We start from the raw sequence: 112,379 nt of genomic DNA, 5'->3' as shown, positions 1-112,379 counted from the left end.
CCGACATTTTCGCGCACCGGCCCATCGATGGGGATCATCACCTTGGTGCCGAGCAGGACGTTGTCGCCCGTGCGTCCATCCGGCGGATAATAGATGTTGTTGCCGAGATAGTTGCGCTCGCCGATGCGCGTCCGCTCGAGCCGGAATGCCGAGGCGGATTTGTGCATGTTGATCATGAACAGGCCGTCCGACACCATGGTCTCGGTGCCGATCTCGCACAGAAGCGGGTTTTCGTGCTGCTGGTTGGAGCCGAAGTTGGAACCGGTCTGCACCACCTTGTTGAGGTTCCAGCCGATGGCGCTGATATAGTGCACGATCGCCGAGCTGTCGCCGAACAGCAGCCCCAGGACGCGGGAGTTGCTGGTGAATTCGGCGACGGTCTGCAGCCAGTAGCGGAAGCCGTAAAGCGTGTAGGTGCGGCCCGGCTTCAGAACCAGGTTTGTCAAGCGGGGCACCAGCGTCGCCACGAGAAAGGCCACGGCGATATAGCCGAAAAGTGTGACCGTGGTGCCGACCGCGACAAGGCCGATCGTCTCCTGGTAGTCGTCGCCGACGCTCTCCCAATAGCTCTGGAACAGGAATGGCAGCGGGGTGACGATGGCAAACAGCACCACCAACTGAACGGCCTCATAGAGGAAGCGCCGGACCTGGTAGGGATCTACATTGCGCACCTTGCAATAGTCCGCCGTGGTCGGCACGGCCGGCGACCCATGCCAGTGTTCGCCGTCCGGGATGCTTTGCCCGCGCTGCAGCGAGGACGAATGGCCAAGCTGGCCGCCGTCGCCGATGCTGGTGTCGATGTCGAGCGTGGAACCCACGCCGATGAAGGCATCGCGGCCGATGGTCAGCGGCCCGGTGTGGATATAGCCTGACTGCGCCCGATAGCCGAGGATCATCGATTCCTTGCGCAGGATGGTGTTGGCGCCGATCGAGATCAGATCCGTGCAGACCGGTACGGATTTGGATTCGATGACGGCGTTGTGCCCGAGTTTGGTGCCGAGAAGCTGCAGATAGAAGCTGTAGAGCGGGCTGCCGCGGAACAGCACGACTGGCGCGGTGCGGATCAAGGTCTTGACCACCCAGAAGCGGTAGTAGCGCAGGCCCCAGATGGGGAAGGCTTCGGCCTTCCAGCGGCCGACGAGCACCCATTTCGCCAGGACGGCAAAGCCCGTCATGCCGAAGAACACGCCGGCCGAGAGCGCCACGCACCTGATATAGAGCTGCAGCGGCTCGTCGAGCGCTTCATACATCCAGTTGAGGCCGATGTTGATCGCCCACAGGCCGACATAGCTGTAGACCCCGTAGAACAGCAACTGCGCCATTCCACAGGTCCAGTAGGCAAGATTCGACGCCTGGCGGGTGAGAACAGGCTCGTTGGCGGCGGCCGTCATCTCTTCCGAGACGCGCAGGTGCTTGGCCAGGCGCGCCACCGTCGGATGGAGATAGATGTCGCGCATGGACGTCGTTGCCCATTCCTTTCGGGTGCGCACGCGGGCGCAGAAATGCGCCATCAGCAGCGAGTTGGCGCCGAGATCGTCGAAGAAATTGTCCTCGACCGACACCGCGTCGAATTTCAGCACCGCGGCCAGCGCCTCGGCCAGGAAGCGCTCGTCGTCATTGCCGGGCGCAATCATCTCGCGGTCGGCGGAAAGCCGCACGCTTGTCGGCTTCGGCAGCTGGCGAAGGTCCACCTTGTTGGAGACCGTCATCGGGATTGCTGGCAGTTCCTCCAGATAGGAGGGCACCATGTAGTCCGGCAGGCGTCGCTTCATCGTCTGGGCGAGATCGGCGCGCGAGAGCGCCGGCTGGCCAGCCTTGGGCGCGTAATAGGCGACGAGTTCGACGCGGCCGGGCTCGATCTCCCAGGTGGTGACGGCGGCCTGCGCGATCTCGGGCTGGTCCAGCAGCACCGCCTCGATCTCGCCGAGCTCGATGCGATAGCCGCGGATCTTCACCTGGGTGTCGATACGCCCGGCATATTCGATCTCGCTATCGCCGTTGATCCGGCCAAGGTCGCCCGTGCGGTAGATGCGCTGCGAGGGGTTGTTCGGCAGGCCGATGAAATCGGCGATGAACTTCTGTTCCGTCAGGTCTTGCCTGTTGAGGTAACCGACGGCGAGCCCGATACCGGCAATGCCGATCTCGCCCAGTTCGCCAGGTTCGGCCAGTTCCGGCAGCGACGGGTCGAGAATGACGATGGAATAGGTGGGCAGCGGCGCGCCGATGGTGACGGGCTTGTCTGGCGTCAGCGCGCCCATCGTTGCCGTGACGGTCGCTTCCGTCGGGCCATAGGTGTTGAGGATCTGCCGCCCCGGCTTCGACCAGCGCACCACCAGATTGTGCGGGCAGGCCTCGCCGCCGACCAGGAGCGTGCGCAGGCTGGGCACATCCGATGTCATGGACGACAGCAGCGTCGGGCTGCAGGCCATGCAGGTGATTTCATGGAGGCGCAGGAAATCCGCCAGCTCCTCGCCGACGAGCGGCATCTGGCCGGGCGCGGGCACCACGGTCGCGCCGGCGACGAACGGCACCCAGATCTCCTCGGAGGAAAAGTCGAAGGCAATCGTCATGCCCTGGTAGACGCGATCGCCCGGCCTGTAGCCGTAGGATGCGGCGGCGACGCGAATGAAGTTGACGAAGCTCTGGTGCCGGATGGCCACGCCCTTCGGCCTGCCGGTCGTGCCAGACGTGTAGAGGATGTAGCAGATGTCTTCCGCCGGCGCCTCGTGCGGCTTCAGCGGCGCGCCGGACTGTTTGGAGATTTCGGCGGCGGCGCTGTCGATCAGCACATGGGGAACCGGCAGTTGGTCGGCCCGCGACGCATAGGTAGCGATGGTGACGATCAGGCTGACGCTGGCGTCCTCGATGATGAGCGCCATGCGCTCTTGCGGAAAGGCGGTGGCCAGCGGCACGAAGGCGGCGCCCGCCTTCACGACGGCGAGCAAGGCGACATAGGTCTCTGCCGACCGGTCGAGAATGAGCCCGACCCGGTGGCCCGGCCGCACGCCGCGCTTGATCAGCACACGGGCGAACTGGTTGGCGCGGCTATCCAGCTCCTGATACGTCCAGACGCGTCCCTCGGAGATCACCGCCGGCAAGCTGGCGAATGTCTGGGCAAGCTCTTCGAAGACCGCGTCGAGCCGCTCGTCGGGCTGGCCTGCCCGCGCGAAATCGGCGCCCAACAGGATCTGGTTGCGAGCAGCCGATGCCGAATCGTGAGCGAGCCTTGCGAGCGCGTCGACGGTTGCCAGCCCGTTTTGGGCCAGCCCAGTTCCGGCCAGGCCGGGCTCGGGTGAATTGCCCTGGCTTGCCGCGCCCTTGTCCAGGCCGACGATATCGACACCGTAATCCATTTCCATACTTTCTCGTCCTGGCCGCGTATCGCCCGGCTGTTCATGTCGCCGTTCGAGCAGGCATTTTCGGCTGTGCCGCCGCTGCAATTTGACCCTTGTCGATGGCGGACCGAAGCTTCGGAAAAGGAAGTCCACGCAGTCCCCCGCAGGATGGTTATGCCATCCGATCTTTTCGCCAGTTTTTCCGAATTGTTGAAACTTGTTTCTGAATTGTGTCTGAGCGCTCCTCCTGCCTTGCCCTTGACGGTCTTTTCCGGAGGTGATGCCGCCGCCTTTCACCAGGTTTTGCTTGGTCGCCGCCCCTCGAATCCGCCCCTTCCAAAAAAATCTCACCACCCTCGGGAATAAAGCATCGCCTTGCCGGGTCTTCCCTTCAGCGGGGCCAAACCGGCCCGCGACGCGAAGAAACGAAACAGGATTTGTCAAAATGACCAAGCTCGCTCTCAGCGTGGCCGCGATGTTGCTTGCCTCGAGTGCTGCCTTTGCCGGCAGCGACCATTTCGGCGCCGAGCCTGCCGCTTCCGTCGACACCAATGCCACCGCCTCGATCCCTTACACGGCTGACGCGGACGAACCCGGCCAGGGCATCTGGGGCCGCTGAGTTCAGGGGGCGGGACAGCCTCGAGGTCCCGACCCTGTCCGCAATCAGGACGGGGGGCCATGTGGCGTGGCCCTCCGTCGCTCCTCCCGCGATTTTTTGCCGCCACCGCAACCCACAGGAGACCACCATGTTCAGCATGACACGCCGCACAGCGCTTCAATCCGCCGCCGCCGCCGCCGCTTTCGGCCTTGCCGGCAAGCTCGAATTCACCCGCCCCGCTTTCGCCGAGACGCCCGTGGAGCCGACCGTCGGCTTCTACAAATACACGGTCGGCGACATCGAGGTCACCGCCATCTATGACGGCATCTGGAAGAAGCCGCACGACCCGGCCTTCATCAAGGATGTCTCGGTCGACGAGACCAAGGCGGCGCTCGCCAAGGCGGGGCTGACCACCGAGTTCATGCCCATCCCACTCACCGTCGTCGTGCTCAAGATGGGCGGCAAGCTGATCATGATGGATGCCGGCTCTGGCGTCGGCCAATGGCAGGCCAATGCCACGCACCTGCCGGCCAACATGGCCGCCGCCGGTATCGACTACAAGGCGATCGACACCATCATGATCTCGCATTTCCACCCGGACCATGTCTGGGGCCTGATGGAGAAGGGCACCAACACGCCGGTGTTCCCCAATGCCGAGCTGATCGTCAACGCCACCGAATACAATTGGTGGACCGACCCGAGCCGGCTGGCCAAGCTGCCTGAGGGCCGCAAGCCGGCGGGCAAGCGCATCGCCGAAAACTTCCCGAGGTGGAAGAACTGGAAGCTGGTCGAGGATGGCGCGGAAGTGGCGCCGGGCATCCAGATCGTCGCCGCGCCCGGCCACACGCCGGGACATTCGGTGTACCTCGCCAATTCCGGCAAGGAACAGCTGATGATCTCGGCCGATACCATGTATGTGCCGGCCCTGCTGGCGCCGCACCCGGAATGGCAGGGCGCCTACGACCAGGATGGGCCCACCGCGATTGCCACGCGCCACAAGATCATCGACCGGGTGATCGCGGACAATATCCGCATTTCCGGGTCGCACTTCCCGTTCCCCGGCACCGGCGTCTTCGTCAAGGACGGCAATGCCTATGGCTTCTCTCCCGTTCAAATTTGAACGGGTAAACCCCAAACCAAGCGAGTAAGACAATGAAACAGTTTCTTTTGGGCAGAAACGCCCTGTTCGGCCTGCTCGGCGCCATCGCCGTGCTGACCGTCGTTCCCGTCGCAACGATCGTGCCGGCCTACGCGGTGGATGATATAGAGGGCGCCGATGCCCCCGACCTCACCGCCGTCCAGGCCAAGATCGCCGCCAAGGACTACAAGGGCGCGCTGGCCGAACTGCGCGACCTCGCACAGGACAACCAGCAGGCCGACGTCTACAATCTGCTCGGCTTCACGCTGCGCAAGACCGGCGATTTGACCACCGCGCTGACCTACTACAACAAGGCGCTGGAGCTGAAGCCCGACCACAAGGCCGCCCGCGAATATCTGGGCGAGCTCTATGTCGAGACCGGCGACACGGCCAAGGCCAAGGAGCAACTGGCCTCGCTGCAGAAACTCTGCCCCGGCGGCTGCGAGGAGCTTTCCGACCTGCAAAAGGCCATCGACACCAAGGTGACGCAGTAAGGTCCCCCGCACCCGGATTGCCAAGACCGAATTGCGAAAGGCAATTCGGGGCAATCCGACCTCTCCCCCAGGGGAGAGGAAGGCGCCGCCTTTCTCTTCTCCCCAGTGGGGAGAAGGTGGCCGCGAAGCGGCCGGATGAGGGGGCCTGGCGCTGACTCATGCCGGTATGAAACACAGTTTGGGCGCTCGTGGCTGGCGCCCATTGCCGGAGCCGGCGCCTCTCCCTCGAGCCGGCTCCGGCCTTTTCGAACATCACAGCTGGCAGGCGCCGTTTTTCGCGAGTCGCACGGCGGGCGGCGCTTGCCTCATGCTCAAAAATTGGAGGCTGACCATGACACCGAACGAAATCGCCGCGAAGCTCACCGGCCTCGCCACGAAATACCACATCAGGGACGTGACCCTGCTTGCCGGCCGCCTGCTCATGTCCTTCATCTTCCTGCATGAGGGCGTGACGCTGGTCACCCATTTCGACGCTGCAGCCAAGGCGATGGCGGCACTTGGCGTCGGCCTGCCGCTGTTCGTCGCCACCATCGCGCTGCAACTGGGGGCAGGGCTCTCGGTGGCATCAGGCCTGCTGACGCGGCTGGGCGGCATCGGTCTCGGCCTGTTCTGCCTGGCCACCGCCTTGCTGTTCCACATCAACTTCGCCAGCCAGAACGAATTGCTGCATTTCGAAAAGGACCTGGCCATATCAGGCGGCATGTTCGTGCTGGCCGCCGTCGGCGCCGGCCGGATCTCTTTGGACTGGCTGCTGGCAGGCTATCTGCACAAGCGCCAGCGCGACAAGGACATGGCCAAGGCCTTGCTGGCCGTGGAGCACGAGTTCACGGTGCGACTGCCGGTTTGAGGGCACCAGGCCGGCTGGATGTCCTCCACCGTACCAAACGCTCGCTTGCTGGAACCAGTCCCGATGCCCCGCATTCTATTAGCAGGGGCTCAAGGAGTGTGTGATGAAAGCGGTTCTGGCACTGGTCGCGGGCTTCATCCTGACCCTTGCGGTCTTCGCCAGCGGGCTGGCTTTCGCTGCCTGGCTGATTGTCGCCAAGCCGGTGCACCAGGCCAGGCCCGCCGACAGTGTCTCGCAGCTGTGGACCAAGGACGCACAGCCCGTGGACAAGGCCGCGCCGGGCCTGGAGCGCGTGGCCGCCGCGCAGCCCACCGCACCCGACGCCGCCGCCAGGGTGCAGTCGCCCGACCCGATCAAGACCGCCGCGGTGGCGCCCGATGCGGGCGAGCAGCAGGCCAGGTTGCCGGCCGCCCATGTCGGCTGGTGCACGAACCGCTACCGCTCCTACAATCCCGACGACAACAGCTACATGTCCTACAGCGGACAGCAGCGCCCCTGCGTGTCGCCCTATCTCGACGCCGACGCCACCGCCGGCCAGACGGCGCAGCAATCCGACGAAGTCAGCTATGTCGAGGGGGGCAGCGCCCCTCTGGTTGCGACAACGGATCTTTCGGACGACCACGTCCAGTCCTGCTTCAGCCGCTACCGCTCCTACCGCCCCGAGGACAACAGCTACCAGCCATACTCCGGCGGACCCAGGCGCCATTGCGAATAGGCGCCGCTTGCCATAGAGGGGCGGGCAGCCATTCGCCGGACAGCTGAGGCAGTGACAGTGACAGCGCGATACACGGTGGCGGCGCTGCTGGCAGTGGAGAACCAGTTGCCGGAGGATGGGGAGGCTGCCGGGGCGTCCCGTAGGGCGCCAAACTCGACCGGTCCACCAGGACCAGTGATCACGCAAATTTTTTGGATCATTCGCGCAAGCCCGGCGTTCATCCCTGACACGAAGGAGGAACGACAATGGGCGACGAACGGCACGAGAAGATCCAGCAGCGCGCATACCAGATCTGGGAGCGTGAAGGCGGCGGCGATCCCGAGCATCATTGGCACCGGGCCGAGGCCGAGATCGACAGGGAAGCGGCCCTGCCGCTGACAGCCGACGACGCCTTGCCGCGCGAGATCGCCAGCACCGATGTGCTGGAGGTCGAGGAACTCGCCATGCGCACCGGCATTTCGGGCGACGAGGCGCAAGCGCTGCTCGACCGCCTGGGCACTGACCGTGCCGCGGTGGAGCAGGCAGCGCGCGGGCTGAAGGCCAAAAAGGGCACCTGACCAGGGAGAGCGAGATGATCCGCAAACTCAAGGACGGCAGATACCGGCTTTATTCACGCAACAAGGACGAGAAAACCGGGAAACGGCGGAATCTGGGGACGTTCGATAACCGCGAGGCGGCGCAAAAGCATGAGAAGGAGGTGCAGTATTTCAAGCGGCATTGAGGGGCCTGCCTTCGCGGCGTCGAGCGTGCAGCTCATCCCTTGGCCGGCTCTTCGTAGATGCCGATGATGAGGAGCCATGCGCCTGAAATCAGGAAGGCGAACAAAACGATGGTTCCAAGGGCCGCGATGTAAAGGCCCGCGCCGCGCCCGAGAATAAGGAAAATCGCGCCTGCGACTTCGGCCAGGTAACACATCGTGCCGCCCGCCAGCCGCGGCCCGGTCAACCCGATGGAACTCATCCCCGCCTTGATGGCTACGACATATCCCCTGACGAAGATGAATGTTGCTATGCCCCAGAGGAAAAGCCATTCGAACCCGAGTGCGGGAAGGTATTGACCGCCCAGAAGCGCAAGGCTGCATGCCATGAAAATCGCGCTGAAGCCCGACAGCATGTTGATTGCCCGGTTCTTGTGCGTCGTGTTGCGGACAATGCGTTCGGGATTGATCGAGATCGCGACGAAGATCAACCCGGCAAGCCCCGCCGCGCCGCCCCCCACCATGACGAAGAAATTGGTCCATTGATCCAACATGACTTGCCCCCGAGCTTCAGCCGGCTCGATGGAGGCCAGCATGGCTGCGTTCTCGAACTCCACGGGGCGAGACAGGCGATCTTGATCGAGGCCAAATCCTGATCAGGGAGAGCGAGATGATCCGCAGACTCAAGGACGGCAGATGCCGACTTTATTCACGCAAGAAGGACGAGAAGACCGGGAAGCATGAGCGGGAGGTGCAGTATTTCACGTGGCATTGAGGGGGCTGTTCGGCGCGTACCTCTGGCGACCGCGATAGCGATACGCCGCAAGCTTGCGTGACCGGTTTACTCTTGATCCCGCTAATCACAGGGCAGCTTTGCGCCTGATTCCGGTCGTTCAGTCTATGCCGGGCAGCATCCAAAAGCAGACATTCAGTTGAAGACTGTAGGCGCCTCATTTGGGCGAGAATCGGTGATCGGATGAGTTTCCCTCGATGAGCGGATGCCCGAGAGCGCTCCCAGCCCTTGTCTGCGCGCTTCTAAGCACATACGGTGCTGGTGGTCGATTGGCGCACAGCTTTGCGGGGGTGGCGGATGGCGCAGGACACGTCTGCGGGGGTTCGCGTTACAATTTGGCGCGCATTTACGCCAGACCGCACAATGACATTTCAAACGCACGAGGCCGACTCGGTTACGGTGGTCGGTCCCGATTTTCTATTCCAAAGGGAGGCCTTCACATGGCAACCAAAAGAGGACATCTGGGGCGGCTTGGCCGACGCTGACGTCCGAACGCGTCTCAGTGAACGATTGCAAGTGGAGTTCGAGCCCGCACTTCGTCCCGATGAGCGTAGCCTGGAAAAACTTGGGGCGTATCTTAAGGATGTTGAGGCAGTACTAGATGGATTGGAGTGGGCAACGAGCGGTCAGCAATTTGAGAATGATGGCGAAACACCAATGCGATTGAATCCGCTCCTTTCCTTTTACCGCCAGCTTGAATGGATTTATCAGGTGTTCCGGGACGTACCTGGCGCGTCGGTTTCGATCCGATGACGTACAAGCTAGTCGCCTGCCAGGACTCCGCGAGGCTGTTTGCTCCGTTGTTTCTGAACACGGGGTAGTGTCGTATTGAGGTGTCAGAGGACAAAGCGTTCAAGGACGCAGCATTCTTGCCTTTGGGTGAAATTGAACTCGAAGGTGATAGCACCGACTCCTCGCAAATGGTTTCGTCAGCGAAGCGTGGCAGTTTCGAGTGGGTGGTCGCCGACTTAGTCGAGACGCGGACCGCTCTCCACACGTTGATGGAGATAATCGCCCCCGACGCAAATGCAAAAGGCGCCGCTAAAGATGCACACGAGAAGACCCTTGGTAGGATTGAGCGAATCCTCGATGCTATAGCGACCGTCGCTGTTCGGTTGGGGTTGGTGCACCCGCTCCTTGACCCTCTGTTGCTCGAGGACATGCCTTTCAGACGGGCGTGTACGGTTGTTGCCGACACTTCCGGTGTCCTTCAGGGAGGAATCAACTTTGTAGCCCAATTCCTGCATCCGATGGCGAGGATAAAGGTCCCGGCAGTGGTGCACATGGAAGTCATTAACTCGGCGGATAGCTTCCTAAAGCGACGTCGGGCGACCAAGGCAAATGCGAGCGCGCTCCTCTTCGACCACATGCTCAGCCAGTCCGGTCAACGGGTGTTGCTTAGGTTGGAATTGCGTCCTGATACCGAGATAGAAAGGACCCCCCTGCTGGGCGACCCCCTGCGGAATGCATTTCAAAAGGACAGCGAGCCGGAATGGGCTGACCTCAACATCAGTGTTCCTCTTCGAAGCTACTGTGATCGACTGATCCTCGAGGCTGCTCGCCTTCACCAGGCGCATTCCAACCCGGGGCACATGGTGCGTTTGCTAACTGCCGATCAAGGGCTGGCTAGAATGGCGTTAGCTGAGGGAATCGCCCCGCTCTATTTTCGAACGATTGGGGCGGAAGCCTTCTTTGGAAGACGCCTTACCGGCGCGATGATGCACCCATTCTCGGCCGAGATCGTCAGGACGCCGCTTCAGGCAGTGCTGTGGGAGTTGGCAACTACCTTCGGCGCTGCACGTCTGGTTTCGGACGTAGGTTGGGTGGAGGTCGCGGCGATAGGAACAGACCTCACGTGGTCACCGCTGCACTCACAAAATGACCTTCTTTGGATGAGATCTTCAGGCATTGCCCCATTGGCGACTGAGGCCATCGACGAGGACAACAAGCCACCCGTGGGAAAGAAGCCCGCTGTGACTCCAAAGCCGGGAAGAAGCGCTGCCGGTGCTTTCAAAACTCAGAAGCCAAAGGCAGCAGCTGTCCCGGATGTGGTGGGCTACTATCGGTTTAACATCGAGCGAATGTTCTTGTTGATTGTGACCCTCGCAGGCGAAGGACATCTCACCGAGGCCGACGCTCTCAAAATTGTCGAAGCTGCCACTCCCGGCGAGTATATCCGCTTCTTAACAGCCGGAGATTATGTAAAGGTCGAGAACGGTCGGTGGGCACTGACTGAGCGAGGCTTCGAACTCGTTGATGCAATCGTTCGATCAGATCGTAGGCAATTGGCAGATGCCCTGTCGAATGTGACCTCATTCGCCTCATTCAGAGAAAGCTTAGGCGCAACCGCAGTTGGGAGGCCGGCCGACTTAACCTTACCCTCACGAGCGGAGTCTACCTACAAAGTATTGGGCGAGTTGACTGGCCTTGGCGCCTCTATCCCCGGCGAAGGCTATTACCCAACCCCCTCGCTCCCCAATCTGCCAACCTTTGTTGAGAAGGCGCTCAGGCGATACCAAGAACTCGACAAAGGGGATGGATATGTGTCTGTAGGCGCGTGGTTGGAGTCACTAGTCAGATCTGAGGGCGTGCACCCCGCGTTTGCACGCGAAGCGCTAGAAGAAGCCAGCGCTGCGGGGCTGATTATTCGCGCAACAGAGGGATCAACCACCGACACGCGCCACGATCAGCACGTTATTCGAGTGCTCAAGTCGCAGGGCGGCAAACCAACTGTGGAGACGGTCCACCTCTACAGGGGGGACTTTCTCATCCCTGGCAAGTCCAGCAGCAGTATTAGGCTTGGGGAGCCAAAAAAGTGAGCTTGAAAGACAAACTAGCGCAGGCTACTCAACCAGCGCAGGCGCAGGACCTTTTCGTTCGGTATGGCGTTCTGCAAAATCCGTTTCCTTCATCTAGCCAGACTGCTGACAATCCTCACCTACGCTCCCAAGTCGATGACGAAATTGAAGCTCGGATAGAGAGCTTCGTTCGCGACCGACGTTCTCAGGTGATCGTAGTTGAAGGAACCCAAGGAACAGGAAAGACCAACGTACTTAACTATTTTGAGAACGAGCTTAAAAGTGCCCTTGAATCCTTAGACGGTTTTTACGTCGTTAGATACCTCGCGGACCCAGAAGCTTCCTTCGACAGTACGCTTAGAAGGCTCTTTCAGGAACTCGGCATTGACCATCTCCGCAAGCTCGCGGAGGCGCTGCGCGGCCCTGATGGGGATGTGGCCATTGGGCTAGCGCGCAGTCACGAGGTACGCATCGCCCTTCGCAAACTGGCACAGTCGAACGGAGCAGAGGACGTAGTAAGGAGCCTGAATGAGTGGTTTCTTGGGCTTCGCCTTCTCAAGGTTCACAGGGAACTCCTGGGGGTGAACTTTAGACTTGATACGGTCGAATCGAAGACTGCGGCCCTCCGGGACCTCGTTCAGGTAAGTAGCTACGTCAAACTGCTGAACGGAATATTTCTACTCCTCGATGAACTCGAAAAGCAGGACGGCGTGCTGAGCGCTACCGCCGTTGTACGGTATCTGTCGTCGATGCGAGCAATTATCGATGCCCTTCCTGAGCACCTGTTCATGATGATTGCGGTCACTCCGGACGCGCTACGTCGTTACTCGACGGCCCTCCCTGCGTTCAGAAGCCGTTTGGAGAACCGGATTGAGCTACAACCCCTTATGGACATGGAATCGGCTGAAGCCCTGGCGCAGTTCTACACCGACGACGCGACGCGAATTGCCGTTATGAAAAGGGGAGCAACCCCGAAGGGTGTGAAACGACTGGTAACTCCTGCCCAGATTCGAGAAACGTTTGAGCAACTTACTGATCGCGCCAAGAGGCGTGGCGACGTCGGCCTGCGGCAGAGAGAGTTCTTGCACGCGCTACATGTGATAGCAGAAGAACGCTTACACGAGCCGTGACATAGCGCGAACCTGAACAGTCCTCGGCGAACCCACGATGTTATCGCTAGGGGTTGCTTGCCGGACGGCGTTCCACAATCGGACAGTCTGGAGGCGATCCCTATCCAGACAATCAGCGTGTCGCGGGCAGCGACCGCAACTGGCGTTTGGCCGACCGTCCAATTTCTCGAGGACTGCCAAGCCCCCCTCATTAACCATTCGTTAACCATTTCCTCGCTAGCGTTTACCTCTCAGTAAGGATTCGCCAGCCGTGACTTTTGCCGCTCCCCTCGAGGCCAAATCCATTCGCTTTCGTGCCCGTTCTTTCGTCGCTTTCACATTGACCCCGGAAGCGCCCATGGTGGAGTGGCTGCAGGGGCTGGATCACTGGATCGGCAACTCGCCGGGCTATTTTGCCGGGCGGCCGGTGCTGCTCGATTTGAACACGCTGAAGCCCGCGCCGAGCGAGATCGCGGCACTGGTGGCGGAGCTTTTTACGCGCGGCATCCGCATCTATGCCATCGAGCTGGAAGGGGCCACGCTCGGGCCCGACCTGCCGCCTCTGCTGGTCGGCGCCAAGGAGGCGACGACGGACGGGCTGCTGCCTGGCCGCAAAGGCGGGCACGAGGGTGCCGGCAAGCCGGACGGCAAGGCTGCCGAGGGCAGGGACCACGGCGTGGACGTGCGTGTGGACGCTGGTGCCGGCAAGGGCAAGGCTGGCGCAAGCAAGACTGACGAAAGCCAGCCGCAGGTCTCGCACTATGATTCGGGCACGCTGATGATCAAGACGCCGATCCGCTCCGGCCAGGCGATCATGCATGCGCATGGCGATGTCATCGTGCTGGGCTCGGTCGCGTCCGGTTCGGAGATCGTCGCCGCCGGCTCGATCCATGTCTATGGCACGCTGCGCGGGCGCGCTTCGGCGGGCGCGCTCGGCAACACCGCCGCGCGCATCTTCTGCCGCCGCAACGAGGCCGAGCTTCTGTCGGTCGACGGCTGGTACATCACCGCCGAGGAGATGGAAGGGGTGTCGCGCGGCAAACCGGTGCAGGCCTTCCTCGATGGCGAGGGCCTGCGCGTCGAGACTTTGAGCTGAGAAACGGTCGTCAGGGCGGCCCGGGACAACAAACTGATAACAACGGAGGCTTTTTGATGGGCAAGGTAGTGGTGGTCACTTCGGGCAAGGGGGGCGTCGGCAAGACCACCTCGACGGCGGCGCTCGGTGCCGCCGTGGCCAAGACCGGCAAGAAGGTGGCGCTGGTCGATTTCGACGTCGGCCTGCGCAACCTCGATCTGATCATGGGCGCCGAACGCCGCGTGGTGTTCGACCTCGTCAACGTCATCCAGGGCACGGCAAAGCTGTCGCAGGCGCTGATCCGCGACAAGCGCGTCGACACGCTGTTCCTGCTGCCGGCCTCGCAGACACGCGACAAGGACGCGCTGACGGAAGAGGGCGTCGGCGAAGTCATCGACAAGCTGCGCTCGGTGTTCGACTATGTCTTCTGCGACAGCCCGGCGGGCATCGAGCGCGGCGCGCAACTCGCCATGCGCTTTGCCGACGAGGCGGTCATCGTCACCAATCCGGAAGTGTCGTCGGTTCGCGATTCCGACCGCATCATCGGCCTGCTCGACGCCCGCACCATGCGCGCCGAACAGGGCGAGCAGATCGCCAAGCACGTGCTGGTCACCCGCTATGACGCGGGGCGCGCCGCGCGCGGTGAAATGCTCAGCATTGACGATGTGCTGGAAATCCTGTCGGTGCCGCTGCTCGGCATCATTCCGGAAAGCCAGGATGTGCTGCGCGCCTCCAATCTCGGGTCGCCGGTGACGCTGTCTGAGCCGCTCAACACCGCGGCCAAGGCCTATATCGACGCCGCAAGGCGGCTGGAAGGCGAGGATCTGCCTGTTGTCGTTCCCTTCGAGCGCAAGGGTTTCCTCGACCGTCTGTTGGGAAGGAGGGCGGCATGAACGTGTTCGACCTTTTCAAGCGGCGCTCCAGCGCGCCGGTGGCGCGCGAGCGGCTGCAAGTGCTGCTCGCCTATGAGCGCCGCAACCGCAGCCAGCCCGACCTCGTCTCCATCCTGCGCGAGGAGATCATGGCGGTGATCGCCAAGCATGTGCAGATCGACCAGGACTACCTGCAGGTCTCGATGGACCGCGGCGAGACCATGTCGACGCTGGAGATCGATATCCAGATCCCCAACAAGAGCGCCGTGCCGATGGCGATCGCGGGTTGATCTTTACCCTCCCCCTTGTGGGGAGGGTCGCTGCGAAGGCAGCGGGGTGGGGGCAGCGCGACGCCGCAGGCCTATACTCCGAAGGCTAGCGCCAGACGCCCCCCTCTGTCCCGCCGACGTTGCCAGCCTCCCATCCCCCGTCACGCTGCCGCGAACACGGCCATTTGCGCCAGGCGGCGGATGACCGGAACGAGGGGAGGCCGGCGCCGCATCTGGAGAGTAAGCGATGGGCACCGGCCCGGGCGGATCGACAGGTCCGCCGCGAAGGAACGGTAACGAGTCCACGCACCGCATGGCATTGGTGCGATCGCGCAGGGTGCCAGCGGCAAGTGTTAGGTCCTTGATTCGGATGGCCGAACCGCGCACCGGGAGTCGCGGCCCGGCCATGTCAGTCCTGCGGTTCATGCTGGTAGAGCTCGTCCATGGAGAGCGACGCCAGGGCGCCGAAAGGGGCCTGCTTCTTCACCCGGCCGCCGCTCAGGATCACCACGTCGTCGCAGAACGAAATGGTGCTGTGATGGTGGCTGATGACGATGGTCGTGCGCCGTCCCGCCCTCGACTTCAGGGTTTCGACGATGGCCGCCTCCGACAGCCCGTCGACCGCATTGGTGGCTTCGTCGAGGATGAGCAGATCGGGGTCGCGCACCAGCGCCCTGGCCAGGGCGATCCGCTGCCGCTGTCCCGCCGACAGGTTGACGCCCCTGTAGCCGACGAGGGTCTCGTAGCCCTGAGGCAGCCGTTCGATGAATTCATGCGCCTCGGCCAGTTTCGCGGCGCGCTCGGCGTCGCCGATTGTGGCCGCGTCCTGCCCGTAGCTTATGTTTTCGAAAATGGTGCCATCGACCAGTTCCAGCTCCTGGCTGGCCAGTGCGATGTGACGCCGCCACTGGCTGGCGTCGATCCGGTCGAGCGGCGATCCATCGACGAGGATGCTGCCGGTGTCCGGTTCGACGAAGCGGCACAGAAGATTGACGATCGTCGTCTTGCCGGCGCCGGAGCGGCCGATCAGCGCCGTCGAGCGGCCACTTTTGATGTCGAACGTCGCGGCATGCAGCACCACTTCACGCTGGTCCGTGCCGGAATAGGTGAACGTCACGTCATCGAACTTGATGCCCTGGCGCAAACCGTGGAAAGGCCCGTCGCCTTGCGGCGGCCTGGGCTTGCCGGCGGGATCCAGCATCCATGCCACCTCTTCCAGCGATCCGCTCAGGCCCTGCAACTGGCTCCATGATCCCTGCAGGGCCCGCATATGCGGCTGCAGCCTGTAAAGCAGGATGACGAAGGCGATGATCAGTGGGAAACCCACCTGCGCCAGCCAGGCGCCGATCACCACCGCCAGGAACAGCATGGCGTGGAGAACCTCGGTCAGCGGCGGCAGCGCCCCCTGGCGGACCTGCAGGACGAAGGAGGCGCGGCGAACCGCATCGGACGCGGTGTCGAATATCGCCTTCTCCCGGGCCTCCTGGCCGAAAATACGGATCAGTCGCCCGGCATGCACCAGATGCAGCATCTGCGAGGCGAGGTGGCTGTTGCGCGAGGCGACGCTGCGGCTGGGCTCCTTCAGATTGGCCGAGAGGATGGCGTGCGCGATCTGCACGAGCGCCAGTCCGAGTGTGACCAGCAGCGTCATGTGCCACGACAGCAAAAGCAGGAAGGCGAGGAGGATGATGGCGGCCGATGCACTGACGATCGCCGACAGCATGATCTGGATGGCATCGGACGCCCGCCAGGATTCGTTGGATATGATGTTGAGCAGCCGTCCAGGGCTCTGCCGCAGGAAGAAAGGGTAACCGACCCGCAGGAGTTGCTCCGACAGCGCGCTGCGGATCGAATGGCTGGCCTTGCCGGAGATGAAGGTCGTCAGCAGCGTGTTGGCGAAGCCGAAAAAATTCTTCAGGATGATCGAGCCGAGAATGGCGGCCGAGATGACGACAAGCCGGTCGCGCTCGCTGAAGCCCGATCCGACTTGCTGGAGAACAGCGGAGAAGCCGGCCATTCCCGTCGCATCGCCATGGCCCATGATGATGCCCAGCAGCGGGATGATCAGGCCGATGCCGAACCCTTCGAGGGCCGCGCCGACCAGGCCGAGGACCAGCACGGCCGGAACCAGACGCAGTTGCCGCGCCCCGAAGGCGCGGAACAGCATTGGCAGGCTAGGCGGGAGCAATGGCATCAGGCCTCCGCATTGGCTTGTTGATCCTGCCGCACCGGCTCGGCCTGCGGCCGTCGCGCCAGCAGGAGCAGCGCGTATCTGGCCGCGCCGAGCACATTCATGCCGACGATCGGCCTGTGCGACAGATCGAGTTCGCGATCGAATGTGGGTCCGCCCGCCAATTCCCGCAAAGCCCCCCTCGCGGCCCAGTAGAAATGGCGAAGCAGCCAGGGCGCGTGGCGGACATGTTTCAGGCAGAGCCCGCCATTGCCCAGGCTATAGTCGCGGTGGAGCTTTTCGATGGCTTTGCGATCGCGCCGGCCATGGTGGTGGAATATCGTCATGTCCGGCACATATTCGACCGGGATGCCGAGCAGCACCGCCCGCACGAGGTAATCGGTATCCTCCGCCGACCGCAATGGCCCGCCCGCGCCGAAGCGTTCGTCGAAATAGCCGATGCGGGCCGCGACGTCGCGGTGCATGGTCATGTTGCAGCCCAACACGAAGCCGCCGGGATGAATATCGCGCGTCAGCCGCTCGCGCACCGGCGATCGCTTGATCGTGAAAGGCAAGTCCCTGGGGTCCCCAAGCTCGACGCGGCCTCCCCGGATGAGCCCCTGTTCCCCGGAAGAATAATGCCGTTCCAGGTCGGCCAGATAGTCGCGATGCACGGCGCAATCATCATCGACGAAGACCAGCACGCGCCCCCTGGCGCGCCTCAACCCGGCATTACGGGCAGCCGCCAGTCCGGGGCGCGGTTCGCAAATGGGCGTGAATGGAATATCCGACACCGCGGCGATGCTGGCCAGGCGTTCAGCCGTGCGGTCGCTCGAGCCATTGTCGACGACCACGAGCTCGGCCGCGAAGCCGGCATGGGCACGGCACGCGGCCTGAACCGACTTGATGCAGGCCTCGAGCACGGCGATGCGGTTGCGCGTGCAGATGATGAAGCTGACTTCCGGGCCTGACCGTTCCGGTCGAGGATCGGCCGGGGCGAGCCTAAGCGCGGTCGAGCGCTCGCCCCGCAGAGGTTGGTGGACTTTGACCGTCATTCCTCTAGCCCACCTGATGAGATGCCAGAACCGCCGCGGCCGGCGCGGATTTGAAGAAGTATTCCACGGCTTCGGCTTGCTTGCCGGCCGCCAGCGAGGCGCGGCTGAGCCAGGGCGCCAAGGCGCCCGGCCGCAGCGCATATTTCTCGCGGCGCCGGATGGCGTTCCACTTGGCGGTCCGCGTCAGCAATTCATGCGTCAATGGGGGCTGCTTTTCGTCGGCGACGAGCTGGTAGAGGAAATAGAACAGGTTGAGCGCGCCGGCCTCGAAGCTCGGCCGCGTCTCGGCCGGCAGCGAGCGAATCCGCTCCTCCAGCGCGACGATGAAGTCGGCCGCACGGGTAACCGTGTCGAAGCTGGCCGCTTCGCCGATGTCGCGCAGGTCCCGCGTGGACTTCGCGAGGTCCTCGCGCTCGAGGTTCTCGGCCACGATCCGCAAATGCGTCCTGCGCATCTCCTTGCCGTGGCGGCTGGTCACGCTCGTCGGATGGATCCGATAGACGAGCAGGTTTTCGGGCATCATGGCCGCCGGGTAGCGAGCGGTCAGCCGCCTGAAGAGATCGAAATCCTCGGCGTGCCTGTAGGTCGGGTCGTAGTGGAGATCGGCGTCTTCGATGACCTTCCTGTTGTAGACGACCGTCGGGTGCATGAAGATGGTGAAGAACATCGCCAATATGGGCATGCGGCCGAACCGGAACACCGGATCGGGCTTGCCCCTGGCGATGCGGCCGCGGATCAACATGTCGACGCCCGCGCCGCAGAAGCCCAGCTCGGGCCGCTGCTCGAACAGCGCCACCTGGCGCGACAGGCGCCAGGGATAGGCGACATCGTCGGCATCCATCCGCGCGACCAGCTCGCCCCTTGCGACCGCAAGACCTTCGTTAAGCGTCGCGACGAGACCGCGGTTTTCGCGCGAGATGATCGAGACGCGGCTGTCGGCCTGCCGGTATCGCTCGAGGATCTCGAGCGAATAGTCGCTCGAGCCGTCATCGATCGCGATGACCTCCAAGCGGCCGTAGTCCTGCCGCAGGATGCTTCCAAGCGCTGCCGCGAGGTAGGGTCCGGCATTGTAGACCGGCAGCAGGACGGAAACGAGCGGCGCGGCGGTCATGGTCTTGCATCCGTTCGCGGGAGGTCGAGGGATGGCGTGCGGCCATCGGGCGATCCGCCGGGATAGGCTTGCGCCGGCCTGGCAAACCAGCCGGCATGACCGGCCTGGGCTCGCCGGATATAAGGGAAGTGGCGCTTGAGGCTGTTGAGCGGCCTTTCGAAAACCAGCCAGGAAATCGCGGCCACGACAATCGTGGCGGTGCTTGCGACCAGGAACCGTCCTGGCCCTTGCTGCGAGACATTGAGCGGAATCCAGGGCTGCGACTTGATGGCGAGCGACAGCAAGATCGGGTGATAGAGATAGACGCCGTAGCTGATACGGCCCAGCGCCAGCAGCGGCGGCAGTTCCGCAAACCTGCCAGGGATGCCGCCAAGGCCACGCGAGCCGGCGGCGACTATAGCCATCAGCGGCACCAGCGGCAGGACTTGCAGCAGCAGCCAGCGCGCCCATTCCAGCGTCGGATCCGGAGGTGCGGGGACAAACCACTCGATCATCAGGAACGCGGCCGCGAAAGCAGGCCAGCCCAGCCGCATCCATTGCGGCAGGCCGGCGCCCCTCGACCGCCAGCAGGCAAGCAGCGCGCCCGACGCCAGCGCGTCCATGGATGCCGGCGGCAGCAGGTCGCGCGCCAGCGCCGGGTTGGCGGTGACCGGCCAGTAGAAGCGATAGGCCAGCGACAGCGCGATGACGCCGATGCAGATAGACTCGAAGCGCCGGTACGGAGCCAGCAGGACGACCAATGGCCAGGCGATATAGAACTGCTCCTCGATGCTCAGGCTCCAGAAATGGCAGAGAAGCCAGGGGGTCCAGTCGTTGCGCAGCGCATACCAGAAATTCGACAGGTAAAGGGCATGCCAGACCAGAGATCCCCTGGACTGCTCCAGATCGAACAGCCAGACGAAACCCAGCACGGCAAAGTAGGGAGGAAATATCCGCAGCGCGCGCCTGATGTAGAAGGACCGCAGCGCGGGACCGGCTTCAAACACAGCGGCCGAACGCGCTTCCAGGAGCAGGCGGGTGATCAGGAAGCCGCTCAGAACGAAGAACAGCCGCACGCCCATATGGCCCCAGAACGAAGATCCTCCCGCGGCGAAGAAATGGGAATACATCACCATCGTCACGGCGATGGCCCTCAGTGCGTCCAGCTGGATGTCGCGGGCGTTTGCCATCAGCGGCCTCCAAGCGCGGCTTGATGTCCGCGATCAAGCGGGCAGCATGCCATTTCGAACGGCAAGCCAATGCGCATGAGACCCGCCGCTACGCCATCAAACCCGCGCCGTGCGAGCCTGCCTGGGTCGATCTCGCAGTCGACGGACGGCTGGCTCAAGTCGGTCAACCCGGCGGAATCCTTCACGGTATATGTCCAGTCGCAAATGAGTCCCCCGGCGGATGGTTCGGCCACGGCATTGTGCAGCGCAACACAATAAATTTAGCGACCTGAAATACTTATGTGAGCAAGGCAAAAAATGGGCAAAAAGCCGCCATTTTTTCGGTTTCTGGCGTTTCTCGATAGCATCTCAACCTTTTGGTTCGAGTTTTTCCGGCTCACTCGCTTTGGTTGATTGGAGACATTTCTGCTTCGGGAGATAGGAAGCGCTCGAATCATTGTTAAAAAGATCTTGAGATTTTAGAAATCTACATTTTACCTATTTGGATTAATTCGGGGCTATCCGGTGAATGAGCTGGAATCATTGGCTTTTGCGGTGCAGCATAATCGCCTTGTTCGTCAGCCGACCACACGGCTTGCTTCCCTTAAAGGCAGGCATTCGGCAAAGCCGCAGGGTGTTGGAAAGGCCTATCACACGGCAAAGAAACCATGGCCGGCCTCAGCCTCACATAGCCGCGAGGCGACCTCCAACTTGCGATTGTTCATATCGATTTTCAGCGTGTCTTTCGCGATGTCGAATGCGATCCGAAGGCTTCGCCGACTATTTCGGCCGGCAACCAGCGGCCGCCGGCGGCGACCCGGTGAATGCATCGAAGCAACGTACCGATCGCGGCCTCCTTCAACACGATCCCTGCGACGCCGGCCATGATCACCTCGTAGAGCTGACTTTGTGATGCGCCGGCCGTCAACATCACACAGCGCGTGGTCGGCGTCTCCTTGCCGAGTTCGACGGCAACGTCGAGGCCGCTGAATCCCGGCATGTTCAGGTCGATCACCGCTATGTCGGGCAGGTGTTGCCGAATCATGGTCAGGGCGCTCCTGCCGTCCAGGGCGGTCCCGATGACCCTGTAGCCGGAGTCGCGGGCAATCAGGTCTGCCAGGCCGCGCAGGAGCAGCGGATGGTCGTCGACAATGAATACCGTGGTGACCATCCCCGGCCGCCCTCCATCCGATCTCGGTTAATACACCCCGCGCGACAGCAGCATAGCGCTTCCGGATTAATATTAGAGATTTCTGAAATAGCGCCGGAACGCTGCCGGCCACAAGATGCCGGCGCCGGATCGGTGAAGCAATCCCCCGAAATGCCGGGTAGCCGTCGAGGTCGTTTCGGACCGTCGCCGTGAGGACCGGGCGGGGCTGCGCACGGCGTCGTGAACAAAATGTGTAACCAAAATCGGGGGTCGTCCGTTTATGATGTGACGGAGGCAATGCGATGTCCCACACCTACGATCTTGCATCCGATGTGATCCGGCGTGTCTATGAAAGGCGCATTGACGCGCCGGCAATCCTCGACACCGCCACGGAATTTCCGAACGCGGCGAAATTCACCAATGCCTGGCGCGACATCCGCGACGAAGCGCTGGGCGTGCAGTTGGGCAAGATCCCGCGTTTCCACGACATCATGCCGGAGCAGGCCGATATCTCGGCCAATGACGGCCTCGACTGGCGCATGTTCGTGCTCAAGGCCTATGACATGACTGTGCCGGAGAACCTGGCGCGGATGCCGGTTCTCAGCCGCTTGCTTGCCGAATGCCCGGAAGTCAAATCGGCGGCGATCTCGTTCCTGGCGCCGCGCAAGCATATACCCAGCCACCGAGGGCCGTTCCGCGGCATCATGCGGTTCCACCTGGGCCTGGTCATCCCACGCCAGGCCGATGGCCGCCCGGCAACCATCATGATGATCAACCATCAGGAGAGGCGGATCACCGACGGCGAAGGCATGCTGTGGGACGACACCTATCCGCACGAGGTGATGAACAACGCCGATGAAACCCGGATCGCTCTGCTCATGGATGTCTGGCGTCCGGGCATGCCCTGGGACATGGAAATGCTGTCCCGGCTGATCGTGCGCGGCGTGCAGGCAGGGATGCGCCGCCGGGGCGTGTCGTTCGGCGGCTGAATCGGGGAGGGCGCCAGCGCGCCTCGACACCTGTCCTGACCCTATCAAGCCGCCCGCGCTGCCTCACGACAGGCGGGCCGGTTCGGCCTATTTCCATGCCGCCAGGCGCTTTCCGCCCGGCAGGGAAGGACAAACCAAGTGACATCGATGCCGGTTGCCAATCGCGAAGCGGCACCATTGCCCGTCGCGGCACTGATGGGGGCCATGGTGTCGATCCAGATCGGCGCCACCTTCGCAAAAACCCTGTTCCCGCAGATCGGCGCGCAAGGCACGACGACGTTGCGGCTGGTCATCGGTGCGCTGATGCTGATCGCGGTGCTGCGGCCCTGGCAGATGCTGCCGTCGCGCGCCACCTTGCCGTGGCTGGTCGCCTATGGCGTGACGCTGTGCGCGCTCAACCTGCTGTTCTACGCGGCCCTTGCCAGGATCCCGCTCGGCGTCGCGGTGGCGCTCGAATTTTCCGGGCCGCTGCTGGTGGCGACGTTGACCTCGCGGCGCGCCAGCGACTTTGCCTGGATCGCGCTTGCGCTGGCCGGCATCATCTTGTTGTCGCCCTTCATCCACTCCTTGCAGCCGCTCGATCCGACCGGGGTGATGCTGGCGCTGGCGGCCGGCGGCTTCTGGGCGCTCTATATCGTGCTGGCGCAGAAGGCAGGTGCGGAGCTTGGCACCCGCACCACCGCCTATGGCATGGCGATCGCCGCCGTGCTGGTGCTGCCCTTCGGCGTGGCGCAGGCGGGAACGGCGCTGCTGGCGCCGTCGATCCTGGTCAGCGCGCTGCTCGTCGGCCTGTTTTCCAGCGCGCTGCCGTTCTTCCTGGAGATGGTGGCGCTGACCCGCATGCCGGCCCGCATCTACGGTACGCTGACCTGCCTGGAGCCGGGGCTGGGCGCGCTCGCCGGCTTCCTGTTCCTGCACGAAAGCCTGACGCCGCCGCAACTGGCCGGCATCGCCGCCGTCATTGTTGCTGCCGCCGGCACGGCGCTGACCTCGAAGCCGCCGGTGCCGTCGCCGGAATAGGCACCGCCTGACGACGTCATTTTGGCGCGCGCCGGCGGCCTTTTGTCGTCAGAACTTGACGCTGAGGTTGGCCTTGGCGCCGTTGTCGACGGCGCCGCCGCCGAACTGGCCGGTGTAGGACACGCCGAGCGTCGCATTGGGCGACATTTTCATGTCGATGCCGGCTTCGATGACGGCCGCGTCCCTGGCGATCGGTACGCCGGCGATGGTGAAGGCGTCGCCGCCGACGAAGGCGAAGCTCGAGGTCGGCGTGACGTCGCCAAAAGCGTGGCGCCAGCCAAGCATGCCGCGCGCGGTGGCATTGACGCCGCCAAGCGCGAAATCGGTCGAGCCGCGCAGGCCGAGCGTGGTGAAGGTGGCGTTGGTGGTCGAACCGGCGCTGGTCAAGGCCGCCGGCCCTCCGGTTTCGCTGAAGCCGTCAGTGTGCAAGCTGACATAAGCGAGATTGGCGAAGGGCTCGAACTTGAACTGCCCGGCATCTGCCTTGTAAGCGAGTTCGCCGAACACCTGCGCCGTGCCGGCGTCGTAGTCGGCCGACAGAGCATCCGTGAAGCCGTTGAAGGCAACGGAGCGCTTGGTCGAAAGACTGTTCCAGCTGTAGGCCGCACCGGCGCGGAAGGCGATGGCGCCCCAATTGGTACCGCCATAGAGGCCGAGATGGTAGCTGTTGTTCTTGCCGGAGGAATTGCGATCGTCGGCGTCGAAGGAGGAATGGCTGTAGCCGCCCAGCAGGCCGACGCGCCAGCCGCCGAGCAGCGTATCGGCGCCGGCCAGCAGGCCGCCGGTCGAGCGGTCGAAGGCGGCGGCGTTGCCGTCGCCGTCGGTATTGCCCCAGGAGCCAAAAGCCTGGCCCCAGACGGCGAAGCGATCGGTGTCGGCGGCGACCATTTCGGGGCCGCCTTCGCCATAGGCCATCACCGGAAGTGCTGCCGTGCCGCCATCGCCGAAAGCTGAAGCGATGCGGTTGCTGGCGGCGTCGCGGATGAAGCTGGAGTCCTCGAGCAGCATGCCCTTGGCCGAGGCATGGATCTCGCCCGAGAGCTGGTCGAAGGCGGCTTGCGCAACTGCTTCGGTCGGCAGGCCCATAATGGCATCAAACAGCGGATTGCCGCTGCCCAGGTTTTGAGCGCCGCCGCCGGTGGCGATCTGGTTGGGGGTTGCGCCGACATCGGCGAAGGACTTTGCCTCGACGATGTCGAGATAGACATGCGTCGCGTCGTAATTGGCGGTAAGGCCGGTGAATAGGCCCACTCCGACGACCGAGTAGGTGCCGCTGACGCCGGCATCGGCTTGCAGCACCGTGTAGTGCGTGCCCGGCACATACGGCGCCGCATCCGCCTTGACCACGTCGAGGACCGCGCCGGCGGCGATCGTCGCCATGCCCGTCGCATGTAGGAGGTCGGACTGGCCGGTCGATGTCAGTTCGACCTGGTAGATCGAGCCTGCTGCCTGGTCGATGTCGCCCGCGACATTTAGGGTGCCGATCGAATTGCCCGGCGCGATGATGCCGCCCGACTGAGCGACTATGCCGCCCGCCGTGCCGTTGCCACCCAAAATGCCGCCCGAGATCGTCACCAGTGAGCCGGCCAGCGAACCGTTCACGGCCAGCCGTCCGCCGGTCACATTGGTGGCGCCGGTGAAGCCGCTCGAATCGGCGGTCAGGTTCGTCGTGCCGGCGATCTGGTTGATCGTGCCCGCGCCGCTCATGGCCGAAGCGAAGGTGTAGCTGGCGTCGGTGTGGTTGAAGTTGATCGTACCCGCGCCCTGTCCGAACTGAATGCTAGCCGCATTGAGCGCGCCGGCGGCCGTCGCCGGCTGCCCGCCCGCCGCACCGATGTTCAGCGTGCCGATCCAGCCCGCAAGGCTGGCGATGTTGACCACACCGCCAGCCGACACAGTGCCGCCATTCGCAATCGTCAGCGTGCCTGGGCCAAAACCACCGACATACAGATTTCCGCTATTGGCCCACGTCGAGTTGGTGCCGCTGATGCTGACCATGCCGATGGACCCGGCACTGCCGCCCACAAAGCCATTCGTGTTGGCGACCTTGCCGCCATTCGAGACGATCAATGAGCCCGTACCACGTTGGCCGACAAAAAGGAGGCTGTTGCTGGTCCAGGTCGATCCCACGCCGCTGACTGTTGCCGTGCCCACGGAACCGGCATCAAAGCTCAGATAGCCGGCATCGCTGGTGACCTTGCCGCCGTTTGAGATCGCGAGCGTTCCGGTGCCGTCCGCGCCGACGATGAGGGAAGAATTGTTGGTCCAAACCGAACCGATACCGTCGACCGTGACCGAGCCGCTGGCACCCACGGCGGCGCCGACAACGCCTCCCAGGTTGGCGACGCTGCCGCCATTGCTGATCGCCAGCGTGCCCGTTCCAAGATTGCCGACGGCGAGATTGCCACTGCTGGTCCAGGTCGAGCCGCCGTCAACGAACGCCGTGCCGGTCGAGGCGGCACCATAGCCGATAGAGGCCGAGTCACTGATGACCGCGCCGCCGCTCGAGACCGACAGCGTGCCGGTGCCGAGGCCGCCGACATACAGGGCCGTGCTGGTCCAGGTCGAGCCGGTATTGGCGACCGACACCATGCCGGTCGAGCCTGCCGAATTGCCGACATAGGCCGTGGCGTTTTTGACGGCGCCGCCGTGGGTGATCACCAAGCTGCCAGCGCCGAAATCGCCAACGGCCAGGCTGGAACTGTTGGTCCAGGTCGAGCCGGCGCCGTCGACAAAGACCGTGCCGGTCGAGCCCGCGATCGCGCCCACAAGTCCCGCGTCATTGCTGACCGCGCCGCCATGGGTGATGGCAAGATTGCCCGTGCCGGAATTGCCGACATAGAGGTTGGAAGTGTTTTTCCAGGTCGAGCCGGCACCATCGACGAATACCACGCCGTTCGAGCCCGCGAAGTCGCCAACATAGCCTATGGCGTTACTGACCGCGCCGCCGCCCGAGACCGTCAGCGCACCCGTGCCCTGATCGCCAATGAACAGGTTGGAAGAGTTCTTCCAGGCCGAGCCGGCACCGTTGACCATTACCGCGCCGTTGGAACCCGCGGCATAGGCTGCATAGCCCACCGAGCTGGTGACCACGCCGCCATTCGAGATCGTCAGCACACCGGAACCGGCGTTGCCGACAGCGAGGGCCGCGTTTTTCCAGGTCGAGCCAACGCCATCGACAGTTGCCGTGCCGGCGGCGCCCGCAAGGTTGCCCAGAATACCACTCAGATTGCTGACCGCACCGCCGTTCGAGACCGTCAACGCACCTGTGCCCTGATAGCCGACGAACAGATTGGAACTGTTTGTCCAGGTCGAGCCCGCACCGTCGACCGTCACCGTGCCGTTGGAGTCCGCATACCGACCGAGCGTGCCTACGACATTGCTGACCGCGCCGCCCTTGGTGATGTTCAGCAAGCCGGTGCCGTTGTCGCCCACCGTCAGCGATCCGCTGTTGGTCCAGGTCGAGCCGGCACCATCGACCGAGACGGAGCCGTTCGAAGCGCTGCCTTTGCCAACATACCCATCGGTGTCGCTGACCGCGCCGCCTTTGGTGACGTTGAGTACGCCGGGGCCGTTCTGCCCAACCACCAAGGTTGAGCTGTTGGCCCAAGTCGAACCCGTACCGTCCACGGACATGATCCCGAGTGCGTCGGCGCCGTCGCCCAGGATGCCCCTGACATTGCTGATCAGGCCGCCTTTGAGGATGGAGACCGTTCCCGTGCCTTCCGCTCCGACATAGAAATCGTCGCTGTGCAGCCATGCCGATCCAGCTCCGTCCACGGTGACGGTGCCGGTAGCGCCCGCGAATCTGCCAACGGAGCCTTGTGAATCGCTGAGTGTCCCGCCGTTGATGATTTCCAGCGAACCGACGTCACCGGCATTCCTCCCGACGAAAACCGTGAGCCCATTGGCGCCAGCGCCACTTATCACCGTGGGGTTCGGCGAAAGCGTGTTGACGTTGACGACATTAGTGGCGTCAGGCACCGTACCCGGAGTCCAGTTGCCGGGGTCGAACCAATTGCTCGACGTTGCGCCGTTCCAGGTCACGGGGGCGGCCGCCGCCGGAAGGGCCGTTGCCACGAGGCCGGCTGCGGCAAGGATTAGCGCCAGCGAACTGACGCCGGAGCGAGGATGGCGTAGCCGGTAGCTCGTCTGCCAGCTCGAACTCAGCGTCGCGCTGCGGCTTCCAAATATGCTCTGTGGCATGCAATCCCCTGATATGTCAGTCGTTTTCACCCTGATCCGACATGGCATCGGAGCCAGGAATTGTCTTGGGCAGGACCGCACTGGAATTGGACTGGAGCGAAGTGCGGTGGCTTTTCCGGGCGCTGTGATGGTTTGGCACCATCGGCCGCCTCGGGCGCGGCCGGACGACTAACCTCCCTCTCGGAACGAAGGGGAATTACGGCGCCCGTCAGCGGAACCATCCGAATCTATCGCACGCTCGTTGGCGTGTGGCCGAAGCGGCGGCGGAAACAGCGATTGAAGTAGGACACATCGCTGAACCCGTTCATCAGCGCAATTTCGCTGACGCGCAGGGCGTCCTTGTGCCTTTGCGAGAGCATCTTGCGTGCTCCCTGCAAGCGCTGTTCGAGAACACGTTCGGAAAAGCTGACGCCTGTCTCCTGGAGCAGGTCCTGGACATAGCGCGCCGACAGCCCGAGTTCTTTGGCGACGCCTTGCGCGGAGATTTCTGGATCGGTGAAGCCGCCGCGAATTTTAGTAAGAATCGCTTGCGTCCGTACCGCACGTAGACCTCGCGCGTCGGCGTTGTCGCGCGCCGTCACAGGTGCGGCAATGGAAGCGGTGGCGGCGATCAGATCGGCAATATGATCGGCCACGAACTGCATGGTCAGTTGAGACTCGGCTTCTTTCTCATCGGCCAGAACGCCGACATAGGCACGAACAAGGGCGTTGATCATCATGGAGCTAGGCGCGACCGTCATCAGGCGATCCTCAAACCCTGCACATCGCTGACGCACGCGTTCTCGATCGGTCTGCACGGCAATCAGGCCGCACTGTCCGTTGCTCGCCCGGATGATTGAGGGAGCGCTCTGCTCGACAAGAACGGACGCGCCTGGACTCAGATCGACGCTCCTTCCCGACTGGTCGACACTGAGCGGGGAGTGTCCGGCATTGAGAAGCAACACGACATTGTTGGTGCTCTGGGCCGCAATGTCTTCAGTGGTTCTCGATATCGATTTGACAGTGCCTTGGATCGTGCCCACCGAAACGTCGCAAGTTCGAACAATCCTGAGCTCGCCTTCGAACGATCTGCCGATCGCCGGATCGGCACGCAGACGGGCGTAACCGGATGACAGCGTTGAGATCCATTGCTCTTTCTGGATTTGTTCTCCGCCGATGAGGTCGCTGGAATTGTAGATAATCCTGTGCAAGCATCGCTGGGCGACATGGATATCCTGCCAGAGCGAAAATCGATCGCGGTCGCCAAGATGCTGCGGCAAATCGGCGGATGAAAACACCGTCTTTCGTGACAAGGAAGCGCCCCCGCTAAACCCGCAGTCTTAAAAAAATCGAACGCGGCGCTTTCCATTCGAGGAATAACCAGCGACATAGGTCGCCAAGCGTTCAACGGATCGAATTGGACCCTTAGTCGAGCTCAATCACGCTTGGCGTCACCCGAAAGTATGACGCCAGCAAAATCGTCCAGGCAGGATCGGCCTCCTTTCGCCGGCTCCGCCGCTCAAAATTGCTGGTTTCATCTTTTGCCGGCCATCCATCATGGCGGGCATACTGGGGTGTAGGAGAAACGGTGGAAAGGCTGAGCAGCGAAGTCCTTAGTTCGATTGTCGGCGATATCTACGATTGCGTGCTGAACCCCGACGGGTGGACGGAGGTGATGATCCGCATCACCGAAACCATGGATGCGGCCTATACCACCATCGCGCTTGCCAGCACCGCCGGCAATCATGGCCGCTTCGCGGCCCAATCGCCGTGGGATCCAGAGCGGATGCGCGTGCTCCAGGAGGATTATGACTTTGACGCGATTCCCGGGCTGAAGGCCGCGGTCGTCGGCGATATCGACACGCCCGTCGCGACACTGTCGCACATGCGCGAAGCCGACCTCCAGCGGACGCCCTTTTTTCAGAATTGGGCCAAGCCGCAGGGTCTGCGTGAAGGCTGCATCACCAAATTCGTTCATACGCCGGACCGGATTGGGCTCTTGGGTTGCACCACGCGGGCAAGCAGGGGGGTGATTTCGGCCGAGGAGCAGCGTTTCCTGGCCCTGCTGTCGCCACATCTGCGCCGTGCGTCGCTGATCGGCGATCTGCTCGATCAGGCCCGCGTGGCGGCCAACCTCTATCGCGCGGCGCTCGACCATCTTGCCGTGCCTGTCGTTCTGACCGGCGCCAGCGGCGCGATCCTCCATGCCAATGGAGCCGCCGAGCTGATGCTCGCGGGGCATGGTCCCATTCTTTCCAGGAACGGCGTGCTGCAGACGGAGAATCCCGCGGTTGCCCGCGCCTTGCTGGAAGCGATCGCCGGCGCCGCGGACGCGGATGGCTCGCTTGGTTCACGCGGCATCGGCCTGCCCATTTCGGCCCCAGGTCAGCCGCCCGCCGTCGCCTATGTGCTCCCGTTGACCGAAGGCACCGCGCGCGCGGCTTTCCGGCCCGCCTGTGCCGCTGTCTTCGTCTCGACCACGACGTCCTCTTCGCCACTGCCGGAGGCCGTTCTCACCACGCTGTTCGACCTCACGCCGGCGGAGGCGCGGGTTCTGCTGCGCATCGGCAGCGGATTGTCGGCGTCCAGAAGCGCGTTGTCGCTCGGCATTGGCGAGAACACGTTGAAGACCCATCTCAACCGTATCTTCGCCAAGACCGGCACCCGCCGCCAGGCCGATCTGGTCAAACTCATTTCGGATATTGGCACGCCCGTCGCGGCTCCCGAATCATAGTGCGAGCCGGCTGAGGCTGCCGATCTCCGCCTTGCCGAGGACATCAGCAGCTTCCTGATGCGCCGATCGGCTGAGGCCGATCGGCCACAGCGATCGGGAAAGTACAGTGGCGCGTTTCGGGACAATTCCAGTGCGGCCCAGCCCAAGACGCGGCCGATGGGCGATGCAACACCTCGACGACACCTGAATCGCTGCGGAAACATGTCCTCAGCCAGGGGGATGCAACAGCTTTGAGGTAGCAAACAGTGAAAACGATTCTTCTCGCCACAGCCCTTGTTCTCGCGCCCGTCGGCCTGGCATCAGCGGCGGATGTCAGTGAGGGTTCGCCGGTCACCGCCTACGACTGGTCCGGCCTCTATGCGGGCGTTCACTTCGGCTACGCAGCCGGAAAATCCAACCTCTTCATCGCCGGCGCCGGCGTTGGGGGTACCGACGTTAACGCTCCTCTCGATCCGAGCGGCTTCGTTGGCGGCGTCCATATCGGCTTCAACCAGGAATTGGCGAACAGCTTCGTGCTCGGTGCCGAGGCTGACCTCGCCTACGGCAATGTAGATAGGGTGAGCACCTTCGCAGGCGCCGGAGCGCTGCTCAAGACCGACCGCCGGTGGTCGGGTTCGGCGCGCCTGCGGGCTGGCTACGCTTTCGATCGGACCTTGCCCTACGTCACTGCCGGCGTGGCTGCCGCCAAGTATGAAGTGAGCGTGGTCACGGCCGGCCCCGGCGGTACAATACCAGTCCACGACGAAACCCATCTTGGTTGGACGGCCGGAGCTGGCGTTGAGCACGCCTTCACCGAAAAGTGGATCGCCAGCGTCGAATATCGTTACTCAGACTTCGGCAAAAAGGATATCTCGGTGCCGCTTTTGGGTCCTGGCACGGTTTCGAACGTCGATCTCAAGACGCACGATATCCGGGTCGGGCTCAGCTACAAGTTCTGATCCGCCAGGCAAACACCCCGCGCGCTTCGCCGCGCGGGGTACGCAACTCGCGGTCAATTCGGCCTCCGCCAATCGCCGACATCAGCTCCCCATTGGACTTCGCCGGGACACCACCCATATTGAATCCATGGAGCGTTGAGCGTGTCCTTCGCGCGGGTGGCCCTTCTTGCCGCGGTTTTTGCCGCCGTGGCTGCATTTTCTCCGTTCTCCTCGGCTGGGAGCGAGAAGGTTGCGCTGAGCGTCGCCATTGACGGCGCCATCGGGCCGGCGAGCACCAGGCAACTCGAGGAAGCGCTCGATGTCGCCGCCAAGCGGGACGCCGCAGTCCTCATCCTGCAACTCGATACGCCCGGCGGGCTGGTCACCTCGATGCGCGAGATGATCGCCGACATCCTGGCTTCGCCGGTGCCAGTCATCGGCTATGTCGCGCCGGCCGGCGGCCATGCGGCGAGTGCCGGCACCTACATCCTCTATGCCACCCATGTCGCGGCGATGGCGCCGGGCACCAATCTGGGCGCCGCGACGCCGGTCGAGATCGGCGGGCTGCCGTCGCTGCCGGGCGGCGACAAGGGCGATCAGAAGGGCGGGGGCGATCAGAAGAACCAGGGCGAGCAGAAGGGCCAGGACGGTCGGCCGGCGGGCGACGCGATGATGGCCAAGGTGACCAATGACGCGGTCGCCCTGATCCGCTCGCTCGCCGAACTGCGTGGGCGCAATGGCGACTGGGGCGAGAAGGCGGTGCGCGAGGCGGCGAGCCTGTCGGCCAATGCGGCGCTGCAGGAGCATGTCATCGATTTCGTCGCCCACGACACCACCGAGCTGTTGCAACTGGCCGATGGGCGCACCGTCGACGTGGCCGGCAAGAAGGTGGTGCTGGCGACCAAAGGGCTGCCGGTCGAGACGCTGGAGCCCGGCTGGTTCATCCGGCTGCTCGGCGTCATCACCGATCCCAACATCGCGGTCATCCTGATGCTGGCCGGCGTCTATGGCATCATCTTCGAGTTCACCAGTCCCGGCGCGGTCGCGCCCGGTGTCGTCGGCACCATCTGCCTCGTGCTCGGCCTCTATGCGCTCGATCTCCTGCCGATCAACTATACCGGCCTTGCCCTGATGCTGCTCGGCATCGCCTTCCTCGTCATCGAGGCGTTCAATCCCACCGTCGTGCTTGGGCTCAGCGGCGTGGCCGCCTTTCTGTTCGGCGCCGCCATGCTGATGAGGGTGGAGGGGCCGGGCTTTGCCATGTCATGGGCCGTCATCGGTCCCGCCGCCGCGCTGACGCTTGGGCTGGCGCTGCTGACCGGCACCTATGTCTGGGCGGCACGCAAGAATCCCCCGCGTGTCGGCGGCGAGGCGATGCGCGGCCTGCCGGTCGAGATCCTCGACTGGCAGGGCGGCGAGGGTCATGTGCTGGCCCTGGGCGAGCGCTGGCGGGCAAAGGCCGACGAGCCGATCGCGGCCGGCGACAGCGTCGAGGTCACCGACATCAGCGACCTCGTGCTCACCGTGCGGCGGCGCGATGCGGCAAGGAATGGAGCAAGACAATGATGGTTGGTTATGTGGCCTATCTGGTCGTAGCGCTGGTCGTGATCATGTTCTTGTCCGCAGCCGTCCGTATCCTGCGGGAATACCAGCGCGGCGTGGTCTTCACGCTCGGCCGCTTCACCGGGGTCAAGGGTCCCGGCCTCATCATCCTCGTCCCCTTCGTGCAGCAGATGGTCAAGGTCGATCTGCGCGTGGTGGTGCAGGATGTGCCGCCGCAGGACGTGATTTCGCGCGACAACGTCTCTGTGAAGGTGAACGCGGTGCTCTATTTCCGCATCGTCAACGCCGAGCGTGCGATCATCCAGGTCGAGGATTACATGGCCGCCACCAACCAGCTGGCGCAGACCACGCTGCGCTCGGTGCTCGGCAAGCATGAACTCGACGAGATGCTGGCCGAGCGCGACAAGCTCAACAGCGACATTCAGGAGATCCTCGACCAGCGCACCGACGCCTGGGGCATCAAGGTGTCGAATGTCGAGATCAAGCATGTCGACCTGAACGAGAGCATGATCCGCGCCATCGCCAAGCAGGCCGAAGCCGAGCGCCTGCGGCGCGCCAAGGTGATCAATGCCGATGGCGAGCAGCAGGCGGCGGCGAAACTGGTCGAGGCGGGCCGGATGCTGGCGGCCGAGCCGCAGGCCATGCAACTGCGCTATTTCGAGGCCCTGCACGACATTGCCGGCGAGCGCTCGTCCACGGTGGTGTTCCCGCTGCCGGTGGATCTGCTCAGCCAGTTCATGAAGGGACAGGGGAAGTGAGGTCGCGGCCCCCTTCTCCCCTTGCTTGTGGGAGAAGGGGGCGGTTCGCACCTTTCACACCCGCCAGGGCGGCTCCGGCGCGAAGCGCTTGCTGATCCAGTCGGCGAAGGCGCGGGTCTTGGCGGCTTGTCCCTTGGCCGAGGGCACGACGACGTAGACCGCGCCTTCGTCGGCCAGCGTCCATTCTTCCAGGACAGGCACCAGCCGTCCGTCGGCGAGTTCGCGGCCGATCAGCCAGTCGGTGCTCATCATCAGGCCGACGCCCTGCACGGCCGCCTCGACCAGCACCTCGGCATCGTCGCTGACCAACGGCCCTGAAACCTCGACGCGCGCACGCCGGCCTTCGTGGTCGGTCATCTCCCAGGCCGGAAAGGTCTGGAAGCCGCTGAAGCCAAGGCAGGAATGTTCGAGCAGCGCCTGCGGCGTCCGCGGCCTGCCTCTTCGGGCGAGATAGGCGGGGGCGGCGCAAAGCAGCCGGCGCCGCGTCGCCACCTTGCGCGCCACCAGGCGCGAATCCTCCAGCGCGCCGAGCCGCACGGCGACGTCGAAATTCTCGGCGACCAGATCGGCGAAACGGTTGGAGAATTCGGCCTCGATGCGGATATCGGGATATTCGGCAAGGAATTGCGGCAGCAGCGGTCCGATCCACATGCGTCCGAACGTACCAGGCAGGGCCAGCCTGAGCAGGCCGCGCGGGCTGCCGTCGGCATGCTCCGACGCGGCGGCCTCGGCCTCGTCGACGGAGGCGAGGATGGCGCGCACGCGCACCAGGAATTCGGCACCGGCTTCGGTCAGCGACACGCTGCGCGTCGTGCGATGCAGCAGCCTGACCCCCAGCCGCTCCTCCAGCGACTGCAGGCGCCGCGACAGGATGGTGGCGTCGCGCCCGACACGCACTGCTGCCCTGGTGAAGGAGCGCGCCTCGGCGATGGCCGCGAAGGCCGCCATTTCTGCAAGCGCCGCAGGTTCGTTCGATTGCTGCATGTTTCGCATTACTCAAATGCAAAATGGAATGATTATCCAGAAATAGCGCAGCAGATAAGTTCACTCAACCATCAATCGTCCACCGGAGTGAAAATCATGAAAGCCATCGAACTGAGCCAACCCAGGCTCGACGCCTTCCGCGCCGCCACCGTCGCCACCCCCGAACCGCAGCGCGGCGAGGTGCTGATCCGCCAGCGTGCGGCAAGCCTCAATTTCGTCGATGTCGCGGTGGCGAGCGGCAATTATCCCGGGCCGAGCTTTCCGCTCATCCCCGTCGCCGACGGCGCCGGCGAGATCGTCGCGCTGGGCGAGGGCGTTACGACTTTCAGCACGGGCGACCGCGTCGTCGCCCATGCCAAGCCGCGCTGGATCGGCGGCCGGCCGCGGCCCTACGAAATGACGCAGATGCGCGGTATCGCGCTGCCGGGGTCGCTCGCCGAATATGTCGCGCTGCCGGCCAATTCGCTCGTGCCGGTCCCGGCGCATCTCTCCTTCGAGGCGGCGTCGACGCTGCCGATCGCCGGCACCACGGCCTGGAACGCGCTGCGCACCGCCAATGTCGGGCCGGGCTCGGTCGTCGTGCTGCTCGGCACCGGCGGCGTCTCGATCTTCACCCTGCAACTGGCGAAAGCGGCCGGGGCCACCGTCATCATCACCTCGTCGTCGGACGAGAAGCTTGAACGGGCGAAGGCGCTGGGCGCAGATCATCTCATCAACTACCGCGCAACGCCCGACTGGGACGGCAAGGTGCTGGAACTGACCGGCGGCCTCGGCGCCGACCTCGTCGTCGAGACCGGCGGCACCGCCACCTTCGCCCGCGCCATCAACGCCACCGCGCCCGGCGGCACGCTGTTCACCATCGGTTTCGTCACCGGCGCCGAGGCCACGGTCAACCTGCTGCCGATCATCATCAAGGCGCTGAAGGTGATCGGCAACAACACCGGATCGGTGTCCGACCTTCGCGACGCCGCCCGCGCCATCGGCGCGGCCGGGATCGCGCCGGTCGTCGACAAGGTGTTTTCACCGGATGACGCGGCCGAAGCCTACACCCACATGGCCGCCGGCGGCCTGCATTTCGGCAAACTGGTGTTCGGGTTGGAGTGGTAGGGGCGAAAGCGACCGAGCGCGTAATCTCCACCGCAGAGGGAGATTACGCGCTCCACCCTCAGATCAGCTTCTCCAGCGTGATCGGCAAATCGCGCACCCTCTTCCCCGTCGCGTGGAACACCGCGTTGGCAATCGCGGGCGCGACACCGACGATCCCAAGTTCACCAACGCCCTTGCCGCCGAGCGCCGAGGAGTGCAGGTCGGGTATCCCCACCGAAATCACCTCGATGTCCGGAATGTCGGCATTGGTCGGCACCAGGTAATCGGCCAGGTTGTTGTTGACGATGCGGCCATGGCGACGATCCATGATGCCTTCTTCCAGCAATGCCTGGCCGATGCCCATGATGATGCCGCCCTTCCATTGGCTTTCGGCGAGCTTGGGGTTGTAGAGCCGGCCGGAATCCAGCGCCGACACCACGCGCGAGACGCGCACCGTGCCGAAATCCTCGTCGACGCGCACCTCGATGAAATGCGCGCACCAGGAGTAGCGGGAATAGTCGCCTTCGGTGTGCGGCAACGCCATGGCGATGGTGGTGTAGTTCTTGTAGCGGTCCTCGGCGGTGGAATTGGCCGGCATGGTGTCGCCGGTCGCCTCGATGCGGTCGCGGTCGACGCTCTTGAGCAGTTCGGCGATCGAGACATCGGGACCGTCGCCGCGCGGCGACGAAATACGGCCCTTGGCGACGACCAGCGTGTTGGCCTGCAGCGCGTGGAAGGGCGAGCGCGGGTCGCTGATGGCGAGCCCGACCAGCTGGTCGAGCGCCGAGGTCGCGGCCTTGTGGACCGCACCCGTCATCACGCCGGCCAGCCGCGAGCCGCCGCTGACGCCGGCGCGGGCAAAGCGGGAATCGCCAAGCTTCACCACTACGTCGTCGGCCGGCACGCCGACCGTTTCGGCGGCGGTCTGTGCCAGGATGGTGTAGGTGCCCTGGCCCATGTCGATGGAGGAGCTTTCGACCTCGACGGAACCGTCGGCCAGGATGCGCACGACAGCCTCGCCATAGGCGCGCCGCACCGGATAGGTGCCGGCGGCGACGCCCCAGCCGATCAACTGGTTGCCGTCGCGCATCGAGCGTGGTTTTGGCGAGCGCCTCGCCCAGCCGAAGCGTTCGGCGCCGGCGGCAAAAGCCTCGCGCAACTGCCTGGTGGACCAGGCTTTTTTCGCGTGTGGATCCTGTTCGGCATAGTTGCGCAGGCGGATTTCAAGCGGATCGATGCCGACCTCATAGGCGAGCTCGTCAATGGCGCTTTCGATGCCGAAGGCGCTAGGGTTTTCGCCCGGCGCGCGCATGGCGCCAGGCACCACGGAATTGACCCGCACGACATTCTGCTTCGAGGAGAAATTCGGCGTCGCGTACATGATCGAGGTGACCGAGCCCAGCGGCTCGACCCACATGCCGTCGATCGATGTTTCATTGACGCCGCGATGCACGATCGACTGGATCATGCCGTCGCGGTCGGCGCCGATCGTCACCGTCTGGCGCGTCGCGGCGCGGCCGCCATAGCCGGTAAAGGTCTGCGGTCGCGTCATCACCAGCTTTACCGGCCGCCCCAGCATTTTGGCGGCACTCGCCGCCACCGCCCCATGGGTCAGCGCCAGCGCCTTGGAGCCGAAACCGCCGCCAATATAGGGCGAGACCAGCCGCACATTCTCGAACGGCACTTCGAACCATTCGGCATAGGTACGGGCCATGCCGTCCAGCCACTGGCTCGGCTCCCAGACGGTGAGATGATCGCCTTGCCAGCGCGCGATCAGCCCATGCGGTTCCATCGGCGCCTGGTATTCGCGCGGCGTGTTGTAGGCGGCGCAGATGCGCACCGGCGCGGCGGCGAAGGCGGCCGGCGCATCGCCCCATTCCCTGGTCATGGCGTCGATCGGAATGCCGTCGCCGGCCTTGCCGTCGCTGAGATCGACGATGGAAGGCGTCTCGTCATAGCTGACCTTGACCAGCGCCGCCGCGGCGACCGCCTGCTCGAAGGTCTCGGCGACAACTGCCGCGACATGCTGGCCCGAGAAGGTGATGTCGCGCGCCAGCGGGCAATAGGGCTTGTCGGGCGGCGGCGTGCCGAACCAGTCCGAAGCGGTTCTCAGGCTGATGATGGTGTCCGGCGTCAGCACCTGCAGCACACCGGGCGAGGCTTCAGCGGTTGCCGTGTCGATCGCGCGCACCTTGCCCGAGGCGATCGTGCTTTCGACCAGCACGGCGTAGGCGAGGCCTTCGAGTTGCTGCTCGACGGCGTATTTCGCCGCACCGGTGATCTTGGCTGGGCCGTCGACGCGCGACAGCCGGCCGCCGACGGCCTCCGCCAGTGCGCCGTCGGACGCGTCGCCATGTCTGATGTCGCCATGTCTGATGTTGTGAACGGTCATGCCGTTTCTCCCAATTTGAGGATGGCGCGCGCGACAACGCGCGGCGCGAGCTCGATCTTGTAGTGGTTGGCGCCATGGTCGACGGCGCCTTCGACGGCGAGCAGGCTGGCGGCGCGGACGGTTTCCGGCTCCAGCATCCTGCCCTTCAGGGCGTCTTCCACGGCACGGACACGCCAGGGCTTGGTCGCGACGCCGCCGAGCGCGACACGCAGGTCGCGGATGGTGCGGCCATCGGCTTCGAATTCGATGCCGACCGCCGCACTTGCCGCGGCGAATTCATAGGACTGCCGGTCGCGGATCTTCAGATAGGTCGAGCGGCGGGCGGCGGCGGAGCCGGGGATTTCGATGGCGGTGATCATCTCGCCCGGCTCGATCGCGTGTTCCTTGTCGGGCGTGGTGCCGGGCAGCAGGAAAAAGTCGTCGACCAGAAGCTTGCGCTCGCCGAGATGAACTGTTGCGTCGAAGGCGACCAAAGCGGTGGCGAGGTCGCCGGGATACATGGCGATGCAGGCTTCGCTGGTGCCGAGGACAGCGTGTCCCCGGGTGACGCCGCCGATCGCCGAACAGCCGCTGCCTGATACACGCTTGTTGCAGGCGGAAAAGTTGGAGGGGTCGCGGAAATAGGGGCAGCGCGTGCGCTGCATCAGATTGCCGCCGATGGTCGCCATGTTGCGGATCTGCGCCGACGCCGCCTGCCACAGCGCTTCCGAGATGGCGGGGAAGCGGTTCTTGATGTCGGCATGGTCGGCGACGTGACCCATTTTGGCGAGTGCGCCGATGGTGGCGCCGCGCTCGTCGACCGCGATCCGGTCGAGGCCCTTGAGATGGGTGATGTCGACCAGCGTCTCGGGCTCGGCGACGCCGCATTTGGCGAGGTCGATCAGCGTGGTGCCGCCGGCCAGCAGCATGGCGCCGGGCAGGGCGGCCGCCTGGCGTGCGACGTCGGTCGAAGTGGCGCGAAGATAGGAAAAATCCCTCATGATGCGAACTCCTGGGCTGCCTGGCGGACGGCGGCGACGATGTGCGGATAGGCGCCGCAGCGGCAGAGATTGCCGGCCATGTATTCGCGGATCTCCTCATCCGAGCCGGCATGGCCCTCGCGGATGCAGGCCACCGCCGACATGATCTGGCCCGGCGTGCAATAGCCGCACTGAAAGGCGTCCTGCTCGAGGAAGGCAGCCTGCACGGGATGCAGTTCGCCATCCCGTGCAAGCCCCTCTATGGTGATGATGGCGCGGCCCTCGGCTTGCGCGGCCAGCGTCAGGCACGCCAGCACACGCTCGCCGTCTATGTGCACGGTGCAGGCGCCGCACTGGCCATGGTCGCAGCCCTTCTTGGTACCGGTCAGGCCGAGCCGCTCGCGCAAGGCATCAAGCAGCGTGACGCGCGGCTCGAGCTGCAATTCGTGATGCTGGCCGTTGATGTCGAGATGGACGGGGATTTTCGTCATGGGCGTCTGGCTCCAGTTGCTTGACGCTGAGGGGAATGATCTGGTGTCGGGGCGGGGGTGGACAAGGGGCGCGGACGGCTAGGTGTTGGCGGAAGCGCCAGTGACAGCCAATCTCCCCCTTGTGGGGGAGATGCCCGGCAGGGAAGAGGGGGGCGTGAAGGATCGCGACGTTTGTGGTTTGGCCGTTCAAATGAAAGGCGGTCCAAGGCAGTGACTGCAGTCGTTTGATAGGCTCCCGGGACAGCGCCCCCCTCTGTCCTGCCGGACATCTCCCCCACGAGGGGGGAGATCGGCCGCCTGGCCGCCTTCGCAAATCTCCAGCGAGCAAAGACGACCTTATCTTGCAAGCTCTCAGTGCGTGACATACGGGGTTCCCTGCCTATATGATGAAAGCACTCCACTTAAAGCGGAGGTGCCTCCGTTTATTACGTGGGGGCTGGCCCGGCCGGGTTCAAGTCCCCATATTTTGTCCGTGGAGAAAAAATTGGCCGAAGCCGTCATCGCTGAAGACACCGCCGCGGAAACCAGGCCGCTGCGCGCGGACGCGCAGCGCAACCGCGACCGGCTGGTCGAGGTGGCGGCGGCGGTGTTTGCCGAGCGCGGCATCGACGCCTCGCTGGAGGAGATCGCGCGCCGCGCCGGCGTCGGCATCGGCACGCTCTACCGGCATTTCCCGACGCGCGAGCATTTGGTCGAGGTGGTCTATCGCCGCGAGGTCGAGGCGTTGTGCGCCGCCGCCGGCGAGCTCGCGGCAAAGCATCCGTCCGATGTCGCCCTGGAGGAGTGGATGCGGCGCTTCGTCGATTACATCGCCACCAAGCGCGGCCTGGCGACCAGCCTGCGTATCCTGCTCACCACCAATTCGACGCTGTTTTCCGATACGTCGGGCCGGGTCTCGCAGGCCTTGCGGCAACTGGTCGAGGCGGCGGTGGCCGATGGCACCATCCGTGGCGACGTCGATGCCTCGGATGTGCTGCACGCGCTCGGCGGCATCTATTCCGCCCCCGACACGCCGGAATGGCGCGACCGCTCGCGGCGGCTGGTCAAGCTCTTGATGGATGGCTTGCGGTTCGGGGCGGGGAAGGGGTGACATCGTGGATGACCTCAGCCTGCTGCTGACAAGGTTCGTCAGCGGGGAGGACACCAGCCTGGCAGCCGCCGACAGCTTGGAGGTGTTGCTCGACGAGGCCTATCCTGATGATGAGGTTGTTCAAAGTGCGGTTATAGGTCTTGCTAGCTACAGACCCGGTGGCGGCCCGTTTCTGTTCGACACGCCAGAGATTCAACGGCGCCTGCTTCGTCTTCGCGACTATCTCTCGCGCCGCACCTAAAGAGACCTAGGGCGGACTTGGACTGTGCACTTGCATCTGAATGCGAGCGGTTGTTAAAATCCTCACATTTCAGGAATGCACAGGCCCAACGCATGACGGCTCGCAAGGCGCAAAGGACGGCACGGCTGATCGATCTCTTGTCGCAGCGGCGGGTCATCCATCTCAGCGAAGCGGCGGCGCTGCTCGGCGTCTCCGAGATGACGGTGCGGCGCGACATCGCCACCAACCAGGGGCAGATCGCCTATCTCGGCGGACATATATTGGCGGCGGCCGAGATCGAGGCCGATATTCCCTACGAACTGGCGACAGCGGCCGACAGCCATGCGGCGGCCAAGCGCGAAGCCTGCGCGCATGCGGTGCGCAAGATACGACCCGACGAGACCATCTTCGTCGACTGCGGCACGACGCTGATCCATCTGATCGATCTCATTCCTGAGAATTACCAAATAACGGCAATATGTTACGCCATGAATGTGGCGGAACGCCTGAGCCGCAAGCCCAATGTCACCATCATCATGCTGGGTGGTGTCTACCATCCGGCGTCGGCGTCTTTCTCGGGCACGCATGATTTCGACATTTTGAACAGTGTCGGCATCAACGCGGCCTTCCTGTCGGCCGCCGGCGTCGATGCCAAGCGCGGCGCCACCTGCGAGCATTTCCACGAGGCGGTGGTGAAGCAGAAGGTGATGAGCCTGGCGCGCGAAAATTATCTGGTCATCGACTCGAGCAAGATCGGCAAGCTCAAGCGCGCTTTTTTCTCGGCCATGGACGGCTTCGACGCTGTCATCACCGAGCATGGCGAGGTCGGGCCGGATTCATTCCTGCCGCAGGCCTGACTCCGTTTGACATTTCGCATGCCTGATGGAAAACTCACAAAATAAGTAAGAGAAGTCTCAAAAGGGACACGACAGGGGTAGGGGACGCGTCAACGGGAGGAAGTGCGGGCGTCATGATCGGACAGGGTTCGATTGCGCCATTTTCCGGGACGCCCTTGCTGCGCGTCGAGGGCGTCAGGAAGCGGTTCGGCGGCGTCAATGCGCTGCGCGGCGTCAGTCTCGAAATCCTGTCCGGTGAAGTCCACGCTCTGCTCGGCGAAAACGGCGCCGGCAAGTCGACGCTGATCAAGATCCTCAGTGGCGTGCATGTGCATGATGGCGGCTCGATCGAAATCGACGGCAAGCCTGTCTCGTTTTCTTCACCGGCCCAGTCGCGCGATGCCGGCGTGGCGGTCGTCTACCAGGATCTGAGCCTGGTCGAGTCGCTGTCGGTCGCCGACAATCTGCTTTTGGGGCGAGAACCGAAGACGCGGCTCGGCTTCCTGAAAAAACGCCAGCTGGTGGCGCAGGCCGAAGCCTTCCTCAAATCGCAGAACATTCCGCTCGACGCCCGCGCCATGGTCGGCTCGCTGCCCTTCGCCTATCGCCAGATGACCGAGATCGCCAAGGCGCTGATGGGCGATGTCCGCCTGCTCATCCTCGACGAGCCGACCTCGGCGCTTACCGACGATGAGGAGAAGATCCTGTTCGAGGCGATCCGGGCGGTCGCCGCGCGGGGCGTCGGGGTGATCTACGTCACCCACCGCCTCAACGAAGTGTTCCGCATCTCGAACCGGGTGACCGTGTTCCGCGACGGCCAGAACGCCGGCACTTTCGTCACGGCGCAAACCACCATGCGGCAATTGGTCGGCGCGATCGTCGGGCCGGATCACGCTGTGCTGAAGGCGGATGGCGCGGCGGCAGGGCAGAGCGTGCCGTCAACGGCGGGTTCATCTGAAAAGTCCGTGCTCGAATTGAAAGGCGTCGGCAATGACCGGCTCGACGGGGCCAGCCTCGAATTGCGCGCCGGCGAAATCCACGGCCTTGCCGGCCTGATCGGCAGCGGACGCACCGAAATCCTGCAGACCATCTTCGGTCTGCGGCCCGTCCAGTCGGGCGAGGTCAGCCTGGACGGCGTGTCGCTGAAGGGCACGGACCCGGCGGCGGCGATCGGGCTGGGCATCGCGCTGGTGCCGGAGGACCGGCACGTCCAGGGCCTGGTCCTCGAACATTCGATCGAGCGCAATCTGACCTTGCCGCGCCTGCCGTACTTCTCGCGCCTTGGCTGGCTGCAGCGCCGGCCGGCGAGCGAACACGCCGATGCGGCAATGCGCCGGCTGGCAGTGAAGGCGCCAGGCACGTCGACCATGGTGAAGAACCTGTCGGGCGGCAACCAGCAGAAGGTGGTGTTCGGCAAGTGGAACGAGCCGCGCCCGCGCGTGCTTCTGCTCGACGAGCCGACGGTCGGGGTCGATGTCGGCGCCCGCGAGGAGATTTACGGCGTCATTCGCGCCGCGGCGGCGGCCGGCAGCGGCGTGCTGCTGGTGTCTTCGGATCTCTCCGAACTGCTGCAGCTTTGCGAGCGCATTTCGATCGTCGTCGATGGCCGCATCACCAGGATTGTCGCGCGGCCGGACTTCGGCAGCGCCGAGGACCTTCATCACCTCATTCAACTTTCGCAGCCATCGCAAGAGCACGCGGCATGACCGACACCCAAAGCCCGGCGAAAGCCGCCGCCACTCAGCCGGGCGGTCGCTCGGCGTTACAACATCTGCTGCAGGGCGAGCGGCCCTATATGCTCTATGTCGCCTTCGCCGTCATGCTGATCGTCTTCAGCCTGGCGTCGCCCTGGTTCCTGTCGATCGACAATTTCCTCAACATCGGCCGCCAGACGACGCTGGTGTCGATCATTGCGGTGGGCATGACATTCGTCATCATCTCCAGGCAGATCGACCTCTCCGTCGCCTCGACGCTGGCGCTTTCGGGCATGAGCGCGTCTCTGGCCATGGCCTTTGTCGCCAACAACTGGGTCGTCGGTGCCGTCGCGGGGCTGGGCACCGGGGCGCTGATCGGGTTGCTCAACGGTGTCTTGACCACGCGCCTCGAAATCCCGTCCTTCCTGGTGACATTGGGCACGTTGAGCGGCGCGCGCGGCCTGGCGCTGATGGTCACCAACACCAAGCCGGTCATCATCACCAACGAATATTATTTCGCGATCTTCGGCGAGGGCTCGGTACTCGGCGTCCCGGCGCCGATCCTGTGGACGCTCGGCGTCACCATCGCCGGCATCTTGCTGCTGCACTACAGCGTCTATGGGCGGCGGGTTTACGCGGCGGGCGGCAACCCGACGGCCGCCCTCTATTCCGGCGTCCATATCAAGCAGGTCACGACGCTCGCCTTCGTCTTGACCGGCACGCTCGCCGGGCTGGCGTCGCTCATCCTGTCGGCGCGCTCGCACGCGGCGCGGCCCGATGTGGTGCAAGGCATGGAGCTCGACGTCATCGCCTCGGTCATCCTCGGCGGCTGCAGCCTGTTCGGCGGGCGCGGCTTCGTGCTCGGCACGCTGCTCGGCAGCCTGATCATCGGCACGCTCAACAACGGGCTGGTGCTGCTCGGCGTCAGCTCGTCACTGCAACTCGTCATCAAGGGAGCAATCATCGTCGCCGCGGTCGCGTTCACGAGGAGGTAAGGCGCACGCGGAAATCAGCAGAACCGCCGGCTCCAAACGGCAAGACAAACGTCAGAGATCAACGGAGGAAGTCATGAAACAATCGGCAAGAATCCTGTTTTGTACATTGAGCCTCACCGCCAGCGCCTTGGCGCTGTCGACGTCCATGAGTTGGGCGCAAACCCCGGACACTTGCGTTACTGGCGTCGACATGGCGACGCTCGGTCCCAAGGGCATTGTCGGCCAAGGCCCGCATGGCGAGAAGGCAGCCTCGCCCGACGAGCTGAAACTGACCGACGACGAAGCCGCCAAGGTCAAGGCCGGCAAGTTCAAGGTCGGCATTTCCATGCAGACGGTGAACCTCGACTGGTCGCAGCTGCAGGTGCAAGGCATCAGCGAGACGCTGGCCAAATATGGCGTCACCGTCACCGGCGTGGCGTCGGCCGAATATCAGGTCGACAAGCAGATCGCCGACATCGAGAACACCATCCAGCAGCATCCGGACGGCATCATCTCCATCCCCGTCGACTTCACCGCGACGGCGCCGACCTACAAGAAGGTGGGCGAAGCCGGCATCAAGCTGGTGTTCATGGACAGCATTCCGGTTGGCCTCTCATCTCCAAAGGATTTCGCCTCGATGATCTCGGCCGACAGCCAGGGCAACGGCCAGATCGCGGCGCAGATCCTGGCCTCCTGCATGCCCAAGGGCGGCACGATCGGCCTGGTGAATTTCGGCGTCGACTATTTCAGCACCAATGAGCGCACCAAGGGCGTCGGCGAGTGGATGAAGAAGAACCGTCCCGACATCGTCATGAAGCAGGTCGACTTCACCGATCCCTCCAAGGTCTCGCAGATCTCCGGCGACTTCCTCACCGGCAATCCCGATGTGAAGGGGCTGTTCGCGGTGTGGGACCAGCCGGCGCTGGACACGCTGTCCTCGATGCGCGCGCAAGGCATCGACATACCGATCACCACGGTCGATCTCGGCCTGCAGTCCGCGATCGAGATCGCCAAGGGCGGTCCGCTCAAGGCAACCGGTTCGCAGCGCCCCTATGACCAGGGCGTCGCCGAGGCGCTGGCGATGATGAAAGCGCTGATCGGGCAACCCACGCCCGCCTGGGTCGGCGTGCAGTCGCTGCCGGTGGTGCAGTCCAACGTGCTGGAATCCTTCAAGACCGTCTTCCACAAGGATCCGCCGGCCGAGCTCGTCGACGCCTGCAACAGCGCCAAGCCGAAATGCAATTGAGGTAGCTGCATGGGCGCGGGAAGACCCGCGCCCATCATAGCCGGAACGGCCATTCATCCCGGGCGCGCGGCATGCTAGGCGTCAATAGCTTGATTTGCCTGTTATCCACGTTTTCGAGGGCATGCGATGTATGTAGGCCGTTCCTACAAACTGATCGATTTCGCGCTGTGGTCGCGGCGCAGCGTCATCTACATGGTGGTGGTGAGCGGACTGGCCGTCGCGGCCTACCGTCTTCCCGGTATCGCTGGTTTCTCCGTGCCATGGTCGGTCGTGCTGGTGCTCGGCACCACCGTGTCGCTCGTCGCCGGCTTCAAGAATTCGCAGGTGTTGACCCGCAGCGGCGAGGCGCTGCAGGCCTTCACGCAAATCATCGCCAGCAGCCGGATGTGGTCCAATTTCTGCCGTGACTTCCTCGACGCGCCGACGGCCAGGCAGCTCATCTACCGCCATATCGCCTGGATGACGGCGCTGCGCTTTTCGCTGCGGCGGCCGATGCCTTGGGAATCGATGGGCAAGGCGGCCAATATCGAATATATGCGGCGCTACCGCGTCCGGGAGGATAAGGGCTCGCTCGCCGAAGAATTGCCGCCGCTGCTGGCGGAACAGACCGACAGGGTGCTGAAATCGCCGCAGCCGGCGCTGGCCCTGCTCGAAATGCAATCGGTCCAGGTCAATGGCTTGTTCAAGGACGCCAAGCTTCCCCCGCAGATTTACGTCGAACTGACCAAGCTGATCCGCGACTTCCACGACCAGCAGGCGCGCTGCGACCGCATCAAGAACAATCCCTATCCGCGCCAGTACGCTATCGTCAGTTCCATGTTCGTGATGATCTTCTGCACGCTGCTGCCGTTCGGCGTCGTTCCGGTCTTTGCGGATATGGGCAAGCTTGACGGTGTGCTCGGCACGTTCGGCATCTGGCTGACGATCCCATTCAGCACGCTGCTGGGCTGGGCCTATATGTCTCTCGACCAGGTCGGCGAGAGCAGCGCCAACCCGTTCGAAGGCAATGCCAACGATGTTCCGATCTCGCAGATCTGCCGCGACATCGAGATCGAACTGCGCGCCGGACTTGGCGAGGCTGACCTGCCCAAGCCCTTGCTGCCCGTCAACGACATCGCGACCTGAGATGCCTGATCTGGCGCGGCTAGAGCGTTTCACCGTTCCATGGAAACGGCGAATCACTCTAACTCTTTGTTTTGACCCAATTCCCTAGGGAAAGCGCTACGCGCTTTTCCCGGGAAAACCGCTTACACTTTTCCTGGAATCGCTCTAGGCTTTCGCTTCGACGAGGATCACCAGAGATTCCGGCACCACGCCATCATGCGCCATGGCGTCGGCTGCCGCCTTGCTCTGCATCAGCGCGGCCATCTTATCCATATCCGGCACGTCCATCATCACGGCCACGCGCTTCGGGTTCTGTGGATCGACGAAGGTGCGGATGTTGGTGATCCCCAGCGAGCCGAAGAGCTCCTTGCGCTTGGGTGAACTGAGCCAGTGCTTGCTGTCTTTCGAGATGTCGTGATGGCCAATGACTGTTGGCATGGCATCCTCCCCAAGGTGACGCCGGCGGCCGAAATCGCCCGCCTATGTTGCGATCCACCTGCGCAAAGAACTGAGCTCCGTTTCCCATTGGCTGTCAATTATCTGTTGCTCATATAATCCTAGAGCTCCAGGCAGACCTTGCCGAAATGCTTTCGAGCTCCGTAGTGCGTGAAGGCAGCGGCTATCTCGCGCAGCGGGAAGCGGCGGTCGATGACCGGCTTGATGCCATTGACGTCTATTGCGCGGATCATGTGCTCCTGGTCCGCCCGGCTACCGATCGAAATGCCGCTGATGCGGATCTGGTTCGAGAATACGGCCGGGATCGAGACATCGGCGGCAAAGCCGGTCAGCACGCCGATCAGGGCGATGTGGCCGCCGGTGCGGCAGGCGGCTATCGACTGCGCCAGCGTGGCGGGGCCGCCGACCTCGATCACGTGGTCGACGCCGCGTCCGTCCGTCAATTCCCTGGCCATGCGGCTCCAGTCCGGCACGGCCTCGTAGTTGATGACGGCGTCGGCGCCGAGGCGGCTGAGCCGCTCCAGCTTTTCCTCGTCGGAGGAGGTGGCGATGACCCGGGCGCCGGCGGCCTTGGCGAATTGCAGCGCAAACAGTGACACGCTGCCGGTGCCCAGAACCAGCACCGTGTCCCCGGGCTTGACCTTGCCGCACACGACCAGGCCCCGCCAGGCGGTAACGCCGGTGCAGGTGAGTGCCGCGGCTTCCGCGTGCGCATAACCCGTCGGAGCTTTGGTGAAGGCCTGCGCCGGCATGCAGACATATTCGCTGGCGAAGCCGTCGAAACTTTCTCCCGGAATGTCGCGCCGGGTGGCGGGCGTCATGTCGCCGTCCAGCCACCAGGGATAGAAGACACTGACGACGCTGTCGCCGGGCCTGAGCGTATCGACATTGCTGCCGACGGCGATCACTTCGCCTGCGCCGTCGGACAGCGGCACGCGGCGGTCGGCCAGCGGCATCTTGCCTTTCACGGCGAAATCGTCGCGCATGTTGAGCGAGCAGGCGCGGATCCTGACCATCACGTCATCCGGCCCTGGCTGCGGCGGATCTTCCTCGACCAGGTCGAGCCTGTCCAAGCCACCCGGCGCTCTCAGCCTGACCAGCCTCATTGTCTTCTCCGAAGTGTGGGATGTTTCGATACGGCGGCGAACCGGCGCTATCGGATCTGGCGGCCGGAAATCACCCGCAGCCAGGGCGCCAGGTGGAAGGCGCTCATCAAGAGATACATGGCCGGCATCCCGGTTAAAGACGGGCCGGTGAGCGGCGAGGCGCCCATGCACGACATTGCGGCGTCGCCACCTTGAAGGCAGGACAACAGGGCCATCAGGGCAAAGGTGGGCGCCGCGGCGAGGCATAGCCAGCCGGCGATGCCAAGGGTGATGGCGTTTTCAGGGGTCGCGCTGCCGGTGCTGATGTGGATGTCGCTCATGGTCTTAATCCCTTGATGGTTGCGGCCCTTCAGGATCTGGGTTCCTCGCCCCCCATTCTCGTGGGGCGAGGAACCCAAGCTGGACAGCCGTTCCTACTCGCCCTTGTCCCTGAAGGCGGCCTCGCCGGCGGCGGCCACTTCGGCCCATTTCTTGTCGGCTCCGGCTTCGTAGTTGTCGTGCCAGTTCCACCAGCTGTAGAGCGGGGTCTGGGGATAGCCTTCGGGCGAATCCTCCCAGATCTCCTGGCGGCCGAGCGGGGTGGCGTCGAGATAGCTCCAGACCGTGCCCATCGCCTCGTCGCCGCGGCTGTTGATCAAGTATGTGCGGAAGACGCGGTCGCCGTCATGGATGAAGACGTTGTGGCCGTGCCATTCGTCGACGCCGAAATCCTTGTCGAAGCTGTCGGTGATCGTGTACCAGGGCATCTCCCAGCCCATCCGCGCCTTCAGCCGCGCAATGTCGTCCTGCGGCGCGCGCGAGGCGTAGGCCAGCGTGGTGTTGCGGGCGTTGAGATGGGCGAGGTGGCCGACCTGGTCGGCGCCGAGCGAGCAGCCGCGGCAGGCATGATCGGGCCAGCCATAGACGCCCGGCTCGAAGAAGGCGCGGTAGACGATCAGCTGGCGGCGGCCCTCGAACAGGTCGAGCAGGCTTGCCTTGCCATTGGGACCTTCGAACACATAGGCCTTGTCCACCTCCATCCACGGCATGCGCCGGCGTTCGGCGGCGAGCGCGTCCTTGGCGCGCAGTGTCGCCTTCTCCTTCACCAGCATCTTTTCGCGGGCGGCGTCCCATTCCTGCCGCGAAACGACCGGCGGGGTCTTCATCGTCATGTGCTTGGTCATTGCTCTTCTCCTTTGTCAGTCATGGTGCCGTCGCGGCCTGTGATCGCGTTGGGATCCAGGCCAGGGCGATGAGGCTGGGCGGGGTGAGTTACATCCGCGACGGGATTTGAATCCTCCGGCCCGGCGCAGCAGGGGTGGCGGGGCCGTGCGGTGTGTTCGAGATTGTCGGTTGCAGGCATTTTCAACTATCCCTAATGAGATGCTTACTACTAATACCTGAGATGCTCAGGCTACCGGGTGCCGGAATTGGCGTCAACCGTGCCGATGGCGGCCTCAGCCACATGGCTAGGTGTCCATCGGGCCGACGCCGCTTGCTGACCGGCGGTGGTGATTTAAGTTAGGGCGCAAATGTGCCGTGGTGGGAGTTACAAGTGTGACGGGATTTGAATGGACTCGCTGATCACGGCGGCGGCGCTGGCGCTGGCGGCAGGCGATCCGCTCGGCGCGCTCGACCGTGTCGCCTTGCGCGAGGATGCGCCGGCGCTGGCGCTGCGCGGCATCGCCATGGCGCAGCTCGGCGATTTCGACCGCGCCAAGCTTCTATTGCGGCGGGCGGCCCGCGCCTTCAGGCCGAAAGAGGCTGTCGCGCGCGCCAGATGCGTCGTCGCCGAGGCCGAGATCGCGCTGGTCTCGCGTGATCTGGGCTGGCCGGCCAAGGCGCTCGATGCGGCGCGCACGACGCTGGAGAAGCATGGCGACCGGCTGAACGCGGCGCATGCCGGCCACCTCAAGGTGCGGCGCCTGCTGCTGATCGGCCGGCTCGACGAGGCCGAGCATGTGCTGGCCGGCCTCGACCCGACGCCGCTGCCGCCGGCCGCGCGTGCCGCGCATGAGCTCGCCGTCGCCGGCATCGCCATGCGGCGGCTCAGGACCCGGCCGGCGCGCGCGGCGCTGGAATGGGCCCGCAACGCCGCCCGCCAGGCGGGCATTCCCGGCCTCATGGCCGAGGTCGCGACCGCATCCCTGGCGCTGGAAACACCGGCGGCGCGGCTGATCACGCAAGGCACGGAGCGGCCGTTGCTGCTCGAGCAGGTCGAGGCGCTGCAGGCATCGCCGGCGCTGGTCGTCGATGCCTTTCGCTACACCGTGCGCGCCGGGGACCGAACAGTCTCGCTGGCGAGCCGGCCGGTGCTGTTCGCGCTGGCGCGCGCACTCGCTGAAGGCTGGCCCGGGGATGTGTCGCGCGAGGAGCTCGTGGCGCGGGCCTTTGGCGGCAAGCATGCCGATGAATCGCACCGCGCCCGGCTGCGCGTCGAGATCGGGCGGCTGCGCGCCGAGCTTGCCGCGCTGGCCGAGATCAGCGCCACCAAGCGCGGTTTCACGCTGGCGCCACGCCTGGCGCGCCCGGTGATGGTGCTGGCGCGGCCGATCGAGGAACGCCACGCCGCCGTGCTGGCGTTGCTCGCCGATGGCGAAGCCTGGTCGAGCTCGGCACTGGCGCTGGCGCTCGGAACCGGCCAACGCAGCGTGCAGCGGGCGCTCGAGCCGCTCGCCGAGGCCGGCAAGGTGCAGTCTTTCGGCCACGGCCGGGCGCGACGCTGGATGACGCCGCCGGTGGCCGGATTCACGACCACCTTGTTACTCCCGGCGGCGCTGCCAAATGGCTAAGGTGTGGCGATATTCAGGTGAGGCCGGCCTGCCATTTTCGACTCGACCCGACCTGAATCTCGACACCTTGGATGACGACCACGAGGATCAAGACATGAAGCATTCACAGGCCGAAATCCTGCGCGAATACGGGCCCTTTCCCGGCGTGGAGCGGATACATGGGGTGAGCTTTGACGGCGAGAACGTCTGGTTTGCCTCGGGCGACAGGCTGAACGCCTTCGATCCGCAAAGCGGGCAGACGCTGCGTTCGATCGATGTCGCCGCACATGCTGGCACTGCCTTTGACGGCCGGCATTTCTTCCAGCTCGCCAATGACCGTATCCAGAAGATCGATCCTGATACGGGCGCGGTGCTTTCCACGATCCCGGCGCCAGGCGGCGGCCGCGACTCCGGGCTCACCTGGGCCGAGGGCACGCTCTGGGTGGGGCAGTACCGCGAGCGCAAGATCCACCAGATCGACCCCGAGACCGGAAAGATCCTGCGCAGCATCGAATCCAGCCGCTTCGTCACCGGTGTGACCTGGGTGGATGGCGAACTGTGGCACGCTACCTTGGACGGCGACGAGAGCGATCTGCGCCGCGTCGACCCGAAAACCGGCAAGCTTCTGGAGCGGCTCGACATGCCTGATGGCATGACCATTTCGGGGCTGGAATCCGATGGTGGCGATCGCCTGTTCTGCGGCAGCACATCCACCGCGGTGGTGCGGGCGGTGCGCCGGCCGAAATGAGCCGGTTCCCCTGACGGAGGCATCAGGGCTGCCAGGTCAAGCCTCGCGAATTTTGTCCACCGGTGACTGGCCGTCGTCCCGGTGCTTGCCTAGATTGGCTGGGTCGGGCGTCCGCCCGGACATCTCTTCGCAAGGACCCGACTATGCCCGCACAGATCACGTTGAACGACGGCGCCGCCATTCCCCAGCTAGGCCTTGGCGTGTGGCAGGTCGATCACGGCATCACCGCCGATGTGGTGGGCTGGGCGATCAAGGCCGGCTACCGGCTGATCGACACCGCGCAGGGCTACCAGAACGAGGAAGGCGTCGGCGAGGCGATCCGCGCCGCCGATGTGGCGAGAAGCGAGCTGTACATCACCTCGAAGCTGCGCAACGGCGCGCAGGAGCGCGACGCGGCCCTGCGCGCTTTCGACGACACGATGGAAAAACTCGGCATCGAGCAGATCGACCTGTTCCTGATCCACTGGCCTGTGCCCAGCCGCGACAAATATGTCGAGGCCTGGAAGACCCTCATCGAGCTGAAGCAGGCCGGCCGCATCAAGTCGATCGGCGTTTCGAATTTCAACAGGGACCATCTGGAACGCATCATCGGCGAGACCGGCCTGGTTCCGGTGGCCAACCAGATCGAGCTGCATCCGCGCTTCCAGCAGCGCGCGCTCAGGGAATTTCATGCCAGGCATGACATCCACACCGAAAGCTGGAGCCCGCTCGGCAGTGGCCGGCTGCTCGGCGACCCGACGATCGCTGGCATTGCCCGCAAGCACGGCAAATCCGCCGCGCAGACGATCATCCGCTGGCATCTCCAGCAAGCGCTGATCGTCATCCCCAAGTCGGTCCGCCAGGACCGCATCGCGGCCAATTTCGACGTCTTCGACTTCGAACTGGACGCGCAGGACCTGAAGACGATCGCCGGCATGGATTCGGCCGACGGCCGCAACGGCCCGAACCCGGCGACGGCGGCATTTTTGTTTTGAGGCGAGGCTCTTGCCAAAGCGGCTGTGCCAACAAGGGCGCGCCGACGGCAAAACTGCCGATCTCCCCCCTTGTGGGGGAGATGCCCGGCAGGGCAGAGGGGGGCGCCGTAGGGCGCTAGCGTCAATCTAAAAGGCGACCATGCCTCATACTCCATTGCCTCCACAGAATCGATTACACGCACGGTCCATGCGCAAAGCCATGACCGATGCCGAGTTGAAGCTCTGGAATGCACTTCGCGCACATCGGTTGATGGGGCTTGGCTTTCGCCGGCAACTCCCGATCGCCGGCTATATCGTCGATTTTGCCTGTCCGCAGAAAAAGCTCATCGTGGAGCTCGATGGCTCTCAGCATGCTGATGCAGACCTTGCAGCCGCCGACGCCTCAAGGACAAAGCGTCTGGAACAGGATGGCTGGACTGTTTTGCGGTTCTGGAACGACGATGTCATCCGCGACATCGACAATGTCTGCCAGCATATTATCATCGTTGCAGGGCTAGCTGGCACGTCCTGATAGGCCCGCGGGACAGCGCCCCCCTCTGTCCTGCCGGACATCTCCCCCACGAGGGGGGAGATCGGCGGCTTCACCGTCAGCGCATCAAATCCCAGACCATCCAACCCACTGGGGGAGATTGCCAACCTCGGCCAACCGGCGCCACCTAAATCCCGGACCCATCCAGTTGCTGCGCGTCGTCGCCTTCCCAAGGGGCCGGCATCGAGCCGCCGCGGCTGAGGTTGGCCGAGGGCATGGGCATCCAGCACTTCAGCTCGGGTTCGGCATATTCGACGACGCGGCCCGGCGAGGAATCGGATGCCCGCCAGCCTTCACCGGCGAACTGGTCGCCGCGCGACCAGTAGGCGAGGTCGACTTCGGCCGGCCCCTGTTCGGAGGGACGGACCGTGACCAGGATCCGGCTGCCGTCCTTGGGCGCCGTCGACATGTGGCGCCACCGTTCGGGCTCGTCCATCGCAATTCCTCCTGCCTTGGTGCGAGGCGAAGTGTCGCCTCGCCATCCATGGTGGTCAACCCACACTTTGTCGGATTGCACCTGCCGGTCGCGTCCTTGGTCTGGCATATTCGGCGGGACGAGGAGAGGCATTCATGAATGACAAGGTCGAGCCGGTGTCGGCCGCGGGCGAAATGAAACTGTACTTCAGCCGCAATCCCAATCCGCGCCTGGCGGTCGCGGTGGCGCGTCATCTCGAGGCGCGGGTGACTTTCGAATTCGCCTCACCCTTTGCGCCGGGGCAAGCGGAGCGATTTCGGCCGCTCAATCCCAACCTCTCCATTCCCATACTGGCTTGGCCCGGCGGCAGCCTGTGGGAGGCCGACGCCATAGCCTGCCGGCTGTCGCGCGCGGCGCGTTCCGATTTCTGGCGCACCGGCGAGGACGAACCCGAGATGATCCGCTGGCTGAGCTGGGGCAAGGAGAATTTCATGCGCGCCTGCGACACCGTGCATTTCGAGCGCGGCACCAAGCAGCGCTATGGCCTCGGGCCGATCGACGAGGACAAGGTCACGGAGGGGCTGGAAGAGTTCCACAAGGGGGCCGCGATCCTGGAGGCCGAGTTGGCCGACCGGCAATGGCTGGTCGGGACGTCGCTTTCCTATGCTGATTTCCGCATGGCGGCCTTCCTGCCTTTCAACGATGCCGCCCGCCTGCCGCTCGGCGACTATCCCGCGCTCGACCGCTGGTATCGTCGGCTCGAGGCCATCGACGCCTGGCGCGACCCTTTCGAGGGGCTGGACGCACCGCCCCTCGCACTGGTGCCAACGGCGGAAGCTCGGTGACGTAGGAGGTAGACTGACGACCGGCGTATACACAAACGAAACTTGAAAACGCCGGCCGCCATTGGGGGCGTTGGGGTGCATCCCGTTGGGGCGTGATGCCAGGTCAGGCTAAACGGATGGCCGGCCTCCGCAATCGCAACGCCGGCCCATGGTGAACGAGTGGTTACTATCCACAGGGGCGGCTGTCGGCGGCCACTCCTGCCGGCGCTTTCCTCACAACTGTGCGCAACACCGGGCCGCCGGCCATCGGTGCTCGACGGGCCGCGCCTGGGTTGCTAAGCCCCATGCCGCGCAGGAGACCTTTTTGAGTCGAGACATGACCGTTGCGATCGAGATGGGACACACCACGGCGGGCGCCCCAGCGAACCTCGATCTCGAGGAACTGCTGGCGACCCGCCTTCTGGTGCAGGGCAATTCGGGCTCCGGCAAGTCGCATCTGTTGCGCCGCCTGCTGGAACAGAGCGCGCCCTGGGTTCAGCAGACCATTGTCGATCCCGAAGGCGACTTCGTCTCGCTCGGCGAGCGCTACGGCCACCTGGTGATCGATGCCGAGGAGCATACCGAGCGCGGCCTGCAGGCGGCCGGTGAGCGGGCGCGCATCCACCGCGTCTCCACCGTGCTCAACCTCGAAGGGCTCGACGCCGAAAACCAGATGCGGCGAGCCGCCGCCTTTCTCGGCGGGCTGTTCGAGGTCGCCCGCGACCATTGGTATCCGATGCTGGTGGTGGTGGACGAGGCGCAGCTGTTCGCGCCGGCGGTGGCCGGTGAGGTTTCCGACGAGGCGCGCAAACTCTCGCTCGGCGCCATGACCAACCTGATGTGCCGTGGCCGCAAGCGGGGGCTCGCCGGCATCATCGCCACGCAGCGTCTGGCCAAGCTTGCCAAGAACGTCGCGGCGGAAGCCTCCAATTTCCTCATGGGCCGCACCTTCCTCGACATCGACATGGCGCGCGCCGCCGACCTCTTGGGCATGGAGCGGCGGCAGGCGGAGGCCTTTCGCGATCTGGAGCGCGGGCAGTTCATGGCGCTGGGACCGGCGCTGTCGCGGCGGCCGCTCGGCCTGCGCATCGGCCCGACCGACACCAGCCCGCGCAACGGCACGCCGCGGCTGATGGCGATGCCGGAAGCGGTCCTCGAGGATGCCCGCGCGATCATCCTGGCGGCGCCGCCGCCCGAGACTGTGCGCACGCCGCGCCGGGTGGCGTCGCCGGACCTGCTCGACCAGCTGATGGCGGCGAAATCAGCGGCGCTGGAAATCCGCCCCGAACCGGCGGAGCCGCAAATCAGCGCCGAGGACCTGGCGGAGCGGCGCGAGCGGGTGGACCGCGTGCTGCGCGCCATCCTGGCGCAGCCGGATGCAGGCTTCCGCGTGATCGGCGTGCTCTACCAGGAGTTCGTGGTGCGCTGCCGTATCGAGGGCCTGGCCTCGGTGGTGCCGGACCTCGCCGAATTCCGCCGCATGCTGACACGCGCCCGCGCCGGCCTCGGCTCCGAGACGACGCAGGATGACGCGTGGCGGGACGTTTCCGTCCGCGCCTCGCTGCTGCCCGACGACATGCAGGGCGTGTTCATGATGATCGCGCGCGCGGCCAAGGAAGGCTGGCCGTGCCCGAGCGACGCCGCGATCGCCCGCGCCTATGGCTCGCACTCGCTGCGCCGCGCCCGCCGCCTGCTGACCTATATCGAGGAGCAGGGCCTGATCGTCTGCCAGCTCGACGGCACGGGAAAGCGCACCGTGACGCTGGTCGAACTCGCCTGGGCCACGGCGCCCGGCGACCCCAATGCTGAAGAGGCGGAGCAGGGCAGCCTGGCGCTGTGAGGTGGCCGTGACGCGTGCAAGTCCCGGCGCGACATCGATGCACGGGGCAAGATGACCCTTGACCGGGCAAGCTGCAGGCAGGGTCTCTGCAAGGCTAGCGCCAAGTGAGCGCGGAGAAGACCCGTCAGCCTGCCGCCGCGATGCCGGCGTGGTGGCTGCCCAATTGCCACAGGGGCAGGGGGAACCGGCCATGCTGGACTTCGAGCAGGCGAAAACCCGCCCCGCCGATCAGGCGCAGCGGATCGCGGTTGAGGTGGCAGCCGCCGGCGATCGATCCCCACAGCCGGTTCAGCCGCTCCTGCCAGCGGCGGCAGCGCGGTCCCTCGGCCTGGCCGTGCTCGATGAAGATCAGCCGGCCCGTCGGCTTCAGGATACGGCGGATTTCGCTCAGCGCGGCCTCGGGGTCGGGAATGGTGCAGAAGGCATAGGTGACGACCACCGTGTCGGCGATGCCATTGGCCAAAGGCAGGCTTTCGCCGCCGGCCCGGATGCATTCGACGGCGAACGGCATGGCGCGGCTCTTGGGTGCTGCGAGGCCGAGCATGGTGCCGTCGGGGTCGATGCCGACCAGCCGCTCCACCCTCGCGGCGTCGTAATAGGGCAGGTTGAGGCCCGAGCCGAAGCCGACCTCGACGACGACGCCTTGCGCCCTCGGGATGACGCGACTGCGCATCCGTGCGAATGCGCCGGCCGAACAGCCGGCATGGACGAAATAGGGGGCGACGCAGCGTGCGTACCAGGACAAGCAGGTCTGGCACATGGTTCAGCCTCCGTGTCCGGTAGCGGCAGGGACGCCGTGGGCAAGCGGTTCTGAAGTGTGGTGGCTTGATGTATTGACCGGTGACATTTCTCGCTCCAAGGGAGTTGATCGGGCCGGATCGGCGCGAAACCGGGGGATGGATAGAAGGCCGGCGTCCCCTCAACGTCCTCTCCTTGCGCGGCCGCGTGCGGATCGATGGAGCTGATACAACTCAGACTTCTGGGTTTTCCGGAGTTCCGGCTGAACGGGCAACGGATAGAGCTCGCCTTGCGCAAGGCGGCGGCGCTCGTCATCTACCTGGCCGAGGCCGGCGGACCCGTGGCGCGCGACGTCGCCGCCACGCTGCTGTGGCCCGAGGCCGATGCGGAAGCCGCCCGCGCCCGCCTGCGGCGCACGCTCTACAAGATCCGCGTCGCCTTCGGCGAGGAGGTCATATCGGCCGGCGCGGCGTCGCTCAGCCTGCGCCCGGCGCTCCTTGTCGAGGCGGATGCCATCGGCTTCGACCACGCCTGCGATGCCGGGCTGCTCGACGAGGCCGCCGGCCTCTACACCGGTGACTATCTCGCCGGCTTTTCGCTGCCGGATTGTCCCGAATTCGAGGAATGGGTGTTCTTCCGCCGCGAGGCCTTGCGCAGCCGGCTGGTGCAGGCGCTGGAGCGGCTGGTCGAGGCCAGGATCGCCGGCGGCGCCGCGCGGACTGCCGTGCTGCACGCAACGCGTCTTGCCGCGCTCGATCCCTTGAGCGAAAGCGCGCATCGGCACCTGATCCGCGCCTATCTGGCGGCCGGCGACCGGGCGGCGGCCGAACGCCAGGGCGAGACCTATACGCGGCTGCTGCGCGAGGAACTCGGCGTGGCGCCGGATCCCGCCACACTCGCTCTGCTGCGCGCGCCCAATGCCGAAGCGGAGATGCCAAGAACCCGCTATGTGGCGGTGGACGGCATCCATATAGCCTACCAGACGATAGGCGGCGGCCCCGCCGATATCGTGCTGGTTCCCGGCTTCATCTCGCATGTCGAGCGCATCTGGGAGGACAGGAGCTGCCGCGCCTGGCTCACCGCCGTGTCGCGGCTCGGCCGGCTGATCCTGTTCGACCGGCGCGGCATGGGCCTGTCCGACCGCGTCGGCGCCCGCCCGACCGTCGAGGCGACCGCGCGCGACATATTGGCGGTGATGGACGCGGCCGGCAGCCGCAAAGCCGTGCTGGTCGGCGCCTCGGAGGGCGGGCCGGGCTGCATCCGCTTCGCAGTCGACCACCCCGACCGCCTGACCGGCCTGGTCCTGTGGGGCTCGCTCGCCAAGGGCAGCCGCGCGCCAGACTATCCCTTCGCGCTCACCTCGGCGCAATATGATCTGTGGCAACAGCGCCTGCTCGCCGGCTGGGGCGGCCCGGCCGAAATCGAAACCTTCGCGCCGAGCCTCGCTGAAGACCGCCAGGCGCGCGCCTGGTGGGCCGGCCTGCTCAGGGCCGCCTCCAGCCCCGGCGCCGTCGCCGGCCTGCTGCAGTCGCTGCGCGACGCGGACGTCCGCCCGCTGCTGTCAAAAGTCAGGGCGCCGACGCTGGTGCTGCATCGCAGGGGTGACCGGGCGGTGCGGGTCGAGGCCGGGCGGTACCTGGCGGGAAGGATTGCGGGGGCGCGGTTTGTCGAGGTGGAGGGGGAGGACCACTGGTTCTGGGTGGGGGAGCAGGGGGTGTTGCTGGAGGGGATTGGGGAGATGGTGCGGGGCGGGTGATTAGCCGACAAGGCAACGCAAAGAGTGCACTGTCACCCTAATTCAAAGAGTGCACTGTCACCGTAATTCCCGTAATTCGTAATTCCCTACTCGGCGGCCGTCTCCGATGGCGCCTCTGCCGGCCCCGAGGGCTCGGCCTCGGCACGGGGCTTGCGCCGTGAAAACAGCGACCCGAGCGTGACGTAGAACACCGGCGTCAGGAACAGGCCGACGAAGGTGACACCAAGCATGCCGGAGAACACCGCGGTGCCGAGCGACTGGCGCATTTCCGCGCCCGGGCCCGTTGCGATCATCAGCGGCACGACGCCGAGGATGAACGAGAAGGCGGTCATCAGGATCGGCCGCAGCCTGAGCCGGCAGGCTTCGACGGCAGCCTCGGCGGCCGACAGGCCGCGTTCCTGCGCCTGCCGCGCGAATTCGACGATTAGGATCGCGTTCTTGGCGGCAAGCCCGATCAGCACGATGAGGCCGATCTGCACGAGGATGTTGTTGTCCAGCCCTCGGAAAGACACGCCGAGCAACGCCGCGAGCACGCCGAGCGGCACCACCAGCACAATGGCGAACGGCAGCACCCAGCTTTCATATTGCGCCGCCAGCGCCAGGAACACGAACAGCACCGACAGTCCGAATATATAGACAGCGGCATTGCCGGTGTTGCGCTCCTGATAGGCGAGTTCGGTCCATTCATAGGAGGTACCGGCCGGCAGCGTCTTTGCCGTGATCCCTTCCATCAATGCCAGCGCCTCGCCCGTGGAAACGCCAGGCGCGGCGTTGCCCTGCAGCGGCACCGAGACGTACATGTTGTAGCGCTGGACCAGCGCCGGGCCAGTGACGTCGCGGATCTCGATCAATGTGCCGAGCGGAACCAGCGCGCCGGTCGCCGAGCGCACCTTCAGTTTCAAGATGTCGGCGCGATCGAGGCGGAACGCCTGGTCGGCCTGCGCCCGCACCTGGTAGACGCGCCCGAAAGCGTTGAAGTCGTTGACGTAGGCGGTGCCCAAATTGATCGACAGCGTCTCGAAGATGTTGGGGATCGGCACGTTCAGGATGCGCGCCTTGTCTCGATCGATCGCCAGGAAGAATTCCGGGCTCGACGCGGAGAAGGTGGTGAACACGCCCGTCAGCCCCGGCGTCTTGTTGGCCTTGCCGGCTATTTCATAGGCAAGCGCCAGGATCTGCCGCATGTCGGCGCTGTTGCGCTCCTGGATCTGCAGCTTGAAGCCGCCGGCATTGCCGACGCCGCGAATCGGCGGCGGCGGCAGTGCGATAATGAAGGCTTCCTTGATGCTTTGCAGGCTACCGAACAGATTGCCGATGACCTGGGTCGCCGACTGGCCGGCTTTCAGTCGCTCGTCAAACGGCTTGAACCTGGCGAAGATCACGCCCGCGTTGCTGGCGTTGGTGAAGGTCGCGCCGGAGAAGCCGGCGAAGGCGACCGCATAGTCGACGCCTGGCGTTTTCTGGATGATCTGCGACGCCTGCTGGATGACCGCGTCGGTCCTCGACAGCGAGGCGCCGTCCGGCAACTGGACAACGACGATCGCATAGCCCTGGTCGAGAGACGGAATGAAACCGCGCGGCACCGCCTGCACCATGTAGACCGTGGCGCCAATGAGGGCCGCGAAAACGGCCAGCATGGCGGCGATCGTTATCCGCGAGCCGACCAGCACGCGGATGATGCTCGAATACCAATGGGCGACCCTGTCGAAGCCGCGATTGAAGCCGTCGGCGAGCGCCCGTCCGAACCGCGCCAGGAAAAAGCGCGGCGGCGCCGCCGCGGCGTGGTGCGGCTTGAACAGCAGTGCGGCCAGCGCCGGCGAAAGCGTCAGCGAATTGAATGCCGAGATCGCCGTCGACACCGCGATGGTGATCGCAAACTGCAGATAAAACTGCCCAGAAATGCCGGGGATGAAGGCTGTCGGTACGAACACGGCTATCAGCACCAGCGAGATCGCGATGACCGCCGTTCCGACTTCGTCCATGGTCAGGTGGGACGCCGGATTGGGCGCCAGCCCTCTGGCGATATTGCGCTCGACGTTCTCGACCACGACGATCGCATCGTCGACGACGATGCCGATCGCCAGGACAAGGCCGAACAGCGTCAGCATGTTGAGCGAGAAGCCGGCGGCGTAAAGCACCGCCAGCGTGCCGATCAGCGACACGGGGATCGCCACGATCGGCACGATCGCCATGCGCCACGATTGCAGGAAGACGATGATGACAATGATGACCAGCAGCATCGCCTCGAGGATTGTCTTGTAGACCTCCTGGATCGACTCTGCGACGAACTCGGTCGGATTGTAGACTATGTCGTAGCTCAACCCCTTCGGGAAGTCGCGGGAAAGCTCCTTCATCTTGTCCTGGATCTCCGCGGCCGCGGCGAGCGCATTGGTGCCCGGCCGCTGGAAGATGGCGAGCGCCACCGCCGGTTTGCCGTTGAGATAGGAGTTGGTGACGTAATCCTTGGCGCCGAGCTCGATGCGCGCCACGTCCTGCAGCGAGATCAGGCGGCCGTCGTCGGTCGATTTGACGATCACGTATCGGAAGTCGCGGGCGTCGTTGAAGCGGCCTTGCGTGGTGACCGTGTACTGGAACGCCGTGCCGGTGTTGGTCGGCGGCGCGCCGATCGAGCCGCCCGACACCTGGACGTTCTGGTCGCGCAACGCCTGCACCACATCACCCGAGGTCATCCCCAAGGCGGACAGTTTTTCCGGATCGAGCCAGATGCGCAGCGAATACTCGCGTTCGCCGAAGATGATGAGGTCGCCGACGCCGTCTAACCTGAGCAGTATGTCGCGCACCCGCGAGCGGGCGTAGTTCGAGACGTAGAGCTGGTCGTAGGTATTGTCGGGCGACAGCATGTGCACGACCATCATCAGGTCGGGCGAGCTCTTGGTGGTGGTGATGCCGAGGCGGCGCACTTCTTCGGGCAGGCGCGGCTCGGCGACCGACACGCGGTTCTGCACCAGCACCTGCGCCTTGTCGAGATCGGTGCCCGGCTTGAAGGTGATGGTCAGCGCCATCGCCCCGTCGCCCGACGAATAGGACGACATGTAGAGCATGCCCTCGACGCCGTTGATCTCCTGCTCGATCGGCGTTGCCACCGTCGTTGCGACCGTCTCGGCGTCTGCGCCCGGATACTGCGCGCGAACGACGATGGTCGGCGGCGCGATCTCGGGATATTGCGCGACCGGCAGCTGGGTATAAGCAATCCCGCCGAGGATCAGCAGGACGATCGAAACGACCGATGCGAAGATCGGACGGTCGACGAAGAAATGTGCGAACCTCATTGCTGCAACTCGGCGGTCTCGGCCTTGGACGGCAGCGTCACCATCTCGACCTTGACCTTGGTGCCGGGCCTGGCATGCATCAGCCCGTTGACGATGATCGTCTCGTTGCCGGTCAGGCCCGCGCGGATCACCCGGTAGCCGTCGAGACGCGGGCCGGTGCGCACGGGCTTCGCCGACACCATCCCGGCCTCATCCACCAGGAACACGATGCGGCGATCCTGATCGGCGCCGATCGCCTCGTCGGGTACCAGCACGCCGGTATGCGGCAGCGACCCAGGCACGTTGATGCGCCCGAACATGCCTGGCTGGAGAATGCCGTCGGCGTTGGGAAACCTTGCCCGCACCCGCATGGTGCCGGTCGCGTTGTCGATCCGGTTCTCGGCAAAATCGAGCTTGCCTTTGAATACCGCCTCGGCGCGGTCGGCGACGTGAACCGCCACCTCGAGCCCGCCGGCGCCTTCCTGCATGCTGCCGCCACGCGCCTTCGCGTCGCGGGCGTAGCTGAAATACAGACGCTCATCGACGTCGAAATAGAAGTCGATCGGATCGCGCGTAACGATGGTCGTCAGCAAGGTGGAATCCGGCTGCACGAGGTTGCCGACCGACACCAGCCGGCGGTCGACGCGGCCGGACAAGGGCGCCTTGATCTCGGTGAATTCCATGTTCAGGCTGGCCGTCGTCAGCGCAGCCGTCGCGCCCTGCATCTGCGCCTGCGCCGAAAGGTACTCCCGCCGGCGGTCGTCGACCGTCGCGGTTGAGATATTGCCGGTCTTGGCCAGTTCGTCAGCGCGATCCAGCTGCATCTTGGAGAATTCGAGCAGACTCTTGGCGACGTCCACTTGCGATTTGGCGGCATCATAAGCCGCCTGGTACGGACGCTGGTCGATGGTGAAGAGCAGGTCGCCCTTGTTGACCAGTGCGCCGTCCTGGAAGCTGACCTTGTCCAGATAGCCGCTGACGCGCGAGCGGATGGCGACCTGGTCGACGGCTTCGAAGCGCCCGACGAACTCGTCGTCTTCGACGATTTCACGGACCACCGGCTTGGCCGCCGTCACCACGGGTAGCTGCTGGTCCTGCGCAAACGCAGTGCTGCTGAAAGCCATGCCGAGCAGGAATGCCGCCGACACGGCGGTGGGGGCAAACCAACCGGCCGATCGACGGGGTCGCCCACCCGCGTCGCGATGCAATTGCGCATTCTCTGGGGTGTCCACTTGCGTCCTCGCTCGCTGGACCCGGAGGTCGGTTGATCCGCTTCTACGTTCAGGCTGCTCGTCGAGATCAGAGCACTACCGTATTGTGCATGGCAACATGATCATTTTCCATGTGGGCTGAAATGTCCACCCTGTGGCTGCTCCGCCACCGGGCCAAAACCAGTCCGCGATTTAAAGGATCGAGGATCCCTTTGATGGACGGCTTATGGTTCATATTGGTCGAAGGAGACCGATATGGGCATTACCACGCCGGGCGGACCGCCAGGCGCGCGCCTGGTGGGCCGGCCTGCTGCAGGCGCTGCGCGACAAGGCGATTTAGCAGACCCGCCCCACAATCCGCAGATAAGCCGCCGTCACGAAGAACTGGATCTGTCGAACAAAATCCGCCTAGCCCCCTCCGGCATCTGCAAAATCGTCAGCAGCGTCGTCAGCAGGATCAGGGCGCCGGTGCCGGTGTAGCCGCCGCGGCCGCCGAGGTGCCGCCGATGACGGCCGCCGCCACCGAGGGCAAGACCAGCGGTTCGGCGCGCGAGGGGCCTTTGATCAGGCCGATATAGAGCAGGCCGAGCAGGCTCGAGGTGACGTAGAGCGCCGTGACCTGCCAGTATCGCACGCCGCAGGGGCTCGCGAGCAATGCCGGGAAGCGGCTGACGCGTTTGCGACGTTCAGAATGGCTTGAAAGTGTCCCTGGAGGTGACCATCACCTGGCCGTTGAATGAGATCGAGAAATCACCAAGCTGGTACTGGCCCTGGTCGTTCTTGACCAGAATGGCGCCGTTGACCTTGTTGGGGCCATTCTCGATGCTTCTGACGATCCTGTCGACATAGCGAAGGCTGCTCTTGGCGAAAAGCATATCGTTCTCGGCCACTTGTTGCGCCAGACTTTGCAGCTTCGCGTCGTCGCCGACGCTTTGCAGGCGTTCTTCAACCGCCTTGGGGGTCAGACGCGCGAGCGTGTCGTTCAGGGCCGGCAATGCCTTCTGCAGGCTGAACAAGGCATCGGATGCCATCCTGGTGGCGTCGCTGTAGCTCTGGTTGGCAAGCGCCTTGTTGGCCTGCGCCTGCGGGCTGCGGTCGGCGGCGGCTTCCATCTCGTCCTGGACGGCCCACATATAGTCGTGCTCATCCATGGCCATCACCGTCTCCCGCGTCTCGCCGGCAGGGATGAAGTAGCGCGCAGCGGTGGACTCCTTGTGCTGGTGATCCGCCTCGACCATCGAGCCGATGAAGCGCGTATACTCGGCATAGAGCTCGCCATAATTGGCCTTGCCGGCATGCATATAGCCCGCCGTCGTGGTGGAGGGTGCGGACGAAGCCGCCGGCACATCGGGGGCCTGGCCGAAGCTGCCGAACGGATCGTATTCGGTGCCATCCTCGTCGCCGGTCGCGCCCGGGCGAATGACCGGGGCCTCGGTCCGCAGCGCCGTGCCCGCCTTGACGAACGTCTGCTGGCTGGCGCCAGCAAGACCCGTCCTGGCCGACAGCAGCTTCTGTATCGTAACGGTGAGGTCCGAGGTGATCTGCATCGAGCAATCCTTGAATTCCGCATGCCTTGCCTGCGATTTGCAGAATGTAGCACAGCAGTTAAGCAATGGTTGAAAGTGAGTTCTGGGAAGAAATAGTTATTCTGACACCGGCAGCGCTCGCCAAATATAATTCAACAACAACTAATATAATTGGCAAATGCGCCGAGGCGACGATTTTCCAGAAAAAGATACCTTGGCCCTCTGTGTCCAGTCATTGGATTGTCGAAAATCCAGGTGATTTGAACACAGAGTGAAGCCCCTGGTCCGTGACGGCGCTTCGTCAGTCGCCGTGGGGGCGTTGCCTACACGAAGAAGTCGAACTGCGCGGCGGTCAGGTCGGTCGCGGTGATTCCCGTCAGCGTGAGCGTGTCGCCGCCGCCGAAATCGATGACCGTGTCGGCGCCGACTTGCGATATCAGGCCGGCGAGATCGGAGAAATCGTCGACGCCGGCGAAAGCGCCGATGCTGACATGCTCGCCCGCCGTGGCGATCGACAGATCGGCGATCGTGTCGGCACCGTCGCCAAACTTGAAGATAAATGTATCGGCGCCGGCGCCGCCGGTAAGCCTGTCGCCATCCCCCTGACCGCCGGCAAGCGTATCGTTGCCGTTTTCGCCGTTCAGCGTGTCGTTGAGAAAACCGCCATATACGGTGTCGTCGCCGTCGCCGGCATTGACGAGATCGGCACGGCCAAGGCCGGGCGCGTCGCCTGCGTTCTTGCCGGCGAGGTAGATAATGTTGTTGTCGCTGGAGTAGCCCCGGATTTCGTCAATGCCGTCCAGCGCGGTCTGTGTGAAGTCGAGAGGCGCCGACCCCGCATAGGCCGAAATCTTCACGCCGGTGAAGGTGCCGAATTCGAGGCTGGTGTTGGTGATCTGCTCGATGCCGGTAATGGATTTGATGCCGATCAGGATATTGCTCTGGACCGCGACGATCCTGTCGGTTTCGGTTCCGCCGTCATATTTCGTGCCGCCAAAGCAGGGCTGGCCGACAAAGAAGTCGTCATTGCCCTGTCCGCCATTGGCGGTCAGATTGCCGCTGTAGCTCAAATACATATCGTCATCATCGTAGCCGCCGTCGATGATCGATGCGGCGGTCGAGCTGCCAATGCCCATCCTGATGGTGTCGTTGCCCGTGCCGCCATAGAGGCTGTCGGCACCGCCACCGCCGTCGATGACGTCGTTCCCGCTCCCCCCGTCAATCACGTCATTGGCGCCAAGTCCGGTGATCTGGTCGTTGCCTTGCTCGCCATAGGCATAGTTGGTGATGTTCGAGTTCTGCAGATAGATCTTGTCGTCGCCATCGCCGCCCCAGATGCGGGCGTTGCCGAGATAAAACGATGTGTAGCCAACGCTATAGGCGTAGATGATATCATTGCCTGCGTTGCCGTAGATTATGTCGTTTCCGCCCTTGCCCGAAATCACGTCGGCAACCGAAGTGCCGTTCAGCGTTTCACCAGCGCTCGTGCCATTGATTACCATGCTATTCCCCTCGCAATTCGACGAATTTGCCATCGCCTGGGTGTTGCAAGGCATTTCAGCCACGCCACTGCCCGCAATAGGAGAAATCTAGCAGTGTTTTATTTTACCGCCAGTAGAAAATTCTGAATATTGCGATCCGATGTAACTATTTTTGAGATATATAATGTATTTCTAAATTAAGAGACTGATTGTACTTCGATGAGATATGGAAGCGTGCGGGCGATAGATTCATGGCCTGTCGCTCAAGGTCCTTGTCACCGCTCCTCGACAATCCGCAGATAAGCCGCCGTGACAAACAGCACGATCAACCCGAACAGGATGCGCCTCGCGCCCTCCGGCATCTGCAGGATCGTCAGCAGCGTCGTCAGCACGGTCAGGATCAGGGCGCCGACGATGGTGCCGGTGTAGCCGCCGCGGCCGCCGAAAATGGAGGTGCCGCCGATAACGGCGGCGGCGACCGAGGGCAGGACCAGGGGTTCGGCGAGTGACAGGGAAGGGGCCTTGATCAGGCCGATATAGAGCAGGCCGGTGATGCCGGCGAGCAGGCCGGAGGTGACATAGAGCGCCGTGATGACCTGCCAGTATTGCACGCCGGAGAGGCGGGTGGCGTGCTCATTGTCGCCGACGGCGTAGAGCAGGCGGCCGAAGCCGGTGCGGGCCAGCGTGAAGACTATCAGCGCCGCCAGCGGTATGAACAGCAGCAGGGCGTTGGGAAAGCCCCATGTCACGCCGGTGCCGAGCCAGGCGAGGAAATCGGGGATTTTCGCGCCCGAGGCGATCACCGTGCGCTGGTAGACCTGCAGGCAGCCGGTGCCGATCAGGCTGGTGCCCAGCGTCATGATCAGCGGGTGGACGCGGAAGACGCCGACGCCGATGCCGTTGACCAGGCCAATCAGCACCGCCGGCATCATCGCCAGGAGAAAAGCCACCGCCGGGTCCTGGTTGACGATTTGCGTGGCCATGATGAAGGCGCTCATCGTCGCCACCGTGCCGACCGACAGGTCGATGCCGCCGGTCAGCATGGTCATGGTCTGGCAGCCGGCGAGGATGGCCAGCGGAATGGCGAATTTGATGGTGTTGGCGATCCAGCGCTCGTTGACGATGCCGGGGCGCAGGAATTGCAGGATCACCAACAGGATGATGAGCAGGATGATCAGCGGGATGAGCGGCCGGTCGGCCATGAAGCGCTTTATCCGGCGGCCGAAGGGGACGGGGGTGATCGCTGACGTGCTCATGGGGTGGGTCCGGTTCGCGATGAGGTGATGTTCTGCGAGGCTAGAGCCCTACGGCGCCCCCCTCTGGCCTGCCGGCCATCTCCCCCACTTGGGGGGAGATTGGCAGCTTTGGCGCCGGCGCCCTTCTTGCACCTTTGGAGATTGGCGAAGGCCGCGATGACAGCCAATCTCCCCCCTTGTGGGCGAGATGTCCGGCAGGACAGAGGGGGGCGTCGTAGGGCGCAGCCCTTCATTTCATATCCACCCCTCATTGCCGCCCCCGCATCGTAATAAACGCGCCGAACATCACGACCGCGACCATGATGGCGCCTTCGATGATGGCGGTGACGTTGGGGTCAATGGCGAGCAGGGTCAGGTCCGTGCGCACCAGGCGCAGCACGAAGACGGCGACGATGGGGCCGAGGAGGCCGCCCTTGCCGCCGCCGAGCGCCACGCCGCCCAGCACCACGGCGGCGACGCTGGCCAGCAGATAGGGGCCGGGGATGGGGGCGCCGATGCCGGTGCTCATGGTCAGCGCCAGGCCACCAAAGGCGGCGAACAGGCCCGACAGTGCATAGGCAATGATGCGCGTGCGCTTGACCGGCACGCCTGAGCGGAAGGCCGCCAGTTCGCTCGAGCCGATGGCGTAGATGGACAGGCCGAGGCGCGAGCGCCGCAACGGTATCCAGATGAGGCAGAGGCAGACGATCAGCACCAGCAGTGCCTTGGGCAGCCAGGCGTCGATGGCGTCGGGCAGGCCGGGGATCGGCACGGTGCCCGAGATCAGCGCCTTCAGCCATTCGGCGGCGCCGCCGCCGGGCGCGTCGAGCACCAGCAGGGCGGCGCCCTGCAGCACGAACAGCATGGCGAGCGTGACGACGATGTCGGGCACGCGGGTGACGACGATCAAGAGGCCGTTGAGGGCGCCAAGGACAAGACCCATGGCCAGCACGAAGGGCACGACGAACAGCGCGTATTCTTCCGAGGCGCCGGCCATCATCGAGGCGGCGGTGACGCTGGTCAGCGCCATCATGGCGGCGACCGACAGGTCGATGCCGCCGGCGATGACCACCACCGTCTGCGCCGCGACGGCGAAGGCATAGGGCAGCACGGCCCGGGCCAGCGAGCCGAAATCGCCGCTGCCATAGCCGGGCTGGATGATCCTGGTGGCGATGAACAGCACGATGAGCAGGGCGAACAGGCCAATGACCCAACCCTGGCGGCGCAGGAAATGGTTCATGGCTTCGTCTCCGTCGAATTCGTTGAATTCGACGCGGGGTCGGCCAATATGCCGATATCGGCCTTGGCGCCGCGCGGCAGGCCGTAGGCGGCGCGCATCAGCGCCGCCTCGTCGGCTTCCTCGACCGGGAAAATGTCGACGAGGCGGCCGCCGAAGATGACGATGACGCGGTCGCAGACGCGCTGCACCTCTTCCAGCTCCGAGGTGTAGAACAGCACCGACTTGCCGTGGCCGGCGAGCTCGCGCAGCAGCCTGTAGATCTCCTGCTTGGTGCCGACATCGATGCCGCGCGTCGGGTCGAAGCACAGTATGGTGCGGGTATCCGCCGCGATCCAGCGGGCGATGGTCACCTTCTGCTGGTTGCCGCCGGACAGGCGCTGCACTTCCCCTTGCGCGCGCGTGTCGATCTGCAGCCGCTCGATGGCGCTCAGCACCTTGGCGCGCTCGCGGCGCATGGGAATGGGTCCCCAGTTGCGCAGCGCAGCGCTGAAGGGCAGCGCGATGTTTTCACGCACCGAGCGCTGCATGGCGAGCGCCTCGGACCGGTCGCCCGGCACGTAGGCAATCCCGGCGCGGATGGCGTCGATCGGATGGGCGAATTTCGCCTGATAGCCATCGACCTCGATCGTCCCGCCCGAGGGGCGGATCGAGCCGGCAAGGGCCGCGAACAATTCGTCCTGGCCCTGGCCTTCGAGCGCGACGACGCCGGCGACCTCGCCATCCCCGAGATCGAAGGAGACGTCGTTGAGCTTGGCGCCGACGCGCAGATTGCGCACGGCAAGGCGCGGGCGGGCAGGGGCGGGCGCTGCCTTCTCGGCGGCGCTGCGGGCGGCGACATGGGTTTTCACGAGGCGCGTGCCGAGCATCAGTTCGACGATCTTTTCCTCGACGCCCGGCACGATGTCGACGACGCCGACGGTCTCACCGTCGCGCAGCACGGTGGCGCGGTCGCACAGCGCCGAGATTTCGACGAAGCGGTGCGAGATGAAAATCACGGCGCGGCCGGCGTCGCCCTGGCGGCGCACGACTTCCAGGACCTTTTCGGCGAGGTTGGCGGGGAGTGCCGCCGTCATCTCGTCGAGCAGCAGCACGTCGGGCTCGACGGCGAGCGCACGGGCGAGGTCGAGCACGCGCAGCACGGCCAGCGGGATGTCGCGCGCGGTGTCGCGCAGGTCGAGGTCGGCTATGCCGAGCTCGCGCACCCAGGCGCGGAACGGCTCGACCGGCGTGCCGGTCAGCCGCAGGTTGGACAGGACGTCGAGATCGGGGATCAGCGACGGCTCCTGGTAGACGGGCAGCAGCCCGGCGCGGCGCGCGGCGGCGGGCGAGCGTATGTCGCGGGCCTCGCCCCGGATCAGGACGCGCCCGGCATTGGCAGAAATGGCGCCGGTCAGGATCTTCACCAACGTCGACTTGCCGGCGCCATTGGCGCCCATCAGCGCGTGCACCTCACCGGGCAGCACGGAGAGCGACGCGTTGCGAAGTGCGGCAACCGCACCGTAGTTCTTGGCGACGCCGAAGGCGTCGAGGAGGGGGCTGGTGGTCAAATGGTTTGGGTCTCGATTTATGTGGCAGAGCTAGCGCGTGTGGAGAGGCCCCCTCATCCGGCCGCTTCGCGTCCACCTTCTCCCCCTGGGGGAGAGGTCGGATTGCCCCGAATTGCCCTTCGCAACTCGGTTGGCAATCCGGGTGAGGGGGCCTTTGCCCATATGTGACTTTCCCGCCCTTGTAAGGCAGGAGAATCGGTGACTTACTCCCCCGGCCCCTTGCAGGCCACGATCTGGTCCTTCGTGTATGTCGTCCAGTCCGGGATCGAGATCGAGACCGGCCATTCGGGGCTGAGCGACGGGTCGGCCGCGGCCTTCATCTTGGCCTTGCCCTCCTCGGTGGCGTTTTCCCAGAGCTGCGGCTGCACCAGCACGGTCTGCTGCGCCGGCTTCTTGCCGTCGAGGATCTGCAGGGCGAGCGTCACGCCCGCGCCGCCGATCGAGCCGGGGTTGGTGACGGCGGCGCCGACCAGGCCCTTGACCGAGCTCAACTGGCCGACGAAGCCGGCGTTGTCGGCGCCGACCACCGGCACCAGCGGCGCCTGCGATTCCACCAGCGCGTCGACGATGACGTTGTCGATTCCGGATGTCCAGATGCCGTTGAACGGCGTTCCCGTCGAGAGGAAGGAGAGGATCTGCTGCTTGGCCTGGTCCTGCTGCCAGCCGGTGAAGACTTCCTGCGCCACCTTCACGTCGGGGAATTCGGCCAGCGCCTTCTTGAAGCCTTTGTCGCGGTCAGAGTCGGCCGAAGCGCCGGCGGCGCCGCGCATGTAAAACACCTCGCCCTTGCCACCCATCTGCTTGAACAGCCATTTGGCGCCGAGATAGGCATATTCCTCCTGGTTGTTGGAGATGATGTAGGCCGACGGTTCGGTGACCGCCTGGTCGACGGCGACGACGACAATGCCGGCCTTGGTGGCTTCTTCCAGGCCCGCCTTGATGCCGGCCGGATCGGCCGGGTTGACGACGATGGCGTCGACCTTGGCGCTGATCAGGTTGCGGATATCCTCGAGCTGGCCGGCGGCATCGGTGTTGCGGTGGGCGATGTTGAGTTTTGCCACCTCGCCGGACGCCAGCGCCTGCGCCTTCATGGCGCAGACCATCTCCTCGCGCCAGCCATTGCCCTGCACGGTGTTGGAAATGCCGATCGTGTATTTGCCGGCGGCCGACGAGACGCCCACCGAAGCCAGCAAGGCAGCGCCCGCCAGTAGCGGGACCATGGTCAGGATCTTCTTCATTTCAGTCTTCCTCCACATTGTTTTCAGTTTCCAGTTCCAAGTCGTTGAAACGTGTCGCGCAGAAAGTGATTCAGGCTACCCGCTTCAACTCGTTGTCCTCGGCATGTCGTCGCCGACATGCTTTTCCCTAGGCATGTCGTTGCCCCAAAACCGCGAGACACTTTTGGGCGACATGCCTTCCCTTCACTTGACGTAGGGCCGCAAAACGTCGCGGGCGAGCAGAAAACCCCGCTTCACCTGCTCGTCGCTGCCTTCAAACCGCCTGTCCTCATGTTCGATGATGACCGACCCGTCATAGCCGGCACGGTAGAGGCCGGAGAAGAAGCCGCTCCAGTCGACATCGCCCAGCCCCGGCATGCGCGGCACCTGCCAGCCTATCCCGGCCGAGAGGATTCCGCGCTCGTACAAACCATCATGATCAATCATCAAATCCTTGGCGTGGACATGCAGCATGTAGGGACCGAACTCCCGGATGAAGCGGGCCTGGTCGATCATCTGCCAGACCAGGTGCGAAGGGTCGAAATTCATGCCGACATCGCCGCCCCAGGTCTCCAGGATGCGGCGCCAGACCTGCGGCGAATAGGCGATGTTGTGCCCGCCCGGCCATTCGTCATAGCTGAAGATCATCGGGCAATTCTCGAAGGCAAGCTTGATGCCGTGGCCGCGTGCAAAAACGACGATTTCGGGCCAGACCTTCAGCGCGTCCTGCCAGTTGACGTCGACGGTCTTGGCGGCATCGCCGCCGCAGAAGGTGTTGACCACGGGCACGCCCATATTGGCGGCCAGCACGATCACCTTCTTCAGATGGCCGACCACTGCCTCGCGGTGCGCGGCATCGGGATGCAGCGGGTTGGGATAGTAGCCGAGGCCGGAGATAGTCAGGTGCTTTTCCGCCAGCGAGGCGGCGATTTCTTTCGCCTGCGCGGCAGAGGTGGAAGCGGCGTCGACATGGCTGGTGCCGGCATAGCGCCGCGTCGCGCCAGAGGTTTTCGGCCAGCAGGCGATTTCCAGCGCTTCGAAGCCGGCAGAGCCCGCCCAGGCGGCGACATCGGCAAGCGGCGTGTCCGCGAAGGGCGCGGTGAGCAGTCCAAGTTTCATTATGCCTCTCCGAGCTCTCTTCATCGTTTCTCGGAAACGCTGAGGAGCTCTCCCATTGTTTGCGCAATTCCGGACGGGAAAACCGTTTTACACCTTCCTGGAATTGCTTGTGCCGTGCCTTCACGGCCGATGTTCATAATGTCTATTGTTTGGATCGTTTCAAGCTTGCGGCCTCATCTTGGTCGAGACTGTGCCGGACAGCCGCCATCGGATCGTCCGTAAGCAGCTCGTTCAGCGCCGACGTGACGGCCTCGCGAAACGTGGTATTCTCGGCAAGGCTGGGATCGAAAATCGTATCGATGGCGAGGATGGCCGAGGCCAGAGCCGGCACATCGCGCCCGGTTGCGTCGGCGATCCCGGCGACCTTGCCGGCATAGGGGTCCGACACCGGCCAGCGTTTGCTGAACCTTGCCGAGGCGTGGATGAGATAGGCCATCCAGCCGGCGACCGGCACCGACAGCAGGCCGATGCTGGCGCCCTGTCGCAAGCGGTCGCGGATCGGGTTGAGCAGGCGCTGGACGATCTTCTGCGATCCGTCGGTGGCGATCTGGTGGTTGCGGTGGCGGATCGCGGTGTTCTTCAGTCGGCCGAGACTCTGCTCGATATAGACCGATGGATCCATGCCAGGCACCGGCATCAGCGTCGGCAGCGTTTCCTCGACCAGCATGCGCCTGACGAAGGCCGAGAGCAGCGGGTCGGCGATTGCGTCCGATGTATGCTCCAGCCCGGCCAGTACGCCGAGCGTGGCGAGCGTCGTCTGGGCTCCGTTCAGTACCCGCATCTTGAGATGCTCGAAGGGCGTGACGTCGTCGACGAAGGCCGCGCCGACCAGGTCCCAGCGCGGCACGCGGCCGGCGAATTTCTGCTCGATCACCCATTGCCGGAACGGTTCGCCGACGGCGACGGCGGCGTCGCGGTAGCCGAACCATTGCTCGACGCTGTCGAGATCTTCCTGCGTCACCGCCGGCGCGATGCGGTCGACCATGGCCGAGGGGAAGGCGGCGTTGGCGGCGATCCAGTCGGCAAGGCCATTGCCGCGCCGTTCGGCGAAGGTCCGTACGACGGTTTCCAGGATGACGCCGTTGGCCGGGATGTTGTCGCAGGAGAGCAGCGTCACGGACCGGCCATGCGTGGCCCGGCGCAGTTCCAGCGCCCGCGCGAGGATGCCGGGCACGCTGCGCGGTGCATGAGGGTTGGCGAGATCATGGACGATGTCGGGGTGGCCGAGATCGAGCGCGCCGCTCGACGGGACGTGGCAATAACCTTTCTCCGTCACCGTCATCGTCACCAGGTCGATATCGCGTGAGGACAGCACCGTGAGTGCCGGTGCGGCACTTGCCTGACTGTCCACCACCTTCACGATGCTGCCGATGATGCGGGCCTCGATGTGGCTGTTTTCGCGGATCAGCCTTGTATAGAGGCCGCCTTGCCGGCCAAGCGTGTCGGCGAGGGTGGGCGGACGGATGTTGATGCCGACAACACCCCAGCGGTCGAACTGGCGCGCCAGCAGGTCATCGGTGTATTCGGCCTGGTGGCAGCGATGGAACGCGCCGACGCCGAGATGCGCCATGCCGGGCGCAAGGGTTGTCCGGTCATATCCAGGCGTCCGGACAGCGGCCGGAAGCTGGTCCAGCAAGGCTGGACCGAGCGTTTCCGTCGCTGTCGAAGCGGCGTTCACCGGTTCGCCCCGATCACCGACTGCTCCTGGTCGATCACGGCGCCGGTCATCGGGCCGGCCGCGTCGGAAAGCAGGAAGGCGGCAAGGTTGGCGATGTCGTCCGGCCTGAGCAGCCTGCCGAAAGGTTGCGCGGCATTGGCGGCGTCGAGCCAGCCCGGGCCGTGGCCGAGCGTCTCGGCCTGCATGACGCGTTCGGCCGGCGTGTCGGTCCAGCCGACATTGATGCCGTTGACGCGGATGCGGTCGAAACGGTGGGCGTTGGCGGCGTTCTTGGTCAGGGTCGCCAGCGCGCCCTTGGTGGCGGAGTAGACGGCGAGTTCGGGGGAGCCGCAATGGGCGTTGATCGAAAGGATGTTGACGATGGCGCCAGGCTCCCCGCGCTTCCTCATGTCGGCAATCGCGGCCTGCATCAGGAAGAACGGCGCGCGCGCGTTGACGGCGAACAGCGACGCCCAGTCGTCGAGGTCGGCATCGAGGAAGGAGGCGCGGTCTGTCAGGCCGGCTGCGTTGACGAGGCCGTCGATGCGGCCGAAGCGCTCGATACAGGACTGCGCCAACAAAGCAGGGGTCTGCGGGTCTCCAAGGTCGGCGGCGACGAAGATGGCCGGCGTACCGATGGCCGACAGTTCCGCCGCCACTGCGTCGCCGCGTTTGCCATCGCGTCCGGTGATCAGCAGCCCGCCGGCGCCGGCCCGCGCGAGCGCCTCGGCGATAGCGCGGCCGATGCCTTGCGTCGTGCCGGTGACCAGCACGACCTTGCCTTGGAGATGAAGCTCCATTCCTCCTCCCGGAACAAAGTTTCTATTTTTTGAGATATGGAACGGAAATTCCCGATAGTCAATTGTGCCAGAGGCGCCTCACGCGCCGCGTTTTGCGGCGACGCCTTGGACCAGCGCCATGCCGACCGCCAGCGATGCCGCCAGCGAGCGGAAACCGGCGAAGTCGGATTCCACCACTTCCAGCCAACTGTCCGACAAGGCGATCAGCGGGCTGAAGGTGCTGTCGGTGATGGTGACGATGCGGGCCTTGCGCTCATGCGCCACCGCGACCAGGTCGGGCGTGATCGAATTGTAGGGGCTAAAGGAGATCGCCAGCACCGCATCCTGCTCGCCGATGCAGCCGACCTGGTCGAGCGCGGAGGAGCCGACATTGTCGACCAGCACATTGCGCACGCCTTGCTGCGATAAGGTCAGCGACAGATAGGCGGTGACCGGGAAGGCGCGCTTGGAGCCGATGACGTAGATCAGCTCGGCGGCCGCCAGCAGCGTCACCATCTTTTCGAAGCTCTCGATGTCGAAGCCCGCCTCGATGCGGCCAAGCGAGGCCTGCGAGGCGCCGACCATGCCGTGCAGGAAATGCATGGCGGCATTCGGCTCGGCCTCGGTGCGCGGCTCGCCGCGCGCTTCCGGCCAGGAGCCCTTGACGTGCTCCTTGAACAGGCCCTGGAAATCGGAAAAGCCGGAATAGCCGAAGATCTGGGCAAAGCGCACCAGCGTCGAGGGCTGCACGCCGGCCTGTGCGGCCACCTGCGCGATGGTGCCGAGCGCGACATCGCTCGGATGCTGCCACATGAAGATCGCCACCTGGCGCAGCCGCTTGGGGAAATGCACGGTGCCGGAGGAGAGCACCGCGCGCAGTTCCTCATATGTCTGCGGCTTGATATAGCCCAACGCTGCCAGCGAGCGCCCGCGCTTGCGCGTCGCCGCCTCGTCGGCAAGGGATCGTCCCGATGATTTGCCCGCCCCACTCATGATCTCAGGCTAGCGTGGCACAATCGTATTACAATACGGAAATTGGAAATTGTGTTCGAAAGTGGTAGCCGTGGACTGGAGAGCGGCCTGCGGCTCAATGGTTGCGCTCTACGGCGCCCCCCTCTGTCCTGCCGGACATCTCCCCCACAAGGGGGGAGATCGGACGTCGCCTCTGCCTTCGCCAATTATCAGCGTGGATGAAAGGCGCCGCAGTCGACGCTGCCAATCTCCCCCCACGTGGGGGAGATGTCCGGCAGGACAGAGGGGGGCGCCACAGAACTCAACGATGATAGTGACACAACACGTCTAAAGCTCGGAGGAGAAAACATGGTCTACGCAACATCGGATGGGTCGGCGGGCAAGCGCCTGAGGGTCGGCATGGTCGGCGGCGGCCGCAATGCCTTCATCGGCGCCGTGCATCGGCTCGCCATGCGCCTCGACGACCAGATCGTACTGGTTGCCGGCGCGCTGTCATCCGACCCGGAGAACGCCGCCGCCTCTGCCGCCGAGATCGGCATCGCGCCGGAGCGCAGTTATGCCGACTACCACGCGATGGCGCTGGCCGAGGCCGCGCGTCCCGATGGCATCGAGGCGGTCGTCATCGTCACGCCCAACCATCTGCACGCGCCGATCGCCACCGCCTTCCTCGAGGCAGGCATCGACGTGATCTGCGACAAGCCGCTTTCGACGACGCTCAGCGACGCCGAAGCGCTGGTGACGCTGGCGCGCGCCAAAAACCGCCGCTTCGTCGTCACGCTCAACAACACCGGCTACGCCATGGTCCGCCAGGCGCGCGAAATGGTGATGGCGGGCGAGCTTGGCCGCATCGTCTCGGTGCATGGCGCCTACATCCAGGACTGGCTGACCAGGCCGATCGACGCCGAGGGGCAGAAGCAGGCGGAATGGCGCACCGATCCGGCGAGGGCAGGGCAGTCGGCGGTGCTGGCCGATATCGGCGTGCATGCCTTCAATCTGGCGAGCTATATTTCGGGCTGCGAGGCCGAGGCGGTGTCGGCGGACCTGTTCACCGCGGTGCCGGGACGCCGGCTCGACGACAATGCGCATGTGATGGTGCGCTGGACCGATGGAGCGCGCGGCACGATCCTGGCCAGCCAGACCTCGCCCGGCCACTACAATGATCTGTCCGTGCGCATCTATGGCGACAGAGCCGGCCTCGAATGGTCGGGCGGGCGGCCGGAGGAACTGCGTTTTTCCGTCTATGGCGAGGAAACCCGCACGCTGGTGCGCGGCGGCCATGGTTCGACCGAAGAAAGCCGGCGCGTCTCGCGCATGCCGGCGGCGCATCCGGAAGGCTATATCGAGGCCTTCGCCAATTTCTATCGCGACGCCGCCGACATCATCCGCGCGCGTCGCTCCGGTGGCGTGGTCGATGCCGCGCGCGCCGCGCAGGTGCCCGATGTGGTCGACGGCGCGCGAGGCGTGAAGTTTGTCGCGGCGGCGGTGGCGTCGAACGCGGCGGGCGGCGCGTGGACGCCGGCGCGGTTCGGGTAAGGTGGACGAGAGCCGGTCCTTTGGATGTCTTGAAGGAATTTTCAGTCCGCCTTGTCGCATCCTGGGCCGAACTCTCATATGCTTTTGTAGCGACACACATGGGAGGTTATATGCCCGACGATATCCGAAAGAGCGAAAAGGGCGGCAACACTGCCTATCTAAACATCGGCGCATGGTACGATTCCAGTACCGGGCACATTCATTTGACCTTGCCGCATTCTGGTTGGTTCCACACTACTGTGACTGACGAGCAAACCAGCAAACGCGGCCACCCTAATCTATTTGCAAAACTAGCACGGGCCTTGAAAGAGGCTGGTGTACCTGGTCCTGAAGTTGCTTAGGCAGAATAATCCCGTCGGACTAAGCCCCTTTGCTCTACTGCCTTGTCGCAGAGCCAGTTTGATGTGACGCTGACCGCTTAGTTCAGCGCTCGGAGGGACGGATGCCGGGCGTCGATTGCATTTGGCACAATATATCCGCAATGGCGTGGCGGGGGAGGCACTTTCCCCCGGGCCGTGGCGGGATATTATTGGAACGGGCCGCCGTCTCACATTACGCGGCGACTGAGGATTGGCGCTTTCCGAATACAGTGGCCGCTATCTCTGCGTCTCTGGCAATGGGTGCTAAGCTTTTGCTACTTGGTTGCTCCTACCTGCCTGACGCATGGCTGCTTGATCGGACCCAACGAGGCTTTGCTTGACATGTCCGTCTGGTACCTGTGTTTTTCGCGGCAACTATTCGTGTGGAATTCACATGTCGAACCCATCATGGAGATTCGACATGTCAAACAGGATCCTGCTGGTCACAGCCGTCGCTAGCATCTTCTTTATGCTATGGCAGGTCGGCCTTCATTATGGCTGGTGGATGTAGCCGAGACCCGCGTGTTGCGCATGCAGCGCACCCCAATGGTGCGCTAGGTGGATGTGCCAATCAATAAAGGCACGAGCCACGATCTAAGTTAAAGTGTATGCCTGATTCTTTGGAGGAACGCATGGCGGTGGCAGGCGAAGCAGTGAAGCAGCCCAGGTATGAACGCTACGTCGCTGAAATCACGGAGGATATCACTAATACAGTCGAGGAATTTGGTTGTCAGCCGATTCTTTTCGTAGGATCAGGTCTGTCGAAGAGATACATGGGTGCCCCTTCATGGGAGGAATTACTCGGATTTCTTGCTGAAAAGGCTTCTAACATCGACAAGGGGCTTGTGTTCTACAAGCAGTTATTAAAGGATCCAATCAAGATTGGCGAGGAGTTCGCGCGCCTTTACTAAGAATTGGCTTGGAGTGCGGGCCACAATGAATTTCCCGAGGGGATGTTCAAGGAGAATATTGGAGCCCAGTCCTATATAAAATACATGATAGCGGCCCACTTGGGTTCACTGAAGCCCGCCGCGATAGAGGGGTTAAGCGCCGAACATCAAGCCGAGATCGAATCTTTGTCGCGAATCCGGCCGCACGCGATCATAACTACTAATTATGACGAAATGCTCGAGATGATCTTTCCAGATCACCAGCGGATCATTGGGCAGCAAATACTTAAAGGACAGCACTTCTCTATCGGCGAGCTATTTAAGATCCATGGCTGCGTGTCTGATCATGAGAGTATCGTTTTTACAGAAGCTGACTATAACGACTTCATGAAAAGAAAGAAGTTCCTATCTGCGAAGTTGCTTACATTCTTCAATGACCATCCCCTTTTGTTTATTGGCTATAGCGCTGGTGACCCAAACATAAGGGCCATCCTCTCGGACATTGATCAGGCTCTGCCCGAGAAGGGAGGTGTGATACCGAACGTTTTTATCCTGCAGTGGAATCCCGATCTAACCGACGAAAGTTGGCCAGCCAGAGACAGGATCATTCCTACCGAAGAGGATCGAAACGTCCGAGTTAAGTTGATCGAAGCCTCCGACTTCGGGTGGGTGTTTGATGCCTTTGCTGCGAATCCTGCACTTAATCAAGTGAACACGAGAGTGCTGAGGTCGCTGGTGGCACGATCTTACGAGCTTGTTCGGCACGATATCCCAAAGATGACCGTTGAAGCTGATTTCAAGATGCTCTCCTCGGCCGTAGAAAGCTCCGAAACATTCGCCAAGTTGTTTGGTATCGCCAACATTAACGACTATAGCGCGGCCTCCGCGCAGTTCCCCTACAGCCCAACAGAAGTTGGGCAGGCGCTTGGCGGGGCTTCGTGGCATTTGACCAACCAATTGATCGATAAGATTCTGGAACAGAAGAAAGTCAGCATAAAGGCCAATGACAATCGCTATCATAGAAAAGAGCGTGTTAATAAAACCCCATTCCATAAGTATTCACACGACGCTGTGGAGTTGCTGAAGAAAGTCCGCGACGGCCACGAGTACGAACTTGACTTGGGCATACCTGAAAAGAAGACCTGACCTCGATCTTGGTGTCTGAAATCATCCAACGCCCAACTGCTCCGCCAAATCCGAAAGCATAGGGCGCTGACCCTTCAGAATCTTCACCTCCGCCTCGGGCAGGGTGAACCAGCCGGCCCTATCGACCTCCGGAAATTCTTTCATCGACCCGGATCGCGGCGGCCATTCGATCGTAAAACTGTTGCTCTTGATGGCTGCGACATCGATCTCGGCTCTGGCCTCGACGGACCAGGCGATGACGATCTTGCCGCCCGGTTGCTTGTAGTCGCCGAGGCGTGCGAAGGGGCCGTCGAAGGTGATGCCGAGCTCTTCCCCGGTCTCGCGTTGCGCTGCCGCCAGTTCGTCCTCGTCCTCGTCGATGAGGCCTTTCGGGATCGACCAGGCGCCATCATCCTTCCTTGCCCAGAACGGGCCGCCGGGGTGAACCAGAAGCACCCTGATATCCCCATCGCCTCGACGATAAATCAACAGGCCCGCACTGCGTTTTGCCATTTTTGCATATCCGTTTGCGGCGCCGGTGCGAGGTCTGCCGATTCCGAGTCGATCATGCGTGCTGAACTTGCACCGGGAAATTGCGACGCTATGTCAGATGCATGTGCATTGCACCCCACCCGCGAGGTCGGCAATTTGATGCGTCGTTTCTGGGGCGGCGTCGAAATCAGATGGGGCGTCCGGAATGCAACTCGGTCTGATCGGCTACTACAGCGATTTCGTGGTCTATCCGCTGGCGATCGCCCTGTTGGGCGTGGCCGGGCTGATCGAGGCCGGGGAAGAGAGCGCGCCGGACTGGATCGGCACGATGCTGATCTGTCTCGGCCTGTGGACGTTGATCGAATACGTCCTGCACCGCTTCGTCTTGCATCACGTTCCCTACATCAGGGATCTGCGCGACCGTCATCACGTCGAGGAGCGCATCCGGTGGGCACGCCGACCTGGCTCAGCCTCGGCGTGCATGCGTTGATCGCGCTGCCCGTTTGGCTGCTCTCGGATTTCGCGACCGCCAGCGCGGTCAGCTGCGGGCTGATGCTGGGCTATCTCTGGTACATCAGCGTCCACCACATGATCCATCACTGGCATCCCGCCCATCCCAGCTATCTCTACACGCTCAAGCGCCGCCACGCGGTGCACCACCATATCGACGACAACGCCAATTTCGGCGTGACGTCGCTGTTGTGGGACCGGGTTTTCGGCACGGCGCGGTTTTGAGGCGTCTCCCGATCCCGGCTCGCACGGCAATTTCGCATTTTCTTGGCAAGCCATGAGGGACGGACGCTCCCGCACTCACAGTTCCTTCTCCGCCAGCTCCCTGAATTCGTCGGGCACCGAGCGCGCCGCTTCCAGCGCCACCGTGCCGTAGCCGACCGCCTGTTTGCCAAAACGTTCGCGGATCTTGTCGATGGCGCGGTCGGCACCAAAGCGGGCGAGGCCTTTTTTGCTACCGGGCCGGCGCTTCTCGTCGGCGAGGCCGAGCGGCAGGTCGAGCTGCAACTCCGTGCTCTCCCAGAGATGCGAGACCGAGATCGCCAGCAGCGAGATCGTCTTTTCCCGTGGATGGTCGGCGAGCACGCCGCGCACCAGGTCGCCGGCGATCTCGGCCAGTAGGGTGGTCGCCGAGATCGGCTGGTCGAGCGTGATCGAGCGCGAAACAGTGCTGAGATCGGCAAAGCGCACGCGCACCGTCACCGTGCGGCCGGGCCGCGCCTTGGCGCGCAGCCGGCTGGCGACGCGGTCGGCCAGATGCAGCAAGGTGGGCACGATCACCCGTGCCACGGCCGGTTTCTGCCCGAGCGCCGATTGCGCGCCGGCCGAGTGCGCCCGGCGCCTGGTCTCCAGTTTCCTCGGGTCGCGGTTCCATGCGAGAGCGGCGAGCTTTTCGCCGGCGGCGGGACCAAGCAGCCGCGTCAGCGCGCCGCTATGCGTCCTCGCCAACTGGCCGATGGTCTCGACGCCGATCTCGGCCAGCCTTGCCTTGGTCGCTGGGCCGACGCCCCACATCAGCGAGACCGGCAGATCGTGCAGGAAGGCGAGCTCGGTGCCAGGATCGACCACCACCAGCCCATCGGGCTTGGCGACTTGCGAGGCAATCTTGGCCAGATGCTTGGTGCGCGCCACGCCGATCGAGATCGGCAGGCCGAGTTCAGCCCGCACGCGGCGGCGGATCGCTGTGGCGATCTCCCGTGGCGAGCCGAACAGATGCGTGCAGCCGGCGACATCGCAGAAGGCCTCGTCGATGGAAATGCGCTCGACCACCGGCGTGAAATCGTCGAGCACCTTTATCGCCGCGTCGCCCAGCCGCTGGTAGTGGCTGAAATTGCCGCCGACGAAGATCAGTTGCGGGCAAAGCTCGCGCGCCTTGCGCCCCGGCATGCCGCCGCGCACGCCGAAGGCGCGCGCTTCATAGGAGGCGGCGAGCACGACGCCGCCGCCGACCGCGATCGGCTTGCCGAGCAGCGACGGGTCGAGCAACTGCTCGACCGAGGCATAGAAGGCGTCGAGATCGGCATGCAGGATGGTGGCTGTCGTTTCCATCCGGCTGCATATCCACGGTTGCTGATGGATTGGAACAAATAGAGAACATAACATGTACATCTGTCAAGCGGCATGTCCGCGCCCGGCTGGATCAGCTGAGCCCTTCCCACGAAAATTGCACAGCCAATGTCGGATCGCGGTTTTCAACGCCGTCTTCAAGACGGGCAACGAGGCCGTCAGCACATGCCTGAGTGCGCAAGGAGCACGACATGACCGACCATATCATCGCGCCTTACTCGGACTGGTTTGAAGCGCATAAATCGCATCTCGCAAAAGAGAAGGCGCTTACGCGCCAGCGTCAACAACTCGCGGCGGAGCGGCGCGCGCTGCCGTGGCTGCGCATCGACAAGCTCTACGAGTTCGATACGACCCAGGGAAGGAAATCCCTGGCCGATCTCTTCGAAGGCCGCAGCCAGTTGATCATCTATCACTTCATGTTTCCGCCCAATGCGGACTATCGCTGCACCGGCTGTTCGTTCCTGTGCGACCACATCGACGCCGCCGACCAGCATCTCAGGCATCACGACGTGTCCCTGGTCGTCTGCGCGCGCGCTCCCCTGGCCGAGCTCACGGATTTCAAGGCGCGGATGAATTGGCGGTTCGATTGGGTTTCGTCATTCGGCAGCGATTTCAATTTCGACTTCCAGGTGTCGTTCACCGAGGACCAGATCAAAGCGGGCAAAGTGCTGTTCAATTTCGAAGAGGTCGCGATGACAGGCAGGGATCGCGGCGGCACGACCGTTTTCTACCGGGATGGCGACGGCACGGTCTACTGCACTTTCCAGGTGCGGGGCCGGGGCGGCGAGAACCTGATCGGGACCTATAGCTATCTCGACCTCACGCCCATCGGCCGCAATGAAAACGGGCCGTCGCATACGCTGGGCGATTGGGTCCGCCTTCATGACGAGTATGATGATCGCTGATGATCCGACATCGCGTGCGGTTGCGCGGCCAGGCCTCGGGCCATCCTTCAGGAGCTTCGGCGATCATGTGTTCGCCAGATGCTCGGCCCGCAGCGCCGCCTTCATCCGTTCCAGCGCCGGCTCGCCGCCGGCCGCCAATTCGTCGGCGGTGCGGGCGAGCTGATCGTCGGCCTTGCGGTGCTTGCTGCCCCAGGCGCCGAGCGTGGCCAGCACCGGCAACAGGTCGATGCCGGCTTCCGTCAGCCGGTAGATCGCCTTCAGCCCGTGGCTCGGATCGTCGCTGCGGGTGAGGATGCCTTCGTCCTGCAGCGTCTGCAGCCGCTCGGCCAGCGTGCGCGAGGAGATGCCTTCATCCGACTGCAGGAACTCGCGAAAATGCTTTTTCCCGGCGAAGACCAGGTCGCGGATGATGAGCAGCGTCCAGCGGTCGCCGAGCAGTTCCAGCGACAGGTTGATCGGGCAGCCGGATCTTTCGCGCGTCGACATGTCTATGGTTCCATTATTAAATCACTTTACTATTGACACCATTCTCCGCATACGTCAAATGGTTCCAAAAGTAAAGCAAATTCACTTGAGCTGGACAAATGAGGAGACGACGATGAAGAAGCTCATCTTGCAGATGCAGATGTCGGTCGACGGTTTTGTCGGCGCCAATGACGACCATCGCTGGCAGCTCTGGGAATGGGGCGACGACATTGGCTGGGACGAGGAGCTGAAGCGCGACTTCAACAGCGTCTTCGCCAGCATCGACACCATCCTGCTCAGCCGCAAGATGGCCGAAGAGGGCTATCTCAGCCATTGGGGCAATGCGGCGAAGAAGTTTCCGCGCGATCCGTTCTACGCCTTCGCCCAGCGCATCGTGGAGGTCCGGAAGGTGGTGCCAAGCGACAGGCTGAAAACCTCGCGATGGGAGCGCACGACGGTGGTGAGCGGTGACCTGCCGCGTGAGGTCAACACGCTGAAGGCGGGCGAGGGCGGCGATATCATCGTCTTCGGCGGCGCCGGCTTCGCCTCGTCGCTGATCGCCGCCGGGCTGGTCGACGAGTTCCAGCTGTTCATCAACCCGGCCGTGCTGGGCGCCGGCCGCCGCATCTTCGACCAGGGCGGTTTCCGAAACCTGCGCCTGCTCGGCTCGAAAGCCTATTCCTGTGGCATGATCGTCAACCGCTACGCCCCGGCGCGGTGATTGGCACGGCGAAGGTTCCTGTCAAAAAACTGTTTGGGCAGAATCCTTTGCCCTCGTCTCTTCGTCTTCAAGGTGCGGTCGCCGGTGTGACGGCCGCCTCAATCCCAGACGGAGATGACGATGATCCTGGTGACGGGTGCCACGGGGCTGAACGGCAAAGCGATCATGCGCGAGTTCGCGCGGCACAGGCATGAGGCGAGGGCGCTGGTGCGCGATGGGGACCGGGCGTCAGTGGCGGGGCTCGGCGGACTGGCCGGCGTCGAACTGGTCGAGGGCGACATGCGCCGGGCGGACACGCTTGGCGCGGCACTCGACGGCATCGATCGCGTGCTGATGATTTCGACCGCCGCCGACGACATGACGGAAACGCAGTGCCGCTTCGTCGATGCCTGCAGGCAGGCCGGTGTCGCGCATGTGATAAAATTCTCCGGCGCGGAATCCAACATCGGCTACGACGCGACGAGGTTCCGCTTCACCCGCATGCATGAGGAGGTCGAGCGCTATCTGGAAGCGGCCGGCATGGCCTGGACGCATCTGCGCCCCAGCCAGTTCATGCAAGTCTATCTGCGCGACGCGCCGACCATTGCCGCCGAGGGCGCCTTCTATCTCGCGCTCGGCGAGACCGAGCTGTCGCCGGTCGATATCGAGGATATCGCCAAAGTGGCCTTCCGGCTGCTGCGCGATGGCGGCCATGAAGGCGAGAGCCTCGATATGACCGGGCCGCAGGCGCTGACGATGAGCGACATCGCGACGCTTATCTCCAAGGCGATCGGCAAGCCGGTTCGCTATGTCAATGTCAGTCCCGCCGAGCGGCGGCGCAACCTGCTGGCGAGCGGTGTTCCGGCGGGCTTTGCCGATGCGCTGGACGAACAACTGGCCGAGCGGTTGCGTCGGCCGAAATCGCGGGTGCATCTGGCGACGCACGACATGTTCGGCGTGCGGCCGACGCCGTTCGTCGAATTCGCCCAACGCCACGCCGCGATGTTTCGGGGCGAGGGTTAGCCGGGGCGGAAAAATCGTCAGCGCCGACGTATCTTTATCGTCAGCCCATCCGTCTCTGCTTCTCGAAAGGTCGCGCGGTCCGCGACCGGTAACCAGGAGAGCATCATGGCCAGCATCGAGAGCGAAGCAAACAGGAACCACTACGCGACGATCGGCGCCAATGCCGGCAAAATGAGCCCGCAGGCGTTCGTCGAGTTCAACGATGCCAGCTGGACGGCGCTGACTGGCGAACCCGGCGGCGTCGACTATATCGAGGTCGACGCCGGCGGTATGCCCGCGCTCTGGGTCGTGCCGAAGGGCGCCGACGAGGAGCGCGTGCTGTTTTATGCGCATGGCGGCGGCTTCCTCGGCGGCTCGATCTACACCCACCGCAAGCTGGTCGGCCATCTGGCCAAGGCCGTCGGCTGCCGTGCCTTGCTCTATGGCTATCCGCTGGCCAGCCAGGGCAAGTATCCGGCCCAGCTCGAGGCGGCGATGGCAGCCTGGGACTGGCTGATCGACCAGGACTTCGACACCAGGCGGATCGCGCTTGCCGCGGATTCCTGCGGCGCGGTGCTGACCTATGGCGTCCTGCAGCGGCTGCGCGCGCAGGGGCGGCCGCTGCCCGTCGCCACGCTGATCATCTCCGGCTGGTTCGACATGGCGCTGACCGCTGCCAGCTATGAAACCAACCGCGAAAAGGATCCTTTCTTCGCCAAGGGAGGCGTCGACTGGCTGGTGACCAACTTCATCGGCGACTACGATCGGCTGGATCCGGAGGTCAGCCCCCTCTATGCCGATTTGCGTGGCTTTCCACCCGTCTACCTGCAGGCCGGCGGCGATGAGACGCTGGTCGACGAAAGCCGCATGTTCGCCGAGCGCGCGCGGCAGGCTGGCGTCGAGACGCGCCTCGACGTCTTCGACGACATGCTGCACTCGTTCCAGATGATGGCCGGCCGGGCGCCGGAAGCCGACGACGCGATCGGCCGCCTTGCCGTCTGGGTGCGGCCGAGGCTTGGGCTGCCGGCTGCCGGTGACAAGGTTGCCGGCAAGGCGGCGTAGGCATGGGCAGGCCGCTCGGGTCGCACTTGGTGCTTGTGGATGCGTGGTGCTTGCGCGATGCTGCGGCAAGGCTGAGCGACGCGCCGCGATGAACCAGCAGATCCGCAAATCCCGTGAGGTGAGGCAAGGCATCGAGCCGCGCCTCGATCCTCAAGGCCTTTTCGACATGCGCTACAGGGCGTTCCTGGAGACAGTCTCGCATTTGCGCGTCCGTCTCCACCGCTATTGCGCGCGCATGACCGGCTCGGCCCTCGACGGCGAGGACATCATGCAGGAGGCGCTGTTCGAGGCCTATCGCAAGATCGGGCTGCTCGACGATGCACAGGCGCTGCGGCCGTGGCTGTTCCGCATCGCCCATAACAGGTGCATCGACTTCATCCGCACCCGCCGCACGCGGCTCAAGGCCGAAGCAGGCTATGCCAGCGATGAGATCGTGCTGCCCGTCGAGCCCGCCGGCCCGGGCGCCGGCCGCGCCATCGAGCGGCTGGTGGTGCACCTGCCGCCGAAGGAGCGCGCCTGCGTGCTGCTCAAGGATGTCTTCGACCATTCGCTGGACGAGATCGCCGGCCTGGTCGGCTCGACGTCAGGCGGCGTCAAGTCGGCGCTCAATCGCGGCCGGGCCAAGCTCGCCGCCTTGCCGGTGCAGCCGGTCGCGGCACCCGTGCACGACCCTGATCTGGAGCGGCTGCTTAGCCGCTATGTCGAGCTCTTCAATGCCAGGGACTGGGACGGGGTGCGGGCGCTGACCAGCGCCGACGCCCGGCTGCGGGTTTCGGACTGCTACAATGGCCTGCTCTCCAACTCGCCCTATTTCGTCGAATACGAGCGCGGCGAGCCCTGGCGCATGCGGCCAGACACGATCGAAGGGGAGGCCATGCTGGTTGTCGACAGGCGCCATGGCGAGGTCTGGCGGCCAGCCTATTTTGTGCGCATCCATGCCGGCGGCGGCGTCATCGACCGCATCGCCGACTATTATGCCTGCCCGTGGATCCTGGAGATGGTCGCTGCCGACGGATGATGGATCTGTCCGGCAGTGTCTTCTCGCCGGGATCGCTTTCCCGTTTATTTCACCGAGTCCGCGGCTGCCAGAATGACATCGGCCACTTCGCGCGGCTTGGAAAGCATGGGGACATGGCTGGTCGCAAGCTCGGTCACCTTGGCGCCGATCGCCTTGGCCATCGCCGCTTCAGCAGCCGGCGGTATCATGCCGTCGTGCTTGGCGACGATGTAAAAGCTCGGCTTGGTCTCGTAGGCGGCCGCGGCGAGCTTCTCGTCGAAGATGCCGGCAAAGGGCGGACCTTGCGTGGCTGCGATCAGGCTGATTTCCTGCGGCGGCAGGTCCTGCGCGAAAAATTTGGCGACGGCTTCGGCGCTCAGCCTGACATAGCCGCCGCTGTCGGCTTCCAGGGCGCTTGCCCAGGGTGGCGCCGGCTGCCCCTTGCCAAGATCGTTCACCGACACGCCCTTTGGCGGCGCGAAGGCGGCGACGTAGACCAGCACCTTGACCTTGTCGTTGACGCCCGCCTGGCTGATGACGACACCGCCCCAGGAATGGCCGACCAGGACGACCGGCCCCGGCTGGGCATCGATGACCCGCCTGGTTGCGTCGACATCGGCGGCGAGCGAGCTCAGCGGATTTTGCACCGCCACCACTTTGAGCCCCTTGGCCTCCAGCAAGGGAATGACCTTGTTCCAGCTCGAGCCGTCGGCGAAGGCGCCGTGCACCAGCACGACCGTTTTCTTCGGCGCGTCGGCGGCCGAGGCCGGGGCAGCCATCGCCATGAGGACGGCTGCTCCCGATAAGAGAAGATGCGATAACGACATCGAATGGCTCCATTTTTCGTGACAGGCCGCCTTGCAAGGGACAGCCCATCGGCTTGGTTTCGTGAGATCGGTTTCAGCAGGCCCGAACTGGTCGCGCCGGGCGGTTGTTACCTGGAGAGGAAATCGGTGATGAGCTTGGCCGTAGCATCCGGGTTTTCCTCCATGATCCAATGGCCGGATGCGGGCACGATGGCTCCCGTCACGTCCGACGCGACGAAACGCAGTGTGTCGGCCTGTGTCGTGCCCGCCGATTTCTCCGCGCCGGCCGCCAGAACCGGCATGGGCAATTTGCCGCCGGTGGAAAGCATCGCCTGGTTGTCGATGGCGTCCTGGTCGAAGGCCTTGAATTGCTCGAAGGCGTCATGCATGGCATGCGGCCGTGCATAGAGTTTTGCATAATGGACACGCGTCGCCTTGTCGATCTTCTTCGGGTCGGCCGACAGTTCGTTGTAGAAGCGGTCGAGGTAGATGCGCTCGCGGCCCGCGACCAGCCGCTCCATGTCGGGGCCGCGGAAGTTGAAGTGCCAGAGCAGCGGGCTTTGCTTGATCTTGTCCCAGTCACCTATGCCCGGCAGCGGTGCGTCGATGACGACCCATTTGGTGATGCGCTTGGGATATTGCGCGGCCAGCGCATATCCGACCATGTTGCCGATATCGTGTGTCACCAGATCGGCCTTGTCGATCTTCAGCGCATCCATGACGCCGGCAATGTCGAGCGCCTGATTCTTCTTGGTGTAGCCGCTGTCTGGATGCGCTGAAAGGCCCATGCCGCGCAGGTCCGGCACGATCACCGTGTGATCCTTCATCAGCTTTATCGCGACCGGCGCCCACATGTCGCCGGTGTCGGCGAAACCGTGCAGCAGGATGACGGCGGGACCCTTGCCGCCGACGCGAACGTAGAGGTTCGTGCCGTTGGTCTCGATCGACTGCGTCTTGAAGGCTGGCGGAAACGGGATCACGCGCGCCGAGGCCGGCGCGGCGAGCGACAGCAGACCAAGTGCGATAACCAAAGGACGAAACTTCATGAAATACCCCAAGATTTTGTCACCGCCGCATGTATCGCGGTCCTTTCAACTATGGCACCGTGCTCTCGGTTTCGTTAGGCGTCGGTCGCCTGATTGTGAATTCGGGAAAGCCGAACAATGCTAAAGCTTGAAGCCGCCGCCGCGTTTGTCGCCGTCACGGAATCCGGCTCGATCAGCGAGGCGGCCAGGCGCATGGGCCTGTCCAAGTCCGTCGTCAGCGAGCGGCTGTCGGAACTCGAACGCAGCCTCGGCACGAGACTGCTGGACCGCACCACCCGCAAACTCTTCATCACCGAAGCGGGGCGTGGGTTTTACGAGCGCGCCAAGCGCATCATGCAGGAGGTGGCCGATGCGAGAGCTGAAATCGCCGAAGATCGCGGCGAACTCGCCGGACCGCTCAGAATATCGGCGCCGACCAGTTTCGGCATCCTCCATCTCGGCCCGGCGCTGTACGGCTTCCTGGCTAGGCACCCGGGGATCGAACTGACGCTTGATGTCGACGATCGCTTCGTCAGCATGGTGGCCGATGGCTACGATGCCATTGTGCGTCACGGGCCGGTCGTCGATGGCGGACCTGTCATCGTCAATAAGCTGGCTTCCAGCCGTCGCTTCCTGGTGGCCTCGCCGGACTATATCGAGCGGTGCGGATTGCCGGCGACCACCGACGACCTGAAACGTCACAAGGGCATCATCTATTCCATCCGCGGTGCCGCCGATTGGCGGTTCAAGATTTCGCGCCGGCTGGTGACGATCCGCCCGGAAACCGCGCTGCGCGTCAACAACGGGATCTTGATGCGCGACGCCGCGCTTGCCGGCCTCGGCCTGGCGCTGCTCCCTGCCTATTTCATCCGGACCGAGATCGCCGACAAGCGATTGACGGTCATCGATGTCGGTGCCGAGCCTGAAGGGGCCACCATCTATATCGCCTGTCCCGAGGACAGGCGCGGATCCGCCAAACTGCGCGCGCTTACCGCATGGCTCCGCGATGCCTTTGGCGATCCGCCCTCTTGGGAGGCGTGAGCCGGCACCTCACTTCGCATCGTGAAAAATGATACCGACCGTGTGGCGCATGCCTGAGCGCAGGCGGCTGACGCCGTGGCGCAGGTTGACGCGGTAGTTGCCTTTCGTTCCCTGCACCGGCCGGTTGTGGACGGCGAAGGCCACCGCGTCGCCCCGGCGCAAGGGCACCACCTCGACCCGGCTCTGCATGCGCGGCCGCTGTTCGGTCAGCGCGAATTCGCCGCCGGTGAAATCCTCGCCCGGTTCGGAAAGCAGGATCGCCACCTGCAGGGGAAAGGCGAGATCGCCATAGAGGTCCTGATGCAGGCAGTTGAAATCGCCGGGGACATATTGCAGCAGAAGCGGCGTCGGCCTGACCTGGCCGGCGGCGTGGCATTGGTCAAGAAATTCGGCATGCGTGGAGGGGTAACGCAGGGGGATCGCCATGCGCTCGTTCCAGCGGTTGGCGACCTCGGCCAGCCTGGGATAGAGCGCGCTGCGCAACCCGCCGATCAGGTCGGGCAAGGGATAGCGGAAGTAGCGGTATTCGCCCTTGCCGAAGCCGTGCCTGGCCATGTGGATGTGGCTGCGGAAGTGTTTTTCCTGGGGGTAGAGGCCGGCGATCTGCCGACACTCTTCGGGCGAGAGCAGCTTTTCCATCACCGCGCAGCCAAAGCCATCGAGCTCGTCGGCAAGCGCCGGCCAGTCGTATGCGGCGATGCGCGTTTCGGCGGCTTCCACCGCCGCTGTGGCGACCTTGGCGTGGGCGTTCATATCGCGGCCTCCTTATCGAGCAGTGCGTGCTTGCGTTCGATGCCCCAGCGGTAGCCCGACAGCGTGCCGTCGGCACGGACAACACGATGGCAAGGAATGCCGAGCGCGATGGCGTTGGCGGCGCAGGCGGTCGCCACGGCACGCGCGCCGTCCGGCCGGCCAAGGCGTCGGGCAAGCGCGGTGTAGGTGATGGTGGCGCCGCAGGGGATGGCGCGCAACGCCTCCCACACCCTTTGCTGGAACGGCGTGCCGTGGCGCATGTCGAGCGGCAGGTCGAGACCGGCGCGGGGCGTTTCGATGAAGCGGGCAATCGCGGCGAGATCGCCGCGCAGGGCGGCCTCGTCTTCGACCAGCAGCTTGCCGGGGAAACGGTCGGCGAGGTCCTGCTCCAGCGCGTCGGCGTCGGAGCCAATCAGGATGGCGCAGACGCCGACGGGGCTGCGCGCCGCCAGGATCTTGCCGATCGCGGATTGGCCGACGGCGTAGGCGATGGTGTCGAGAGTGGCGGCGTTGCGGGCTGTCGCCGGCATGTGGGTTTGCATCGGGTTCATTGTCTTCACTCCTGTGTCTGTGCCTGAACCCTAGCCATGTGCGTTGCGTCCCTCACTCCGATGCTTGCTTTCAAATTCAAATCGTCGCGTTCGAGGACAAGGATGCCGAGGTGAGCGCTTCAAGCGACACGCGTGACAGCGACCTCGCCAAGCAGGAAAACCTCGCCTGACAACAGCCGCAGTTCAATCTCCCCGTTCGCGGTGCGGCTCCACTCGGCCCTGCCATCGGCGACAAGCTTGCCGATGGCGGCCAAGACCTGTGACTTCGCGTCGATGGCAGCACCGTTGGCGATCTCGATGTTCGCACCGGCGGCGGAAGACCTTGCCATCGCGCGCATCGCTGGTTCTCGTCAGGCCCGCGAAGACCGGCCGGCGCTGTCCGCGGCCTTCGCCGACCCTTGGGCCTCGCGGTCGAGCAGCGCGCGCTTGCGCTCGGCGCCCCAGGCGTAGCCGGACAGCGCGCCGTCCTTGCGGATCACGCGGTGGCAGGGAATGGCGACCGCGTGCGCATTGGCGGCGCAGGCGGCGGCGATGGCGCGGGTTGCTCCGGGCGAGCCGATGCGCCCGGCGATCTCGGCATAGGAAACCGTGTTGCCGACCGGGATGTCCTGCAAGGCCTGCCAAACGCGCTGTTGGAAGGCGGTGCCGCGCACGTCGAGCGGCAGGTCCAGGCCGAGCCGTGGGGCCTCGACGAAGCCGACGACGCGGGCGACCAGAGCCTCGTAGTCGCGGTCGCCGCCGATCAGCCGCGCCTTGGGGAAACGGTCCTGCAAGTCGCGCACCAGCGCGTCCGGGTCGTCACCGAGCAGGATCGAGGCGACGCCCCTGCGGCTCGACGCGACCAGTATGGCGCCGAGCGTGGTCTCGCCGATGGCAAAGCGTAGGTCCTCGTTGGCGCCGCCCGCACGGTAGCGCGTCGGCGTCATGCCGAGCATGCCGGTCGATTTCTCGTAGAAGCGCCCGCTCGAATTGAAGCCGGCATTGTAGATCGCCGCTGTGACGCTGGTGCCGTCCTCGAGGCCCTGGCGGACGCGAGCGGCACGATGCGCGGCGGCATAATCCTTCGGCGTCAGCCCGGTGATGGCCTTGAAGATCCGGTGGAAATAGCCGGCACTGCGCCCTGCGGCATCAGCCAGTTCGGCCAGCGATGGCTCTTCCTCGCTCTGTTCGATCCTGCGGCAGGCATCGGCGACCATCGCGGCATTGCCGGCCTCCAGCGAGGGGCCATCGGGGTTGCAGCGCCGGCAGGCGCGAAAGCCGGTCGCCTTCGCCTCAGCCAGCGTGTCGTGCAGCTGCACATTGGCGGGGTTGGCGCGCCGCGAAGGGCAGGAGGGCCGGCAGTAGACGCCGGTCGTCGCCACCGAATACCAGAACTCGCCGTCCGCCGACTTGTCGCGCGCGACGATGCGCACCCAGCGCGGGTCGTCAGGGACAGGCAGCGGGCTGGAGTTGAGGTCTTTGGCGAGAGTGATGAACATGGCGCCATTGAAGCCGTCGGAAACCGGCCGCGCCACCCGTTTCCTGCCAATGGCACCGAGCCAGTAAGCAATGAGGCCAGGCGGCGTTGACGCCGCCTGGCCTCAAACGACCGTTCCTCGCGACCGCCTCAGGCGGCCTTGATCAGGCCGAGCTGGGTCAGCGCGGCGACGCCGTCGTCGAGGCCGATCTCCTCGACGATCCTGCCGTCGATCACCTTCAGCACCGTGGTGCCGGTGAAGCGCATGGCGCGGCCGGTGGCGGCGGGCAGCGAACCGGCGAGGAAATCGCCGAAAGCCGGGCCGGTATGCGTGCCGCCGCCTTCCCATTGGCCGACGACATAGTCGCCCTCGGCGATGAGATCGGCGGTGGCCCAGAAGTTCAAATCCGGGAAGGCGGCGCGGAAATCGGTCATGAAGGCCTTGATGTCGTCGCGGCCCCGGCGTGGCTCATGCAGCGAATATTTGAGCAGCATGTCAGGCGCGGCGATGTCGTCGACGACGGACAGATCGCAGGTTTCACCCCAGAAGTCGGTGAACCATCTGACGACGACGGCCTTGTTGTCTTCCTGTTTGGTCATGGGGAGCGTCCTTTCTTGTTTGGCTGGGGTCATCGGCGCATCGATGTCGCCGATGACCTGGGCCATTCCTAGGACCATCGGGAGAACCCAAAACTCCGGTTCTTGCCGGCCAATCGAAAGACGGGGCGCCACGAAATATTGCAGGCGAGAAGGCATGCCTTCCGCGTGCCGGTAACTGTTTCTTCTCTGGTTTTGTCGCAGATTGCCCGCGGGTGGGAGCAGGCGAAAATAGGCGATGGCGCGTCAGGGTAAGAAAAGTCGCAATGGAGCATTCTGGGCCAAGGCCCTGGAGCGCGCCCATCTCGGCGTCTGGGACTGGGATCTTCGCACCGGCGAGTGCTTCTATTCGCCGACCTGGGCGCGAATGCTGGGCTATGAGGCGGATGAACTCGCCAACACCAGCGATTTGTGGCTGCGGCTCACCCATCCCGACGACCGTGACCGGGCGCTGGCCAGCGGCGACCGCCATATTGCCGGGCTGACCGATGCCATCGAGACGGAATTGCGGCTGAAGCACAAGCTGGGCCACTGGGTGTGGGTGCTCGACCGCGGCGGCATCGTCGAACGCGGCGCCGACGGGCGGCCGCTGCGGCTGATGGGCGTGCAGACCGACATTTCGAAGCAGAAGGCGGCCGAGGCCGCGCTCGAACAGGTCACCATGCGCTTCCGCCTGGCGCTCCCCGCCAGCGGCACAGGCATCTGGCACTACGACATCGCCACCCACACGAGCTATTGGGACGCCCGCACCAGGGAGATGTTCGGCGTCGTCGCCGATGCCGACGAGGTGCCCGCCGACCTCTGGCACAGTTTTCTGCATCCCGACGACAAGGAAGCCACCGAGCGAGCCCACCAGCCGTCGCCCGGCTCGAGCGGCGTTACCGCCTCGCAATACCGCATCGTCAAGCGCGACGGCGAGATCCGCCACATCGAATCGCTGGTGCGTTACGTCGCCGCCGCGGGCGCTGCCGGCCAAATCCTCGGCACCGTGCGCGACATCACAGAGGACAAGCTGCGCGAACAGGAGCTTGCGTTTGCCGCCCGTCACGATGCGCTGACCGGCCTGTGGAACCGCGCCGCCTTCGACAGGCTGCTTGCCGACCACATCGCCAGGGGCGTGCCGCTGGCGGTGTTCTATGTCGATCTCGACTACTTCAAGGCGCTCAACGATTTCGCCGGCCACGCCGCCGGCGATCTGGCGCTGAAGAGCGTGGCGGCGGGCATTGGCCGCTGCCTGCCGCCATCGGCGCATGCGGCGCGGCTCGGCGGCGACGAATTCGCTTTGCTGGTGCCCCATTGCGACGCCGCGCAAGCCGAGCGGCTGGCCGGGGCCATACTGGCGGCCGTGCGCGGCGCCGATCTCGGCCTTGCCGCGACCGCGCGGCGACTCGCGGCAAGCATCGGCATCGCCGTCGTCAACGACCGGGCGACCACGGTGGCCGATGCGCTGGCCTGCGCCGACGACGCCTGCTACGCGGCCAAGGCCGCAGGGCGCGACCGCTTCGCGGTGTTTTCGGCCGAAGCCGCCACCGGCGGCCTCAACGCGGCGCGGCTCGCCGCCGACACGGTCGACGCCATGGAGGACGGAAGGCTGAAACTGTTCGGCCAGGAGATCCACCGGCTGGGCCGGCCGTGGCGGGAAAACCGCCAGGTCGAGGTGCTGGCGCGCCTTGCCGGGCGCGGCGGCAAGCTGATCCCGCCCAGCGAATTCATCCCGGCGGCGGAGCGCTTCGGCATCGCCGCCAGGCTCGATCGCTGGATCATCCGCACCGCGCTCTCGCGGCATGGCGCGGCGATGAAGTCCGGCGCGATCACGCTCGGCTTCAACCTGTCGGCGCAGACGCTGAGCGATCCCGGACTGTGGGATTTCGTCGACGGCATCATCGAGGAGACCGGGGCGCCGCATTCCGGCATCGGTTTCGAGATCACCGAAACCGCCGCCGTCACCAATTTCGACGCCGCCGAGACGTTCGTGCGCAAGGCGCGCGAGCGGCGCTGCAAGGTAAGCCTCGACGATTTCGGCGCCGGCATGAGCTCGTTCGAATATCTCAGGCGCTTTCCCGTCGATGCCATCAAGATCGACGGTTCCTTCATCGAACACATGGCCGAGAGCCGCTTCGATCGCGAGATCGTCTCGGCCATATCAGGCATTGCCCGCAGCGTCGGCTGCGCCGTCGTGGCCGAGAAGATCGAGCAAGCCGAGACGCTCGGCATTCTGCAGACGATGGGCGTCGATTTCGGCCAGGGTTTCCTGCTGCACCGGCCTGAGCCGCTAGAGCAGATCGTGGCGCGTGCGACCAGACCTGCAAGCGCAGCACTGGCCCGCAGGGCGTCCTGATGCATGTCCCCCAAAAGTGCGCAGCGGTTTTGGGATAAGGACATGCATCAGACGAGGACTTGAAGCGCGTTGACGCGCTTCAATCAGACGGGGTGCCGCGCCGCCGCCTGTGGGAATTCCAGCACCCCGGCCTCGGGCCGCCTGTATTGTGCCTCCGCCACCATTTCGATCAGCAGGTCGAGAGCCTCGCATGCCGCGTGGCTCGTCTCGTCATTGCCGCGCAGATAGTGATAGGCGCGTTCGAGATGGATGCGGGCGGCTGAAAAATCGCTGGTCAATGGTTCCCTCCATGATCCCGCCCTAATTTATCTTGGCTGGCCCGGCGGAATGCGGGGTAAATATCCACAGGCGGGTTTTATTCAAATGCCGCGGAATGGTGGCGGGGCCGCGCTGTCAGGAGAGACGCCGCGCTGGTCTTTGCCCAGCCTTGCGGCGCGGCTAGACTGCCGCCTCCTTGTCCGAGGTGACTTTCATGATCGTCCAGGCCTGCATCAATGGAGCGCGTCCGCGCGATTTTCACCCGAAACTGCCGCTTGATGCGCAAGCCATGGCCAGCGATGCGGCTGCCTGCGTCGCTGCAGGCGCCGCCGAACTGCACATCCATCCGCGCGGCGCCGATGGGCGCGAAAGCCTGGCTGCCGTCGATGCGACGGTGCTGGCCGTGCGCCAGGCATGCCCGGGCACGCTGGTCGGCGTTTCGACCGGCGCCTGGATCGAGAACGATGTCGCGCGCACCCGCGCGGCGATCGCCGGCTGGCGTGAACTGCCGGACTATGCCTCGGTCAACCTGTCGGAAGCCGACGCGCCCGCCGTGATGGAGCTGCTGCGCCAGCGCGGCGTCGGCATCGAGGCCGGGCTCGCCACCGTTGCCGATGCCGAGCGGTTCGTGGCGCTTGCCGATCACAGCCGAGTGCTGCGCATCCTGATCGAGATCGATATCCAGGATTTGTCAAAGGCGCTCGACGAGGCAAACGGCATCGCCGCCGTGCTCCAACGCGCCGAAGTGCGGCGGCCGATCCTGCTGCATGGCGTCGACGCCACGGTCTGGCCGTTCGTGGAGCTGGCGCACAGCAAGCGCTGGTCGACAAGGGTCGGGCTGGAAGATGGCAAGACGCTGGCCGAAGGAAGGGTGGCGAAGGACAATGCGGAGATCGTCGCGGCGGCGGTGGCGGTTTTCCGCTCCGCGTCCGCCGGCTGAGCTGCGGTCCGCTTCAGTCCTGCCCGCCGGCAGGTGTCGCCCATGTGCGAAGGATGTGCTTCTGGATCTTGCCGGATGCGGTGCGCGGCAATGCATCGGTGAGCAGGAACTCTTTCGGCACCTTGTAGCGGGCGATGCGGGCGCCGCAATGGCTTGCCAGATCGGCCGGATCGACGACGCATCCAGGTTTCACCACGACGAAGGCGCGCCCGACTTCGCCCCAGCGCGCGTCGGCGATGCCGATCACGGCGGCTTCGGCGATGCCGGGATGATCGAGCAAGACCGTCTCGATTTCGACGGGATAGACGTTTTCGCCACCAGAAATGAACATGTCCTTGCGGCGGTCGACGAGGGTGACGAAGCCTTCCCCATCGCGCCGCGCTATGTCGCCGGTGCGGAACCAGCCATCGGCGGTGAAGGCGCGCTGCGTTTCTTCCGGCCGGTTCCAGTAGCCCGGCGTGATCGAGGGGCCGGACAGCCATATCTCGCCTGGCTCGCCGGCCGCGACGTCGCGGCCGTCGTCGTCGACGAGGCGCAGGCCGATCGTCGGCGCCGGCAGGCCGGCCGAGCCCGCCTTGCCGGCGATGCGGCCGGCCTCGACCGGCATGCCAAGCACCGTGCCTGCCTCGGTCATGCCGAAGCCGTCGGCCATGCGCACGCCCTGGGCGAGCCACCATCTGATGTCCGTGGCCGGGTTGGGCGCGCCGCCGGTGAAGATGGCGGTGAGCGAGGTCCAGCGCGACGGCGTGAAATCGGGGTGGTCGCGCAGCATCCTGGCCATCTGCGGCACGCAGAAATAATGGGTGATCCCGAGGGCGGGATCGGCGAGGCGGCGATTGGTGGCGCCGGCATCGAAGCCAGGCGAGATCAGCACGGTGCCGCCCTGAAGCAACGGCGGACGCAGGCTGGTGAGGAGGCCGATGACATGGAACATCGGCGCGTCGCAGAGGAAGATGCTGGCATTGCCGACACGGCCCAGCACGCCGAAATTGACCGCCGTGGCGAAGGCATTGCGCTCGGTGACGATGACGCCCTTTGGCCGGCCCGACGTGCCCGAAGTGTAGAGGATGATCGAGGGCGCATCATCGGCGGGCAGGGGACGGCGCGGCGCCGGCGTCTGTACCTCGACCGCCACCGCAAAGGCGGCGACATCGACAGCGATGCAGCGCCCGGGCAACCCCGCCTGAAAGGCGGCGTCATGCAGCAGCAGCGCCGGATCGCAATCGGCAAGGATCGCCTGCTGTTCGGCACTGGCGAGCCGCCAGTTGACCGGCACGAAGATGGCGCCGAGCCGCATTGCGGCCTGCTGCAGGATCAGGAGGTCGACGCTGTTGCGGGCAAGCGTGGCGATCCGTTGTCCAGGCTTGACGCCGTAGCCGGTTTCGAGAACGCCGACAGCGCGCTGGATGGCTTCGTCAAGCGCGGCATAGGTCCAGCGCCGGCCGGAGGCCAGGTCGACGCAGGCAAGACGGTCCGGCTGCGCGCCGGCATGCAGGGCCACCGGGTCTGAAGTCGTCAAGGCCGGCATGCGCATCTCCTCCCAGATTGCGTCGATCGCGTCGTGGCTTATCGCGTCATCTGGTCTTGTCGTAGGCGCCGAGGCCCGGCTTGTAGCTCTTCTCGTCGATGAACTGGCGGATACCTTCCTTGCGGCCTTCATTGTCGTGCGAGTTGGCCGCCTCCTGGGCGCGGACGAGATAGTCCTCGGCATTGTCATAGGTCATTTCGCCGACGCGGCGGATGGCGTCCTTGGTTGCCTTCAGCGCTATCGGGTTCTTCTTCAGAAGGATGCTGGCGACCTCGGTGACCCGCGCCTTCAGCTCCGCCAGCGGCAGGCTTTCATTGACCAGCTTCCAGGCGGCGGCCTTCCTGCCGTCGATGAGCTCGCCGGTCAGTGCGTGGTACATGGCGTCGCGCATCGACAGCAGGTCGACCACCACCTTGGTGGCGCCGCCGCCGGGCAGGATGCCCCAGTTGATCTCGGACAGAGCGAACTGCGCCTCGTCGGCGGCAAAGGCGAGGTCGCAGGCGAAGAGCGGGCCATAGCCGCCGCCGAAGCACCAGCCATTGACCATGGCGATGGTCGGCTTGCCGTACCAGCGCAGGCGCCGCCACCAGCCATAGGCTTCCGATTGCGCCTTGCGGACGGCGCCGAGCCCCTTGGCTTCGGTCTCGCGGAAATACTCCTTGAGATCCATACCCGCCGACCAGGCGCTGCCTTCGCCCGACAGGACGAGCACGCCGACATCGGCGCGATACTCGAGTTCGTCGAGAACCTCCATCATGCGCCGGTTGAGCGCCGGGTTCATGCAATTGCGCTTGTCCGGCCGGTTGAAGCGCACCCAGGCGATGCCGTTCTCGACGTCGAAGGCAACGGTCTCATCGGTCATGGTCGGTCTCCTCCCGCTCCATCGTAGTCATGATCACAGTTCTGATCACAATCATAGGAAATTGCTATGGAGCATAGCTATCTCAATTGCTATGTCGCATAGTATTTTTTGCTTGACAAGAGCCTACATCGCGGCGATCGGTTGGCATGGACGAAACCCAGCCTCACACCGGGCCGGAAATGATGGCCGACGACGCGCTCGATGCGCAGATCGGCTACAATCTCAAGCGTGCCTCGGCTTTCGCGCTCAATGATTTCGCCGTCGAACTGACCGAAGCGGGCCTGCGCCCGGTCACCTATGGCATGCTGGCGCTGATCGATGAGCGGCCAGGCATCCGCGCCGCGGAACTGTGCCGCCTGCTCGGCATGAAGAGCGCCAACATGGCGCCGCTGCTCGCCGAGCTGGAAGAGCGCGGGCTGGTCGAGCGCGACGACCACGCCGTAGACAGACGCGTGCGGGTGCTGACCCTGACGCCGGCGGCCCGACAGGCGATGCCGGGCTGGCGGCGACAGGTTCGCCGGCACGAGGACAGGTTTCTGCAAAGGCTGACGAAGAAAGAGCGGGCGACGCTGCTGCGCCTGCTGCGCCTGATCTGGACGGACGAAGGCTGAGGGTGACCTATCCGGCCTCCCCGTCCGGCGCTGAAAGCCGCAGCAGCAGCGCGGCGAGCGCGATCACCGGGGGGACGATGAAACACCAGACATTGGCGTAGGCATAGCCGAGAGCGGCGGCCGCGCAGCCGGCGGCGAAGACGGCGACCGCCGCCGCCATGCGCCGCAGGCGAGCAATGAGCGCCGGGCGGGCCTCCGGCGCCGTGCCGCTGATGAGGTCAGCGAGGTCGATCATGATCTGCGTGGTGGTGCCCGTCATCAGCGTCGAGGGCGGCGCTGCGGCCAGGTGGACCCGGTGCACCGCGTTCTGGATCGCCATCGCGGCGACCAGCACCATGCCGGTGACGATCGCGGCCGCGCTGTCGCCGCCGGCGAAGGGGCCAAAGCGGATCGCCAGGGCGGCGCCGATGACGAGCAGCGCCAGCTTGGTCGCCAGCAGCACCCCGAGCGCCTGATGTCCGCGCCGGCGCAAATGCTCGCCGGCCAGCCGGGTCAGGATGACGACGATGCAGAACACCGGCAGTGCCAGCAGCTTTGCCAGCACGCCCGAAATGCCGAGCACCAGCGAGGCGCCGAGGGTGACGAAATTCCCCGTCACATGCGCGGTGAACAGGCCCTGCAGCGCCAGGAAACCGGCGGTGTCGACATAGCCGCCATTGAGGCTGAGCAGCAGCGGCAGCGTGGGTTTCATGGCGTCGTCGCCGGAACCAGGAAACGGTCGGGCGCCAGCGCTTCCGCCGTGACGCCGACCGTGACATCTTCCGGCAGGGGCTCGCCGCGCATCAGCGCCGCGCTCAGCCTGGCCAAGGTCAGCGACACCTGGAAACCATAGCCGCCCTGGCCGCCGAGCCAGAAGAAGCCGGGCAGGCGGGGGTCGAAGCCGGCGACCGGCGTGCGGTCGGGCGCGAAAGTGCGCAGGCCCGCCCAAGGCGTCGACGGCCGATCGATGCGCATCGTCGTCGCCTGCTCGATGCGGTCGACGGCGATGGCGACATCAATGTCTTCCGGCCAGGCGTCGCAAGGCTCGGAGTCGGTCTCGTCGGCGAGCGAGCCGATCAGCCTGCCGGCGTCGGGCTTGAAGTAGAATTGTTCGTGCAGGTCGACCACCAGTGGCCAGCTGGCGATGTCGGTGCCGGCAGGCGGGTCGAACAGGAAGGCGGTACGCCGCTTGGGCTGGAAGCCAAGGCCGGACAGTCCGGCCAGGCCAGCGACGACATCGACCCAGGCGCCGGCGGCGTTGACGACGATGTCGGCTGGATAGACACCGCCGCTCGTTTCCACCCGCAGGCGGCCGCCGTCTTGCGAAATGGCGCGCACTTCCCCGCCGGTGCGGATCAAGCCACCGCTGGCCTTCAGCGCCGAGGCGCAGGCCGCCAGCATCTTGCCGGTGTCGATATCCACCGCGTCCGGCTCATAGACGCCGCCGCAAGTGGCTTCGGTGGCAATGGCGGGAACCAGCGCGTGGAGCTCGGCCGCCGACAGGCGGCGCACGCTGGGCACCAGCGCCTGCAATTCATCGGCCAGCCTGTCTATTGCCGCGCCGTCGCCTTTCCAGCCGACATGCAGCGCGCCGCGCCGATGGGCGACGAAGCCGCCCTCGACGATTTGCTGCCGGCTGGCCAGCGTCAGCGCGCGCACCAGCCGGTTGCCGTAGGTCTCGGTGAACAAGGCAGCGGAACGGCCGCTGGCGTGATAGCCGAGATGCGGCTCGCGCTCGAGGACGGTAACGGATGCCCAGTCCCGCACGGCCGCCGCAAGCGAAAGGCCGGCAATGCCACCACCGATGACGACGATTTTTTGGGAAGGATTCGACTGCATCCAGCAGTCGTAAAAATGATTTCGCATCCAGTCAAACGGTGCGACCTGCCCTTGGTCGTTTGACTGGACATTTCTTCCCGTTCCAAGGAGAGAATGGCCGGCAGGGCAATCAGGCACTGGCTCCGGCAATACGCAGCCCCCCTCTACAAGGTCACGGCCCGCCCCAGTCCTCGCCGAACCGCCTCGCGATAAGCAAGATCCGCCGCCACCAGGTCCTCCATGGCAACACCCATGGCCTTGTAGACGGTGATCTGGTCGGCGCTGGTCCTTCCCGGCCGCAGCCCAAGCAGCATCTCGCCAAGCTCGGTTCCGGTTTGCGGATTGATGCCATCGAGTTCGCAAGAGCCGACCGGAGTCGGCGCGAAGGCGGCCCTGGTCTCGACGAACAGGCTGGCCTGTCCGACAAGCTCGATCGGCAGTTCGCCGCCGGGGGGTGCTACGCCCACCGACGAGACATGTGTGCCGGGCCGCAGCCATTCGGCCGAGATCACCGGTTGGTAGGAATGCGTTGCCAGGCAAACGACATCCGACGAGCGCACCGCGGCCTCGATATCGCTGACGGCGACGACGCCCGGATGTTGGGCTGCCAGTGCCTGCGCGTCCGCGAGCTCCTTCGAGACGACGCGGATTTCGGCGAAGTTCCGCACCAGCGGCAGAAGGTGCAAGTGCTGGCCGGCCTGCACGCCGGCGCCGACCACCGTCGCCACTTTGGCGTCGCGGCGGGCCAGTTCCCGCACCGAGAGCACGGCCGAGCCGGAGGTGCGCACGGCGGTGATATAGGTGCCGTCCATGACGCAGACCGGCATGCCCGTTTGCGGGTCGAACAGATGGATGGTGGCGAGATGGCTGGGGATGGCCCGGGCGATGTTGCCTTCGAAGACGTTGACGATCTTCACCGTCAGATGCATGCCCGCCATCCAGGCCGGCATCGCCAGCGAATAGCCGGCCCGTGGAATGTCGAGCTGCGGCCGCGCCGGATTGACGATCTTGCCGCCGGACAATGCCTTGAAGCCCTCCGCCAGCACATCGAGAAGCCGGCGCAGGTCGATGCATGTTTTCACCTCGGCTTCGCTCAGGATGAGCACAGCTGTGTCGCCCTTGGTCTGGGCGCTGCGGTTGGTCGGTGTGGCCGATATCATGGAATTTTTCCTTGGTCGGGTTGCGTTGCCCGCCAACGGTATTGCCACTCGGCAGCGTGATGAAATATGCTGTTTTCACGATTTTTGCGTGATAATCGCGCCATCTATGGCCGAAATGTGTGAATCCAGAATGGACGACCTCGACCGTATCGACCGCTCGCTGTTGCGCTTGCTGCAGGAGGATGGCCGTCGCACGACGCTCGATCTGGCCCGTCGCGTCGGCCTGTCGCCGACCGGGGCGGCGCAACGCATCAAGCGGCTTTTCGCCGATGGCTTCATCCGGGCGGTGCGGGCCGTTCTCGACCCGGCCCGGATCGGGCAGGCGCAACTGGTCTTCATCGAGGTACGGCTCGATCATACGGCGCCGCATGTCTTCGACCGCTTCGCCGAAGCGGTTCTGCGCGCGCCCGAGATCATCGAATGTCACATGGTGGTCGGCGGCTTCGATTATCTGGTCAAGGCGCGCATCGCCGACATGGCGATGTTCCAGGATTTCCTGCAGCGGGTGATCCTGCCGCTGCCCGGCGTCAGGGAGACGCATACCTACGCCTCGATTGCCAACGTGAAGCCGGACGCGTTGCTGCCGATCTAGACCGGTTCCCCCGCATCCAGCAGCCATTGCCGCACGGCCTGCGTCGGTTCGGGATAGCGCTGCTTTCTCGGCATGACGACATGGAAATCCTGCGTGCCGCGCATTTCGCCGCTGACCGGCTGGACCAGCCGGCCGGCGGCAAGGTCGGCGGCGACGAGGAAGCGGCTGGCCAGCGCTATGCCCTGGCCGGCGATGGCCGCGTCGATGGCGAGGCTGGTCTGGTTGAAGCGCATGCGCTTGAGCTCGGCCGTCATCTTCAGACCGACCGCCTTTTCCATGAATTCCGGCCACAGATTGTGCGCGTCGTGCAGCAGGACGTGATGCTGGATTTCGGCCGCCGCGATTTCGGTTGCGCCGGCCGGCAGAAGGGCCGGGCTGCAGATGGCGATGATCTGCTGGGGAAACAGCAGGTCGACGATCAGGCCGGCGCCGAATGGCGGGCGGCCTTGCCGCACCGCGATGTCGACGCCGTCGGACTGGAAGCTCGACAGGCTCTCGCTGGCCAGCACGCGCAGGTCGACCAGCGGATTGTCGGCCATGAAATCCTGCAGCCGGGGAATCAGCCATTTGGTGGCGAAGCTCGGCGTCACGCTGATCGTCAGCCGCGCCGGTTCGGGACGCAACAGCTGGGTTGCCTCCGAGATCAGGTCGAAGGCGCGGCGGATGTTGGGCACATAGGCGCGGCCCTGATCGGTCAGCGCCAGGCCGCGCGGCAGCCGCTCGAACAGTTTCGTGCCGAGATGGGCCTCCAGGCCGCGAATGTGCTGGGCCACCGCGCCCTGGGTGACGTTGAGCTCCTCGGCGGCGATGCGGAAGTTGAGATGGCGCGCCGAGGCCTCGAAGGCGCGCAGCGCATTCAGCGGTGGCAGGCTGAGGAAGGCTTCGGGCATACAGGAGTTTTTCTACTGGTTGATTTCAGGCATTCTGGTTCGAACCGAGCGACAGAACCAGCTATATCACCGTTCAGATACCGAAAAACACCGCTTGCGGTGTCCGCTGAGAGGAAGACCCAATGAGTGTAGAAAAAGTGGCTGTTGTCGTGGCCGGTGGCAGCGGCATGGGGGCTGCGGCGGCCAAGCGCCTGGCCGCGGATGGGTTCAAGGTCGCCATCCTGTCATCCTCGGGCAAGGGCGAGGCACTGGCCAAGGAATTGGGTGGCCTCGGCGTCACCGGCTCCAACCAGTCGAATGACGACCTGCAGCGCCTCGTCGACCTGACGCTGGAGCGCTTTGGCCGCATCGACGTGCTGGTCAACAGCGGCGGCCACGGGCCGCGCGCGCCGATCCTGGAGATCACGGACGAGCAGTGGCGCACCGGCATGGACGTCTATCTCATGAACGTCATCCGGCCGGTGCGCATCGTGGCGCCGCAAATGGTCAAGCAGAAGGGCGGCGCCATCATCAACATCTCGACGGCCTGGGTGGCCGAGCCGAGCGCGATGTTCCCGACCTCGGCCGTGTTCCGCGCCGGAGTGACCGCCTACACCAAGATCTTCTCCAACACGTACGCAGCCGACAATGTGCGCATGAACAATGTGCTGCCCGGCTGGATTGACAGCCTGCCGGCCACCGAAGAGCGCCGCGACAACGTGCCGATGCAGCGTTACGGCACAATGGAGGAGGTCGCCGCGACGATCGCGTTCCTGGCTTCGGATGGGGCGGGCTATATAACCGGCCAGAACATCCGCGTGGATGGGGGTGTTATCAGGGCGCTGTGAGGCGTCGGGCACGGGGCTCCCACGACCCATGCGTAGTTCTTTCAATCATTTCTTGAAATCGGCACCGGCCGTTTCATGATTTGATGACGCCAGCCAAGAGGGGAGGCGTCATTGGCCGACTTCATCGGACTGCCGAAAGCCGAAGTGCACATCCATATCGAGGGCTGCTTCGAGGCCGACGATGTGATCCGGAACTGCGAGGAGGCCGGCATTCCGCTGCGCGCGCCGCGCGACAGGCTCTTCGAGGCCCATGATCTCAAGAGCTTCCTCGAAATGCTCGACTGGTTGTGCGGGACTTTTCGCACGCGCGAGCAGCTCGCCACCACGGCCTACAAGTTCGCGCAGCGCATGGGCCGCAGCGGCGTGCGCTACGCCGACGTCATCGTCAACCCGACGCACTGGCCGCACTGGCACAAGGACATTGCGAGGATGATCGACGCGTTCGATGCCGGTTTCGCGGTCGCCGAACAGGATGGCCACCCGCCGGTCGGGCTTTGCGTCAGCCTGCTGCGCACCCAGTCGGCGGCGGAGGCGATCGAGCTGGTGGAGTTGTTGAGCACGATCAGGCACAGGCGTGTCGTCGCCTTGTCGATCGACGGCAACGAAGCGGCCGCCGGGCGCACCGGCCCGCGCTTCGCCGAAGCGTTTCGCCGGGCCGGCGCGGCGGGTTTGCGGCGCACCGTTCATGCCGGCGAGTCGAGCGGCCCGGAGGGTGTTCGCGACGCCATCGAACTGCTGGGCGCCGACCGCATCGACCATGGCGTGCGGGCGATCGAGGACCCGGAGCTCGTCGACTTGCTGGCGCGCAAACAGATCCCCCTGGGCATCTGTCCGGTTTCCAATTTGGCGCTCGGCGTCTATCCCTCGCTTGCGCAACATCCGATCGATGCCTTGCGCAAGGCCGGCGTCCCGGTCTCGATCAACACCGACGATCCGTCGCTGCTTGGCACCACGCTCGAGGCATCCTACGCCGCCTGCGCCGAGGCTTTCGCCTGGGACGACGAAACCATCCGCCAGCTCGCCGCGACATCGGTGCGGGCGAGCTACGCCGATCCGGCGCTGAAGGCGCGGATCCTGGCGATCTGGCGGCCTGGCGGGGTTAGATGCCGCTACGCCATCGTGCCGGCTGGCAGACTACGCGGTGAGGGCTTCCGGCTGTTCGAAAAGCGTATGAAGCTCGGAGGCCGGCATCGGGCGGCCAAAATACCAGCCCTGGACATCCGTGCAGCCATTCTCCTTGACCAGCTGGTACTGGTCCTCGGTCTCGACGCCTTCGGCGGTCGTCGTCATGCCGAGCGTGGTGCCGAGCTCGGCGACGGCCTTGACGATCGCCCGGCTTTCACTGCTCTCGCACATCAGGCTGACAAAACTGCGGTCGATCTTGATGCGGTTGAACGGGAATGACCTGAGATAGCTCAGCGAGGAGTAGCCGGTGCCGAAATCGTCCATGGCTATGGAGATGCCGAGGTCGCGCAGGCTGTACAGCGTGTTCAGCGTGTTTTCGTTGTTCGCCAACAGCACCGACTCGGTGATCTCCAGTTCGAGCCGTGACGGCAGCAGGCCTGAAGCCGCGAGCGCCGAGGCGACCTGAAGCGGCAGCCCATGTTGTTTGAACTGGGCCGGCGAGAGATTGACCGCGACCTTGACGGGCAGGGGCCATTTCGCGGCGTCGGCGCAGGCACGCCGCATGATCCATTCGCCAAGCGCATCGATGACGCCGGTCTCCTCGGCCAACTGGATGAACTCCGACGGCGCCAGCAGGCCGAGGCGCGGATGGTTCCATCGCACCAGCGCTTCGAAGCCGGTGAGCTGCGAGGTCTTTGCGTCGTGCAGCGGTTGATAATGCAGGACGAACTGTTCTTTTTTCACGCCGAGCGCCAGTTCCGATTCGAGTTGGCGCCGCTCCTGCAGCCTTGCGTCCATTCCCGGCTCGAACGACCTGCAGGTGCCGCGGCCCTCCATCTTGGCCTTGTACAAGGCAAGGTCGGCATTGCGGATAAGGGTTTCCGAATTTTGTCCGTCGTCGGGGAAGACGGCGATGCCGATGCTGCCGCCGATGTTGATCTTGTGGCCTTGGATGGAGAATTCGTCGGACAGGGCATGAATGACGCGGCTTGCCAGCACGCCGGCCTCGTCGTTGCCATCGAGCAGGAGCTGAAGGATGACGAACTCGTCCCCGCCAATTCTGGCGACCATGGCGGTTTCGCCGGCATCGTGTTTCAACCGCTTCGCCACCGCCCCGAGCAGCTCGTCGCCGATGGGATGGCCGAGCGTGTCGTTGACCGGCTTGAAACGATCAAGATCGACGCAATGGACGGCCAGCTTCTCGCCGTCCCTGAGGCTTCGCAATGCCTCGTCCATCGTGTCGGCCAGGAGGCCCCGGTTGGGCAGGCCGGTGAGAATGTCATGCGTGGCGAGGTGCTGAATCTGGGCGGTGCGTTGCTCGACCCGACGCTCAAGGGTCTCGGCAGCCTCGACCTGCATCGTCATGGTCCGCCCGATCGCGTACCAGCAGGCCAGCGCCAGCAGCGTGACCACCGCCACCGCCGCATAACCGGCCAGTTCGAATTGACGCACGGACTGGACGTCCAGGTTGCTTTCGAACCGGCTGTTGGGGAAACCGGCCCAGAGACGCCATGCGCTCCTGGGATCGTTGAGCGAGAGCGGGATGACTTCGGAATAGATCAGATTGGGGTCGGCCGCCGTGAAGGCACGGGAATCCGCCGCCAGGGCCGTCGACATCTTGTGCTGGTCGGATTCAAAGCCGTAGCCTGAATTGACGATGACGTAGTCGCTGCCCGGCAACAGTTTCCGCAGCGCCGAGGTCAGCATGATCGCCGAGACGGAGCCGCGCAGGCTGCCGTCCTGGCCGAAGACCGGGACCGAAAGGATGAAGCCTGAGCGGTCGGCATCATTGCCGGTGTGGATGAAATCGGTGTTGTCGCAGGTGATGAGCTCCTTCGTGCCGATGATCGGCACGTTGAGCCCGTCGATGGCGCCCGAATTCGGATAGTTCGCCTTCAGCCAGGCGAGCTGTTTGGCCAGCTCGTGATACTCATAGGTCTCGATCTCCTCCGGCGGGCGGACCAGGGCATTCTGGTCCAACTTTCCGGGCTTTGCGTCGGCAGCGGCCTGGGATCTCGCCTCGGCATTGACGATCAGCTGGTCGAATTGGAGGATCGGCTCCTCGAGCTTGCCGGTCACCGCGTCGAAGCGGTCCGGGTTGAAATCCAGCGGCAGGAAGTAAACCTCGGAAATCGAGACGTTGTTGGCGAGGTTGTTGTAGATCTGCTGGATTGTCGCGCGGCCTTCGTCGCCCAGATTTGTACCGTGCCGGTCGAGGTTTCGGACGCTGGGCAGATAGGTCAGGGTCCGCACATTTTCATAGATGGCTTGCAAGGCGTCTTCGACGGTCTTGGCCGTTGCCCTGGAAGCTGCCTGGGAGTTCTCGAGATAGCGCTCCTTGGCCAGCGCGAAGTTTCGCTGGGCATCGATATGCAACGCCGCCAGCGTCGCCGCGCCGGTCAACAGGATCACAACAAATCCGGCCGCTCGCCTGAATGCGTTCATCCGCGTCCCACCATCGAGTGACAAGGAATACCGCAGGGCGGTTTAGGAAGCGCTAATGCGATATGTCTTTCTTTACCGGTCCCCGGCGTTGCGACGGATCAAATCCGGCAAGATCAAGACACCTTCTGGTGGCAGGCCAGACCGGGCAAGGCGGTTCAGTTCGCTGGCACCGCCGGCTGGTCGGCGTCGGTAAGCGTGCCCAGGAAGGCGACAATATCGTCGATCTCGGCATCGGTCAGCGCCGGTCTGTCGCCGGGCTTTTTGCCGTTGAAGGGCGGATCCTGATTCAAGTTTCCCCAGTAAACCTTTGGCAGATCGTCATATTTCCTGACCGTGCCATCGGCATTTCTGGGGTACCAGCGGCCCGGGTCGGTATCGCGGCTGGCGTAGAACGCGACGGCGTCGCGCAGCGTGTGCAAGGCGCCATTGTGGAAGAAGCTCTTGCGCAGCGCGACGTTGCGCAAGGTCGGCGTCTTGAACAGGCCGCAATATTCGGTCCGTCCCTTGAAGTCGGTGCGCAGCGGGCCGCACAGGCCGAGATCGACATAGGCGGGATCGGCGTTGGCGGGAATCGCCGCGTTGCGCGGCACGGCGATGGCGATCAGGCCGAAATCCGTGAATTGCGGCGGCTCGCCGTCATTGGCCGGTTCGCTGAGATGGCAACTGGCGCAATTGCCCTTGGTCTCGTCCTCGAACAGTGCGCGGCCGCGCATCTCCTGCGCCGTCAGCTCGGCCTTGCCGGCGAGGAAGGCGTCGTAGCGGCTGGAATAGGGATAGAAGTCGGCAGCGCTCTGCTCGAAGGTGCCGAGCGCCTCGGCGGCGGCGTCGAAGGCGGCGCTCGCGTGGTCGAACACGTCGTCGCCGAAGGCCGCCTTGAACTCGCCGGCATAGGCGGCCTTGCGCAAGGCAGCGGTGACGGCGGCCTCATCCTTGTTGGCCATCTCGAAGGGCGAGAGCAGGGGGATTTTCGCCTGATCCCTGCCATGGTCGGCGCGGCCGTCCCAGGTCAGGCCGCCGGTCGGGCCATTGTCGACGCTCTCGTCGCCCTCGTCCTCGGAATCGTAGAAATGCTCGGTGAATGAGGGCGCCGCCTGGAGATAGCGCAGCGACGGCACGGCGCGTACGCCAGGCCGGTCGAGGTTTGGACCGCCCATCTCGACGGGTGCCGCCGAGGCCGGACCGAAGGCGTGGCGCGGATCATGACAGGACGAGCAGGCCTGCTTGCCGGAGGCGGAGAGCGCCGGATCGAAGAACATTTTCCGGCCAAGGGCGGTCAGTGCCTGCGCCCGTGCGTAAGCGTCGGCGCGCGATAGCGGGCCGGGGTGGACGGTGCCTGGCCCGGCGCGGACAAGGGTTGCCGGCAAAGTGATGGCAAAGCCGAACAACGATGCGGCGGCGGCCGCGATCATCAGGCGTTTGCCTCGTCCTGTCGTCATCGGTTCCAGGTCCATTTCGCTCCGCAGCTACCCCGCGCTACGACGTGCCAGTGCTCCCGCGCATAGTCGCCCGCGATAAGGCGCTGCGCAACGACCAGCCGCCGATGGGGGATCTCTCCGCCGCGCTCGATCTCATCCGGTAGGGTGAGGATCGCATAAGCGCGAGTTCGCCGACCCTGACGTCCTTCCTCTCCCCTTGTCTGTGGGTGACGTCTCAAACCATCGAACCACTTGACCTGCGGATCAGTTCGCGGCCGATCGACTTCGGCGTCTCGCTGCGCAGCACCAGCGCCGTGGTGACCGCGCCGTGGCGCGCCACGGCGTCGACGATGGTTTCAAGGTGGGCGGGCGAGGGCACGAGCACTTTCAGGATGAAGCAGTCCTCGCCGGTCAGCCGGTGCACCTCGGTAATCTCGGGCATTTCGGCGAACTGCTTCAGGCAAGGGCGGATGTGTTCATGCGTGGTGCGCACGCGGATGATGGCCATCATGCCGAGGCCAAGCGCGGCCGGGTCGATCACCGCGGTGTAGCCGGCAATGACGCCACGCTCCTCCAGCCGCTTGACCCGCTCGGAGGTTGCCGGCTGCGACAGGCCGACCCGTCGGCCAAGCTCCGATATGCCGATGCGGCCGTTCTCCTGCATGGCCTCGATGATGGCGATGTCGGTCGGGTCGAGCGGCGCGCGCTCCTCGCTGGTCTTCATGGCGTCACTTTGAATCCATCGGCTAGGACATGTTTTTTCCGATGATTTCCCATTCCCGAGGCCAATTCAAGACGCCACCATGCGCCATAATCGATAGGAGCAAGGCGACATGACGCATTTCATCATCCTGCCGGGCAGCGGCGGCTCGGGTCCGGCGCATTGGCAATCGCGTTGGGAACGCGCCGATCCGGCGATGCGGCGCTTCCAGCCCTCGAGCTGGGAACTGCCCGATTTCACCGACTGGCTGGCGGCGCTGGAGGCCGCGGTGATCGTGGCGCCCGAGCCGCCGGTGCTGGTCGCGCACAGCCTGTCCTGCCTGCTGATCGCGCATTGGCAGAAGATTTCGCAAAGACCGGTCAGGGCGGCCTTGTTGGTCGGCGTTCCCGATCCGGCGTCGGCGGTCTTTCCCGAATACGGCATGGCTTTCGCCAAGATTCCGCTGGGCAAGCTGCGCTTCGCCTCGCTGGTGGTGACCAGCACCGATGATCCCTATGGCTCGCAGGAATATGCCGAGGCGCGGGCGACGCAATGGGGCAGCCGCCTGGCCGTGATCGGGCCATTCGGCCACATCAATGCCGACAGCGGCCTGGGCGACTGGCCGGAAGGTTTGGCGCTGCTCGAGGATCTGGTGTCCGAGGCTTGAAGGCGCTCAGCCGCCATTCACCAAAGCGAGGACAAGCTTCTGCAGATTGCCGCCCTTGCCGAACTCGACGCGGTCGAAATCCCGGCTTGCCTGTATCCTCGCCTTCGAGATCGCGTCGAGCCGACGGACCACCTCGGCCCTGGTCTTGCTGCATTTGGGATCATCGGCGACGGTCAGTCCGTCTGTCGCGGCTTCGATGTCATGCACCATTTTTACCATGCTGGCGCCATGCACCTTCTCATGGGCGCTGACGCCGGCGATGAACACCTCCCAGTTCTTCTGGACGGCGGGCGGCAGCGGCGCGGAAGGGCTTGGCAAGGTGTAGGTGATGATCAGTCTAGGCTTCGCCGCCGTCAGCACGCAGTCCTTGCCCCTGGGCTTGTA

Annotated in this window: 104 protein-coding genes and 2 pseudogenes (2 of these 106 cut by a window edge); 53 read left to right on the top strand and 53 right to left on the bottom strand. The window is 64.5% G+C overall.

Translation table 11 applies throughout. The features are described 5' to 3' along the window. A protein-coding gene (locus ACWGS8_RS10500; protein ID WP_454580849.1) for a Pls/PosA family non-ribosomal peptide synthetase crosses the window boundary here: on the bottom strand, positions 1-3,359 show its 5' portion. It extends 796 nt beyond the left edge of the window; 3,359 of the gene's 4,155 nt are visible here — the first part of the coding sequence; it begins with the start codon at positions 3,357-3,359; the stop codon falls past the left edge of the window. Between the two features lie 421 nt (positions 3,360-3,780). Between ACWGS8_RS10500 and ACWGS8_RS10495 the strand changes: the two genes are divergently transcribed. From ACWGS8_RS10495 to ACWGS8_RS10465, 7 genes are all read left to right on the top strand, one after another. After that, complete coding sequence (locus tag ACWGS8_RS10495; protein WP_454580848.1) at positions 3,781-3,954, top strand: DUF680 domain-containing protein; 174 nt, start codon at positions 3,781-3,783, stop codon at positions 3,952-3,954. Positions 3,955-4,081: 127 nt separating this feature from the next. After that, positions 4,082-5,053: an MBL fold metallo-hydrolase gene (locus tag ACWGS8_RS10490; RefSeq protein ID WP_454580847.1), complete on the top strand. Its 972-nt coding sequence runs from the start codon at positions 4,082-4,084 to the stop codon at positions 5,051-5,053. A gap of 32 nt (positions 5,054-5,085) precedes the next feature. Beyond that, positions 5,086-5,565, top strand: coding sequence for a tetratricopeptide repeat protein (locus tag ACWGS8_RS10485; protein ID WP_454580846.1), 480 nt, complete (start codon positions 5,086-5,088; stop codon positions 5,563-5,565). 331 nt (positions 5,566-5,896) lie between these two features. Then, the gene (locus ACWGS8_RS10480; RefSeq protein ID WP_454580845.1) at positions 5,897-6,412 is read left to right on the top strand and encodes a DoxX family protein; all 516 of its coding nucleotides are present in this window, start codon (positions 5,897-5,899) and stop codon (positions 6,410-6,412) included. A gap of 103 nt (positions 6,413-6,515) precedes the next feature. Beyond that, entirely contained in the window at positions 6,516-7,127 is a 612-nt protein-coding gene (locus ACWGS8_RS10475; protein WP_454580844.1) for a BA14K family protein, read from the top strand. Between the two features lie 245 nt (positions 7,128-7,372). Beyond that, positions 7,373-7,684, top strand: coding sequence for a DUF2934 domain-containing protein (locus tag ACWGS8_RS10470; protein WP_454580843.1), 312 nt, complete (start codon positions 7,373-7,375; stop codon positions 7,682-7,684). A gap of 14 nt (positions 7,685-7,698) precedes the next feature. Further along, positions 7,699-7,848: a hypothetical protein gene (locus ACWGS8_RS10465; protein WP_454580842.1), complete on the top strand. Its 150-nt coding sequence runs from the start codon at positions 7,699-7,701 to the stop codon at positions 7,846-7,848. A 32-nt stretch (positions 7,849-7,880) separates the two neighbouring features. On the opposite strand, the gene ACWGS8_RS10460 is transcribed toward ACWGS8_RS10465, so the two are convergent. Further along, the gene (locus ACWGS8_RS10460; RefSeq protein ID WP_454580841.1) at positions 7,881-8,420 is read right to left on the bottom strand and encodes a hypothetical protein; all 540 of its coding nucleotides are present in this window, start codon (positions 8,418-8,420) and stop codon (positions 7,881-7,883) included. A gap of 494 nt (positions 8,421-8,914) precedes the next feature. Between ACWGS8_RS10460 and ACWGS8_RS10455 the strand changes: the two genes are divergently transcribed. The 6 genes from ACWGS8_RS10455 to minE all read left to right on the top strand — a co-directional run bounded on the left by ACWGS8_RS10455 (position 8,915) and on the right by minE (position 14,761). Beyond that, entirely contained in the window at positions 8,915-9,370 is a 456-nt protein-coding gene (locus ACWGS8_RS10455; RefSeq protein WP_454580840.1) for a hypothetical protein, read from the top strand. 116 nt (positions 9,371-9,486) lie between these two features. After that, positions 9,487-11,436, top strand: a complete 1,950-nt coding sequence (locus ACWGS8_RS10450) for a hypothetical protein (RefSeq protein WP_454580839.1) — start codon at positions 9,487-9,489, stop codon at positions 11,434-11,436. A gap of 188 nt (positions 11,437-11,624) precedes the next feature. After that, positions 11,625-12,545: a BREX system ATP-binding domain-containing protein gene (locus ACWGS8_RS10445; protein WP_454580838.1), complete on the top strand. Its 921-nt coding sequence runs from the start codon at positions 11,625-11,627 to the stop codon at positions 12,543-12,545. A gap of 250 nt (positions 12,546-12,795) precedes the next feature. Next, positions 12,796-13,620, top strand: coding sequence for a septum site-determining protein MinC (minC, locus tag ACWGS8_RS10440; protein WP_454580837.1), 825 nt, complete (start codon positions 12,796-12,798; stop codon positions 13,618-13,620). Between the two features lie 56 nt (positions 13,621-13,676). After that, on the top strand, positions 13,677-14,492 hold the full coding sequence (minD, locus tag ACWGS8_RS10435; RefSeq protein ID WP_095200673.1) for a septum site-determining protein MinD: 816 nt from the start codon (positions 13,677-13,679) through the stop codon (positions 14,490-14,492). Further along, positions 14,489-14,761 (top strand): cell division topological specificity factor MinE, encoded by a 273-nt coding sequence (gene minE, locus ACWGS8_RS10430; RefSeq protein WP_027047075.1) that lies wholly within the window; start codon positions 14,489-14,491, stop codon positions 14,759-14,761. Before minD ends, minE begins: the two co-directional genes overlap by 4 nt. A 388-nt stretch (positions 14,762-15,149) precedes the next feature. Here minE and ACWGS8_RS10425 read toward each other — a convergent pair whose 3' ends face one another. The 5 genes from ACWGS8_RS10425 to ACWGS8_RS10405 form a co-directional block, all read right to left on the bottom strand. Then, positions 15,150-16,934 (bottom strand): ABC transporter ATP-binding protein, encoded by a 1,785-nt coding sequence (locus tag ACWGS8_RS10425; RefSeq protein WP_454580836.1) that lies wholly within the window; start codon positions 16,932-16,934, stop codon positions 15,150-15,152. Beyond that, complete coding sequence (locus tag ACWGS8_RS10420) at positions 16,934-17,965, bottom strand: glycosyltransferase family 2 protein (RefSeq protein WP_454580835.1); 1,032 nt, start codon at positions 17,963-17,965, stop codon at positions 16,934-16,936. The genes ACWGS8_RS10425 and ACWGS8_RS10420 overlap by 1 nt, the downstream gene beginning before the upstream one ends. 4 nt (positions 17,966-17,969) lie before the next feature. Then, complete coding sequence (locus tag ACWGS8_RS10415) at positions 17,970-19,076, bottom strand: glycosyltransferase family 2 protein (RefSeq protein ID WP_454580834.1); 1,107 nt, start codon at positions 19,074-19,076, stop codon at positions 17,970-17,972. Beyond that, a complete protein-coding gene (locus ACWGS8_RS10410) occupies positions 19,073-20,245 on the bottom strand; it encodes an acyltransferase family protein (protein ID WP_454580833.1) in 1,173 nt (390 codons plus the stop codon). Before ACWGS8_RS10410 ends, ACWGS8_RS10415 begins: the two co-directional genes overlap by 4 nt. 712 nt (positions 20,246-20,957) lie before the next feature. Beyond that, entirely contained in the window at positions 20,958-21,395 is a 438-nt protein-coding gene (locus tag ACWGS8_RS10405; RefSeq protein WP_454580832.1) for a response regulator, read from the bottom strand. Positions 21,396-21,676: 281 nt separating this feature from the next. On the opposite strand from ACWGS8_RS10405, the gene ACWGS8_RS10400 reads away from it, so the two are divergent. Beyond that, positions 21,677-22,363, top strand: a complete 687-nt coding sequence (locus ACWGS8_RS10400) for an aspartyl/asparaginyl beta-hydroxylase domain-containing protein (RefSeq protein ID WP_454580831.1) — start codon at positions 21,677-21,679, stop codon at positions 22,361-22,363. 138 nt (positions 22,364-22,501) lie between these two features. Continuing rightward, positions 22,502-23,383: an EamA family transporter gene (locus ACWGS8_RS10395; RefSeq protein ID WP_454580830.1), complete on the top strand. Its 882-nt coding sequence runs from the start codon at positions 22,502-22,504 to the stop codon at positions 23,381-23,383. A 48-nt stretch (positions 23,384-23,431) separates the two neighbouring features. Here ACWGS8_RS10395 and ACWGS8_RS10390 read toward each other — a convergent pair whose 3' ends face one another. Together ACWGS8_RS10390 and ACWGS8_RS10385 are read right to left on the bottom strand one after the other, a co-directional pair. Then, positions 23,432-27,589 carry an autotransporter outer membrane beta-barrel domain-containing protein gene (locus tag ACWGS8_RS10390; protein ID WP_454580829.1) on the bottom strand — a complete coding sequence of 1,386 codons (4,158 nt, stop codon included), beginning with the start codon at positions 27,587-27,589 and terminating at the stop codon, positions 23,432-23,434. 227 nt (positions 27,590-27,816) lie between these two features. After that, on the bottom strand, positions 27,817-28,881 hold the full coding sequence (locus ACWGS8_RS10385) for an AraC family transcriptional regulator (protein WP_454580828.1): 1,065 nt from the start codon (positions 28,879-28,881) through the stop codon (positions 27,817-27,819). Between the two features lie 275 nt (positions 28,882-29,156). On the opposite strand from ACWGS8_RS10385, the gene ACWGS8_RS10380 reads away from it, so the two are divergent. From ACWGS8_RS10380 to ACWGS8_RS10365, 4 genes are all read left to right on the top strand, one after another. Next, positions 29,157-30,302: a helix-turn-helix transcriptional regulator gene (locus ACWGS8_RS10380; RefSeq protein ID WP_454580827.1), complete on the top strand. Its 1,146-nt coding sequence runs from the start codon at positions 29,157-29,159 to the stop codon at positions 30,300-30,302. Between the two features lie 245 nt (positions 30,303-30,547). Further along, positions 30,548-31,240: an outer membrane protein gene (locus ACWGS8_RS10375; protein ID WP_454580826.1), complete on the top strand. Its 693-nt coding sequence runs from the start codon at positions 30,548-30,550 to the stop codon at positions 31,238-31,240. Between the two features lie 141 nt (positions 31,241-31,381). After that, positions 31,382-32,785 carry an NfeD family protein gene (locus ACWGS8_RS10370; RefSeq protein WP_454580825.1) on the top strand — a complete coding sequence of 468 codons (1,404 nt, stop codon included), beginning with the start codon at positions 31,382-31,384 and terminating at the stop codon, positions 32,783-32,785. Beyond that, positions 32,782-33,540 (top strand): slipin family protein, encoded by a 759-nt coding sequence (locus tag ACWGS8_RS10365; protein ID WP_454580824.1) that lies wholly within the window; start codon positions 32,782-32,784, stop codon positions 33,538-33,540. The genes ACWGS8_RS10370 and ACWGS8_RS10365 overlap by 4 nt, the downstream gene beginning before the upstream one ends. A 54-nt stretch (positions 33,541-33,594) precedes the next feature. On the opposite strand, the gene ACWGS8_RS10360 is transcribed toward ACWGS8_RS10365, so the two are convergent. Next, entirely contained in the window at positions 33,595-34,524 is a 930-nt protein-coding gene (locus ACWGS8_RS10360) for a LysR substrate-binding domain-containing protein (protein ID WP_454580823.1), read from the bottom strand. A gap of 96 nt (positions 34,525-34,620) precedes the next feature. Between ACWGS8_RS10360 and ACWGS8_RS10355 the strand changes: the two genes are divergently transcribed. Beyond that, entirely contained in the window at positions 34,621-35,631 is a 1,011-nt protein-coding gene (locus ACWGS8_RS10355) for a zinc-dependent alcohol dehydrogenase family protein (protein ID WP_454580822.1), read from the top strand. 58 nt (positions 35,632-35,689) lie between these two features. Here ACWGS8_RS10355 and ACWGS8_RS10350 read toward each other — a convergent pair whose 3' ends face one another. Genes ACWGS8_RS10350 through ACWGS8_RS10340 form a run of 3 tightly spaced genes read right to left on the bottom strand, consistent with a single transcriptional unit; the run spans position 35,690 to position 39,452 of the window. Beyond that, entirely contained in the window at positions 35,690-38,002 is a 2,313-nt protein-coding gene (locus ACWGS8_RS10350; RefSeq protein WP_454580821.1) for a xanthine dehydrogenase family protein molybdopterin-binding subunit, read from the bottom strand. Then, positions 37,999-38,982, bottom strand: a complete 984-nt coding sequence (locus ACWGS8_RS10345; RefSeq protein WP_454580820.1) for an FAD binding domain-containing protein — start codon at positions 38,980-38,982, stop codon at positions 37,999-38,001. The genes ACWGS8_RS10350 and ACWGS8_RS10345 overlap by 4 nt, the downstream gene beginning before the upstream one ends. After that, the gene (locus tag ACWGS8_RS10340) at positions 38,979-39,452 is read right to left on the bottom strand and encodes a (2Fe-2S)-binding protein (protein ID WP_454580819.1); all 474 of its coding nucleotides are present in this window, start codon (positions 39,450-39,452) and stop codon (positions 38,979-38,981) included. Before ACWGS8_RS10340 ends, ACWGS8_RS10345 begins: the two co-directional genes overlap by 4 nt. A gap of 472 nt (positions 39,453-39,924) precedes the next feature. On the opposite strand from ACWGS8_RS10340, the gene ACWGS8_RS10335 reads away from it, so the two are divergent. The 7 genes from ACWGS8_RS10335 (at position 39,925) to ACWGS8_RS10305 (ending at position 46,637) form a co-directional block, all read left to right on the top strand. Beyond that, entirely contained in the window at positions 39,925-40,542 is a 618-nt protein-coding gene (locus tag ACWGS8_RS10335; RefSeq protein ID WP_454580818.1) for a TetR/AcrR family transcriptional regulator, read from the top strand. 4 nt (positions 40,543-40,546) lie between these two features. Next, positions 40,547-40,783 carry a hypothetical protein gene (locus tag ACWGS8_RS10330; protein WP_454580817.1) on the top strand — a complete coding sequence of 79 codons (237 nt, stop codon included), beginning with the start codon at positions 40,547-40,549 and terminating at the stop codon, positions 40,781-40,783. 92 nt (positions 40,784-40,875) lie between these two features. After that, entirely contained in the window at positions 40,876-41,619 is a 744-nt protein-coding gene (locus tag ACWGS8_RS10325) for a DeoR family transcriptional regulator (protein ID WP_454580816.1), read from the top strand. A 113-nt stretch (positions 41,620-41,732) separates the two neighbouring features. Next, complete coding sequence (locus tag ACWGS8_RS10320) at positions 41,733-43,304, top strand: sugar ABC transporter ATP-binding protein (RefSeq protein ID WP_454580815.1); 1,572 nt, start codon at positions 41,733-41,735, stop codon at positions 43,302-43,304. Next, positions 43,301-44,287, top strand: coding sequence for an ABC transporter permease (locus ACWGS8_RS10315; RefSeq protein ID WP_454580814.1), 987 nt, complete (start codon positions 43,301-43,303; stop codon positions 44,285-44,287). The genes ACWGS8_RS10320 and ACWGS8_RS10315 overlap by 4 nt, the downstream gene beginning before the upstream one ends. 73 nt (positions 44,288-44,360) lie before the next feature. Further along, positions 44,361-45,512 carry a substrate-binding domain-containing protein gene (locus tag ACWGS8_RS10310; RefSeq protein ID WP_454580813.1) on the top strand — a complete coding sequence of 384 codons (1,152 nt, stop codon included), beginning with the start codon at positions 44,361-44,363 and terminating at the stop codon, positions 45,510-45,512. A 126-nt stretch (positions 45,513-45,638) separates the two neighbouring features. Beyond that, the gene (locus tag ACWGS8_RS10305; protein WP_454580812.1) at positions 45,639-46,637 is read left to right on the top strand and encodes a bestrophin family protein; all 999 of its coding nucleotides are present in this window, start codon (positions 45,639-45,641) and stop codon (positions 46,635-46,637) included. A gap of 144 nt (positions 46,638-46,781) precedes the next feature. Here ACWGS8_RS10305 and ACWGS8_RS10300 read toward each other — a convergent pair whose 3' ends face one another. The 4 genes from ACWGS8_RS10300 to ACWGS8_RS10285 form a co-directional block, all read right to left on the bottom strand. Beyond that, positions 46,782-47,054, bottom strand: a complete 273-nt coding sequence (locus tag ACWGS8_RS10300) for a hypothetical protein (RefSeq protein ID WP_199641784.1) — start codon at positions 47,052-47,054, stop codon at positions 46,782-46,784. Positions 47,055-47,173: 119 nt separating this feature from the next. After that, positions 47,174-48,178, bottom strand: a complete 1,005-nt coding sequence (locus ACWGS8_RS10295; RefSeq protein WP_454580811.1) for a zinc-dependent alcohol dehydrogenase family protein — start codon at positions 48,176-48,178, stop codon at positions 47,174-47,176. A gap of 47 nt (positions 48,179-48,225) precedes the next feature. Continuing rightward, positions 48,226-48,498 carry a hypothetical protein gene (locus tag ACWGS8_RS10290; protein ID WP_454580810.1) on the bottom strand — a complete coding sequence of 91 codons (273 nt, stop codon included), beginning with the start codon at positions 48,496-48,498 and terminating at the stop codon, positions 48,226-48,228. A 93-nt stretch (positions 48,499-48,591) separates the two neighbouring features. Further along, positions 48,592-49,341 (bottom strand): DUF899 domain-containing protein, encoded by a 750-nt coding sequence (locus tag ACWGS8_RS10285; protein WP_454580809.1) that lies wholly within the window; start codon positions 49,339-49,341, stop codon positions 48,592-48,594. 387 nt (positions 49,342-49,728) lie between these two features. Here ACWGS8_RS10285 and ACWGS8_RS10280 point away from each other — a divergent pair, with 387 nt between their 5' ends. The 4 genes from ACWGS8_RS10280 to ACWGS8_RS10265 all read left to right on the top strand — a co-directional run bounded on the left by ACWGS8_RS10280 (position 49,729) and on the right by ACWGS8_RS10265 (position 53,161). Further along, positions 49,729-50,949: a helix-turn-helix domain-containing protein gene (locus ACWGS8_RS10280; RefSeq protein WP_454580808.1), complete on the top strand. Its 1,221-nt coding sequence runs from the start codon at positions 49,729-49,731 to the stop codon at positions 50,947-50,949. Between the two features lie 94 nt (positions 50,950-51,043). Next, a complete protein-coding gene (locus tag ACWGS8_RS10275) occupies positions 51,044-51,676 on the top strand; it encodes a Vgb family protein (RefSeq protein WP_454580807.1) in 633 nt (210 codons plus the stop codon). A gap of 143 nt (positions 51,677-51,819) precedes the next feature. Beyond that, positions 51,820-52,650: an aldo/keto reductase gene (locus tag ACWGS8_RS10270; protein ID WP_454580806.1), complete on the top strand. Its 831-nt coding sequence runs from the start codon at positions 51,820-51,822 to the stop codon at positions 52,648-52,650. 139 nt (positions 52,651-52,789) lie between these two features. After that, complete coding sequence (locus ACWGS8_RS10265) at positions 52,790-53,161, top strand: endonuclease domain-containing protein (RefSeq protein WP_454580805.1); 372 nt, start codon at positions 52,790-52,792, stop codon at positions 53,159-53,161. A 145-nt stretch (positions 53,162-53,306) separates the two neighbouring features. Here the strand turns inward: ACWGS8_RS10265 and ACWGS8_RS10260 are convergent, their stop codons facing one another. Beyond that, positions 53,307-53,615: a hypothetical protein gene (locus ACWGS8_RS10260; RefSeq protein ID WP_019859393.1), complete on the bottom strand. Its 309-nt coding sequence runs from the start codon at positions 53,613-53,615 to the stop codon at positions 53,307-53,309. Positions 53,616-53,788: 173 nt separating this feature from the next. Between ACWGS8_RS10260 and ACWGS8_RS10255 the strand changes: the two genes are divergently transcribed. Then, positions 53,789-54,439 carry a glutathione S-transferase family protein gene (locus ACWGS8_RS10255; RefSeq protein WP_454581262.1) on the top strand — a complete coding sequence of 217 codons (651 nt, stop codon included), beginning with the start codon at positions 53,789-53,791 and terminating at the stop codon, positions 54,437-54,439. A gap of 316 nt (positions 54,440-54,755) precedes the next feature. Then, positions 54,756-56,258, top strand: a complete 1,503-nt coding sequence (locus ACWGS8_RS10250; RefSeq protein ID WP_454580804.1) for a helicase HerA domain-containing protein — start codon at positions 54,756-54,758, stop codon at positions 56,256-56,258. A 124-nt stretch (positions 56,259-56,382) separates the two neighbouring features. Here the strand turns inward: ACWGS8_RS10250 and ACWGS8_RS10245 are convergent, their stop codons facing one another. After that, complete coding sequence (locus tag ACWGS8_RS10245) at positions 56,383-57,018, bottom strand: class I SAM-dependent methyltransferase (RefSeq protein ID WP_454580803.1); 636 nt, start codon at positions 57,016-57,018, stop codon at positions 56,383-56,385. A 195-nt stretch (positions 57,019-57,213) separates the two neighbouring features. Between ACWGS8_RS10245 and ACWGS8_RS10240 the strand changes: the two genes are divergently transcribed. Next, positions 57,214-58,752: an alpha/beta fold hydrolase gene (locus ACWGS8_RS10240; RefSeq protein WP_454580802.1), complete on the top strand. Its 1,539-nt coding sequence runs from the start codon at positions 57,214-57,216 to the stop codon at positions 58,750-58,752. An 86-nt stretch (positions 58,753-58,838) separates the two neighbouring features. On the opposite strand, the gene ACWGS8_RS10235 is transcribed toward ACWGS8_RS10240, so the two are convergent. The 13 genes and pseudogenes from ACWGS8_RS10235 to ACWGS8_RS10175 all read right to left on the bottom strand — a co-directional run bounded on the left by ACWGS8_RS10235 (position 58,839) and on the right by ACWGS8_RS10175 (position 76,026). Beyond that, on the bottom strand, positions 58,839-62,042 hold the full coding sequence (locus ACWGS8_RS10235; RefSeq protein ID WP_454580801.1) for an efflux RND transporter permease subunit: 3,204 nt from the start codon (positions 62,040-62,042) through the stop codon (positions 58,839-58,841). Then, on the bottom strand, positions 62,039-63,145 hold the full coding sequence (locus ACWGS8_RS10230) for an efflux RND transporter periplasmic adaptor subunit (protein WP_454581261.1): 1,107 nt from the start codon (positions 63,143-63,145) through the stop codon (positions 62,039-62,041). The genes ACWGS8_RS10235 and ACWGS8_RS10230 overlap by 4 nt, the downstream gene beginning before the upstream one ends. A gap of 423 nt (positions 63,146-63,568) precedes the next feature. After that, a pseudogene (locus ACWGS8_RS10225) lies at positions 63,569-63,869 on the bottom strand (ABC transporter permease); the annotation flags it as partial. A gap of 49 nt (positions 63,870-63,918) precedes the next feature. Continuing rightward, positions 63,919-64,779, bottom strand: a complete 861-nt coding sequence (locus tag ACWGS8_RS10220) for a hypothetical protein (protein ID WP_454580800.1) — start codon at positions 64,777-64,779, stop codon at positions 63,919-63,921. A 302-nt stretch (positions 64,780-65,081) separates the two neighbouring features. Then, on the bottom strand, positions 65,082-66,260 hold the full coding sequence (locus ACWGS8_RS10215) for a calcium-binding protein (protein WP_454580799.1): 1,179 nt from the start codon (positions 66,258-66,260) through the stop codon (positions 65,082-65,084). A 254-nt stretch (positions 66,261-66,514) separates the two neighbouring features. Beyond that, the gene (locus ACWGS8_RS10210; protein WP_454580798.1) at positions 66,515-67,495 is read right to left on the bottom strand and encodes an ABC transporter permease; all 981 of its coding nucleotides are present in this window, start codon (positions 67,493-67,495) and stop codon (positions 66,515-66,517) included. A gap of 247 nt (positions 67,496-67,742) precedes the next feature. After that, on the bottom strand, positions 67,743-68,714 hold the full coding sequence (locus ACWGS8_RS10205) for an ABC transporter permease (RefSeq protein WP_454580797.1): 972 nt from the start codon (positions 68,712-68,714) through the stop codon (positions 67,743-67,745). Further along, the gene (locus ACWGS8_RS10200) at positions 68,711-70,261 is read right to left on the bottom strand and encodes a sugar ABC transporter ATP-binding protein (protein ID WP_454580796.1); all 1,551 of its coding nucleotides are present in this window, start codon (positions 70,259-70,261) and stop codon (positions 68,711-68,713) included. The genes ACWGS8_RS10205 and ACWGS8_RS10200 overlap by 4 nt, the downstream gene beginning before the upstream one ends. Before the next feature lie 203 nt (positions 70,262-70,464). Next, positions 70,465-71,499 (bottom strand): ABC transporter substrate-binding protein, encoded by a 1,035-nt coding sequence (locus ACWGS8_RS10195; protein WP_454580795.1) that lies wholly within the window; start codon positions 71,497-71,499, stop codon positions 70,465-70,467. A 183-nt stretch (positions 71,500-71,682) separates the two neighbouring features. Then, a complete protein-coding gene (locus ACWGS8_RS10190; protein ID WP_454580794.1) occupies positions 71,683-72,597 on the bottom strand; it encodes a sugar phosphate isomerase/epimerase family protein in 915 nt (304 codons plus the stop codon). A gap of 142 nt (positions 72,598-72,739) precedes the next feature. Next, positions 72,740-74,275, bottom strand: a complete 1,536-nt coding sequence (locus ACWGS8_RS10185) for a mannitol dehydrogenase family protein (RefSeq protein ID WP_454580793.1) — start codon at positions 74,273-74,275, stop codon at positions 72,740-72,742. Next, complete coding sequence (locus ACWGS8_RS10180) at positions 74,272-75,054, bottom strand: SDR family oxidoreductase (RefSeq protein ID WP_454580792.1); 783 nt, start codon at positions 75,052-75,054, stop codon at positions 74,272-74,274. The genes ACWGS8_RS10185 and ACWGS8_RS10180 overlap by 4 nt, the downstream gene beginning before the upstream one ends. A gap of 78 nt (positions 75,055-75,132) precedes the next feature. Continuing rightward, the gene (locus ACWGS8_RS10175; RefSeq protein WP_454580791.1) at positions 75,133-76,026 is read right to left on the bottom strand and encodes a MurR/RpiR family transcriptional regulator; all 894 of its coding nucleotides are present in this window, start codon (positions 76,024-76,026) and stop codon (positions 75,133-75,135) included. A 327-nt stretch (positions 76,027-76,353) separates the two neighbouring features. Between ACWGS8_RS10175 and ACWGS8_RS10170 the strand changes: the two genes are divergently transcribed. The 4 genes from ACWGS8_RS10170 (at position 76,354) to ACWGS8_RS10155 (ending at position 79,933) form a co-directional block, all read left to right on the top strand. Next, the gene (locus tag ACWGS8_RS10170) at positions 76,354-77,538 is read left to right on the top strand and encodes a Gfo/Idh/MocA family protein (protein WP_454580790.1); all 1,185 of its coding nucleotides are present in this window, start codon (positions 76,354-76,356) and stop codon (positions 77,536-77,538) included. Positions 77,539-77,648: 110 nt separating this feature from the next. Beyond that, the gene (locus tag ACWGS8_RS10165) at positions 77,649-77,879 is read left to right on the top strand and encodes a hypothetical protein (protein ID WP_454580789.1); all 231 of its coding nucleotides are present in this window, start codon (positions 77,649-77,651) and stop codon (positions 77,877-77,879) included. Positions 77,880-78,529: 650 nt separating this feature from the next. Then, entirely contained in the window at positions 78,530-78,808 is a 279-nt protein-coding gene (locus ACWGS8_RS10160; protein ID WP_454580788.1) for a hypothetical protein, read from the top strand. Between the two features lie 42 nt (positions 78,809-78,850). Then, entirely contained in the window at positions 78,851-79,933 is a 1,083-nt protein-coding gene (locus ACWGS8_RS10155; RefSeq protein ID WP_454580787.1) for an SIR2 family NAD-dependent protein deacylase, read from the top strand. A gap of 21 nt (positions 79,934-79,954) precedes the next feature. Here ACWGS8_RS10155 and ACWGS8_RS10150 read toward each other — a convergent pair whose 3' ends face one another. Continuing rightward, on the bottom strand, positions 79,955-80,425 hold the full coding sequence (locus ACWGS8_RS10150) for an NUDIX domain-containing protein (protein ID WP_454580786.1): 471 nt from the start codon (positions 80,423-80,425) through the stop codon (positions 79,955-79,957). Positions 80,426-80,609: 184 nt separating this feature from the next. Here ACWGS8_RS10150 and ACWGS8_RS10145 point away from each other — a divergent pair, with 184 nt between their 5' ends. Both ACWGS8_RS10145 and ACWGS8_RS10140 read left to right on the top strand, forming a co-directional pair. Then, positions 80,610-80,894, top strand: coding sequence for a hypothetical protein (locus tag ACWGS8_RS10145; RefSeq protein ID WP_454580785.1), 285 nt, complete (start codon positions 80,610-80,612; stop codon positions 80,892-80,894). Continuing rightward, the gene (locus ACWGS8_RS10140; RefSeq protein WP_454580784.1) at positions 80,852-81,139 is read left to right on the top strand and encodes a sterol desaturase family protein; all 288 of its coding nucleotides are present in this window, start codon (positions 80,852-80,854) and stop codon (positions 81,137-81,139) included. The genes ACWGS8_RS10145 and ACWGS8_RS10140 overlap by 43 nt, the downstream gene beginning before the upstream one ends. 75 nt (positions 81,140-81,214) lie before the next feature. Here ACWGS8_RS10140 and dinB read toward each other — a convergent pair whose 3' ends face one another. Next, positions 81,215-82,462, bottom strand: a complete 1,248-nt coding sequence (gene dinB / locus ACWGS8_RS10135) for a DNA polymerase IV (protein ID WP_454580783.1) — start codon at positions 82,460-82,462, stop codon at positions 81,215-81,217. 209 nt (positions 82,463-82,671) lie between these two features. Between dinB and ACWGS8_RS10130 the strand changes: the two genes are divergently transcribed. After that, a complete protein-coding gene (locus ACWGS8_RS10130; RefSeq protein WP_454580782.1) occupies positions 82,672-83,385 on the top strand; it encodes a DUF899 domain-containing protein in 714 nt (237 codons plus the stop codon). A gap of 63 nt (positions 83,386-83,448) precedes the next feature. On the opposite strand, the gene ACWGS8_RS10125 is transcribed toward ACWGS8_RS10130, so the two are convergent. Beyond that, positions 83,449-83,871: a winged helix-turn-helix transcriptional regulator gene (locus tag ACWGS8_RS10125; RefSeq protein ID WP_454580781.1), complete on the bottom strand. Its 423-nt coding sequence runs from the start codon at positions 83,869-83,871 to the stop codon at positions 83,449-83,451. 112 nt (positions 83,872-83,983) lie between these two features. Here ACWGS8_RS10125 and ACWGS8_RS10120 point away from each other — a divergent pair, with 112 nt between their 5' ends. The 4 genes from ACWGS8_RS10120 (at position 83,984) to ACWGS8_RS10105 (ending at position 87,632) form a co-directional block, all read left to right on the top strand. Next, complete coding sequence (locus tag ACWGS8_RS10120; RefSeq protein WP_454580780.1) at positions 83,984-84,571, top strand: dihydrofolate reductase family protein; 588 nt, start codon at positions 83,984-83,986, stop codon at positions 84,569-84,571. A 120-nt stretch (positions 84,572-84,691) separates the two neighbouring features. Then, positions 84,692-85,573 carry an SDR family oxidoreductase gene (locus tag ACWGS8_RS10115; RefSeq protein WP_454580779.1) on the top strand — a complete coding sequence of 294 codons (882 nt, stop codon included), beginning with the start codon at positions 84,692-84,694 and terminating at the stop codon, positions 85,571-85,573. Between the two features lie 105 nt (positions 85,574-85,678). Then, positions 85,679-86,614, top strand: coding sequence for an alpha/beta hydrolase (locus ACWGS8_RS10110; RefSeq protein ID WP_454580778.1), 936 nt, complete (start codon positions 85,679-85,681; stop codon positions 86,612-86,614). Between the two features lie 88 nt (positions 86,615-86,702). Beyond that, a complete protein-coding gene (locus tag ACWGS8_RS10105) occupies positions 86,703-87,632 on the top strand; it encodes a sigma-70 family RNA polymerase sigma factor (protein ID WP_454580777.1) in 930 nt (309 codons plus the stop codon). Between the two features lie 44 nt (positions 87,633-87,676). On the opposite strand, the gene ACWGS8_RS10100 is transcribed toward ACWGS8_RS10105, so the two are convergent. Together ACWGS8_RS10100 and ACWGS8_RS10095 are read right to left on the bottom strand one after the other, a co-directional pair. Further along, on the bottom strand, positions 87,677-88,396 hold the full coding sequence (locus ACWGS8_RS10100) for an alpha/beta fold hydrolase (protein ID WP_454580776.1): 720 nt from the start codon (positions 88,394-88,396) through the stop codon (positions 87,677-87,679). Between the two features lie 149 nt (positions 88,397-88,545). After that, positions 88,546-89,463: an alpha/beta fold hydrolase gene (locus ACWGS8_RS10095; RefSeq protein WP_454580775.1), complete on the bottom strand. Its 918-nt coding sequence runs from the start codon at positions 89,461-89,463 to the stop codon at positions 88,546-88,548. 117 nt (positions 89,464-89,580) lie between these two features. Between ACWGS8_RS10095 and ACWGS8_RS10090 the strand changes: the two genes are divergently transcribed. Beyond that, positions 89,581-90,483 carry a LysR family transcriptional regulator gene (locus ACWGS8_RS10090; protein ID WP_454580774.1) on the top strand — a complete coding sequence of 301 codons (903 nt, stop codon included), beginning with the start codon at positions 89,581-89,583 and terminating at the stop codon, positions 90,481-90,483. Between the two features lie 9 nt (positions 90,484-90,492). Here ACWGS8_RS10090 and ACWGS8_RS10085 read toward each other — a convergent pair whose 3' ends face one another. The 5 genes from ACWGS8_RS10085 to ACWGS8_RS10065 all read right to left on the bottom strand — a co-directional run bounded on the left by ACWGS8_RS10085 (position 90,493) and on the right by ACWGS8_RS10065 (position 93,843). Beyond that, a complete protein-coding gene (locus ACWGS8_RS10085) occupies positions 90,493-91,236 on the bottom strand; it encodes a 2OG-Fe(II) oxygenase (RefSeq protein WP_454580773.1) in 744 nt (247 codons plus the stop codon). Continuing rightward, positions 91,233-91,787 (bottom strand): methylated-DNA--[protein]-cysteine S-methyltransferase, encoded by a 555-nt coding sequence (locus ACWGS8_RS10080; protein ID WP_454580772.1) that lies wholly within the window; start codon positions 91,785-91,787, stop codon positions 91,233-91,235. Before ACWGS8_RS10080 ends, ACWGS8_RS10085 begins: the two co-directional genes overlap by 4 nt. Positions 91,788-91,906: 119 nt before the next feature. Continuing rightward, on the bottom strand, positions 91,907-92,116 hold the full coding sequence (locus tag ACWGS8_RS10075) for a hypothetical protein (RefSeq protein ID WP_454580771.1): 210 nt from the start codon (positions 92,114-92,116) through the stop codon (positions 91,907-91,909). Positions 92,117-92,137: 21 nt separating this feature from the next. Then, a complete protein-coding gene (gene ada, locus ACWGS8_RS10070; RefSeq protein ID WP_454581260.1) occupies positions 92,138-93,265 on the bottom strand; it encodes a bifunctional DNA-binding transcriptional regulator/O6-methylguanine-DNA methyltransferase Ada in 1,128 nt (375 codons plus the stop codon). 128 nt (positions 93,266-93,393) lie between these two features. Continuing rightward, complete coding sequence (locus tag ACWGS8_RS10065) at positions 93,394-93,843, bottom strand: ester cyclase (RefSeq protein WP_454580770.1); 450 nt, start codon at positions 93,841-93,843, stop codon at positions 93,394-93,396. Positions 93,844-94,078: 235 nt separating this feature from the next. Between ACWGS8_RS10065 and ACWGS8_RS10060 the strand changes: the two genes are divergently transcribed. Further along, positions 94,079-96,178, top strand: coding sequence for an EAL domain-containing protein (locus tag ACWGS8_RS10060; RefSeq protein ID WP_454580769.1), 2,100 nt, complete (start codon positions 94,079-94,081; stop codon positions 96,176-96,178). An 83-nt stretch (positions 96,179-96,261) separates the two neighbouring features. On the opposite strand, the gene ACWGS8_RS10055 is transcribed toward ACWGS8_RS10060, so the two are convergent. Further along, positions 96,262-96,456 (bottom strand): hypothetical protein, encoded by a 195-nt coding sequence (locus ACWGS8_RS10055; protein ID WP_454580768.1) that lies wholly within the window; start codon positions 96,454-96,456, stop codon positions 96,262-96,264. A gap of 194 nt (positions 96,457-96,650) precedes the next feature. Here ACWGS8_RS10055 and ACWGS8_RS10050 point away from each other — a divergent pair, with 194 nt between their 5' ends. Then, positions 96,651-97,376: a 3-keto-5-aminohexanoate cleavage protein gene (locus ACWGS8_RS10050; protein WP_454580767.1), complete on the top strand. Its 726-nt coding sequence runs from the start codon at positions 96,651-96,653 to the stop codon at positions 97,374-97,376. 13 nt (positions 97,377-97,389) lie between these two features. On the opposite strand, the gene ACWGS8_RS10045 is transcribed toward ACWGS8_RS10050, so the two are convergent. Both ACWGS8_RS10045 and ACWGS8_RS10040 read right to left on the bottom strand, forming a co-directional pair. Continuing rightward, positions 97,390-98,904, bottom strand: coding sequence for an AMP-binding protein (locus tag ACWGS8_RS10045; protein ID WP_454580766.1), 1,515 nt, complete (start codon positions 98,902-98,904; stop codon positions 97,390-97,392). A gap of 46 nt (positions 98,905-98,950) precedes the next feature. Further along, positions 98,951-99,766 carry a p-hydroxycinnamoyl CoA hydratase/lyase gene (locus ACWGS8_RS10040; protein WP_454580765.1) on the bottom strand — a complete coding sequence of 272 codons (816 nt, stop codon included), beginning with the start codon at positions 99,764-99,766 and terminating at the stop codon, positions 98,951-98,953. A gap of 146 nt (positions 99,767-99,912) precedes the next feature. Here ACWGS8_RS10040 and ACWGS8_RS10035 point away from each other — a divergent pair, with 146 nt between their 5' ends. Further along, the gene (locus ACWGS8_RS10035) at positions 99,913-100,377 is read left to right on the top strand and encodes a MarR family winged helix-turn-helix transcriptional regulator (protein WP_454580764.1); all 465 of its coding nucleotides are present in this window, start codon (positions 99,913-99,915) and stop codon (positions 100,375-100,377) included. 7 nt (positions 100,378-100,384) lie between these two features. On the opposite strand, the gene ACWGS8_RS10030 is transcribed toward ACWGS8_RS10035, so the two are convergent. The 3 genes from ACWGS8_RS10030 to ACWGS8_RS10020 all read right to left on the bottom strand — a co-directional run bounded on the left by ACWGS8_RS10030 (position 100,385) and on the right by ACWGS8_RS10020 (position 103,334). Beyond that, on the bottom strand, positions 100,385-101,068 hold the full coding sequence (locus tag ACWGS8_RS10030; RefSeq protein ID WP_454580763.1) for a YoaK family protein: 684 nt from the start codon (positions 101,066-101,068) through the stop codon (positions 100,385-100,387). Next, the gene (locus tag ACWGS8_RS10025; protein WP_454580762.1) at positions 101,065-102,195 is read right to left on the bottom strand and encodes an NAD(P)/FAD-dependent oxidoreductase; all 1,131 of its coding nucleotides are present in this window, start codon (positions 102,193-102,195) and stop codon (positions 101,065-101,067) included. The genes ACWGS8_RS10030 and ACWGS8_RS10025 overlap by 4 nt, the downstream gene beginning before the upstream one ends. Before the next feature lie 143 nt (positions 102,196-102,338). Next, positions 102,339-103,334, bottom strand: a complete 996-nt coding sequence (locus ACWGS8_RS10020) for an ornithine cyclodeaminase family protein (RefSeq protein WP_454580761.1) — start codon at positions 103,332-103,334, stop codon at positions 102,339-102,341. Between the two features lie 130 nt (positions 103,335-103,464). Between ACWGS8_RS10020 and ACWGS8_RS10015 the strand changes: the two genes are divergently transcribed. Next, positions 103,465-103,926, top strand: a complete 462-nt coding sequence (locus tag ACWGS8_RS10015) for an Lrp/AsnC ligand binding domain-containing protein (protein ID WP_454580760.1) — start codon at positions 103,465-103,467, stop codon at positions 103,924-103,926. On the opposite strand, the gene gcvA is transcribed toward ACWGS8_RS10015, so the two are convergent. Next, positions 103,923-104,816, bottom strand: coding sequence for a transcriptional regulator GcvA (gene gcvA, locus ACWGS8_RS10010; protein ID WP_454580759.1), 894 nt, complete (start codon positions 104,814-104,816; stop codon positions 103,923-103,925). The genes ACWGS8_RS10015 and gcvA overlap by 4 nt on opposite strands. A 122-nt stretch (positions 104,817-104,938) precedes the next feature. Between gcvA and ACWGS8_RS10005 the strand changes: the two genes are divergently transcribed. Beyond that, on the top strand, positions 104,939-105,643 hold the full coding sequence (locus ACWGS8_RS10005; protein WP_454580758.1) for an SDR family oxidoreductase: 705 nt from the start codon (positions 104,939-104,941) through the stop codon (positions 105,641-105,643). Between the two features lie 144 nt (positions 105,644-105,787). Continuing rightward, positions 105,788-106,663 (top strand): annotated as a pseudogene (gene add / locus ACWGS8_RS10000) (adenosine deaminase); the annotation flags it as partial. 114 nt (positions 106,664-106,777) lie between these two features. Here add and ACWGS8_RS09995 read toward each other — a convergent pair. From ACWGS8_RS09995 to ACWGS8_RS09985, 3 genes are all read right to left on the bottom strand, one after another. Continuing rightward, a complete protein-coding gene (locus ACWGS8_RS09995; RefSeq protein WP_454580757.1) occupies positions 106,778-109,213 on the bottom strand; it encodes a putative bifunctional diguanylate cyclase/phosphodiesterase in 2,436 nt (811 codons plus the stop codon). A gap of 155 nt (positions 109,214-109,368) precedes the next feature. Further along, a complete protein-coding gene (locus ACWGS8_RS09990) occupies positions 109,369-110,649 on the bottom strand; it encodes a cytochrome-c peroxidase (protein WP_454580756.1) in 1,281 nt (426 codons plus the stop codon). 214 nt (positions 110,650-110,863) lie between these two features. Next, positions 110,864-111,352, bottom strand: a complete 489-nt coding sequence (locus tag ACWGS8_RS09985; RefSeq protein ID WP_454580755.1) for an Lrp/AsnC family transcriptional regulator — start codon at positions 111,350-111,352, stop codon at positions 110,864-110,866. Positions 111,353-111,461: 109 nt separating this feature from the next. On the opposite strand from ACWGS8_RS09985, the gene ACWGS8_RS09980 reads away from it, so the two are divergent. Next, entirely contained in the window at positions 111,462-111,995 is a 534-nt protein-coding gene (locus tag ACWGS8_RS09980) for an RBBP9/YdeN family alpha/beta hydrolase (RefSeq protein WP_454580754.1), read from the top strand. 6 nt (positions 111,996-112,001) lie between these two features. Here the strand turns inward: ACWGS8_RS09980 and ACWGS8_RS09975 are convergent, their stop codons facing one another. Next, positions 112,002-112,379, bottom strand: the 3' portion of a protein-coding gene (locus ACWGS8_RS09975; RefSeq protein WP_454580753.1) for a DUF922 domain-containing Zn-dependent protease. It continues 219 nt past the right edge of the window; 378 of the gene's 597 nt are visible here — the last part of the coding sequence; its start codon lies beyond the right edge, outside the window; the stop codon is at positions 112,002-112,004.

The sequence above is a fragment of the Mesorhizobium sp. 43Arga genome (assembly GCF_053714255.1).
This window is presented reverse-complemented; position numbering and strand designations above follow the sequence as displayed.

What these genes read in the sequence shown, in the direction of transcription:
- ACWGS8_RS10235 (WP_454580801.1), bottom strand. Translation starts at nt 62,042, where the DNA reads ATGAGGTTCGCACATTTCTTCGTCGACCGTCCGATCTTCGCATCGGTC.
- ACWGS8_RS10210 (WP_454580798.1), bottom strand. Translation starts at nt 67,495, where the DNA reads ATGAGCACGTCAGCGATCACCCCCGTCCCCTTCGGCCGCCGGATAAAG.
- ACWGS8_RS10410 (WP_454580833.1), bottom strand. Translation starts at nt 20,245, where the DNA reads ATGGCAAACGCCCGCGACATCCAGCTGGACGCACTGAGGGCCATCGCC.
- ACWGS8_RS10460 (WP_454580841.1), bottom strand. Translation starts at nt 8,420, where the DNA reads ATGCTGGCCTCCATCGAGCCGGCTGAAGCTCGGGGGCAAGTCATGTTG.
- ACWGS8_RS10350 (WP_454580821.1), bottom strand. Translation starts at nt 38,002, where the DNA reads ATGACCGTTCACAACATCAGACATGGCGACATCAGACATGGCGACGCG.
- ACWGS8_RS10345 (WP_454580820.1), bottom strand. Translation starts at nt 38,982, where the DNA reads ATGAGGGATTTTTCCTATCTTCGCGCCACTTCGACCGACGTCGCACGC.
- ACWGS8_RS10390 (WP_454580829.1), bottom strand. Translation starts at nt 27,589, where the DNA reads ATGCCACAGAGCATATTTGGAAGCCGCAGCGCGACGCTGAGTTCGAGC.
- ACWGS8_RS10230 (WP_454581261.1), bottom strand. Translation starts at nt 63,145, where the DNA reads ATGGCTTTCAGCAGCACTGCGTTTGCGCAGGACCAGCAGCTACCCGTG.
- ACWGS8_RS10160 (WP_454580788.1), top strand. Translation starts at nt 78,530, where the DNA reads ATGGCGGTGGCAGGCGAAGCAGTGAAGCAGCCCAGGTATGAACGCTAC.
- ACWGS8_RS10425 (WP_454580836.1), bottom strand. Translation starts at nt 16,934, where the DNA reads ATGCCATTGCTCCCGCCTAGCCTGCCAATGCTGTTCCGCGCCTTCGGG.
- ACWGS8_RS10005 (WP_454580758.1), top strand. Translation starts at nt 104,939, where the DNA reads ATGAGTGTAGAAAAAGTGGCTGTTGTCGTGGCCGGTGGCAGCGGCATG.
- ACWGS8_RS10280 (WP_454580808.1), top strand. Translation starts at nt 49,729, where the DNA reads ATGGACTCGCTGATCACGGCGGCGGCGCTGGCGCTGGCGGCAGGCGAT.
- ACWGS8_RS10045 (WP_454580766.1), bottom strand. Translation starts at nt 98,904, where the DNA reads ATGCCGGCCTTGACGACTTCAGACCCGGTGGCCCTGCATGCCGGCGCG.
- ACWGS8_RS10365 (WP_454580824.1), top strand. Translation starts at nt 32,782, where the DNA reads ATGATGGTTGGTTATGTGGCCTATCTGGTCGTAGCGCTGGTCGTGATC.
- ACWGS8_RS10035 (WP_454580764.1), top strand. Translation starts at nt 99,913, where the DNA reads ATGGACGAAACCCAGCCTCACACCGGGCCGGAAATGATGGCCGACGAC.
- ACWGS8_RS10125 (WP_454580781.1), bottom strand. Translation starts at nt 83,871, where the DNA reads ATGTCGACGCGCGAAAGATCCGGCTGCCCGATCAACCTGTCGCTGGAA.
- ACWGS8_RS10315 (WP_454580814.1), top strand. Translation starts at nt 43,301, where the DNA reads ATGACCGACACCCAAAGCCCGGCGAAAGCCGCCGCCACTCAGCCGGGC.
- ACWGS8_RS10250 (WP_454580804.1), top strand. Translation starts at nt 54,756, where the DNA reads ATGACCGTTGCGATCGAGATGGGACACACCACGGCGGGCGCCCCAGCG.
- ACWGS8_RS10020 (WP_454580761.1), bottom strand. Translation starts at nt 103,334, where the DNA reads ATGATATCGGCCACACCGACCAACCGCAGCGCCCAGACCAAGGGCGAC.
- ACWGS8_RS10270 (WP_454580806.1), top strand. Translation starts at nt 51,820, where the DNA reads ATGCCCGCACAGATCACGTTGAACGACGGCGCCGCCATTCCCCAGCTA.
- ACWGS8_RS10320 (WP_454580815.1), top strand. Translation starts at nt 41,733, where the DNA reads ATGATCGGACAGGGTTCGATTGCGCCATTTTCCGGGACGCCCTTGCTG.
- ACWGS8_RS10400 (WP_454580831.1), top strand. Translation starts at nt 21,677, where the DNA reads ATGTCCCACACCTACGATCTTGCATCCGATGTGATCCGGCGTGTCTAT.
- ACWGS8_RS09980 (WP_454580754.1), top strand. Translation starts at nt 111,462, where the DNA reads ATGACGCATTTCATCATCCTGCCGGGCAGCGGCGGCTCGGGTCCGGCG.
- ACWGS8_RS10205 (WP_454580797.1), bottom strand. Translation starts at nt 68,714, where the DNA reads ATGAACCATTTCCTGCGCCGCCAGGGTTGGGTCATTGGCCTGTTCGCC.
- ACWGS8_RS10490 (WP_454580847.1), top strand. Translation starts at nt 4,082, where the DNA reads ATGTTCAGCATGACACGCCGCACAGCGCTTCAATCCGCCGCCGCCGCC.
- ACWGS8_RS10415 (WP_454580834.1), bottom strand. Translation starts at nt 19,076, where the DNA reads ATGACCGCCGCGCCGCTCGTTTCCGTCCTGCTGCCGGTCTACAATGCC.
- ACWGS8_RS10040 (WP_454580765.1), bottom strand. Translation starts at nt 99,766, where the DNA reads ATGACCGATGAGACCGTTGCCTTCGACGTCGAGAACGGCATCGCCTGG.
- ACWGS8_RS10240 (WP_454580802.1), top strand. Translation starts at nt 57,214, where the DNA reads ATGGAGCTGATACAACTCAGACTTCTGGGTTTTCCGGAGTTCCGGCTG.
- ACWGS8_RS10080 (WP_454580772.1), bottom strand. Translation starts at nt 91,787, where the DNA reads ATGAACCCGATGCAAACCCACATGCCGGCGACAGCCCGCAACGCCGCC.
- ACWGS8_RS10470 (WP_454580843.1), top strand. Translation starts at nt 7,373, where the DNA reads ATGGGCGACGAACGGCACGAGAAGATCCAGCAGCGCGCATACCAGATC.
- minD (WP_095200673.1), top strand. Translation starts at nt 13,677, where the DNA reads ATGGGCAAGGTAGTGGTGGTCACTTCGGGCAAGGGGGGCGTCGGCAAG.
- ACWGS8_RS09990 (WP_454580756.1), bottom strand. Translation starts at nt 110,649, where the DNA reads ATGACGACAGGACGAGGCAAACGCCTGATGATCGCGGCCGCCGCCGCA.
- ACWGS8_RS10090 (WP_454580774.1), top strand. Translation starts at nt 89,581, where the DNA reads ATGCTAAAGCTTGAAGCCGCCGCCGCGTTTGTCGCCGTCACGGAATCC.
- ACWGS8_RS10025 (WP_454580762.1), bottom strand. Translation starts at nt 102,195, where the DNA reads ATGCAGTCGAATCCTTCCCAAAAAATCGTCGTCATCGGTGGTGGCATT.
- ACWGS8_RS10455 (WP_454580840.1), top strand. Translation starts at nt 8,915, where the DNA reads ATGGCGCAGGACACGTCTGCGGGGGTTCGCGTTACAATTTGGCGCGCA.
- ACWGS8_RS10355 (WP_454580822.1), top strand. Translation starts at nt 34,621, where the DNA reads ATGAAAGCCATCGAACTGAGCCAACCCAGGCTCGACGCCTTCCGCGCC.
- ACWGS8_RS10065 (WP_454580770.1), bottom strand. Translation starts at nt 93,843, where the DNA reads ATGACCAAACAGGAAGACAACAAGGCCGTCGTCGTCAGATGGTTCACC.
- ACWGS8_RS10405 (WP_454580832.1), bottom strand. Translation starts at nt 21,395, where the DNA reads ATGGTCACCACGGTATTCATTGTCGACGACCATCCGCTGCTCCTGCGC.
- ACWGS8_RS10145 (WP_454580785.1), top strand. Translation starts at nt 80,610, where the DNA reads ATGCAACTCGGTCTGATCGGCTACTACAGCGATTTCGTGGTCTATCCG.
- ACWGS8_RS10150 (WP_454580786.1), bottom strand. Translation starts at nt 80,425, where the DNA reads ATGGCAAAACGCAGTGCGGGCCTGTTGATTTATCGTCGAGGCGATGGG.
- ACWGS8_RS10100 (WP_454580776.1), bottom strand. Translation starts at nt 88,396, where the DNA reads ATGGCGATGGCTGCCCCGGCCTCGGCCGCCGACGCGCCGAAGAAAACG.
- ACWGS8_RS10260 (WP_019859393.1), bottom strand. Translation starts at nt 53,615, where the DNA reads ATGGACGAGCCCGAACGGTGGCGCCACATGTCGACGGCGCCCAAGGAC.
- ACWGS8_RS10220 (WP_454580800.1), bottom strand. Translation starts at nt 64,779, where the DNA reads ATGCAGATCACCTCGGACCTCACCGTTACGATACAGAAGCTGCTGTCG.
- ACWGS8_RS10195 (WP_454580795.1), bottom strand. Translation starts at nt 71,499, where the DNA reads ATGAAGAAGATCCTGACCATGGTCCCGCTACTGGCGGGCGCTGCCTTG.
- ACWGS8_RS10300 (WP_199641784.1), bottom strand. Translation starts at nt 47,054, where the DNA reads ATGCCAACAGTCATTGGCCATCACGACATCTCGAAAGACAGCAAGCAC.
- ACWGS8_RS10110 (WP_454580778.1), top strand. Translation starts at nt 85,679, where the DNA reads ATGGCCAGCATCGAGAGCGAAGCAAACAGGAACCACTACGCGACGATC.
- ACWGS8_RS10360 (WP_454580823.1), bottom strand. Translation starts at nt 34,524, where the DNA reads ATGCAGCAATCGAACGAACCTGCGGCGCTTGCAGAAATGGCGGCCTTC.
- ACWGS8_RS10115 (WP_454580779.1), top strand. Translation starts at nt 84,692, where the DNA reads ATGATCCTGGTGACGGGTGCCACGGGGCTGAACGGCAAAGCGATCATG.
- ACWGS8_RS10085 (WP_454580773.1), bottom strand. Translation starts at nt 91,236, where the DNA reads ATGAACGCCCACGCCAAGGTCGCCACAGCGGCGGTGGAAGCCGCCGAA.
- minE (WP_027047075.1), top strand. Translation starts at nt 14,489, where the DNA reads ATGAACGTGTTCGACCTTTTCAAGCGGCGCTCCAGCGCGCCGGTGGCG.
- ACWGS8_RS10180 (WP_454580792.1), bottom strand. Translation starts at nt 75,054, where the DNA reads ATGGAGCTTCATCTCCAAGGCAAGGTCGTGCTGGTCACCGGCACGACG.
- ACWGS8_RS10175 (WP_454580791.1), bottom strand. Translation starts at nt 76,026, where the DNA reads ATGAGTGGGGCGGGCAAATCATCGGGACGATCCCTTGCCGACGAGGCG.
- ACWGS8_RS10420 (WP_454580835.1), bottom strand. Translation starts at nt 17,965, where the DNA reads ATGACGGTCAAAGTCCACCAACCTCTGCGGGGCGAGCGCTCGACCGCG.
- ACWGS8_RS10170 (WP_454580790.1), top strand. Translation starts at nt 76,354, where the DNA reads ATGGTCTACGCAACATCGGATGGGTCGGCGGGCAAGCGCCTGAGGGTC.
- ACWGS8_RS10030 (WP_454580763.1), bottom strand. Translation starts at nt 101,068, where the DNA reads ATGAAACCCACGCTGCCGCTGCTGCTCAGCCTCAATGGCGGCTATGTC.
- ACWGS8_RS10060 (WP_454580769.1), top strand. Translation starts at nt 94,079, where the DNA reads ATGGCGCGTCAGGGTAAGAAAAGTCGCAATGGAGCATTCTGGGCCAAG.
- ACWGS8_RS10120 (WP_454580780.1), top strand. Translation starts at nt 83,984, where the DNA reads ATGAAGAAGCTCATCTTGCAGATGCAGATGTCGGTCGACGGTTTTGTC.
- ACWGS8_RS10305 (WP_454580812.1), top strand. Translation starts at nt 45,639, where the DNA reads ATGTATGTAGGCCGTTCCTACAAACTGATCGATTTCGCGCTGTGGTCG.
- ACWGS8_RS10325 (WP_454580816.1), top strand. Translation starts at nt 40,876, where the DNA reads ATGACGGCTCGCAAGGCGCAAAGGACGGCACGGCTGATCGATCTCTTG.
- ACWGS8_RS10190 (WP_454580794.1), bottom strand. Translation starts at nt 72,597, where the DNA reads ATGAAACTTGGACTGCTCACCGCGCCCTTCGCGGACACGCCGCTTGCC.
- ACWGS8_RS10475 (WP_454580844.1), top strand. Translation starts at nt 6,516, where the DNA reads ATGAAAGCGGTTCTGGCACTGGTCGCGGGCTTCATCCTGACCCTTGCG.
- ACWGS8_RS10295 (WP_454580811.1), bottom strand. Translation starts at nt 48,178, where the DNA reads ATGAGGCTGGTCAGGCTGAGAGCGCCGGGTGGCTTGGACAGGCTCGAC.
- ACWGS8_RS10285 (WP_454580809.1), bottom strand. Translation starts at nt 49,341, where the DNA reads ATGACCAAGCACATGACGATGAAGACCCCGCCGGTCGTTTCGCGGCAG.
- ACWGS8_RS10105 (WP_454580777.1), top strand. Translation starts at nt 86,703, where the DNA reads ATGAACCAGCAGATCCGCAAATCCCGTGAGGTGAGGCAAGGCATCGAG.
- ACWGS8_RS10485 (WP_454580846.1), top strand. Translation starts at nt 5,086, where the DNA reads ATGAAACAGTTTCTTTTGGGCAGAAACGCCCTGTTCGGCCTGCTCGGC.
- ACWGS8_RS10265 (WP_454580805.1), top strand. Translation starts at nt 52,790, where the DNA reads ATGCCTCATACTCCATTGCCTCCACAGAATCGATTACACGCACGGTCC.
- dinB (WP_454580783.1), bottom strand. Translation starts at nt 82,462, where the DNA reads ATGGAAACGACAGCCACCATCCTGCATGCCGATCTCGACGCCTTCTAT.
- ACWGS8_RS10340 (WP_454580819.1), bottom strand. Translation starts at nt 39,452, where the DNA reads ATGACGAAAATCCCCGTCCATCTCGACATCAACGGCCAGCATCACGAA.
- ACWGS8_RS10465 (WP_454580842.1), top strand. Translation starts at nt 7,699, where the DNA reads ATGATCCGCAAACTCAAGGACGGCAGATACCGGCTTTATTCACGCAAC.
- ACWGS8_RS10480 (WP_454580845.1), top strand. Translation starts at nt 5,897, where the DNA reads ATGACACCGAACGAAATCGCCGCGAAGCTCACCGGCCTCGCCACGAAA.
- ACWGS8_RS10130 (WP_454580782.1), top strand. Translation starts at nt 82,672, where the DNA reads ATGACCGACCATATCATCGCGCCTTACTCGGACTGGTTTGAAGCGCAT.
- ACWGS8_RS10050 (WP_454580767.1), top strand. Translation starts at nt 96,651, where the DNA reads ATGATCGTCCAGGCCTGCATCAATGGAGCGCGTCCGCGCGATTTTCAC.
- ACWGS8_RS10290 (WP_454580810.1), bottom strand. Translation starts at nt 48,498, where the DNA reads ATGAGCGACATCCACATCAGCACCGGCAGCGCGACCCCTGAAAACGCC.
- ACWGS8_RS09985 (WP_454580755.1), bottom strand. Translation starts at nt 111,352, where the DNA reads ATGAAGACCAGCGAGGAGCGCGCGCCGCTCGACCCGACCGACATCGCC.
- ACWGS8_RS10245 (WP_454580803.1), bottom strand. Translation starts at nt 57,018, where the DNA reads ATGTGCCAGACCTGCTTGTCCTGGTACGCACGCTGCGTCGCCCCCTAT.
- ACWGS8_RS10495 (WP_454580848.1), top strand. Translation starts at nt 3,781, where the DNA reads ATGACCAAGCTCGCTCTCAGCGTGGCCGCGATGTTGCTTGCCTCGAGT.
- gcvA (WP_454580759.1), bottom strand. Translation starts at nt 104,816, where the DNA reads ATGCCCGAAGCCTTCCTCAGCCTGCCACCGCTGAATGCGCTGCGCGCC.
- ACWGS8_RS10310 (WP_454580813.1), top strand. Translation starts at nt 44,361, where the DNA reads ATGAAACAATCGGCAAGAATCCTGTTTTGTACATTGAGCCTCACCGCC.
- ACWGS8_RS09995 (WP_454580757.1), bottom strand. Translation starts at nt 109,213, where the DNA reads ATGAACGCATTCAGGCGAGCGGCCGGATTTGTTGTGATCCTGTTGACC.
- ada (WP_454581260.1), bottom strand. Translation starts at nt 93,265, where the DNA reads ATGTTCATCACTCTCGCCAAAGACCTCAACTCCAGCCCGCTGCCTGTC.
- ACWGS8_RS10255 (WP_454581262.1), top strand. Translation starts at nt 53,789, where the DNA reads ATGAAACTGTACTTCAGCCGCAATCCCAATCCGCGCCTGGCGGTCGCG.
- ACWGS8_RS10075 (WP_454580771.1), bottom strand. Translation starts at nt 92,116, where the DNA reads ATGGCAAGGTCTTCCGCCGCCGGTGCGAACATCGAGATCGCCAACGGT.
- ACWGS8_RS10015 (WP_454580760.1), top strand. Translation starts at nt 103,465, where the DNA reads ATGGACGACCTCGACCGTATCGACCGCTCGCTGTTGCGCTTGCTGCAG.
- ACWGS8_RS10215 (WP_454580799.1), bottom strand. Translation starts at nt 66,260, where the DNA reads ATGGTAATCAATGGCACGAGCGCTGGTGAAACGCTGAACGGCACTTCG.
- ACWGS8_RS10275 (WP_454580807.1), top strand. Translation starts at nt 51,044, where the DNA reads ATGAAGCATTCACAGGCCGAAATCCTGCGCGAATACGGGCCCTTTCCC.
- ACWGS8_RS10155 (WP_454580787.1), top strand. Translation starts at nt 78,851, where the DNA reads ATGTTCAAGGAGAATATTGGAGCCCAGTCCTATATAAAATACATGATA.
- ACWGS8_RS10095 (WP_454580775.1), bottom strand. Translation starts at nt 89,463, where the DNA reads ATGAAGTTTCGTCCTTTGGTTATCGCACTTGGTCTGCTGTCGCTCGCC.
- ACWGS8_RS10165 (WP_454580789.1), top strand. Translation starts at nt 77,649, where the DNA reads ATGCCCGACGATATCCGAAAGAGCGAAAAGGGCGGCAACACTGCCTAT.